At 56.1% G+C, this 115,343-nt stretch carries 104 protein-coding genes and 1 tRNA gene (2 of these 105 only partly in view); 65 read left to right on the top strand and 40 right to left on the bottom strand.

All coding sequences use genetic code 11. The annotated features are described in order from the left end of the window. The 9 genes from guaA to Q1B46_RS11080 all read left to right on the top strand — a co-directional run. A protein-coding gene (gene guaA / locus Q1B46_RS11120; RefSeq protein WP_299947938.1) for a glutamine-hydrolyzing GMP synthase crosses the window boundary here: on the top strand, positions 1–899 show its 3' portion. 661 nt of this gene lie to the left of the window's left edge; only the last 899 of its 1,560 coding nucleotides appear in the window; the start codon falls outside the window, past its left edge; the stop codon is at positions 897–899. 56 nt (positions 900–955) lie between these two features. Next, a complete protein-coding gene (locus Q1B46_RS11115; RefSeq protein WP_299947936.1) occupies positions 956–1,534 on the top strand; it encodes an N-acetyltransferase in 579 nt (192 codons plus the stop codon). Positions 1,535–1,779: 245 nt separating this feature from the next. Beyond that, positions 1,780–2,670, top strand: coding sequence for an EamA family transporter (locus Q1B46_RS11110; protein WP_299947935.1), 891 nt, complete (start codon positions 1,780–1,782; stop codon positions 2,668–2,670). Between the two features lie 117 nt (positions 2,671–2,787). Further along, positions 2,788–4,011, top strand: a complete 1,224-nt coding sequence (locus Q1B46_RS11105; RefSeq protein WP_299947934.1) for an outer membrane protein transport protein — start codon at positions 2,788–2,790, stop codon at positions 4,009–4,011. Between the two features lie 244 nt (positions 4,012–4,255). Then, the gene (locus tag Q1B46_RS11100) at positions 4,256–5,128 is read left to right on the top strand and encodes an ATPase (protein ID WP_299947933.1); all 873 of its coding nucleotides are present in this window, start codon (positions 4,256–4,258) and stop codon (positions 5,126–5,128) included. 38 nt (positions 5,129–5,166) lie between these two features. Beyond that, positions 5,167–6,084, top strand: coding sequence for a homoserine O-succinyltransferase (gene metA / locus Q1B46_RS11095; RefSeq protein WP_299947931.1), 918 nt, complete (start codon positions 5,167–5,169; stop codon positions 6,082–6,084). Then, complete coding sequence (locus Q1B46_RS11090) at positions 6,074–7,027, top strand: alpha/beta hydrolase (RefSeq protein ID WP_299947929.1); 954 nt, start codon at positions 6,074–6,076, stop codon at positions 7,025–7,027. Before metA ends, Q1B46_RS11090 begins: the two co-directional genes overlap by 11 nt. 49 nt (positions 7,028–7,076) lie before the next feature. Continuing rightward, on the top strand, positions 7,077–7,946 hold the full coding sequence (gene ppk2 / locus Q1B46_RS11085) for a polyphosphate kinase 2 (protein WP_299947927.1): 870 nt from the start codon (positions 7,077–7,079) through the stop codon (positions 7,944–7,946). An 83-nt stretch (positions 7,947–8,029) separates the two neighbouring features. Beyond that, positions 8,030–8,644, top strand: coding sequence for a TetR/AcrR family transcriptional regulator (locus Q1B46_RS11080; RefSeq protein WP_299663457.1), 615 nt, complete (start codon positions 8,030–8,032; stop codon positions 8,642–8,644). A 22-nt stretch (positions 8,645–8,666) separates the two neighbouring features. On the opposite strand, the gene Q1B46_RS11075 is transcribed toward Q1B46_RS11080, so the two are convergent. After that, the gene (locus Q1B46_RS11075) at positions 8,667–10,001 is read right to left on the bottom strand and encodes an adenylate cyclase (RefSeq protein WP_299947925.1); all 1,335 of its coding nucleotides are present in this window, start codon (positions 9,999–10,001) and stop codon (positions 8,667–8,669) included. Positions 10,002–10,124: 123 nt separating this feature from the next. On the opposite strand from Q1B46_RS11075, the gene Q1B46_RS11070 reads away from it, so the two are divergent. The 5 genes from Q1B46_RS11070 to Q1B46_RS11050 all read left to right on the top strand — a co-directional run bounded on the left by Q1B46_RS11070 (position 10,125) and on the right by Q1B46_RS11050 (position 15,929). Beyond that, on the top strand, positions 10,125–10,397 hold the full coding sequence (locus Q1B46_RS11070) for a hypothetical protein (RefSeq protein ID WP_299947923.1): 273 nt from the start codon (positions 10,125–10,127) through the stop codon (positions 10,395–10,397). A gap of 1 nt (position 10,398) precedes the next feature. Further along, positions 10,399–12,039 carry a sulfatase-like hydrolase/transferase gene (locus Q1B46_RS11065; RefSeq protein WP_299947921.1) on the top strand — a complete coding sequence of 547 codons (1,641 nt, stop codon included), beginning with the start codon at positions 10,399–10,401 and terminating at the stop codon, positions 12,037–12,039. A 99-nt stretch (positions 12,040–12,138) separates the two neighbouring features. Beyond that, entirely contained in the window at positions 12,139–13,806 is a 1,668-nt protein-coding gene (locus Q1B46_RS11060) for a sulfatase-like hydrolase/transferase (RefSeq protein ID WP_299947919.1), read from the top strand. Between the two features lie 43 nt (positions 13,807–13,849). After that, on the top strand, positions 13,850–15,094 hold the full coding sequence (locus Q1B46_RS11055; protein WP_299947917.1) for a DUF3179 domain-containing (seleno)protein: 1,245 nt from the start codon (positions 13,850–13,852) through the stop codon (positions 15,092–15,094). Between the two features lie 82 nt (positions 15,095–15,176). Further along, a complete protein-coding gene (locus tag Q1B46_RS11050) occupies positions 15,177–15,929 on the top strand; it encodes a porin family protein (protein ID WP_299947915.1) in 753 nt (250 codons plus the stop codon). 78 nt (positions 15,930–16,007) lie between these two features. Here Q1B46_RS11050 and Q1B46_RS11045 read toward each other — a convergent pair. The 9 genes from Q1B46_RS11045 to pyrH all read right to left on the bottom strand — a co-directional run bounded on the left by Q1B46_RS11045 (position 16,008) and on the right by pyrH (position 26,301). Beyond that, positions 16,008–16,097: transfer RNA gene (locus Q1B46_RS11045), tRNA-Ser, on the bottom strand. Between the two features lie 57 nt (positions 16,098–16,154). Then, positions 16,155–18,590, bottom strand: a complete 2,436-nt coding sequence (locus Q1B46_RS11040) for a DUF3772 domain-containing protein (protein ID WP_299947913.1) — start codon at positions 18,588–18,590, stop codon at positions 16,155–16,157. After that, on the bottom strand, positions 18,590–19,624 hold the full coding sequence (locus tag Q1B46_RS11035; RefSeq protein ID WP_299947911.1) for a cysteine synthase A: 1,035 nt from the start codon (positions 19,622–19,624) through the stop codon (positions 18,590–18,592). Before Q1B46_RS11035 ends, Q1B46_RS11040 begins: the two co-directional genes overlap by 1 nt. 69 nt (positions 19,625–19,693) lie before the next feature. Then, complete coding sequence (locus Q1B46_RS11030; RefSeq protein ID WP_299947910.1) at positions 19,694–20,809, bottom strand: NUDIX domain-containing protein; 1,116 nt, start codon at positions 20,807–20,809, stop codon at positions 19,694–19,696. 29 nt (positions 20,810–20,838) lie between these two features. Continuing rightward, entirely contained in the window at positions 20,839–21,279 is a 441-nt protein-coding gene (locus tag Q1B46_RS11025) for a TrgA family protein (RefSeq protein ID WP_299947909.1), read from the bottom strand. A gap of 16 nt (positions 21,280–21,295) precedes the next feature. Beyond that, on the bottom strand, positions 21,296–22,504 hold the full coding sequence (locus Q1B46_RS11020) for a cyclopropane-fatty-acyl-phospholipid synthase family protein (protein WP_299947908.1): 1,209 nt from the start codon (positions 22,502–22,504) through the stop codon (positions 21,296–21,298). Positions 22,505–22,565: 61 nt separating this feature from the next. Continuing rightward, positions 22,566–23,999, bottom strand: a complete 1,434-nt coding sequence (locus tag Q1B46_RS11015) for a deoxyribodipyrimidine photo-lyase (RefSeq protein WP_299947906.1) — start codon at positions 23,997–23,999, stop codon at positions 22,566–22,568. 45 nt (positions 24,000–24,044) lie between these two features. Beyond that, positions 24,045–25,271: an aminotransferase class V-fold PLP-dependent enzyme gene (locus tag Q1B46_RS11010; RefSeq protein ID WP_299947904.1), complete on the bottom strand. Its 1,227-nt coding sequence runs from the start codon at positions 25,269–25,271 to the stop codon at positions 24,045–24,047. A 277-nt stretch (positions 25,272–25,548) separates the two neighbouring features. After that, positions 25,549–26,301 (bottom strand): UMP kinase, encoded by a 753-nt coding sequence (gene pyrH, locus Q1B46_RS11005; protein WP_299947902.1) that lies wholly within the window; start codon positions 26,299–26,301, stop codon positions 25,549–25,551. Positions 26,302–26,398: 97 nt separating this feature from the next. On the opposite strand from pyrH, the gene miaA reads away from it, so the two are divergent. The 5 genes from miaA to Q1B46_RS10980 all read left to right on the top strand — a co-directional run bounded on the left by miaA (position 26,399) and on the right by Q1B46_RS10980 (position 34,143). After that, the gene (gene miaA / locus Q1B46_RS11000) at positions 26,399–27,298 is read left to right on the top strand and encodes a tRNA (adenosine(37)-N6)-dimethylallyltransferase MiaA (protein WP_299947900.1); all 900 of its coding nucleotides are present in this window, start codon (positions 26,399–26,401) and stop codon (positions 27,296–27,298) included. Positions 27,299–27,661: 363 nt separating this feature from the next. Further along, positions 27,662–29,332: an ABC transporter substrate-binding protein gene (locus Q1B46_RS10995; protein WP_299947898.1), complete on the top strand. Its 1,671-nt coding sequence runs from the start codon at positions 27,662–27,664 to the stop codon at positions 29,330–29,332. A 119-nt stretch (positions 29,333–29,451) separates the two neighbouring features. Continuing rightward, on the top strand, positions 29,452–30,498 hold the full coding sequence (locus Q1B46_RS10990; protein WP_299947896.1) for an ABC transporter permease: 1,047 nt from the start codon (positions 29,452–29,454) through the stop codon (positions 30,496–30,498). Between the two features lie 13 nt (positions 30,499–30,511). Further along, positions 30,512–31,966, top strand: coding sequence for an ABC transporter permease (locus tag Q1B46_RS10985; protein ID WP_299947894.1), 1,455 nt, complete (start codon positions 30,512–30,514; stop codon positions 31,964–31,966). A gap of 89 nt (positions 31,967–32,055) precedes the next feature. Beyond that, positions 32,056–34,143: an ABC transporter ATP-binding protein gene (locus Q1B46_RS10980; RefSeq protein WP_299947892.1), complete on the top strand. Its 2,088-nt coding sequence runs from the start codon at positions 32,056–32,058 to the stop codon at positions 34,141–34,143. A gap of 111 nt (positions 34,144–34,254) precedes the next feature. Here Q1B46_RS10980 and Q1B46_RS10975 read toward each other — a convergent pair whose 3' ends face one another. The 3 genes from Q1B46_RS10975 to Q1B46_RS10965 form a co-directional block, all read right to left on the bottom strand. Further along, on the bottom strand, positions 34,255–35,241 hold the full coding sequence (locus tag Q1B46_RS10975) for an MBL fold metallo-hydrolase (protein ID WP_299947890.1): 987 nt from the start codon (positions 35,239–35,241) through the stop codon (positions 34,255–34,257). A 128-nt stretch (positions 35,242–35,369) separates the two neighbouring features. After that, positions 35,370–36,332, bottom strand: coding sequence for a LuxR C-terminal-related transcriptional regulator (locus Q1B46_RS10970; protein ID WP_299947888.1), 963 nt, complete (start codon positions 36,330–36,332; stop codon positions 35,370–35,372). Positions 36,333–36,419: 87 nt separating this feature from the next. Continuing rightward, on the bottom strand, positions 36,420–36,998 hold the full coding sequence (locus tag Q1B46_RS10965; protein WP_299663418.1) for a lytic transglycosylase domain-containing protein: 579 nt from the start codon (positions 36,996–36,998) through the stop codon (positions 36,420–36,422). A 207-nt stretch (positions 36,999–37,205) separates the two neighbouring features. Here Q1B46_RS10965 and ssb point away from each other — a divergent pair, with 207 nt between their 5' ends. Both ssb and Q1B46_RS10955 read left to right on the top strand, forming a co-directional pair. Further along, the gene (ssb, locus tag Q1B46_RS10960; RefSeq protein WP_299947886.1) at positions 37,206–37,700 is read left to right on the top strand and encodes a single-stranded DNA-binding protein; all 495 of its coding nucleotides are present in this window, start codon (positions 37,206–37,208) and stop codon (positions 37,698–37,700) included. Positions 37,701–37,718: 18 nt separating this feature from the next. Further along, positions 37,719–38,789, top strand: a complete 1,071-nt coding sequence (locus Q1B46_RS10955) for a site-2 protease family protein (RefSeq protein WP_299947884.1) — start codon at positions 37,719–37,721, stop codon at positions 38,787–38,789. Positions 38,790–38,798: 9 nt separating this feature from the next. On the opposite strand, the gene aroB is transcribed toward Q1B46_RS10955, so the two are convergent. Further along, positions 38,799–39,911: a 3-dehydroquinate synthase gene (aroB, locus tag Q1B46_RS10950; RefSeq protein ID WP_299947882.1), complete on the bottom strand. Its 1,113-nt coding sequence runs from the start codon at positions 39,909–39,911 to the stop codon at positions 38,799–38,801. Next, on the bottom strand, positions 39,911–40,498 hold the full coding sequence (locus tag Q1B46_RS10945; RefSeq protein WP_299947880.1) for a shikimate kinase: 588 nt from the start codon (positions 40,496–40,498) through the stop codon (positions 39,911–39,913). Before Q1B46_RS10945 ends, aroB begins: the two co-directional genes overlap by 1 nt. Positions 40,499–40,577: 79 nt before the next feature. Here Q1B46_RS10945 and Q1B46_RS10940 point away from each other — a divergent pair, with 79 nt between their 5' ends. The 8 genes from Q1B46_RS10940 (at position 40,578) to Q1B46_RS10905 (ending at position 49,619) form a co-directional block, all read left to right on the top strand. Next, positions 40,578–40,727 carry a hypothetical protein gene (locus Q1B46_RS10940; protein ID WP_299663408.1) on the top strand — a complete coding sequence of 50 codons (150 nt, stop codon included), beginning with the start codon at positions 40,578–40,580 and terminating at the stop codon, positions 40,725–40,727. After that, positions 40,717–42,243, top strand: coding sequence for a hypothetical protein (locus tag Q1B46_RS10935; protein ID WP_299947878.1), 1,527 nt, complete (start codon positions 40,717–40,719; stop codon positions 42,241–42,243). The genes Q1B46_RS10940 and Q1B46_RS10935 overlap by 11 nt, the downstream gene beginning before the upstream one ends. 2 nt (positions 42,244–42,245) lie before the next feature. Continuing rightward, positions 42,246–43,202 (top strand): tyrosine recombinase, encoded by a 957-nt coding sequence (locus Q1B46_RS10930; RefSeq protein WP_299947876.1) that lies wholly within the window; start codon positions 42,246–42,248, stop codon positions 43,200–43,202. Between the two features lie 63 nt (positions 43,203–43,265). Beyond that, positions 43,266–44,573, top strand: a complete 1,308-nt coding sequence (locus tag Q1B46_RS10925; RefSeq protein ID WP_299663404.1) for an HlyC/CorC family transporter — start codon at positions 43,266–43,268, stop codon at positions 44,571–44,573. A gap of 52 nt (positions 44,574–44,625) precedes the next feature. After that, positions 44,626–45,228 (top strand): nucleotidyltransferase family protein, encoded by a 603-nt coding sequence (locus Q1B46_RS10920; protein WP_299947874.1) that lies wholly within the window; start codon positions 44,626–44,628, stop codon positions 45,226–45,228. 746 nt (positions 45,229–45,974) lie between these two features. Then, positions 45,975–47,411, top strand: coding sequence for a Do family serine endopeptidase (locus Q1B46_RS10915; protein WP_299947872.1), 1,437 nt, complete (start codon positions 45,975–45,977; stop codon positions 47,409–47,411). Between the two features lie 164 nt (positions 47,412–47,575). Next, positions 47,576–48,256, top strand: a complete 681-nt coding sequence (locus Q1B46_RS10910; protein ID WP_299663398.1) for a response regulator transcription factor — start codon at positions 47,576–47,578, stop codon at positions 48,254–48,256. Beyond that, positions 48,249–49,619, top strand: a complete 1,371-nt coding sequence (locus Q1B46_RS10905; protein WP_299947869.1) for an ATP-binding protein — start codon at positions 48,249–48,251, stop codon at positions 49,617–49,619. Before Q1B46_RS10910 ends, Q1B46_RS10905 begins: the two co-directional genes overlap by 8 nt. 37 nt (positions 49,620–49,656) lie before the next feature. Here the strand turns inward: Q1B46_RS10905 and Q1B46_RS10900 are convergent, their stop codons facing one another. Further along, positions 49,657–50,880, bottom strand: coding sequence for a cytochrome P450 (locus tag Q1B46_RS10900; protein WP_299947867.1), 1,224 nt, complete (start codon positions 50,878–50,880; stop codon positions 49,657–49,659). 92 nt (positions 50,881–50,972) lie between these two features. Here Q1B46_RS10900 and Q1B46_RS10895 point away from each other — a divergent pair, with 92 nt between their 5' ends. Next, positions 50,973–51,320: a TfoX/Sxy family protein gene (locus Q1B46_RS10895; protein ID WP_299947865.1), complete on the top strand. Its 348-nt coding sequence runs from the start codon at positions 50,973–50,975 to the stop codon at positions 51,318–51,320. Between the two features lie 59 nt (positions 51,321–51,379). Here the strand turns inward: Q1B46_RS10895 and ndk are convergent, their stop codons facing one another. Together ndk and Q1B46_RS10885 are read right to left on the bottom strand one after the other, a co-directional pair. Then, a complete protein-coding gene (gene ndk, locus Q1B46_RS10890; RefSeq protein WP_050603574.1) occupies positions 51,380–51,802 on the bottom strand; it encodes a nucleoside-diphosphate kinase in 423 nt (140 codons plus the stop codon). A gap of 104 nt (positions 51,803–51,906) precedes the next feature. Further along, positions 51,907–53,109: a multidrug effflux MFS transporter gene (locus Q1B46_RS10885; RefSeq protein WP_299947863.1), complete on the bottom strand. Its 1,203-nt coding sequence runs from the start codon at positions 53,107–53,109 to the stop codon at positions 51,907–51,909. A 105-nt stretch (positions 53,110–53,214) separates the two neighbouring features. On the opposite strand from Q1B46_RS10885, the gene Q1B46_RS10880 reads away from it, so the two are divergent. The 10 genes from Q1B46_RS10880 to Q1B46_RS10835 all read left to right on the top strand — a co-directional run bounded on the left by Q1B46_RS10880 (position 53,215) and on the right by Q1B46_RS10835 (position 66,401). Next, on the top strand, positions 53,215–55,065 hold the full coding sequence (locus Q1B46_RS10880) for an ABC-F family ATP-binding cassette domain-containing protein (RefSeq protein ID WP_299947861.1): 1,851 nt from the start codon (positions 53,215–53,217) through the stop codon (positions 55,063–55,065). Further along, positions 55,062–55,454: an ACT domain-containing protein gene (locus tag Q1B46_RS10875; RefSeq protein ID WP_299947859.1), complete on the top strand. Its 393-nt coding sequence runs from the start codon at positions 55,062–55,064 to the stop codon at positions 55,452–55,454. The genes Q1B46_RS10880 and Q1B46_RS10875 overlap by 4 nt, the downstream gene beginning before the upstream one ends. Further along, positions 55,451–56,071, top strand: a complete 621-nt coding sequence (locus tag Q1B46_RS10870; protein WP_299663386.1) for a MarC family protein — start codon at positions 55,451–55,453, stop codon at positions 56,069–56,071. Before Q1B46_RS10875 ends, Q1B46_RS10870 begins: the two co-directional genes overlap by 4 nt. 41 nt (positions 56,072–56,112) lie before the next feature. Beyond that, positions 56,113–56,694 carry a TIGR02281 family clan AA aspartic protease gene (locus Q1B46_RS10865; RefSeq protein ID WP_299947857.1) on the top strand — a complete coding sequence of 194 codons (582 nt, stop codon included), beginning with the start codon at positions 56,113–56,115 and terminating at the stop codon, positions 56,692–56,694. A 49-nt stretch (positions 56,695–56,743) separates the two neighbouring features. Beyond that, positions 56,744–57,370 (top strand): hypothetical protein, encoded by a 627-nt coding sequence (locus tag Q1B46_RS10860; protein WP_299947855.1) that lies wholly within the window; start codon positions 56,744–56,746, stop codon positions 57,368–57,370. A 43-nt stretch (positions 57,371–57,413) separates the two neighbouring features. Next, positions 57,414–58,628, top strand: coding sequence for an MFS transporter (locus Q1B46_RS10855; protein WP_299947853.1), 1,215 nt, complete (start codon positions 57,414–57,416; stop codon positions 58,626–58,628). 115 nt (positions 58,629–58,743) lie between these two features. Continuing rightward, on the top strand, positions 58,744–59,961 hold the full coding sequence (locus Q1B46_RS10850; protein WP_299947851.1) for an MFS transporter: 1,218 nt from the start codon (positions 58,744–58,746) through the stop codon (positions 59,959–59,961). A 109-nt stretch (positions 59,962–60,070) separates the two neighbouring features. Continuing rightward, positions 60,071–61,789 (top strand): methionine--tRNA ligase, encoded by a 1,719-nt coding sequence (gene metG / locus Q1B46_RS10845; protein WP_299947849.1) that lies wholly within the window; start codon positions 60,071–60,073, stop codon positions 61,787–61,789. A gap of 293 nt (positions 61,790–62,082) precedes the next feature. After that, complete coding sequence (locus Q1B46_RS10840; RefSeq protein WP_299947847.1) at positions 62,083–63,264, top strand: efflux RND transporter periplasmic adaptor subunit; 1,182 nt, start codon at positions 62,083–62,085, stop codon at positions 63,262–63,264. Then, complete coding sequence (locus Q1B46_RS10835) at positions 63,264–66,401, top strand: multidrug efflux RND transporter permease subunit (protein ID WP_299947845.1); 3,138 nt, start codon at positions 63,264–63,266, stop codon at positions 66,399–66,401. The genes Q1B46_RS10840 and Q1B46_RS10835 overlap by 1 nt, the downstream gene beginning before the upstream one ends. A 54-nt stretch (positions 66,402–66,455) precedes the next feature. Here Q1B46_RS10835 and glpD read toward each other — a convergent pair whose 3' ends face one another. After that, entirely contained in the window at positions 66,456–68,054 is a 1,599-nt protein-coding gene (gene glpD / locus Q1B46_RS10830; protein ID WP_299947843.1) for a glycerol-3-phosphate dehydrogenase, read from the bottom strand. Positions 68,055–68,245: 191 nt separating this feature from the next. Here glpD and Q1B46_RS10825 point away from each other — a divergent pair, with 191 nt between their 5' ends. From Q1B46_RS10825 to Q1B46_RS10800, 6 genes are all read left to right on the top strand, one after another. Further along, positions 68,246–69,007, top strand: coding sequence for a DeoR/GlpR family DNA-binding transcription regulator (locus Q1B46_RS10825; protein WP_299947841.1), 762 nt, complete (start codon positions 68,246–68,248; stop codon positions 69,005–69,007). Between the two features lie 108 nt (positions 69,008–69,115). Next, positions 69,116–69,271, top strand: coding sequence for a DUF5993 family protein (locus tag Q1B46_RS10820; protein ID WP_299947839.1), 156 nt, complete (start codon positions 69,116–69,118; stop codon positions 69,269–69,271). Positions 69,272–69,283: 12 nt separating this feature from the next. After that, positions 69,284–69,853, top strand: a complete 570-nt coding sequence (locus Q1B46_RS10815; RefSeq protein WP_299947837.1) for a disulfide bond formation protein B — start codon at positions 69,284–69,286, stop codon at positions 69,851–69,853. 34 nt (positions 69,854–69,887) lie between these two features. Next, positions 69,888–70,250, top strand: a complete 363-nt coding sequence (locus Q1B46_RS10810; RefSeq protein WP_299947835.1) for a DUF3302 domain-containing protein — start codon at positions 69,888–69,890, stop codon at positions 70,248–70,250. A gap of 21 nt (positions 70,251–70,271) precedes the next feature. Next, on the top strand, positions 70,272–71,417 hold the full coding sequence (locus Q1B46_RS10805) for an efflux RND transporter periplasmic adaptor subunit (RefSeq protein WP_299947833.1): 1,146 nt from the start codon (positions 70,272–70,274) through the stop codon (positions 71,415–71,417). Positions 71,418–71,428: 11 nt separating this feature from the next. Then, positions 71,429–72,979 (top strand): efflux transporter outer membrane subunit, encoded by a 1,551-nt coding sequence (locus tag Q1B46_RS10800; protein WP_299947831.1) that lies wholly within the window; start codon positions 71,429–71,431, stop codon positions 72,977–72,979. Between the two features lie 3 nt (positions 72,980–72,982). Here the strand turns inward: Q1B46_RS10800 and mprF are convergent, their stop codons facing one another. Beyond that, complete coding sequence (mprF, locus tag Q1B46_RS10795; RefSeq protein WP_299947830.1) at positions 72,983–75,589, bottom strand: bifunctional lysylphosphatidylglycerol flippase/synthetase MprF; 2,607 nt, start codon at positions 75,587–75,589, stop codon at positions 72,983–72,985. Positions 75,590–75,679: 90 nt separating this feature from the next. Further along, on the bottom strand, positions 75,680–76,108 hold the full coding sequence (locus Q1B46_RS10790; RefSeq protein ID WP_299663354.1) for an Lrp/AsnC family transcriptional regulator: 429 nt from the start codon (positions 76,106–76,108) through the stop codon (positions 75,680–75,682). A gap of 86 nt (positions 76,109–76,194) precedes the next feature. Between Q1B46_RS10790 and rocF the strand changes: the two genes are divergently transcribed. Both rocF and Q1B46_RS10780 read left to right on the top strand, forming a co-directional pair. Further along, positions 76,195–77,115, top strand: a complete 921-nt coding sequence (rocF, locus tag Q1B46_RS10785) for an arginase (RefSeq protein ID WP_299947827.1) — start codon at positions 76,195–76,197, stop codon at positions 77,113–77,115. Continuing rightward, positions 77,115–78,158 carry an ornithine cyclodeaminase gene (locus Q1B46_RS10780; RefSeq protein WP_299947825.1) on the top strand — a complete coding sequence of 348 codons (1,044 nt, stop codon included), beginning with the start codon at positions 77,115–77,117 and terminating at the stop codon, positions 78,156–78,158. Before rocF ends, Q1B46_RS10780 begins: the two co-directional genes overlap by 1 nt. A gap of 50 nt (positions 78,159–78,208) precedes the next feature. Here Q1B46_RS10780 and Q1B46_RS10775 read toward each other — a convergent pair whose 3' ends face one another. Genes Q1B46_RS10775 through Q1B46_RS10765 form a run of 3 tightly spaced genes read right to left on the bottom strand, consistent with a single transcriptional unit; the run spans position 78,209 to position 81,322 of the window. Further along, on the bottom strand, positions 78,209–79,612 hold the full coding sequence (locus Q1B46_RS10775) for a TRAP transporter large permease (RefSeq protein WP_299663348.1): 1,404 nt from the start codon (positions 79,610–79,612) through the stop codon (positions 78,209–78,211). 3 nt (positions 79,613–79,615) lie between these two features. Further along, positions 79,616–80,245: a TRAP transporter small permease gene (locus Q1B46_RS10770; protein WP_299947823.1), complete on the bottom strand. Its 630-nt coding sequence runs from the start codon at positions 80,243–80,245 to the stop codon at positions 79,616–79,618. Between the two features lie 60 nt (positions 80,246–80,305). Further along, positions 80,306–81,322: a C4-dicarboxylate TRAP transporter substrate-binding protein gene (locus Q1B46_RS10765; protein ID WP_299948018.1), complete on the bottom strand. Its 1,017-nt coding sequence runs from the start codon at positions 81,320–81,322 to the stop codon at positions 80,306–80,308. A gap of 408 nt (positions 81,323–81,730) precedes the next feature. Between Q1B46_RS10765 and acs the strand changes: the two genes are divergently transcribed. From acs to Q1B46_RS10725, 8 genes are all read left to right on the top strand, one after another. Then, entirely contained in the window at positions 81,731–83,695 is a 1,965-nt protein-coding gene (gene acs / locus Q1B46_RS10760; protein ID WP_299947821.1) for an acetate--CoA ligase, read from the top strand. A 7-nt stretch (positions 83,696–83,702) separates the two neighbouring features. Next, positions 83,703–84,386, top strand: coding sequence for an adenylate kinase (locus Q1B46_RS10755; protein ID WP_299947819.1), 684 nt, complete (start codon positions 83,703–83,705; stop codon positions 84,384–84,386). Between the two features lie 181 nt (positions 84,387–84,567). Beyond that, positions 84,568–84,852, top strand: coding sequence for a DUF4212 domain-containing protein (locus tag Q1B46_RS10750; RefSeq protein ID WP_170400221.1), 285 nt, complete (start codon positions 84,568–84,570; stop codon positions 84,850–84,852). Between the two features lie 5 nt (positions 84,853–84,857). Continuing rightward, positions 84,858–86,642, top strand: a complete 1,785-nt coding sequence (locus Q1B46_RS10745; protein ID WP_299663340.1) for a sodium:solute symporter family protein — start codon at positions 84,858–84,860, stop codon at positions 86,640–86,642. Positions 86,643–86,751: 109 nt separating this feature from the next. After that, positions 86,752–88,575 (top strand): DUF294 nucleotidyltransferase-like domain-containing protein, encoded by a 1,824-nt coding sequence (locus Q1B46_RS10740; protein ID WP_299947816.1) that lies wholly within the window; start codon positions 86,752–86,754, stop codon positions 88,573–88,575. 27 nt (positions 88,576–88,602) lie between these two features. After that, positions 88,603–89,121 carry a hypothetical protein gene (locus Q1B46_RS10735; protein WP_299947814.1) on the top strand — a complete coding sequence of 173 codons (519 nt, stop codon included), beginning with the start codon at positions 88,603–88,605 and terminating at the stop codon, positions 89,119–89,121. A 2-nt stretch (positions 89,122–89,123) separates the two neighbouring features. Next, on the top strand, positions 89,124–90,536 hold the full coding sequence (locus Q1B46_RS10730) for a 3'-5' exonuclease (protein WP_299947812.1): 1,413 nt from the start codon (positions 89,124–89,126) through the stop codon (positions 90,534–90,536). An 85-nt stretch (positions 90,537–90,621) separates the two neighbouring features. Next, complete coding sequence (locus Q1B46_RS10725) at positions 90,622–91,122, top strand: flavin reductase family protein (RefSeq protein WP_299947810.1); 501 nt, start codon at positions 90,622–90,624, stop codon at positions 91,120–91,122. A 275-nt stretch (positions 91,123–91,397) separates the two neighbouring features. On the opposite strand, the gene Q1B46_RS10720 is transcribed toward Q1B46_RS10725, so the two are convergent. Further along, the gene (locus tag Q1B46_RS10720) at positions 91,398–92,459 is read right to left on the bottom strand and encodes an Mrp/NBP35 family ATP-binding protein (RefSeq protein WP_299947808.1); all 1,062 of its coding nucleotides are present in this window, start codon (positions 92,457–92,459) and stop codon (positions 91,398–91,400) included. A 561-nt stretch (positions 92,460–93,020) separates the two neighbouring features. Here Q1B46_RS10720 and Q1B46_RS10715 point away from each other — a divergent pair. Further along, positions 93,021–93,146, top strand: a complete 126-nt coding sequence (locus Q1B46_RS10715; RefSeq protein ID WP_299947806.1) for a hypothetical protein — start codon at positions 93,021–93,023, stop codon at positions 93,144–93,146. Continuing rightward, positions 93,147–94,019 carry a helix-turn-helix transcriptional regulator gene (locus tag Q1B46_RS10710; RefSeq protein ID WP_299947804.1) on the top strand — a complete coding sequence of 291 codons (873 nt, stop codon included), beginning with the start codon at positions 93,147–93,149 and terminating at the stop codon, positions 94,017–94,019. It abuts the gene before it with no gap. Between the two features lie 42 nt (positions 94,020–94,061). Here the strand turns inward: Q1B46_RS10710 and Q1B46_RS10705 are convergent, their stop codons facing one another. From Q1B46_RS10705 to Q1B46_RS10660, 10 genes are all read right to left on the bottom strand, one after another. Then, a complete protein-coding gene (locus tag Q1B46_RS10705) occupies positions 94,062–94,877 on the bottom strand; it encodes a substrate-binding domain-containing protein (protein WP_299947802.1) in 816 nt (271 codons plus the stop codon). 22 nt (positions 94,878–94,899) lie between these two features. Continuing rightward, on the bottom strand, positions 94,900–95,634 hold the full coding sequence (locus tag Q1B46_RS10700; RefSeq protein WP_299947800.1) for an ATP-binding cassette domain-containing protein: 735 nt from the start codon (positions 95,632–95,634) through the stop codon (positions 94,900–94,902). Continuing rightward, on the bottom strand, positions 95,627–96,340 hold the full coding sequence (locus tag Q1B46_RS10695; RefSeq protein WP_299947798.1) for an ABC transporter permease: 714 nt from the start codon (positions 96,338–96,340) through the stop codon (positions 95,627–95,629). Before Q1B46_RS10695 ends, Q1B46_RS10700 begins: the two co-directional genes overlap by 8 nt. Before the next feature lie 157 nt (positions 96,341–96,497). Next, positions 96,498–97,487, bottom strand: coding sequence for an ABC transporter substrate-binding protein (locus tag Q1B46_RS10690; protein ID WP_299663319.1), 990 nt, complete (start codon positions 97,485–97,487; stop codon positions 96,498–96,500). Between the two features lie 54 nt (positions 97,488–97,541). Beyond that, a complete protein-coding gene (locus Q1B46_RS10685) occupies positions 97,542–98,387 on the bottom strand; it encodes an ABC transporter permease (RefSeq protein ID WP_299947796.1) in 846 nt (281 codons plus the stop codon). Continuing rightward, positions 98,384–99,301 carry an ABC transporter permease gene (locus Q1B46_RS10680; protein ID WP_299947794.1) on the bottom strand — a complete coding sequence of 306 codons (918 nt, stop codon included), beginning with the start codon at positions 99,299–99,301 and terminating at the stop codon, positions 98,384–98,386. Before Q1B46_RS10680 ends, Q1B46_RS10685 begins: the two co-directional genes overlap by 4 nt. Further along, positions 99,298–99,729, bottom strand: a complete 432-nt coding sequence (locus tag Q1B46_RS10675; RefSeq protein WP_299947792.1) for a GNAT family N-acetyltransferase — start codon at positions 99,727–99,729, stop codon at positions 99,298–99,300. The genes Q1B46_RS10680 and Q1B46_RS10675 overlap by 4 nt, the downstream gene beginning before the upstream one ends. Next, positions 99,729–100,526, bottom strand: a complete 798-nt coding sequence (locus Q1B46_RS10670) for an ABC transporter ATP-binding protein (protein ID WP_299947790.1) — start codon at positions 100,524–100,526, stop codon at positions 99,729–99,731. Before Q1B46_RS10670 ends, Q1B46_RS10675 begins: the two co-directional genes overlap by 1 nt. A gap of 54 nt (positions 100,527–100,580) precedes the next feature. Next, the gene (hydA, locus tag Q1B46_RS10665) at positions 100,581–102,035 is read right to left on the bottom strand and encodes a dihydropyrimidinase (RefSeq protein WP_299947788.1); all 1,455 of its coding nucleotides are present in this window, start codon (positions 102,033–102,035) and stop codon (positions 100,581–100,583) included. A 92-nt stretch (positions 102,036–102,127) separates the two neighbouring features. Then, positions 102,128–103,378: a Zn-dependent hydrolase gene (locus tag Q1B46_RS10660; protein WP_299947786.1), complete on the bottom strand. Its 1,251-nt coding sequence runs from the start codon at positions 103,376–103,378 to the stop codon at positions 102,128–102,130. A 169-nt stretch (positions 103,379–103,547) separates the two neighbouring features. Between Q1B46_RS10660 and Q1B46_RS10655 the strand changes: the two genes are divergently transcribed. Then, entirely contained in the window at positions 103,548–104,156 is a 609-nt protein-coding gene (locus tag Q1B46_RS10655) for a TetR family transcriptional regulator C-terminal domain-containing protein (protein ID WP_299947784.1), read from the top strand. Between the two features lie 34 nt (positions 104,157–104,190). Beyond that, positions 104,191–104,415: an N-(5'-phosphoribosyl)anthranilate isomerase gene (locus tag Q1B46_RS10650; protein ID WP_299947782.1), complete on the top strand. Its 225-nt coding sequence runs from the start codon at positions 104,191–104,193 to the stop codon at positions 104,413–104,415. 51 nt (positions 104,416–104,466) lie between these two features. Here Q1B46_RS10650 and preA read toward each other — a convergent pair whose 3' ends face one another. The 3 genes from preA to Q1B46_RS10635 form a co-directional block, all read right to left on the bottom strand. Beyond that, positions 104,467–105,771 carry an NAD-dependent dihydropyrimidine dehydrogenase subunit PreA gene (gene preA / locus Q1B46_RS10645; RefSeq protein ID WP_299947780.1) on the bottom strand — a complete coding sequence of 435 codons (1,305 nt, stop codon included), beginning with the start codon at positions 105,769–105,771 and terminating at the stop codon, positions 104,467–104,469. Between the two features lie 69 nt (positions 105,772–105,840). Next, positions 105,841–107,175 (bottom strand): NAD(P)-dependent oxidoreductase, encoded by a 1,335-nt coding sequence (locus Q1B46_RS10640; RefSeq protein WP_299947778.1) that lies wholly within the window; start codon positions 107,173–107,175, stop codon positions 105,841–105,843. Positions 107,176–107,336: 161 nt separating this feature from the next. Continuing rightward, on the bottom strand, positions 107,337–107,969 hold the full coding sequence (locus Q1B46_RS10635; protein WP_299947776.1) for a cupin domain-containing protein: 633 nt from the start codon (positions 107,967–107,969) through the stop codon (positions 107,337–107,339). A gap of 153 nt (positions 107,970–108,122) precedes the next feature. On the opposite strand from Q1B46_RS10635, the gene Q1B46_RS10630 reads away from it, so the two are divergent. The 3 genes from Q1B46_RS10630 to Q1B46_RS10620 all read left to right on the top strand — a co-directional run bounded on the left by Q1B46_RS10630 (position 108,123) and on the right by Q1B46_RS10620 (position 111,198). Beyond that, the gene (locus Q1B46_RS10630; RefSeq protein ID WP_299948015.1) at positions 108,123–109,118 is read left to right on the top strand and encodes a hypothetical protein; all 996 of its coding nucleotides are present in this window, start codon (positions 108,123–108,125) and stop codon (positions 109,116–109,118) included. Positions 109,119–109,190: 72 nt separating this feature from the next. Continuing rightward, a complete protein-coding gene (locus tag Q1B46_RS10625) occupies positions 109,191–110,483 on the top strand; it encodes an O-acetylhomoserine aminocarboxypropyltransferase/cysteine synthase family protein (protein WP_299947774.1) in 1,293 nt (430 codons plus the stop codon). Positions 110,484–110,487: 4 nt separating this feature from the next. Continuing rightward, entirely contained in the window at positions 110,488–111,198 is a 711-nt protein-coding gene (locus tag Q1B46_RS10620) for a GNAT family protein (RefSeq protein ID WP_299947772.1), read from the top strand. A 1-nt stretch (position 111,199) separates the two neighbouring features. Here Q1B46_RS10620 and Q1B46_RS10615 read toward each other — a convergent pair whose 3' ends face one another. Beyond that, complete coding sequence (locus Q1B46_RS10615; protein ID WP_299947770.1) at positions 111,200–111,895, bottom strand: SIMPL domain-containing protein; 696 nt, start codon at positions 111,893–111,895, stop codon at positions 111,200–111,202. Between the two features lie 164 nt (positions 111,896–112,059). Here Q1B46_RS10615 and Q1B46_RS10610 point away from each other — a divergent pair, with 164 nt between their 5' ends. Continuing rightward, on the top strand, positions 112,060–113,973 hold the full coding sequence (locus Q1B46_RS10610; protein ID WP_299947768.1) for a hypothetical protein: 1,914 nt from the start codon (positions 112,060–112,062) through the stop codon (positions 113,971–113,973). 66 nt (positions 113,974–114,039) lie between these two features. On the opposite strand, the gene hppD is transcribed toward Q1B46_RS10610, so the two are convergent. Continuing rightward, positions 114,040–115,137: a 4-hydroxyphenylpyruvate dioxygenase gene (gene hppD / locus Q1B46_RS10605; protein ID WP_299947765.1), complete on the bottom strand. Its 1,098-nt coding sequence runs from the start codon at positions 115,135–115,137 to the stop codon at positions 114,040–114,042. Between the two features lie 147 nt (positions 115,138–115,284). Between hppD and Q1B46_RS10600 the strand changes: the two genes are divergently transcribed. After that, positions 115,285–115,343, top strand: partial view of an Lrp/AsnC family transcriptional regulator gene (locus tag Q1B46_RS10600; protein WP_074735033.1) — the 5' end (the start) only. The gene runs 397 nt beyond the window's last position; the window shows 59 of its 456 coding nt (coding positions 1–59); the start codon lies at positions 115,285–115,287; its stop codon lies beyond the right edge, outside the window.

Genomic DNA, 115,343 nt, shown 5'->3' with positions numbered 1-115,343 from the left:
ATAAAAAGGTCATCTGCGGCCTGTCGGGCGGCGTCGACAGTTCGGTTGCGGCAATGCTGATCCACGAAGCTATTGGTGATCAACTGACCTGTGTATTCGTTGACCACGGCTTGCTGCGCAAAAACGAGGCGACGGAAGTCGTCGGGATGTTCCGCGACAACTACAATATCCAATTGATTCACGCAGACGAAAGCGACCTGTTTCTGGGCGAGTTGGACGGGCAAAGCGACCCCGAAACCAAACGCAAGATCATCGGAAAGCTGTTCATCGACGTATTTCAGAAACATGCCGACACAATCGAAGGCGCAGAGTTTCTTGCACAAGGTACCTTGTACCCCGATGTGATCGAATCCGTCTCGTTCTCAGGCGGTCCATCGGTCACCATCAAATCGCACCACAATGTGGGCGGATTGCCCGAGAAAATGGGCCTTAAGCTTGTCGAACCCCTTCGTGAACTGTTCAAGGATGAAGTTCGCGCCTTGGGCCACGAGCTTGGTTTGCCCGACAGTTTCATCGGTCGCCATCCTTTCCCCGGCCCCGGCCTTGCGATCCGCTGTCCCGGAGAAATCACGCGCGAAAAACTCGAGATCCTGCGTGAGGCTGATGCGATCTATATCGATCAGATCCGCAAACATGGCCTGTACGATGATATCTGGCAGGCCTTTGTCGCCATCCTTCCCGTTCGCACGGTCGGCGTTATGGGGGATGGCCGGACATATGATTACGCCTGTGCCCTGCGCGCGGTGACTTCGGTTGATGGAATGACGGCGGATTACTATCCGTTCAGTCACGAATTCCTGGGCGAAACTGCGACGCGTATTATTAATGAGGTCAAGGGCATCAACCGATGCACCTACGACATCACGTCGAAACCCCCCGGAACCATTGAGTGGGAATAACCAACCTCATTTAAAGCGCTGAAAAGATGCAATGTTTGCGGGCGAAGGACAAATCGATGAGCAACTACTCGGTACACGAAACAGCAATAATCGATGATGGCGCACAAATAGGAGGCGGCTGCAGAATCTGGCATTGGGTGCATATCTGCGGCGGTGCCAAGCTTGGTTCCAATATCTCACTTGGACAGAACGTGTTTGTTGGCAATAAAGTCGTCATCGGCGACAATTGCAAAGTGCAGAACAATGTCTCGATCTACGACAATATCATATTGGAAGAAGGTGTGTTTTGCGGTCCAAGCATGGTTTTCACCAACGTCTATAATCCGCGCTCATTGATCGAAAGAAAAGACGAATATCGCAACACTCTGGTCAAGAGAGGTGCCACTCTTGGCGCCAATTCAACCATTATTTGCGGCGTAACCATCGGAGAGTTCGCGTTTGTCGGCGCGGGTGCCGTGGTCAATGCGGACGTGAAGCCCTATGCGCTGATGGTTGGAGTTGCGGCAAAACAAATCGGCTGGATGAGCGAGTATGGTGAGCAGCTTGATCTGCCTCTGTCCGGCGATGGCGAAATTGTCTGCACCCATAGCGGGGATCGCTATGTTCTGAGTGGGGGTATCCTGAGCAAACATTAGTTCGGCACAGGTTTCATTCACAAGGCCGCTCGTCATCTACTTTCATGTCTTCGCCTTAGATATAAGTCGCAAGAAACTAATATATAACAATAATTCGATCTGCGAAAAACTGAGATAATAGTCAATTGAGCCAATTGTTCGAGAATCCCCGCGGGCTCGTTAGTGATTGCATCACCACGCAAAACACCATCTATTCTGCCCGTCAAACATCAGAACGTGAACAAGACATCATGGGCAGCAATTCAATGCAAATCGGCAAGGCCGCGCTTTGGATGACAGGGGCTATTGCCTCATTCTCATCCATGGCGATTGCCGGGCGTGAACTAAGCGTTACCCACGACACATTTGAAATCATGTTCTACCGCAGCCTCGTCGGGATCTGCATCGTCGCCTTTTTCCTTACTGTATCCCGCAAATGGCATCAGGTGACGACCAAGCGCCTTGATCTGCACGGGGTACGAAACGTGCTGCACTTTACCGGGCAGAACCTCTGGTTCTATGCGGTCACGGTCATTCCTCTTGCGCAGGTTTTCGCACTGGAGTTCACGCAGCCGATCTGGGTGATACTCCTCTCTCCGTTGTTGTTGAACGAACGGTTGACTGCCTTGCGGCTGACCTCGGCCTTGATCGGATTTGTCGGGATATTGATTGTGGCACAGCCGGGTGAGGCCTCACTTAGCCCCGGCGTAATAGCCGCCGCACTGTCGGCGATTCTCTTCGCATTGACGACAATTACAACGAAATCCCTCACGCGTATCGTCAGCATCGGCTGCATCATGTTCTGGTTAACCTTGATGCAAGCCGCGCTGGGTTTGGTCGCCTCAGCGATTGATGGGCAGGTGACATTGCCCAACGCGGATACCGTCCCATTCCTTTTGCTGGTGGGCGTGGCAGGTCTGTTTGCGCATTATTGCATCACCAATGCACTTGCGATCGCACCGGCGACAATCGTGGTACCCTTTGATTTCGCACGCCTTCCAACCATCGCGATATTGGGAATGATTCTCTATCATGAACCCCTGGATCAATGGACGTTATTGGGGGCGGCAGTCATTTTTGCTGGGATATTCCTAAACGTTTGGTCCGAAAATCGTAGTAAATCCGCAACACCCGCGCAGCGTGCTCATACAAAGTAACGCTCGGTCACCAGTTGACCAAATTTTAAAGTTTAAGACAGTAACTGACGGTAACAAGGCCGGATGCGCTTGATGGGATGAGCATTACCGGCCGTTGGACAGTGTAGGGAGGAATATATGAAACGATCGTTGTTTCACGCATGCGCGTTGTGCATCGGGGCAACCACCGCGCAGGCGGGCGGACTGGACCGTAGCGGTCAGGGCGTCAACATCCTGTTTGAAGAAGGCTCTGTCGTACAGTTTCGGTTGGGATACACCAAACCCGATGTCAGCGGATCGATGGAGGATCAGATCCCGGGCAGCCCAACATTTGGTGAAGAAGTCGACTCAGGCAATGTTACGAACAGCTTCTTCACGCCACATCTGGCCTACAAGACATCATTGACCGAAAAGCTCGATTTTGCACTGGTCTACGATCAGCCCTTTGGTGCGGATATCGACTATTCTTCGGATTACCCGCTATCACAGAATGTCTTAGGCTCCTCGCCTCCATTTCCGCCCGGCGCGAACCAGGATGTATTGAGGGCAAAGGCCGACACTGACGCTATTACAGCACTGCTTCGGTATAAATTGGATAGCGGATTCAGCGTAATTGGTGGTGTCCGGGCGCAACGGCTGAAAGCAAGCGTATCGGTACCAATCGCCGGAGCTAGCACAATGCCGTTTCCATCTGGCGGATACCGCGTTGAAACCGATGCCGAAATCGATTTCGGTTATGTGGTAGGTGTTGCTTGGGAGCGCCCCGATATCGCGGCCCGGGTCGCGCTAACGTACAACTCTAAGATCAAACATGATTTGTCACAGACCGAGTCTAATGACTCCTTGGCATTCAATCCATTCCCCGAAATTGCCCGGAACAGCGCAGATTCATCCACCGAGGTGGTAACACCTCAGTCCGTCAACCTCGACTTCCAGACGGGTGTTGCACCTAAAACTCTGCTGTTTGGTTCGGTGCGCTGGGTTGATTGGCCGCAAACTGTCTATGCGCCACCAGTGTATACTGGCCTAACCGGCATCAATCTTGTCGACTATGAAGAAGCGACATGGACTTATTCGCTTGGTCTCGGTTACCAATTCACTGATGAGTTCTCGGGCGCAGTAACGCTTGGCTACGAAACCTCTCAGGGGAACTCCGTATCGAACCTGGGACCGACAGATGGTTTCTGGAGCATCGGGCTGGGTGGTACATACTCACTTGAGAAAGCAAAAATCTCGGGCGGCGTGCGTTATACTGATATCGGTGACGCCACCGCAAACGGCACCGGGCCGGATAACCGCGCGACCTTTACCGGCAATAGCGCATGGAGCGTTGGCCTTCAGGTGACCTACGCATTGAATTGATCTCGGCACGATGATCAATCACCAAAGCCCTGCCTTTCAGGCGGGGCTTTTTTTGGCTAAGAACCACGCAGTCTGGATTAGTATCAGCGCCAATTCTCCAGGCGCATCAGAATTTCCAAGCTGCGTACCTTGCGATATTGAACACTTTCGCAATTGGCTATGTCAGCGCTCTGGCGATCCAACCGATGCGATTGACGCCGCCAGCGCCCCGTTTTAGCTAGGTCAAAACAAGGGACGGTGGACCATGATCTACAACTCGTCAAAGGACTGGCGCGAAGCTGCGCGTAAGAAAGTGTTGTTCTTCGGCATGTCCGGGTTGGGAAAATCCTATGTCTCGAACACCTTGCGAGATGCCGGGGATTGGTTCCACTACTCGATCGATTACCGGATCGGGACACGCTATATGGGCGAATACATCACAGACAACGCCAAGGCCGAAGCGATGAAGGTCCCCTTTCTGCGCGATCTGTTGTTGTCAGATTCGATCTATATAGGTTCGAACATTACGTTCGAGAACCTGACCCCGGTTTCAGCCTATTTGGGCAAACCTGGCAATCCTGAGTTGGGCGGCCTCGAAATCTCGGAATACCACACACGGCAGGAACAGTTCCGACTGGCCGAAATACACGCTCTGCTGGATACCAAGTATTTCATCGACCGTGCCCAGCGTCTTTACAGCTATCCGCACTTTATCTGCGATACGGGCGGGTCCATCTGCGAGTGGGCCGAACCCGATGATCCGAACGATCAGATACTGACTGAATTGTCAGGTCAGACGCTGATGATCTGGATCAAGGGCGACGAGGCGCATACGGAAGAGCTGATCAGGCGCTTTGATAAGGCGCCAAAACCGATGTCTTATCAGGCCGAGTTCTTAAAGCGTGTTTGGACTGAATACCTTGCCCTCAATGGCTGTTCGGGTGCCGAAGTTGATCCAGACGCTTTCATCCGCTGGACCTATGCGCAAGCGCTGGCGCATCGTCAGCCGCGATATGAGGCGATGGCGCGAAACTGGGGTGTCACGATCGCCGCCGACGATATTGCAAAGGTGCGTGACAGTGGTGATTTCGATGAGTTGATCGAGCGCACTCTTGAGACCCGAACCAACCCCGCCTAAGTTCCAAACTTCTTTCGCAGTTTCAACAGCGTGATAAAATGCCAATCAAAATCCCTTCCGACCTGCCTGCTTTTGATGTCCTGACAAATGAGGGCGTCATGGTCATGGCCGAAGATCAGGCCGCACGGCAGGATATTCGCCCTTTGCGGATCGGTCTGTTGAATCTGATGCCCAAGAAGATCCAAACCGAGAACCAGTTCGCGCGTCTGATCGGTGCTACGCCTTTGCAGATCGATCTGTCGCTGATCCGCATGACCGAACATCAGACCAAGAACACAGCAGCCGCGCATATGGCCGAGTTTTATCGGCCTTTTCAGGAGGTCAAGGACCAGAAGTTTGACGGCCTGATCATCACAGGTGCACCGATCGAGCATCTGGGCTTCACGGATGTCACATACTGGAATGAAATCCGTGAAGTGTTCGAGTGGACACAGACCAATGTGCATTCCACCTTCGGCGTTTGCTGGGGTGGCATGGCGATGATCAACCATTTCCATGACGTCGAGAAGCATATGTTGGATGCAAAGGCTTTCGGGTGTTTCCGGCACAGAAATCTTGCACCCGCATCGCCATTTTTGCGCGGGTTCTCTGATGATTGCGTAATTCCGGTCAGCCGCTGGACAGAGATGCGGCAATACGAGATCGACGCGGTGCCAGATTTGATCACGCTGCTTGGCAGCGATGATGTTGGCCCCTGCCTGATTGAAGACCCGGCGCATCGCGCGCTCTATATCTTCAACCACTTCGAGTATGACAGCGATACGCTCAAGCAGGAGTATGACCGCGACGTCGCAAATGGCACACCGATCAATGTCCCGATAAACTATTACCCGGAAGATGATCCAAGTCAGCAGCCGCAGAACCGGTGGCGCAGTCACGCGCATCTGCTTTATGGCAACTGGATCAACTCCATCTATCAGACAACCCCGTTTGATATGAATAAAATTGGCCAGTAAGTTCCTGATATCACTCGGCATCGCGCTTGTTGGCCTCGCTGTTGTCACCGCATGGCGCAGCGCACAACGTGAAAACAGCGCCGAGGCCTCGTTCCCGCCTGAAGGGCAGATCGTCGATGTTGATGGGGTTGCGGTGCATGCCGTAGTGATGGGTAAAGGCCCGGATGTCGTGTTGATTCACGGATCAAGCGGGAACACGCGCGATATGACCTTTGCGTTGGCACCCATCTTGGCTGAAAACTATCGCGTCATCGTATTTGACCGCCCGGGCCTAGGGTATTCAGAAAGCTTTAACCCGAACGGTGAAACCATTGTTGAGCAAGCAGAAATCCTGCAACAGGCTGCATCAAAACTTGGCGCCGAAAGACCAATTGTAGCCGGGCAAAGCTACGGTGGATCAGTCTCGCTGGCATGGGCAGTTACAAGGCCCGACAATATCTCAGCCCTCGTTCTAATCGCCCCTGCGGCAATCCCTTGGGAAACTCCGCTAGATGCGTTCAACACGGTCGGGGCGACAACAATAGGCGACGCTTTGGCTCTGCCCCTTGTCAGTGCGTTTGTTCCCGACTGGTATGTCACAAAGGCTTTGGACCAGGTGTTCGCCCCTCAAAAAGCACCTAAGGGGTATGCAGAGCATTTCGGGCCGGGTCTGACCATGCGCCGCGCTTCGATGCATGCAAATGCCAAACAACGCGCTAATCTTCTGGATGAAGTGACCGAACTTCAGCCCCGCTATGGCGAGATATCCGTACATACCGAAATCGTCCACGGGACAGCCGATACAACTGTGGGCCTGGGCTGGCATTCGGATAGGCTGGTCGAACAAATCCCCGGCGCTGAGCTGATCGAACTGGAAGGTATCGGACATATGCCGCAGGTCGTCGCAGCGCCGGAAGTAGCCGCCGCAATCGACCGCGCTGCCGAACGGGCAGGTTTGCGTTAAACCCATCCGTAATCCATAGTAAGTTATGGATTTTATGGTGAGGCCACACATGACCAAATCAGAACAGGGCGCTATCGAGAGCTTTTATCACAATGACGCGCCCAAGTCCGTTCGCACGGCCATTGAAGGCGCAAACAAAGGCGAAATTCTAAACCCTACCTACCCTTACCCAAAAAAGATGAAGAGCAAGGCCTACAATCAGCAGATGGAAGATCTGCAGATCGAGTTGGTCAAGATGCAAAGATGGGTAAAGGATACCAACCAACGTATCGCCATCCTGTTCGAGGGGCGCGACGCGGCCGGCAAGGGCGGAACAATCAAAAGATTTCGCGAAAACCTCAACCCTCGGGGAGCCCGCAACGTGGCGCTTAGCAAACCATCAGATGCAGAGCGCAGCCAGTGGTATTTTCAGCGCTATATCTCGCATTTGCCTTCTGCCAAAGAAATCGTGTTCTTTGATCGCAGCTGGTATAACCGAGGCGTTGTTGAGAACGTCTTTGGTTTTTGCACAAATCAAGAGCGTGAGCGGTTCTTCAGGCAGGTTCTTCCCTTGGAGAACGGGTTCAAGAACGACGGCATTCACATGTTCAAGTTCTGGCTGAACGTCGGGCGCGCCGAGCAGTTGAACCGCTTTCTGGCCCGTGAAACCGATCTGCTGAAACAATGGAAGCTCAGCCCGATTGACATAGCGGGTCTGCACAAGTGGGAGGAATACAGCCAATCCATTGCCGAAACATTGACACGCAGCCATTCTGAAGATTGCCCCTGGACCATCATCAGATCCGATGACAAGAAACGCGCCCGGCTGGCCGCCATTCGCACCGTGCTAAACGGATTGGACTATGATGGAAAAAATTTCGACGTGGTCGGCACTCCAGATGAAAAGATCTGTGGCGGGCCGGAAATTTGGGATGCCTGAGCGCGAGATGGGGCAAAACACGAACTGCGCTGGATTAGGTCTTGGCCTGTGCATATATACCCGTAAACGCACTTGAGGACGGGATGACAAAGCGCGGATATCACCACGGAAATCTGAAACAGGCCCTGATCGAGGCAGCCCTGTCTCTGATCGAACAAAAAGGCCCGACCGGGTTTACCTTGTCCGAGGCTGCCAAGACAGCCGGTGTGACCCCCGCTGCGGTCTACAGGCACTATCAGGGTCGCGAGGATCTGATCGCAGAAGCAGCACGCCAAGGGTTCGAGATGTTCGCTGACCTGATGCAATTTGCCTATGACAAAGGGCAACCTTCGGCACTTGCGGCGTTCGAGGCCACCGGACGCGCCTATCTTGCCTTCGCCCGCAAACACCCCGGACACTATATCGCGATGTTCGAAAGTGGGATTTCCGTTAACCGGACGCCTGAATTGGCGCTTGCGTCTAATCGCGCAAAGAACGTGCTGGAAAAAGCGGCAAGTGACCTGTCGCAGCATATTCCACCGGAAAAACGCCCACCCGCATCGATGTTCAGTGCCCATATCTGGGCCATGAGTCATGGGGTTGTTGAACTTTATGCACGCAATACTGGTGCAAGCTCTCCCTTCCCGCCGGAGGATCTGCTGGAGAGCGGTATTGGTATCTACCTGCGTGGTCTGGGATTGGTCGCCCAGGACGATTAACACCCGCCAGACTTTATGCTGGTCAGTCCTCTGGAAGATCTGCCTCGCCGCTATTCAGCGACACCCCGGCTGCCTTCATTGCGTTGACAAGCGCATCAACCGGTTGCGGTTCTTTGAATGCGCGTCTTTTCAAGGCTTCCAACGGAAAACCAGGCCAGGTCTTTTTGTACAGGTTGGCGAGGCGACGCGCCTCGATCTGTTCCCCGTTATTCCAGCGTGCTGCCATCAGATAGGCCGCAGAAATCGGCCCAAAGGGTCCACCGCGCGCGATGGTGTCTTCGTATGTCCGGATCGCGGCGGCAAAATCCCCAGTGTGAAACTGCGCCGCCCCAAGCACGTTGCCAAATACGAGCCCACCACTGCTCTGCGCCAGTTTTTCGTAGCGCTCAGATTCCGAAAGGATATGGGTGAATTTCAAGGTATAGAGTGAAATTAGCGCATCAAATTCAGCGATATGCGGATCGTTTGGTGCGATATTCACTGCCCTGCGAGACAAAGCAGTGGCTTTGTCATAATTTCCCAGCCCGAATTCCAGCCAAGCGCGCGATGACAACGCCCATGCCGCATCAGGTTCCAACTCCAATGCATAGGCGCTATTTTCATCTGCAGTGGCCAGCATTTCTTCAGCGGCGGGGTCTGTAAACTGAAGAATGGCCAGCATGGTTTCAACCTGAGCAGCCCCGGCGTACCCGCAATAATAGTGCGGATCACGTTCAATCGCTGTTTCAAAGATCAACAACGCGGGTTTCAGGCGCGGTAGATTGACGACCGGAAACATCACATCCCGTCCAGCGCTGCACAGGTTCATCGCTTCAACCCGCGCCGGAGAAACATCATAGATCGTCGTCTGCTCGGCGCCGATACCGCTTGATGAGGGTCTCTTCGCAAGGAACGTCGCCGCAAATCCCCCTACCCCGATGAGGATCGCGGAAACGATCAATGCCACCGGAATGCGCCACAGCTTTTTTGATTTCCGACGTTGGTCGGAACCCGCTTCGAATTCGGGTGCATAACCACCGAGGGGCAGTGATATTACAATCGGGTCGGACGCCCCGGCACTGCCATAGTACGCCTTCAGCTTTCGCCGGACCCGCCCCGCGTCCACACGCACGACGCCTTCGCGCTTTGTCAGCTCATCAGCGCTGTAGCCATAAACATCCATGGCGATTGTTTTGGCGCGAATTTCATCGGTCCGACCAGCAAGAGCCTCTTCGACAACGTAGGTCAGGAATGAACGCATCCGGGCGGACCCTTTGAACCCGGCCGAGCCCAACACGCGCACCAGTGCATCGCGCACCTCGTCAGGTGAAACGTTGCGTGTATCGCCAACCCGTTTTTCGCTCTCCTCGTCCGTCAAAAACTATCCTTTCGCGACAAGGGTTTGACCCTGCGATGCTACGGTAGCATGCGGCTTAATACGTTCAAGAAAATTTCGTTGGGGCGCATGCTGATTGGGCAACAGCTTTTGAAGGTGCTGCATATGAACGAGGATGAATTCTTTGACGCACAGTTCCCGGACAAGGCCCCCTTACTGCGAATTTTGCGCACCCAAGACACAGAATTCGACCGGATCTGCTTGGACTATCAAGAGATATTTGTCGCGCTCTCTCATTCGTCCCCACCAGGTGCTACCCGACAATTTCGATACCTCGCTGATCTGGCAGAGACCCTTTCAGATTTGCGCAGCAGTATCGAAACAAGAATTTCTGAACATCAGACAACACCAATAGACGTGCCGAATCCGGAGTATTGAAATGAAACTTAAATACATCCTGCCCTCGCTGATCCTGACAGCAGGTTCTGCCTTCGCCCAGCAAGATCCAATCAAACACGATGGCGAGTTCGAATTCTTACGCGCCCAATTCGGTGAGGTTTGGGATGCGCAGGATGTTGAAATCGAAGCGAGACTGGCTGCAATTCGTGACGCCAATGGGGGCAAGCCGCCCAATGTTCTGTACATTCTGATCGACGATGTAAGTTTTGGTCAGATGGGTGATCGCAAGATGAACTATGTCATGGGCATTGAGACACCGAGCATCAACCAATTGGCGACCGAAGGCCTGTCGTTGATGCGCATGTATACCGAACCGTCCTGCACACCGACACGCACTGCGATGCTTACCGGACGACACCCGGTTCGCGCTGGCGTAACAGAAGTGAAAGTGGCGCTGGTGGGCGAAGGCCTTCCGGCGACCGAAGTGACACTACCCGAAATACTGAAAGAAGTTGGCTACAATACCGTTCATATCGGCAAGTGGCATCAAGGTGACATCGAAGAATCCTACCCCCACAATCAGGGTTTCGACTGGGCTGCCTTTCCGTTGCATCAACAGGTTCAGCTGAGCCTCATGACCCCCGAGTCAATGCGCGCGAACACGATGCTCGGGTACATACCTGAGGGGCAAAACAACCAGTTTCTGCTGGATGAGCGTTTCAAACCCTATGGGCTGGTAACCGGAGTCGAGGCTGAGGCAGGCGGTACCGCCCACGAAGTGGACATGTCGCCGGGCGAAATCTGGAACCAGGCCAAGTACGTCGACATGAACGAGCGTTACCAGCGTCAGGCTTTGGACCAGCTTGAACGTGTCGCCGCCGCTGACGAACCGTTCTTTCTGCAATACTGGCCCCTCTACCCTTTGAATTTTGTCTATCCGGATCAGGCGATCTCTCGCAACGGCGGGTTTCATGCGGACAAACTGCAGCTGCTGGATGGTTGGATCGGAGATCTGCTGACCAAACTGGAGGAGACCGGCGAAGCCGATAACACGATCGTGGTCCTGATGGCTGACAACGGATTGATGTATCATTACGAGGGCACGTCAGGCCTCAACCAGCTCATATATCGTGGGGGCAAGACCCAGCATCTTGAAGGTGGCGTGCGTACCGATGCCTTCATCCGTTGGCCTGGGGTGATCGAGGCAGGCAGCGCCGCCGGTGATATCTTCCATGTCTCGGATATCTTCACCACCATGGCCCGGATTGCAGGCGCAACTGATCACATCCCCCGCGACCGCGTCATCGACGGAATTGACCAAACCTCACTTCTTCTGAATGGCGAAGGCAATGGTCGACGCGACTATGTATATGTTTATGAGGGGCCTGTTCTGCGTTCTGTGGTCAAGCAGGAATTCAAAATGCACCTGCCAGCCCCGGGCCAACCGGGTGCGGCGGCTCCGACCTACAATATTTATCGCGACCCGCGTGAACAGCACCCCTTGGTCGGTTACTCGTTATGGGCCGGGGCCTCGTTTCAGGACATGGTCAAACGTCATCAAAAGATGATTGCGAAGTACCCGCATGCTGAGATCGGACGAGGTATTCCCTATGAAGGCATCGACAACCTGCGCCCGGAAACCGAGCTGACCCGTGAAGTGTTCATGAGTTGGCAGCAATGAACGCCACGGAAAAACTTGTTTAAATATGATAATGTTTCAATATGAGAGTATCGATGGCTGTAATTCCCAGTCATCAAGCACATGACCGGGGGACATGGGATGAAGATTTCAGGGGTATTGGCTCTTTCTGTCAGCCTTGCTGCAAGCGCGGTGCTTGCGCAACAGGACCCAATCCAGCACGATGCCGAGTTTTATATTTTGCAAGCCCAGCGGGCCGAACAATGGGCCCAGGATGATGCGGCGGTCGATGAAGCCCTGACCGCATTTCGAGAGAACAACAACGGCAACCCGCCGAACATCATCAGCGTTCTGATCGACGATCTGGGATTTGGTGACATGGGAATACCCGAGTTGAATGCCGTCCGGGGTTATGAGACGCCCAATATCAATGATTTCTCTGATGAAGCGATGCGCATGGTTCGGATGTATACCGAACCATCCTGCACCCCGACCCGCGTCGCCCAGATGACCGGGCGGCTGCCTGTCCGTATGGGAATGGGCAACACGCAAGTTGATATCGCCGGGGAAGGTCTTCCAGGGGAAGAGGTTACGCTGGCGGAAGTTCTAAAGCAGGCTGGATATTCCACCAGCCACGTTGGCAAATGGCACATGGGGGATATTTCAGAAAGCTGGGCAATGAATCAGGGGTTCGATTATGCCCAACATGCAATCCATCAACAGGGGCAACTAACGATCTTCCATGATGACGCGATCAAGGAACAGGTTTCGGTGGCTATTCGGGACTACGACGATAAGTACACCATCGACCAGTGGTTCCGTCCTGATGCCTCAGCCATGATGACCGTCATCGAGGGCGAAGCTGGCGGCCCAATCCATGAAATCCGAATGGAACCTGGCGAACGCTGGAACGCGGCCAAGTATGACGAGATGAACCAAGCCTTCCAGGACAAGACCATGGAGGAATTGGAGCGTTTGGCTGGCGGGGAAGAACCGTTCTTCCTGCAATACTGGCCCATGATCCCTCTGGACAACACACGAACCGGCAGAACGGGTCCCAAAAGCGCTAACGGCGGACTTTATGTCGACAAGATGCAGTTGTTGGATCAATGGCTTGGTGATCTGTTCACCAGAATTGACGAGCTCGGCTTAGCTGAGAATACAATCGTTATCGTAATGGGCGACAACGGCCATTTCACCAAATACTCACCGCAATCAGGGTTCACTCCGATGATCTTTCGTGGCGGTAAAGCCGACACCACCGAAGGCGGTGTGCGGGTCGATGCCTTTATCCGGTGGCCCGGCATGATCACAGCAGATGGCCTTCTCAATAGCATCATCCACATCTCCGATCTCTATACAACATTGGCTCGCTTCGCCGATGCCGATCAGTTTGTCCCACGCGATCGCCTGATTGATGGCGTGGATCAATCTGCTGCATTGCTTTTCGACGACGAAGCAAAATCGCGCCGCGACCACGTGATCATCTATTCAGACAAAAAACCCGAAGCCGTCGTCAAAGATCAACTCAAACTCATCTTGCCGCCACCCGGCAAGAACCCCATCGCCGCCAAATTCTTTGACTTGTATCGTGACACTCGCGAAGAATTTTCAGTCTCAACCGAGGTTGGCGCCTGGGGCGGTCAGGAGTTTGTGCGAATTCTAGGCCGACACATGGCCCGGAAAGAGAAATATCCAGATAGCCCGCCGGCCTATGGCGTGCCCTATGAAGGGATCGAAAACACGCGCCCAGAATCGCAACAAGCGGTTGAGGCGTTCCTGATCAAACGCCAAGCCCCGCAGCAATAACACCGGTAACGGCAGTGACGCACCAAGCCATTAGGATCAACACATGATTGGAATACTCCTCTTTGCACTGGGTCTGATCGGATCACTTGGGATCGGCTTTGTCTATTTCCGAGACCTTGGCGACGTGTCGCAGATGCTGTTGAAAGTGAAGCGCGCGAATATGGTGCGTTTTATCCGCAATGAATACCGCCTGATCACCATCGGGTTGGGCGCGTTTGCCATCGCGACGCTTGCACATTTTGCGTTAGGGGCTGGGCCGTTCTGGCTGTGGCTGGTGGCAGCGGTACTCGTCCTTCTTCTTTATGGGTTCCCTTATGTCTGGGTCCATCTGGGCCTGAGAAACCAACTGAATACTGCGCAGTATTTTCCCATCAGCGAGGCCCGCAAATATGTCGGGCCGACAGCGCCCGTTATGGTGATCGACAATAACGGTCACGCCCGCGCGCATCCTGACGCACAGATCATGCGACCACATCTTGCAGGTGATAACGAAGGGCTCGGCGGTGAGGACGTCGTGATGACTTACTGCGCCATGGCCAATCTCGGTCAAGGGTACTCTCCTCGAATCGAGGGCAAAAGGCTGAACCTTGAGGTTCTCGCACAGCACGGCAACAACCTGATTTTGCGCGATAACGAGACCGGCGAGCCCATCCAGCACATATACGGCTTTCGCGAAGCGGATCGGGATCCAAGCGCAGATGGCCTCGCCTGCCCTCTTAGGCCCGAGGCGCAGATGAAACCGTGGCCCACCTATCGGATGACATTTCGCGGTTTCCAGAAGGCCTACCCGGAGGGTGAGGTGTTTTTGAACAAACCATCACCGAACCCACTGCTGCGACTGTTGGATATGATGACCGAGATCACCTTTGGCTGGGGTATCGGTCGTCAACATCAAGAAGACGCTCCGGTGATGGACAACATGGACCGCTCGGATGACCGATTGCCGAACAAGACATATGTCTGGGGTATCACGATCGGGCAGGATGCCGCCTGTTGGACGGATGATTTCGTTGTCGAAAACGACTGGATCATCAACGCCAATGTTGGTGGACGGGATGTCGTCGTCAGTCTTGATCCAAAATATGAAAGCTTGGGTGTCTGGTATAACGACAGCGGTCACCCTATTACGCAATGCGACTTTTGGGGAAAAACTGATCAGGGCCAACTGCACAGGGTCGAAACACTGCGCGCAGGTGTATTTTGGCATGTCTGGTCCGAGTTCTTTCCAAGCACGGATGTCAACCGGGTTGGCGATGGTTCGGGCACTGCCCAAAAAGTGGTGGCGTGAATTGCAAATACGAATGTGTTCAGCCGGGTTGGCAGAGCGCGACTACGAAATATCGAAACAGATTTTTGGCGGAGAGTTAAGTATGGGTGCGACAATGAGGTGGAAAGAACTGGCCCTCGGGCTCACATCGGCGGTTTCTATGGCACCAGTGGCCTTGGCCCAACAGTCGGATTGGTCGTATGAGGCCTCAATCTATCTGTTCATGCCGGAAACGGAAACGTCCCTGAGCACTCCAATGGGCACACTGGACGGCACGCTGAGCTTTTCCGACGCGTTGGATAATCTCGATTTTGCCTTCATGGGCGCATTTTCCGCCACCAATGGGCGATGGTCATTGGTGGCCGACTATAACTATACCGATCTGTCTTTCAGCAGCGATACGCCCGGGCCTGCGAGCTCGGGCTTGGACACCTCATTCACAACTCAATTCCTTAGCGGTTATGTGGGCTACCGGGTCTATGACGATCAGGCTGCGAATGTAGATATCGTTGGCGGGTTCAGGTGGTTCAGCACTGAAACCGAATTTGAACTTCAACCCGGCGCAGCCCCGGGCCGCCGAACAACCGTGGACTCAAGCTGGACTGACCCTGTGATTGGCGCGCGCGCACGTATCGCATTCTCGGACAAATGGTCAGGCACCGGGTTTGTCGACTATGGCGGCTTTCGCAGCGGCAGCGAAACATGGCAGGTGCTGTTGACAGCGGATTATGCAATCAACGAACGCTGGCTGATCCGCGGCGGATACCGCTATATTTCGTTTGATCACGACATCGACGGCAACGATTTCAAGTTTGATCAATCCGGCCCACTGTTGGGCGCAACTTACCGCTTCTGATCGACACATACGTTTTATGCCCACCGGCGATCCTTGATCGTCGCTGGGCCGCGGCGTCGATGGTATAGATTGATCATGTGGCGGAGAGACAGGGATTCGAACCCTGGAGACGGTTTCCCGCCTACACACTTTCCAGGCGTGCGCCTTCGACCACTCGGCCACCTCTCCGTGTCGGCGTTATTTGGACCATCGAAACCGGATTTGCAAGGCCCGATTATTGCTGAATCAAAGCTCGTCGCCGTCGCTGGAATCCAGATCGGTTTCGGTCAGGTCAACAGGTGTAGAACGCTTGGGTGACGCTGGATCGCGCGGCAGCGGATCGGGTTCTGGCTGTGGGTCGTCCTGCCCCTGCAGAACCTCGGCATTACGCAGCCAGATATCGCGCTGAGCGAATGGAATTTCTATTCCTTCTTCGACGAACCGGCGATTGATTTCGTGGTTCATGTCGGACTTGACCGACAAAACCCAGTTCACATCGCGCAGGATCGCTCGAATCTCGAAGTCCAGCGAATCTGCCCCGAAACCCTGAAACACCACGCTGGGTGCCGGGTTTGCCAATACCATCGGATGTCCGTTCGCGATCTCACTCAATATGGTTTCGACTTTGCGGGTGTCGGTGCCGTACGCGACGCCCACTGGAACGATCACCCGGCCAATTGTGTTGCCACGGGTGTAGTTCGTCACCACACCGCTGATTAGATCCGAGTTCGGAACAATTACGTCCGTCCTGTCAAAGGTTTCAATCCGCGTGGACCGGACCGAGATATCGCGCACATACCCCATCATGCCGTTCACATCGATCCAATCCCCTTTTGAGATCGGCCTTTCGACCAGCAGGATAATCCCTGAAACAAAGTTCGATACGATGGTCTGCAGCCCGAAACCAATACCAACCGACAAAGCACCTGCCACGATTGCCAATGACGATAGGTCAAACCCGGCAATCATGATGGCGACCAATGCTGCCAGGAAAATTCCGACATAGCCGGTTCCCGACACGATGGCATTCTGCCCGCCGGGATCAATAGTAGTCTTGGGCAGTAACGAATTGCGCAGTCCGCTTTGCAGAAGGCGGGTCAACGTATATCCGATGGCAAAAACAGCGACAAAGGTCAGGAAATTGCTGGGTGAAATCCTGACACCGCCGATATCAAACCCCTGCAGCAGCCGCGACCACGCCTCAAGCAAGTCAGTTTCGCGTGCCCCCCAATACAGTGCCAGTACCGGCAGAGACAGGATCGCCAGCGCGAATCCGACAAGAACCGAGAACAGTGAATCGCGCGCCGCCTCGCCCTGCCCTGATAGCCAGCCATAGACCGTGCTGATAAAACGCTGAACGATCACAAGTGCCGCGATCAGGACAAGTGTCTTTACGGCAGGAAATACAATCGCCTCGGCGGCGTTGATATATCCAAAGGCCGCCAGGATAGGTGTCGCAATCCCGAGCATGAAAAGTGCGCGTCTCAGGAACTCGATCAGTTGGCTAAATCCAGCCGCACGCCGGTTTGCCTCTTGATCCGCTGATGCTTGTTCAGGCTCGGTCTGCCTGACCTGACGTACCCGAAGCAGCAGCAGTGCAGTAACCACAATGACCGGAAATCCGACAACGGCGCGGGTCGCGTCCGAGATGTTCTCGATCTGCTCAAACAACAAAACCAGCTCATGCAGGATAAGCATGACCGCCAACAGATCGAGATAAACCCGCAATTCTCGGATTCTGCCGGCGGACAATCTCTTGAAGTTCTGAGAGGCGCCCATCAGATAGACCTGTCGGCCGATCCAATCAAAGTAGAATATAATCGCAGCCCAATAGGGAATGTTCTGAACCAACAGCGTGCCGCGCAGACCCAATACACCTGTCAGCACGACGGCCGAAACCAAGAGCACAACACCGAGCCACGGCAGCAGTATGCGCAGTAGCGAGACGACAAATGTCCAGACGCCGCTGCCGCGCCCGCCCAGTGACCGCAGATAAGCACCACCTTTTTCTGACCAGCTGCGCCCGAACAGCAGTAAAACCACAGACATGGCCAACAGAACGACTATGCCGAGACCGCGTTCGCGAATCCGTTCGTGAACCACATCGGTACGCATGTTCTCGACCGTTTCGTTGATCAGGCTTCGTGTCGCTTCTTTGACATCAACCCAAGCCGGACCCCAATAAACAGGGTTGAACGGTGACGGCCCACGTTTCAGCAACTCTCTCTTCTGGCGATCACGAATGATCCGATCAATTTCACTGATCAGCCCGTTGGCACGGCTGAACGCCTCTTCCGAGATGATACGCGGCACCCGCAGGCTGTTAAGCTGATCCTCAAGATGGGCGCGCAGTTTTGCGATGTCTTCGGGTTCGGTTTCCCCATCCGACGGTTTCGCCCCCAGCGCCTTCAGCTGGCTTTCCAGTGTCTGGATACGGTCCGTATTCGCGCTGCGCGCGTTATTAAAGTCTTCGCGGTACTCGTTTATTTCTGAACGCAAATTCTCCAACGCGGCATTCGATGCACGATTGGCCTGAATCACTGATTCCGCCCGATCCGCCGTGCTGATCCAATCCTGATAATATTCGCTTTGCCTGTCGGTAAGCTGGGCAGAGGCAACCCCACCCAACCCGAACAGGCAGATAATCGTCAGAACCAGAAACAGGCGGACCTGTCGCAACATCATACGTCCTCGAACACGCCGGGAATGCTGCGTGGCACGTCGGTCATCCAATCTGGAACTGGCAGTTCCTTTTCGCGCAGGAATTCGGGGTTGAACAGTTTGGACTGGTAGCGCGTGCCGTAGTCACACAAAACAGTTACGATGGTGTGCCCCGGCCCTAACTCTTTCGCCAGCCGTACCGCACCGGCCATGTTGATTGCGGTAGATCCCCCCATCACCAGACCTTCTTCGCGAAGCAGGTCAAAGATATAAGGCAACGCCTCATTATCGGTGATCTGCCAGGTATGATCAGGGGTGAACCCCTCTATGTTCTTCGTTATCCGAACCTGTCCGATGCCTTCGGCGATGGAGCCGCCCTCCATCGCGATCTCACCTGTAGTGTAATAAGAATAAAGGCCTGCCCCCATCGGATCAGCCAATCCGATTTTTACGCCTTTGGGCTGCAAAACCTCGGCGACACCCGCCAGGGTCCCGCCCGAACCGACCGCACTGACGAAGCCATCAACTTTGCCACCGGTTTGGTCCCAGATTTCTGGGCCGGTGGTTTCCACATGCGCCTGCCGGTTGGCGACATTGTCGAACTGGTTCGCCCAGATGGCACCATTGGGCTCGGTCTGGGCAAGTTCCTCAGCCAAGCGGCGGGAATAGTGCACAAAATTGTTGGGATTGCGGTAAGGCGCAGCAGGTACCTGCACAAGCTGAGCTCCGGCAAGTCGGAGCATGTCCTTCTTCTCTTCCGATTGAGTCTCAGGAATGACGATCACCGTCTTGAAACCCATTGAGGCCCCGACCAATGCCAAACCAATGCCAGTATTACCCGCCGTACCCTCGACAATTGTGCCACCGGGCTTGAGGTCTCCGCGCGCAATTGCATCGCGGATAATGAACAACGCCGCACGGTCTTTGACGGATTGACCCGGATTCATGAACTCGGCTTTGCCGAGGATTTCGCAGCCTGTCTCTTCGCTGACGCGACGCAACCGGATCAAGGGTGTTTTGCCGACCGCGTCGGCAAGGTCTTTCGCTATGCGCATGGCGTCCTCTTGTCATATGGTGTTGCAGCAGATTTACAGATGCCAAGACTTGATCACAAGCCGGGATAGTCAGGCGCGCAGGCGCTCACGGTTTCGCGCCAGCCAATGGGCCAGTGTCAGAAGCGGCAAATCCTTGAAAACATGGCCATCTACCATGTGCATGAAGTCATCAAACGGTAGAATTTTGCTCCGAATATCTTCTCCTTCCGAGGCGACGCCGCTACTTTCTACAGTCGCTGTCAGGTCACCCAGACCAATATAGAGGTGAACATATTCAGTCGACGATCCACTGGATGAATAGGCGCCGCCTGCATATTCCAGCAGTGTCAGAGAAATCTGTGTCTCTTCCATGGTTTCCCGATGAGCGGCTTGTTCAGGTGTTTCGCCGGGATCAATCATGCCAGCGACGGGTTCCCACATCCACGGTTCAGGGTCGTCGATCAAGAATACAGGCGCCCGGAACTGCTCTACCAGCAACACCGTATCGCGGACCGGATCGTAAGGCAGAACAACCACAGCAGCGCCTTGCATCATACCACTGCGATGCAACACCGGCCCCATTTCGCCATTATGCAATCGATGCTGCAGTTCTATCTCATCCATCGCGACATAGTTAATGTAGGCTTGCGTGCGATCATGGACCACAACATCATGTGCGATGTTCCGGGCATCCCCGGTTTCGCGTCGACGTGCTGCCAATCTGGCCCACGCGCGTGTACGAATGGCAGGAAAGCTGCGGGCAATTGCCGAGGCCTCAACACGCCCAAAATGGGCCATGACATCCGTTGCCGCCAGCATGGACATTGCGCCCCAATCGCTGGTCCAGGCCGAAAAGTCCCAATATGAATCCGTTTTCCATGAGACCGAAGCGGGAAAAAACACCAATGCCTGATGCTTTTCACCATCGCCGGTTACCACGGTCTGCAAGCGCAGGTCATATTCGAAGCCACCTTCATAAAAGGCCAATCTGGCGCGCTCGTCTTCGCCCAAGCCCTGCACCAGCACACCTTCTGCCGATGCGCCCTGTTCAGCGACAATCATTGGAAAAGGCTGATCCTGAACAGAATACACCGCGTGATCAGATAGAATTGCCGGCGTCGCCGACAAATCGTCCGCGCTGCGCCCCATGACAAGCTCAAGCAAGGGCACATGGCGCAAAGTGCCATAGAAAAACAGGTTAGACAAAGCAGGAGCCCCGGTTTGGAAATTCTGACTTAACGCCAGCGCCGAAAGGCGATTTCGGTAAGTAAGCCACTGATGACCGCACCAATACCCAGCGTAATCAGAATCTCAGTGGGTAACAGTTGTTCACCATAGGTTACCCCAAGCGTAAAGATTTCCAGCAATGCTTCAAACGGCCCGCCAAACCGATGACGCATCGCTTGGCTGAACATCTCGTAAGTACCTTGCACAAACAAGCCCCAGAACACCAATGCCGCAACACCGGTCAGGCCATTGTTGACAGCGGCAGTCCATCCGCGACCCGCGCGTTTACCCATGATGACCCAACCGCAGACCATCCCCAGCATCATATTCACATAGGTGAAGTAGCCGTAACTTTTACCCTCTTCCCCGTTGTCAATAATCATGCTTGAGACAAGGAACGCTATTACCAGCAGACACAACGCGGCGACGAGACGTGAGGCTGTAGGCATTCGTACTATCCGTTCTTCAACTTGGTTTGGCTATTGTGATCTGTGTCACATCACAATTACCGGTGTCAAAGGCCGCGCCACATGCGGTCAAATAATAATTCCACATGCGGCGAAAACGCTCATCAAAACCCAACTCTGAAATCTGATCCCATTTGGCGTTGAAGGTCTCGTACCAGCGGCGCAGGGTCAGATCATAGCTTTTGCCAAATTCCTTTGAGCGCACAACCGTGAGCCCGGCCTGACCGATCTGTTCTTTCAGGACTGTCGGTGCCGGTAGCATCCCGCCGGGGAAAATATATTTCTGAATGAAATCAACGCCGTTTTTGTAAATCTCCCAGCGATGATCCGCGACTGTAATGATTTGCAACGTCGCTTGCGCACCAGGCTTCAGGCGGTCACGTACCGTATCGAAATAAGCGGGCCAGTATTTCTGGCCGACCGCTTCAAACATCTCGATTGAAGCAATACCATCATACTGTCCTTGTTCGTCGCGATAGTCCTGAAGCTTGAAGTCAACAAGATCAGAAAGCCCTGCCTTTTCAATACGCTCTTTAGCGAACTTCAACTGTTCCTGACTAATGGTCAGCCCGGTTACACGCAACCCGCGCTCTTTTGCGGCATATTCAGCAAACCCGCCCCAGCCGCACCCGATTTCGAGTATGTGATCCCCCGGCTTAGCCCCCATTTCATCCACCAAACTGGCATATTTTGCGGTCTGCGCGTTTTCCAGGCTTTCCTGCCCTGTCTCAAATATGGCGCTGGAGTAAGTCATCGTATCATCCAGCCAAATACCGTAGAATTCGTTGCCGAGATCATAGTGATAGGAAATATTCTTCTTGGCCTGAGTCCGGTTATTGCGATGCAGCCAGAACCTTAATCTTTCATAGGCGCGAACCAGAAACTGCCCGGTAAAATCATCGTAGACCGTTTCTGTTCCCAGATGCACAAGATCCATGAAGCTGCGCAAGTCAGGTGTACTCCAGTCCCCCTCTAGATATCCGTCGGAAAACCCCAACTCTCCTTCACGCACCAGTCTGGCAAAGACGTCGGGATCGTGAATATCCACATGTGCGACCGGACCGGGCTTGGGCGCGTCTGCTCGGAATACGCGGCCATCAGGCAAGGCGATATCAAGCCTGCCGCTCTCCATTCGGTTCAGCATCTTGAAGACTTGTACAAAGTATCTTGGCAGGTCCTCCTGCCCTTCGGTGCTCGTCAGGAACATCCGCTCTCCCTTCTGCGGTTGCGGAACAAGGCTAGGACGGGATTCGGTTTCTGGCAAGTTTTCAGTTCCTTACTGGGTCTTTTCGGGTTTCATAGGCGCCCAATGCCCGGGCGCGACCTTCTTTCAGCCCCACCACTGGCGCCGGGTACGTGTCTTCGTGGGAAAGCCCCCATGATCGTGGCACAGTATCGAAATACGCGCGCGCAGTGGCCGAAGGATTTGACCGCCCCTCTGCGATCCAGCGGCGCAGATAGTCCGAGTTTGGGTCAAACCGCTCTTGCTGTGTCTGCGGGTTGAAAATACGGAAATACGGCGCAGCGTCGGGCCCAGATCCCGCCACCCATTGCCATCCCATCGCATTTGCCGCTGGATCCCAGTCAATCAGGCAATCCGCGAACCAATCCGCGCCGATTTTCCAGTGTGTCATCAGGTGTTTGGTGAGGTAACTTGCGACCACCATTCGTGCCCGGTTATGCATACGTCCGGTCACGTACATTTGCCTTAGTCCCGCATCGACCAGCGGTATTCCGGTTTTTGCCTGATGCCAGGCACGTATCTCGGGCCTCTTGGGATCGGTGTGCCAAGGGAACGCATCCCATTCGGGTTTCCAGTTATCGGTCAGAAGATGCGGCCAATGGTACATCAGATGATAGGCAAACTCTCGCCACACGAGCTGACGCAGAAAGGCCTCGCCCCCGCGCGAACCTGTAAGATCTGCGTTTCGTACCCGGTGCCAGACTGTTCGCGGCCCTATTTCGCCGAGTGAGAGGTATTCCGACAGATCCGAGGTTCCGGTCGCATCCAGCCGATCCCGCTGTACGGGATATTGATCGATACGGTCCAGAAACGCATCCAACTGATCCAAAGCTGCGGCTTCCCCGGGGCGGACATACGGGCGGATGATCGTTGCCCCACGCCGCATGTATCGATCCAGATGCCACTCAGACAAACGGTCAGACGCAGGCCATATTTCTGGTGTCGCAAGCTTCGCTGCGGTGAGTTCGGGCAACGAAACGTCACGCCCGTGCACCGACCTCCACATCGGCGTGAACACCCGAAAGGGTTGACCAGCTTTGGTCGCAATGGTCCAGGGTTCAAACAGAAGATGACCGGGAAAGGACCGGACCTCGACGCCCTTCGCGGTCAATGTGGACTTGATGTGCTTGTCTCTGGTGATCGCCTTCGGATCATAGGCCCGCGACCAGAAAACAGCGCCTGCGCCGGTTTCCTTTATCAAATCACCAATCACATCCAGCGCGTTCCCCTGGCGCAGGATCAATTTGCTACCAATCTGTTCAAGGCTTTGAGCAAACGCCACAAGGCCCAAGCCAAGGCGCCATTTTGATGCCGCGCCCAATGCGTGAACCTGATCATCCAGAATGAACACAGGCACTATGGGACGGCGCGACTGCACCGCCGCGCTAAGCGCGGGATGATCGCTTAGCCGCAGATCACGCCTGAACCACAAAATGATCGGAGAGTGCTCGGTTTCCATGTCCGCCCTTGTTTTCTTCGGTTACGAAGCAGCGCGGAAACTGGATCACAAAACGCGGTCAAGCGCCTCCAAAAGCTGATCAATTTCCTGTTGGCTTGAGTAATGCGTAAAGCTGAGGCGCAGCACGCCCTGATCGGGATCGACACCCATCGCCTGCAGTGGACGATGCGCATAAAAATCACCGCCGCCTGCCATGATGCCATACTTGGCGAGTTCAGCTGCAACAGGCTCTGCTTCCCTATTCAGGGCCAGCGCAACCGTGGGTGCGCGTCGGGCAGCATCGGATGGGCCGATCAGGCGCAACGTATTGCGGTCTTTAACCGCGTCCAGCAGGGGTTGTAGCAACGCAACCTCGTGTTCACGCATAATGTCATGGACAAAGCCACCACGCGCCGACGCACCGGCCTCGGGCCCGCCGTGATGATCGCACAGCAGTTCCACATAATCGGCCATGCCTGCGCTGGCTGCAATCTGTGCATGATCTGGCCCTGCCGGCGTGAATCGCTTGTAAAGCACTCCTGCGTTGAAGTGGTGCGCTTGGTTGGGAAGCATCTCACCCAGTGCGCACCGAATGATCATGCAGCCCTGATGCGGGCCATAGGTCTTGTAGGCTGAGAACAGATAGATATCCGGCCCCAGGTCACCTACATTGGGCAGCCCGTGCGGCGCATAAGATACGCCATCAACGCAAACAAACGCACCAGCGGAATGAGCAATCGCGGTAATCTCGGTAACAGGGTTAATTTCGCCAACAACATTTGAACAATGCGGAAAGCAAACAAGGCGTACTTTCTCATCAAGCAGATTCTCCAAATCCAGCAAGCTCAATGATCCGCTATCCGGGTCTATTTGCCATTCACGAATCTCAATCCCGTCATCGGCCAACCGCCGCCAAGGCCCGGAATTGGCCTCGTGGTCCTGATTGGTCACGATGATCGCATCACCCGGCTTCATCCACTGTCGGAAAGCTTGTGCAAGAACATAGGTATTCTGCGTCGTTGAGGGGCCAAAGCTCAGCTCGTCCGTATCCACCCCCATTATCGCAGCCAAGCGCGCGCGGGCTTCGTCCATTTCTTCGCCACCCAAACGGCTGGCGTCATAAGGCGCGTAGGGTTGAACTTTGCGTTGTGTGTAGAACCGGCTCAACCGGTCAAGCACAGGTCTGCAGGTATACGACCCCCCGGCGTTCTCAAAAAAGGCCTGCCCTTTGAGGCTGGGTTCTGCAAAGGCCGGGAACTGTGCCCGAACAAAGTCTATATCAAGGGTGCCCATTCCACGTCTCTCCCTTTCCATGCGCCAAATTTAAGGATTTTGCCCGCGCATGATCCGGACAACTCCGAAAACAAGGCAGGTCTTCCAGCCCAGCCGCTATCCTTCATCCTCTCAGGATCGGCGACAGCCCTTCCGATGATTTCGTGCACATTGAAGGACGCCGCCAGATAGCCAGACGTGATTGGCCGGGTCAAGCGACTGTCTTTGCGTTATCTTTGGACGGCAGGTAAAAAAAGCCGGGCAATGACGCCCGGCCGTATTCTCAGCGAAGTGGGACTTAGCCCTGAACCATTGTATAGGTCCCCTCGCCCGCCAGAATGCCCCGGAATCCGCCGGGCTCATCCAGGCCAAACACGATCAGCGGTAGATTGTTGTCGCGGGCCAACGCAATCGCCGAAGCATCCATAACCCGCAGCCGTTTGGCCAGCACGTCGTCATAAGAGACGTTGTCGTAGCGTACCGCATCAGAGTGGATTTTCGGATCCTTGTCATACACGCCATCAACACCGTTCTTACCCATAAAGATCGCCTGACACGCCATCTCATTGGCGCGCAATGTGGCGGCTGTGTCGGTGGTGAAATAGGGATTTCCGGTTCCGGCCGCAAAGATGCAGACCCGCTTTTTCTCTAGGTGACGCACGGCGCGACGGCGAATATACGGCTCGCAGACCTCATCCATCCGAATGGCAGAGATGACACGAGTGAAGACCCCAACCTCTTCGAGCGCCGACTGCATTCCCAGCGCGTTCATCACCGTGGCTAGCATGCCCATGTAATCTGCAGTCGTGCGCTCCATCCCCTGTGCCGAGCCGGACAGCCCTCGGAAAATATTGCCACCGCCGATGACCATACAGATCTCGACACCCAGATCGTGAACTGACTTAACCTCTTGTGCGATGCGCTGAACAGTTGGCGGATGCAGACCGAATCCCTGATCCCCCATCAGCGCCTCCCCCGAAATCTTCAACATGACGCGTTTATATGTTGTTTTTGGGGTTTCGGTGGTCTCGACAGTTGGGGAAAGGCTCATGTTGCGCTCCGGGCTGGCACGGGGTTATTTTCCGGCGCAAAATGAAGCAAAACCTCTGCAGGTTCAATGCGGATAGTCAGGAATAAGGCAACCAGTGATGGCCGATAACACCGCGAACCGGCTTTTGAGGCACTTGCCTCCGATTCCTGACGACAAACCAGTGTTGATTGCTGGGCCCACGGCATCCGGCAAATCGGCGTTGGCACTTTCGATCGCGGAACACTGTGGTGGAGTGATCGTCAATGCAGACGCCAGCCAGATTTACGATTGCTGGCGCATAATCTCGGCCCGCCCCTCGATCGAGGAGGAAGCCCGCGCACCGCACCTTCTTTATGGGCACGTCGCGTATGATCAGACATATTCCACCGGGCATTGGCTGCGTGAGGTCACACCTCTGCTTACACAGAAACAGCGGCCCATCATCGTGGGGGGAACCGGGCTTTACTTCACCGCGCTGACCGAAGGGATGGCCGAGATACCCGCAACACCATCCGAAATCAGGGCCAAAGCGGATATAATGCAATTGCAGGAACTGATCGACGGTCTTGACGCCCAGACCCTGCAGCGGATCGACGTTCAAAATCGCGCACGCGTTCAGCGCGCGTGGGAGGTTCGGAACGCCACCGGACGATCACTGGCAGATTGGCAGGCCGCGACACCTGCCCCGATTTTGGACATTAAGAATACAGTTCCAATCGTATTTGATGCAGAAAAAGACTGGCTGCTGGATCGTATCAATCGCCGTTTCGATCAGATGCTAAATCAAGGCGCGATGGACGAAGTAGCCGCCATGCAAAAGTGTTTTGATCCCTCTCTGCCCGCTTGCAAGGCCATTGGTGTACCAGAGCTGATGGCCTGTCTTGACGGTCGTATGACATTGGACGAAGCAAGAGAGCGCGCAACGATTGCAACACGTCAGTTTGCCAAGCGTCAACGAACGTGGTTCCGCGCACGCATGAAAGCCTGGCACCGTATTGACGCCGCTTCTTGCGTCTAGCACCTATAAATAATGGCAAATAACTTCAGGGTTCCTAGTTCCTATTCGAAACAATACCCGACGGGTTTTGCATCCTTTTCGCAACATATGTTGGCTAGCGCATCACGCTGCGGCACAGATTCAACCAAACATAGTTAACCAAGGACACGTTTCGGCCCAATGTCGCTTTTGCACCATACTTGCCAATTTGCGACATTGACGCCGCAGAAAAACTGGTGCCGAATGTAGCAATGGGGATGTTTACAATTCTAAGAATTTGGCCCGCGGCGCACCTGTCCGATCAACTTCGGCAGTCCTAGCGCCCGGTTCGATCTATCAGAAACACCAACACTAATAGATCATTAGTGTCACGGGGAGAAACCAATGAAATACAAGGCAATCAACGGCAAGCCGGTGCACTGGGCAGCAGAAATGCATGCGCAGGAATATCGGGACGGCTATCTGAGCCGTCGCGAATTTCTGGCCCGTGTGACTGCACTGGGCGTCGCTGTACCTGCCGCCTATGGCATGATCGGCCTGCACTCACCCGCGGCAGCACAAGTGCCGCAAAAAGGTGGCACCATTCGCTATCAGATGGAAGTGCGCGCCCTCAAAGATCCGCGCAGCTTTGACTGGACTCAGATTGCGACCTTCACCGCAGGCTGGCTGGAATATCTTGTTGAGTACAACAACGATGGTTCCTTCAAGCCAATGTTGCTGGAAAGCTGGGAGGCCAACGACGACGCGACCGAATACACGCTGAACGTCCGCCAGGGCGTGAAGTGGAACAATGGCGACGATTTCACCGCCGAGGATGTAGCCCGCAACATCGAAGGCTGGTGCGACGAAACGGTGGAAGGCAACTCGATGGCCTCACGCATGGCGTCCCTGGTTGACCAGAACACACAGAAAGCCGCAGAAGGGGCCATTACCATTGTCGACACACACACAATCAAACTGAAATGCAACGCTCCTGATATTACGATCATACCCGGAATGGCCGACTACCCGGCGCAGATCGTCCATAGCAGCTTTGATCCAAACGAAATTATAACCAACCCGATCGGGACCGGCTTCATGATCCCTGAAAGCCACGAGGTTGGTGTAAAGGGCGTTCTAGTACGCAATGAAGGGTTCGATTGGTGGGGGTACGAAGCTGGCAAAGGCGGTTATATTGATCGGATTGAATTCATCGATTACGGCACTGACCCGGCTAATTTCTTTTCAGCCTACGAGGCCGACGAGATCGACATGAACTGGGAGTCGGTTGGCGAATTTGTCGATGTGTTTGACAGTATTGACTTGGTGCGCTCGGAAATCCCGTCCGGCTTTACTATTGTCATTCGCCCGAACCAATTGGCGACGGACGCTGAAGGCAACAAAATCTACGCTGACAAACGTGTTCGGCAAGCTCTGGCCATGGCCGTCGACAACGAAATTTGCCTCGAACTTGGCATGTCAGGCTATGGGGTACCTGCCGAAAACTGCCATGTGGGGCCGATGCATCCCGAGTATGATTCAAGCGTTACACGCATCCCCAATGACCCCGCCGCAGCCAAGGCTTTGATGGACGAAGCGGGAATGGGTGATTTTGAACATGAAGTTATTTCGGTGGATGACGATTGGCGGCGCAATACCACGGCAGTGGTTGTCGCGCAGTTGAACGACGCGGGGATAAAGGCGAAACACACCGTCTTGCCCCTGTCGACCTTTGCCAATGACTGGAACAAATTCCCATTCTCATCGACGAACTGGAGCCACCGGCCTCTGGGTACGCAAATTTTGGCGTTGGCCTATACATCCGGCGCGCCCTGGAACGAGACCGGATTCGCCAACGACGCGTTTGACGCCCTGCTTGTCGAAGCAAACTCGCTTGTAGATGTAGATATGCGTCGTGAAGTGATGGCAAAACTTCAGGCGATCATGATTGAGGAAGGGGTGATTATTCAACCGTATTGGCGCACGGCAATCCGCCATCACCGTCACCACTTGGTGGGCGTCGAAAAACACATAGCAGACCTGCCGCAACTTTATAAATTCGGCATAGCTTCGTAGCCTGAATGAAAAAAGCCGCGCCACACTGGCGCGGTTTTTCGTCCTGAAGACGGTGACCATTAAGACGGAGACACGTGAGGCCACGGATATCACGCGCTGGCCGACCAACAGGGGCTCATATGGGATTTTTCATTTTAAGGCGCGTCGGCATCATGCTTTTGACAGCATTATGTCTGACCTTCCTGGTCTTCTTCCTGACCAACCTCTACCCGAACCTCGAAAAGCTTGCGAAGACACAGGGCAACTTCCGGATGTCGGATGAGCAGGTCGCGAGTTTTCTTGAAAAAGGCGGATATCTTCAATCGACCCCAATCAAGTATGGCGAGTGGTTGGGTGTTTTGCCCTCTTATCGGTACACGAATGAGGACGGCACAGTTCAGAGCCGTTGCATCCTGCCCGGAGATACCGCTGAAGCATCGCCCAATTTCTGCGGCATCCTGCAGGGGTATTGGGGCTATTCCACCTATTTCGAGAACGAAGTTTCTGCCGTGATCGGTAAACGGCTGTATCTGACTGGACGGTTGATGCTTTGGGTGATGGTGCTGATGGTGCCGACAGCCCTGATTGTCGGGGTCCTCGCGGGGATGAAAGAGGGTTCGACCACCGACCGCACGCTTTCGGCCTTTGCCATCACAACCACCGCTACACCGGAATATGTATCTGGCGTTATCTTCATTGCAATCTTCACCTCATCCGCCGTCGGATTGAAATGGTTCAAGGGCAGCGCAACGCAAGCGATGGAGAACCCGACGTTCGAGAACTTTTTCCTACCTGTCCTGACGATCGCGCTTTTCGGAATGGGCTACATCGCGCGTATGACCCGCGCCTCGATGGCCGAGGTCATGACAACGCAATATATCCGCACCGCGCGCCTGAAAGGTGTCTCGTTCCCGAATATCGTCATTAAGCACGCGCTGCGCAACGCCCTGATCGCGCCTTTTACCGTGATCATGCTGCAGTTCCCCTGGCTCCTGAACGGAGTGGTCATCGTCGAAATCCTGTTCAACTACAAGGGTTTCGGCTGGGCGCTGGTGCAGGCAGCGGGCAACAACGATATTCAGTTGCTTATGGCAATCTCGGTCGTGTCGGTCTTTGTGGTGCTGTTGACGCAGCTGATCTCAGATATCGGCTATGTCTACCTCAACCCGCGCATTCGAATTTCTTGAGCGAGGACAGGATATGGAACCTCTGACCTGGACCGGCTCTATCGCATTCCTCAATCCGCTGCTCGCTTTGGCATTGGGGCTGTTGGCACTGACCGTTGTGCTCTGGATGCTGGCCGGTATCGTCCTGCCGGAAGATCAGATGGCCGTGAACCCGGATGGCACGCTGAACTCAAACTCAGGCCCAAGAAACCTCATACAAACCGCGCTGCGCTTTAGCTTTCTGGCGAGCGTGAGTATTGCTGTTGCCTACATCGTTCTGGGCATCCTGATGGGGACAAACGCTGGGATCATTGGCGCCATTTCGCAGCGGTTCCTGCCTGTATGGCTGTCGCTGATCATTCTTTATGCGATGTCAAATGCCTTCAAACGCAAGCTGGGACTTTACGGAAAGCTGTTTGACAGCCCAATCGGTATGGTTGGGTTTGGACTGGTAATGTTCTGGGTGTTCACGGGTGTATTCAGCGCCCTGGGACTTATTACAACACTTGATCCTTTGGCCGTTGTTTCAGGAATGAAAAACAAGGTTCCCGGAACACCAATACCTAGCCTCGAAGACAGTCAGTATGCCTGGTATCTTCTGGGCGGAGATAATCTTGCACGCGATGTGTTCAGCCGGATGGTCGCAGGAACATGGGAGGTCATCAAGATCGCACCGTTTGCGACTCTCTTTGCCTTCATGGTCGGAATCACCCTTGGGTTACCGGCAGGATACTATGGTGGTCGGCTTGATACGGTTCTGTCATTTTTGTCGAATCTGGTACTGGCATTTCCTGTCATCCTCCTGTTCTACCTGTTGGTAACGCCAGAAATCGTGACCACCGGTTTACCCAGCTACATGGCCGCCGTTCTGTTTATTTTTCCGGTGATCTTTCTCGGGGTTCTTCTGAATTCGCGTTTCCACACCAGACCGAGAGTCCGCACGCCGTTGTTGATCGGTGTATTGGGCTTGGCGATCTGGATATACCTGTCGCTGATCTCGACCAACGGGTACATCGTCAACGCGCCAGCTTACAACATCCCCGGCCTTCCAAAGGAATTGGATCTGGTGGATTTTCCGCTCGTGGTTTTTGTGTCGGTGGTCTTTGTCAACTCACCCACTGTTTTCCGTATCGTGCGAAGCCTTACGTTGGACATCAAGACACGTGACTATGTCGCGGCTGCGCAAACTCGGGGCGAAGGTCCGTGGTACATCATGTTGTGGGAAATCCTGCCCAATGCACGCGGACCATTGATCGTCGATTTCTGCCTACGCATTGGCTACACCGTTATTCTGCTGGGAACCCTGGGTTTCTTTGGCCTTGGCTTTGAACCCGAAAACCCGAACTGGGGCTCGACGATCAATGACGGGCGGAAGCTTTTATCGATCTACCTGCACCCCGTACTGCCACCCGCTTTGGCGTTGTTGTCACTGGTTTTGGGGTTGAACCTGCTGGCAGACGGTCTGCGCGAAGAGAGTTTGAAGGACTGATGTGATCAATGCAGGGGCCAGCCCCCCGGAACCCGGGATACTTTTAGCCAGATGAAAGGGACCTTCGGACTTTCGCGAGGAGATACAAGATGAGCAAACTGGCAGAATTCGACGGACCTGTTTTGGAAATCGACAAGCTTTCGATTTCCTTCTTTACGCGGCTTCGTGAAATTCCTGCCGTAATGGATTTCTCGCTTACCGTACGACCTGGTGAAGCGGTTGGGTTGGTCGGTGAATCCGGTTGCGGCAAATCCACAGTGGCGCTTGGCATCATGCAGGACCTTGGCAGGAACGGACGTGTCGTCGGCGGTTCTATCCAGTTCAAGGGTCGCGATCTAAACCAGATGACCACCGAAGAACTGCGCGACATTCGCGGCAATGAGATTGCAATGATCTATCAGGAACCCATGGCCTCGTTGAACCCGGCCATGAAGATCAGCAAGCAATTGATGGAAGTGCCGATGATCCACGAAAGGGTCAGCGCCGAAGAGGCGCATTCGCGCGCGCTGGAGGTTGTCACCGACGTGCGCTTGCCAGATCCAGAACGGATACTGGATTCGTTCCCGCATCAGCTGTCCGGTGGCCAACAGCAGAGGATTGTAATCGCAATGGCGCTGATGTCGAAACCAGCGCTGTTGATTTTGGATGAGCCGACCACAGCATTAGACGTGACTGTCGAGGCTGCCATAATCGAGCTGATCAAGGATTTGGGCAAGAAATACGGCACCTCGATGCTGTTTATCTCGCACAACCTCGGGCTGGTGCTGGAAACCTGTGACCGGTTGTGCGTGATGTATTCTGGTGAAGCCGTTGAGCGTGGTTCGATCAACGATGTGTTCGACGAGATGCGGCACCCCTATACGCAAGCGCTGTTCCGTTCGATCCCGCTGCCGGGGACTGACAAGAACGAACGCCCGCTGGTGGCCATCCCGGGGAACTTTCCCCTGCCCCATGAGCGTCCCCCGGGATGCAACTTTGGCCCGCGCTGCGAATATTTCAAAGCGGGACGCTGTGACGCGCAAGATGTCCGTATGCAAGCCGTGCCCGGGAATGACAGGCACCAGACGCGCTGCGTAAAATTCCACGAGATCGAATGGAACGCGCCTGTCGCTGTGGGCAAGCTGACAAGCAAGACCGAGATCGGCCGAACCATCCTGAAAGTGAGTAACCTCCAGAAATACTATGAGGTGGCCGCGAATGCGCTGTTCAACAGTGGTGAGACGAATGTGGTTAAGGCCAACGAAACCCTGAGTTTTGAGGTGCGTGAGTCCGAGACCCTCGCCATCGTGGGTGAATCAGGTTGCGGCAAGTCCACCTTTGCGAAGGTTCTGATGGGCCTTGAAACGGCAACCGGCGGGCAAATCCTGCTGGATGATCGCGACATCGAACAAATGCCCATTGAAAAGCGGGATGCCAAAACCGTTGGCGAAGTTCAAATGGTGTTCCAAAACCCGTTCGATACGCTGAACCCATCGATGACGGTCGGACGTCAGATCATCCGGGCGCTGGAAGTCTTTGGCGTAGGGAATTCAGAGGCCGAGCGGAAGAAGCGGATGCTTGAGTTGCTGGATCTGGTGAAACTACCACGCGCTTTTGCCGACCGAATGCCGCGACAGCTGTCGGGTGGTCAGAAGCAACGTGTGGGTATTGCCCGAGCCTTTGCAGGTGACGCGCGGATCGTTGTCGCGGACGAGCCTGTTTCAGCGCTGGACGTATCCGTTCAGGCCGCCGTCACCGATCTTTTGATGGAAATTCAGCGTGAGCAGAAAACCACCCTTCTATTTATCAGTCACGACCTGTCGATCGTGCGGTATCTCAGTGACCGTGTAATGGTGATGTATCTGGGCCATGTGGTCGAGCTGGGCACGACCGATCAGGTCTTTAGCCCGCCCTATCATCCCTATACTGAGGCCCTTCTAAGCGCAGTTCCGATTGCGGACACCTCAATCGAAAAACAGCATATCGTGCTGGAAGGCGACATCCCTTCGGCTATGAACCCACCGCCGGGCTGCCCGTTCCAAACGCGCTGCCGCTGGAAACCCAAGGTGCCGGACGGACGATGTGAATCCCATATGCCTCCGGTACTGACGCTAGCGGATGGGCATCAGGTTAAATGCCATCTTGCAGAAGACATTCTGGCCAAAATGGAACCTGTTATCAAAATTGCGGCCGAATAAGGCGCGGTGAACGAACGAAAAGGGCCGGTCCATGACCGGCCCTTTCAGTTTGCGCCACAGTTTGCTGGGGAGACAGGCGACGCAAGCTGTAAGTGAGTGGCAGTCAATTTTTCAGCCCGTCATCACATTGTTGCCGAAATGCATGAACTCTTGGTTCATACCCGCAACATCTCCGGCTTCCAGCTTTAGGCTCGCACTATCGAGCATCTTGTAACTCTGCTGACCTTTGACCCAATCGTCTGCGGCCTGCAGGGTCGTCAGAGTGTATGACGTAACTTCATTGAGGTAGTGGGTCGGAATGATGATCTTTGGCTTGAGCTTAGCGACAATATCGTTGCCCTGATCAAAGCTAAGGATGTGTTCCGAACCGTCGACCGGAAGGGTCAGCACATCCACCTGCCCAATTGCATCCCAGAACTCCTGAGGTGGGTTGTGGCGGTTGTCACCCCATATCAAGGTGCGAATGCCGCCGGTTTCGACGAGGTATACGACCATATCCATATGCCCAACATTGTTGGGTGGGCAGGCTTCAACCCCGAATTCGGCCAACGCATTCGTCCAGTCGTACCATCCTGGCGCGACGCAGGCATGCTTGTCAGCAAACCCTGTGATTTTGAGATCAGCAAACTCAAAATTACCCGCCATCCTATCCAGAACCATCGTCGAGCTTGGCCGCTCGATTGCATCATGATCAAAATGTGCGTGAGTAGACATGGTGATATCGACCGGGATCTGTGGGAATTCGTTGCGGAACCACAAACCCCAAGCACCTGACGGGTCATCACGCCAGGGGTCGAATAATACAGTCGCACCGTTGGGAGAGGTGATCTTGATGGCGCAGTGACCATAATAATCAATCCCAACTGTTCCCGTGCTGGCCTGTCCAGTCGAGCCTTGCAGATCAACTACGTGACTATTGTTGCCCGGCTGCAGCCAAGCCTGCGATTGCGCTTCGGCTGGTTTGCTGCCCAGCAACGAGGCCCCCGCCCCTACCCCTGCAGCGCCGGCTGCCATAAAGAATGATCGGCGCGAAAGACCGCATGCAAGTGGGTCACGCTCTCCGTTCATTATTGTCGGCTTCAGATCTTTGCGATCCATTTTTATCCTCCCGATTGAACCGGCGCGGGTTAATCCGCACCTCTCTGATCAGCTTAGCAAGGCAAGCAACGTCGGCTCAGATCAGAAAAATCTGGGGGTAATATGGGGGCAATCCCCATATTCAATGTTCAAGAAATCGACAAAAGATGACTGCGCAAGTTTTGGTCACGGCCTTCAAGGCCAAGTTTCCGCCGGATATTGTTGCGATGAAAATCAATCGTCGACGTCTCGCGCGACATCGCCCGTGCGATATCCTTGGTAGTTTTGCCAGACATGACCAGCTGCGCAATTTCGATTTCCGTCGGCGTCATAATCGAAAACGCATCCGAGAGTTTATCGGAAATCATCGAGGTAATATCTTGCAGATTGCGCTCAGCCAGTTCCAGATAAACCTGCGAGGCGTCGCCTTCGGTCAGTTGGCCGCGCAGCTTATCCAGATATGGCAGAACCATCGTACGAACTTGTTCAACAATATCCTGATCACGATCCTTTCGGTCATCGTCCAGACTGGTTAGCAACACCCGCAACGCCGTATTGGTTTCTCGTAGCTCCCGCGTCCTAGCTTCCACACGCTGCTCCAATTGCGCAAGCGTTTCGTTCAGCTTCTCTTCCAGCGCGCGACGCAGATAAACCTCTTGGATCAAAGCCAAATCCGCCTCGACCATGCGCGCAAACTGCGCCAGCCCTTCGCGAAACAACAATGCGCGGCGATTGCGGTGGCGATCCAGAACACAGATTGTTCCGAATATTGAACCGTCCGGCCATTTCAATGGATACCCAATATAAAAGGACATGCCGTGTTCCATGTCTTCATTGTCATCCCAGGCTGGATCGCACGTCGCATCCTCGACCACGAATTCACCATCCCGTTCAAGAACACCCTGACAATAAAGCTTGGGATTCAGGCGAAAATTCATACCGACTGGGTATGGGTTTTCCGGATGATCCGAAGTGATCAGAACCGCGTGATCAGGCGCCTCGGTTTTCATGATCAATGTGGCAGGCACGTCGGCAAGTTGCGAAACAAGGTCAACCAGCCGCTGCCAGTTGGCCATTGTATCAGGTGGAATATCCGGTCGATCCTGGATCATCTCAAAACGTACCAAGTCTGGGAACTTCTGTCCCAGATTAAGTCGTTGCCAACCGCTTGATCAAGAATCAGGCACGCTGCAATGCAGCTAGCCGCCCCAGATCACTTTCACATAGTTCTGGGTTTCTTTGTAAGGCGGGATGCCGCCATATTTTTCAACCGCTTTCGGACCTGCATTATACGCCGCCAAAGCAAGGCGCCAGGATTTGAACTTACGATACTGCCAAGACAGATAACGCGCGCCCCCTTCCAGATTCTGCAGGGGATCATGTGGATTAACTCCCAACAAACTGGCCGTCTGAGGCATCAACTGCGCCAGTCCCAATGCGCCTTTGTGCGACTCGGCACGCGGGTTCCAGCCGCTTTCCTGCTGAACAAGCCGCAAAAACAGCTCTTCTGGTACATTGTGTTTGCGTGCAGCATTACGGGCGTGATTCAGATATTGCCCCCTGTAGCTGCCGGTATAGCGCTTGACGAATTTCCCGTCCTCGGTCTTGGGTCTAAGTCGATCTGAATCGCGATACTGACTCGCAGCGCGACCATCCAAGACTTTGGATTGCTTAAGAAATAACGCTTTGCGGTTTTTGCTGGAAAGCGTTTCTGCCTGCGTCGCAAAGGACACAAGGCAAAGACCCAATATCGAAATACCGCTAACCAGAAAACGCATTAAAGCCAATCCTGCACCCTCAACAACCAGACAGATTATAGTTGAAACCGCCATAAATGAAAGCTTGGTTAAAGCTATCCTAAATTTTCCCCGATCACAGTTGCACCATCAATGATGTTTTAACCAAGTCGCAGCCCGTATAGGGTCGGCAACAGAACACAGCGCCAGATTCGGGCGCCATCCAGTCAGAGTAGAACGAGGGAATATATGGCGGGTTCAGTCAACAAGGTCATTCTGATCGGCAATCTCGGTGCCGACCCAGAGGTGCGGTCGTTCCAGAACGGTGGAAAGGTATGTAACCTGCGCATCGCGACCTCCGAAACTTGGAAAGACCGTAACACCGGAGAACGTCGGGATCGAACCCAATGGCACACGGTCGCCATCTTTTCGGAACCACTGGTCCGGGTGGCTGAGCAATATCTGCGCAAGGGCAGCAAAGTCTATATCGAAGGCCAGCTTGAAACACGCAAATGGCAGGATCAGTCGGGACAGGACAGATATTCGACCGAGGTGGTCTTGCGGCCCTATCGCAGCGAACTGACGATGCTTGACGCCCGCGGCGAAGGCGGCGGCGGAGGTGGTGGTGGTTATGGCGGCGGTGGCGGTCAGGCCGGTGGCGGCTATGACGATCCATATGCAGGATCATCCAGCGCACCTGCACCGGCTTCGGGCGGAATCGACGACGACGAGATTCCGTTCTAAACCAAGCGGAGATTCAACATGGCATGGTCCTTCTCACTTGGCCGATTGCTCGGCTCGGAGCTGAGGGTCCATGTCACCTTTTTCCTGTTACTTGCCTGGGTTGGCTTTGCGGCCTATTCCAACGGCGGCTTGCCTGCTGCGATCGACAATATTCTGTTCGTACTGGCCCTGTTTGCTTGTGTTGTGGCACATGAATTCGGCCACGCGCTGATGGCGCGGCGATTTGGTATCCGTACCCCTGACATCACCCTGTTGCCGATTGGTGGGCTAGCACGCCTGGAACGGATGCCCGAAAAACCGATGCAAGAGGTGTGGGTTGCCCTGGCCGGTCCCGCCGTGAACATTGCGATCTGGGCTGCCCTTGTTGTCCTGGGGGCCGGGATACAGCTTGGATCTCTGGCCCAAATCGATTCTACCGGGACAGGTCTGCTTAACCGTCTGGCCTATGTGAACCTGCTGCTGGCGGCCTTCAATATGATCCCAGCTTTTCCGATGGACGGTGGTCGCGTATTCCGCGCCTTGCTGTGTATGAAAATGGAGCGCGCCAAGGCCACCCGAGTTGCAGCCACCGCTGGTCAGGTTGTTGCCGTCGGGCTGGGCTTTCTGGGGCTAACCTGGGGCAATCCGGTACTGGTACTGATCGCCGTCTTTGTCTTCATCGCCGCAAATGCGGAAAACCAGGACGTCGCCCTGCGATCAGTTACGCGTCGTGTCAAAGCGCGGGATGCGATGATCACCGAGTTCAGGGCCCTTTCACCGGACGATACGCTTGCAACGGCGGCTCTGGCCGTCATCCACACGACGCAGCATGAATTTCCGGTATTGGCACAAGATGGCGGACTGGTTGGTTTTGTCACCCGTGATCGCCTGTTTGCGGCCTTAGCCAGCGACCAACCCCGATCCGAATCTGCCGCTTCAGTCATGGACACAAACATACCAAAAGTCGGGCCAACCAGCGGATTGGATCAAGTCTTGAATGGGTTGCACAAAGGTGCCCCAGCGATTGCCGTGTGCACCAGGTCGGGGCACATGGTCGGCTATATTACGCGCGAAAACATCGGTGAACTGATGGTTATTCAGGGGCGTTGAGTCACGGTCTCAGCTCAAAGCAAGTGCGTCTTCAAGTACTGATACCACCGCGTCACGCGGCACATCCGATGTGACAAAAGCCTGCCCAATCCCGCGCGCCAGAATGAAACGCAGTTGGCCGTCTACAACCTTTTTATCCTGCGCCATCAGGCCAACCAACGTTTCCGCATCCGGCAATTGTCCGGGGATATCGGCAAGGTCGGTCTTCATTCCCATCGCGCGCAGATGTGCCCTGACACGGCTGGGGTCTTCTTGTGAACACAACCCAAGCCGAGAAGACATTTCAAACGCGAGCGCACAGCCTATGGCGACGCCTTCGCCGTGCAGCAATCGATCAGAATATCCTGTCGCAGCCTCAAGCGCGTGGCAGAAGGTATGGCCAAGATTTAGCAACGCACGGTCGCCCTGTTCGGTCTCGTCGCGTGCAACGATATCAGCCTTCATCTGAACCGATCGCGTAACGGCCTGCCCGCGCGCCGCCATATCACCCGACGCCAACGCGGGGCCGTTGACCTCAAGCCATTCAAAGAAGTTGGCATCACCCAACAGACCGTATTTGACCACTTCACCGTATCCGGCCAGGAAATCCCGCGCCTCCAGCGTGCCCAAGACTTCCGTATCAGCCAACACAAGCGACGGCTGGTGAAATGCGCCAATCAGGTTCTTGCCCTGCGGCGCATTAATCCCGGTTTTGCCACCAACCGAGCTGTCGACCTGTGCCAACAGCGAAGTCGGTATCTGCACAAAACGCACCCCGCGCCGCATCACAGCAGCAGCGAAGCCAGCCAAATCGCCGATTACGCCGCCACCCAGGGCGACTACGATGTCATTCCGTTCGACCTTTTTAGTCAGCAACCATTCCACGGCACGTTCAAAATGGGGCCAGCTCTTGGTTGCCTCACCTGCTGGCAACGCCAAGGCATTCATCTCGATGCCAGATGCGGCAAGACCGTCGCGTAGGCCATTCAGATGCAAGCCCGCAACCGTTTCATCGGTTAGAACGGCAACCCGGGGGCGCTTCAGAAACGGGGCGATCCGTGCGCCTGCTTCGGCCAAAAGACCGGGGCCGATTTCGACATCATAAGAACGATCAGCCAGGTCTACATGTACGGTTTGATGCATTACATTCGTTCCAAAATATCCGGGCGGGTCACCAGTGCGGCGATAACCCGATCGACCATGTCTTCGATTGCGGTTTCACCATCTGAGTCTGCAACCAGATCGGCCTGCCCATAGACCGGCATCCGTGCCTCGTACAAACCGCTGAGCGTCGCATAAGGATCCGCCGTGCGCAGCAGCGGGCGCGTGTCTTTATGTTTGACGCGGTTCCACAACACACTCAGATCAGCCCGCAACCAGACCGATGCGCCCCGATCCGAGATCATTCGACGATTGCCCTCCGACAGAAACGCGCCCCCTCCCGTTGACAGGATGCCTTTTTCTTCGTCCAAAAGCCGCCCGATGACCTGACTTTCCTTGCTGCGAAAGAACTTCTCTCCGTCACGGGCAAATATCTCTGGGATGGTCATATTGGCTGCCGATTCGATCTCGGCATCGCTGTCGAGAAACGGAACGCCAAGGCGCGCCGCAAGCGCGCGGCCCACCGCGGTCTTGCCAGCCCCCATCATTCCGACCAATACGACGGTTTTGTGCAGTTGAAACCGCTCTGACTGATCTGAATGCGCCGTGTTATGCTTAATTTCGCTCATTTCGTCGTGAATGACGTGATCTTAAGAAAAATGCTAGTTATAACTTGGCCAAAAGCAAAAATTGAGGCAGCGTTCACCCATGGGCCGTTTGATCAAGTTCCTGATATACCTCATCTGCCTGAGTTTCATCGGGCTGGTCGGGTATGCATATATCGGGCCGTATTTCGGCGCGGATTTCTCCGCCCCGCAAAATGAAGTCCGTGAACCGGTCATCCTGAATGCCGACTAGAAGCACTTTGCTGGCGCTTCTTCTGGCAGGAACCGCGCAGGCACAAACACAGGAACCTCTGTCAGTCATCGACTGGCTGACCGACCCGCCCGAGAATCTGCCGGGTACGGTGCTGATGGAACCGCCGGTGACCCAAACAGGATTACAGCCGGACGTCCAGGTCACCCCGTTAGAAGCACTGTCGCCTCCGCTGGGGTTGGTGGCGTCCTCGGTCACGGGTCTACCGGTGGACTTATGGCAAAGGAGTGATGCTGATCGGTTGGCGGATCTGATCATGCAGGTGCGGGTCAAATCCAATCCCGCGATGCAGCGGCTGTTGTTTACTCTGCTTCTGTCCGAAGCACGCCCCCCTGCCGGAGCGCGCGCCGAGGATACATTGCTGATGGCGCGTCTGGATCGTCTGATGCAGTTGGGCGCCTCTGATCCGGTTCAGTCATTGGTTCAACTGGCCGGTCCGACCGATACACAAGAGCGTTTCAAACGCTGGTTCGATGCCACATTGCTGACGGGTGACGAAGATCGAAGCTGCACCGCTTTGATCGCGCAACCGAATTTGTCGCGAAACTACGCGGCACAGATTTTCTGCAAGGCGCGCCGCGGGGATTGGGCTTCGGCAGCTCTGACACTTGAAGCGGTACACGCGCTGCAGATATTGCCCGAAGATCAGCTTGCTCTGCTTGATCGCTTTCTTAGCCCAGAGCTATTTGAAGGGGCAGAATATCTTCCCCAACCCGAAGATCCCGACCCTTTGACCTTTCGTCTGTTCGAGGCGATCGGAGAACGCTTTCCGACCTCATCCTTGCCGCGAGCCTTTGCAAACGCCGATCTGCGGGATGTGGCAGGGTGGAAAGCACAGGTCGAAGCCGCCGAACGATTGACGCGCATCGGCGCGCTGACGCCCAATCAACTACTGGGTCTGTATACCGAGCGCTCTCCCGCTGCATCTGGTGCAGTATGGGACCGCGTCGCGGCCATTCAAAAGTTCGAAACCGCGCTGGGATCCGGAGACCCAGAGGCGGTATCCAAGACTTTGACGGCTGCTTGGGCACAGATGAAGACGGTTGGTCTGGAAGTACCCTTTGCCGAATTGTTCGCCTCACATCTAGCCACAATGACATTGCCCAACCAGGCAGCCGAAAACCTACGTTGGCGCATTCTGCTATTGTCAGAGCTTTATGAAGACGCGGCGCGCACAACGCCCGACGGATCAGAAGCCAACATGTTTCTCGCGGCTCTGGCGCAAGGCGATCCACAGCGCGCGCCCTCACCTAACCCACTGGCCGATGCGATATCTCAGGGCTTTGCCTGGTCTGCCCCCATCCCTTCTGACATAGACACACTGCTGAACAACAACCAGTTGGGCGAAGCCATTCTGGAAACGATGCAATTGTTTGCCCACGGCGCGCGCGGCAACCTTGTGGACCTGACAGCGGCGATTGCCGCGTTCCGCCGTGTCGGGCTTGAAGACACCGCGCGCCGGGCTGCGTTGCAATTGATGATCCTGAACGGGACTTAAGCATGACCGCGCCCTCAACACAGGATCTGTGGATTTCCACCTTCCTTGAAGCGCAAGCCGCCGAACTTGGAGCGGCGACAAACACCCTGCTTGCCTATGGCCGAGACCTAAAGGATTTCTCGGATTGGTTAGTGCGCCGCAAGTTTGGTTTTTCCGAAGCGGACCGTGACCAGATCGAAGGTTACCTGATTGACTGCGACGCGCAGGGCCTGTCGCGTGCGACACGGGCGCGGAGGTTGTCGGCGATCAAACAGCTTTATCGCTTTGCGTTTGAGGAAGGCTGGCGTGACAGCAACCCCGCGATCCAAATCAAAGGACCGGGGCGTCCAAAACGGTTGCCGAAAACGCTGGACGTGCCCGAAGTTGATCGCTTGCTTGTCGCAGCGCGCCGAACGGGCCGTTCCAACGCAGACAAGATACGCAACACCTGCCTGATGGAGCTGCTCTATGCCACGGGGATGCGGGTGACCGAGTTGGTATCGCTGCCCGTTAGCTCGGCCAGAGGTGATCCGCGTATGCTGCTGGTCCTTGGCAAAGGCGGCAAAGAGCGGATGGTTCCATTGTCCCCACCTGCACGCGAGGCACTGACCGAATGGTTGAAAGCCCGAGATGCCGCTGAAGAACAAGCCGTTGCCAAAGGCGGTCAAGCGTCGCGATTTCTGTTCTCTTCTCGCGGGAAATCCGGGCACCTGACCCGACACAGGTTCTTTCTGCTGGTCAAGGAATTGGCCGTTGAGGGTGGCGTTTCACCGGAAAAGGTCACACCGCACACGCTGCGCCATGCGTTTGCGACCCACTTGCTTGCGAATGGCGCAGATCTGCGATCGATCCAGACATTGCTGGGTCATGCAGACGTGGCCACGACCGAAATCTATACGCATGTTTTGGATGAGCGCCTGACAGAACTGGTGCTGGAACACCACCCGTTGGCCAAAGACGACACCTCTGATCAAGGCTAACCCCTTGATTGGGCGAGGTCGCAGCCCCATAACGGATACAGCAACAAGAACAACTTAGGACCGATGGAACCCACCTCTTCTCTGCTTGATAGCGCATTCTGGATTACGTCTGGCTCTATCCTTCTCTTGCTCGTGCTATCGGGCTTTTTCTCAGGCTCGGAAACGGCGCTGACGGCATCGTCGCGCGGAAAGCTGAGGGCGCAGGCCGACAAGGGCTCGCGCGGGGCGCAAAAAGCGCTGGATATCACCGATGATAATGAGCGTTTGATCGGCTCGGTTTTGTTGGGCAACAACCTTGTCAACATTCTTGCCGCCTCGCTGGCAACCGCCCTGTTTACGCGCCTGTTTGGCGAAAGTGGCGTAGCGTTGGCCACGCTGGTGATGACCTTGCTTGTGCTGATCTTTGCCGAGGTGCTGCCCAAAACCTACGCTATCACCAACGCCGAAAAGGCCGCCGCGCTGGTTGCCCCGGTTATCGGTGTCGTCGTGACCGTATTCTCTCCGGTCGTAGCTGCCGTTCGGCTTCTGGTTCGCGGAGTGCTGCGCCTGTTCGGCGTTCAAATCGACCCTGACAGCAATATCCTCGCGGTACGTGAAGAAATTGCTGGCGCGCTGCAGCTTGGTCATTCCGAGGGCGTGGTCGAGAAGGAAGATCGCGACCGCATTCTGGGCGCACTGGATCTCGGCGACCGCGCGGTGGAAGAGATCATGCTCCACCGTTCGAATATCGAGATGATCGATGCCGATGACGAACCCGAGGCGATCCTGAAGCAATGTTTGGAAAGCCCGCACACCCGTCTGCCGGTTTTCCGCGAAGAACAGGAAAACATCGTGGGTGTTGTCCATGCCAAGGACCTGTTCCGAGCAATGTACGCGCAGGCCGGTGGTGCAGATGGCAATACAGAGCGCCTCAAGAATTTCGATATCGCGAAGGTGGCCAATGATCCCTATTTCGTGCCCGAAACCACCACTCTGGACGACCAGATGCGGGAGTTTCTTCGGATGCACAGCCATTTCGCGCTCGTCGTTGACGAGTATGGATCGCTGCGAGGGCTGATCACACTCGAAGATATTCTGGAAGAGATTGTGGGCGAGATCGCCGACGAGTTCGATATCGAAGAAGAGGTGCCCGTCACCCGCACCGAAGATGGCCAGTATCTTGTTGAAGGTGCGATGACCATTCGCGATGCCAACCGCGCGCTGGACTGGGCACTGCCGGATGACGAGGCCAACACACTGGCCGGCCTGGTAATCCACGAGGCCCAGATGATCCCGACCATGGGTCAGGTGTTTTCGTTCCACGGTTTCCGGTTCGAAGTCACATCACGCGAAGGCAACCGGATCACGGGGCTAAAGGTGCGTCCTCTTTAAGTTTGCAAGAATACGGGATGACTCAACTGGCCCTTGCCCGCATGCTGTCGAAATGACTGAGATTCCCATAATCCTGCTTGCCGCTGGTCAATCCAGCCGTATGGGCGGGGCTGACAAGCTGATGCAGCCGATTGATGGCGTGCCGCTGCTGCGCCGGGCAGCCCTGCGGGCGTTGGCTGTTGGCCCAGTGATCGCTGCGCTTCCTCCTGCCCCTCACCCACGGTATGAGGCGCTCGTAGGTTTGGATTTGGTATCTGTCCCGATTCCCGATGCCGATGAAGGCATGAATGCCAGTCTACGAGGCGCGATGTCAGCAATCGCCGCCGATGCGTCTGCAGTGATGGTTCTGTTATCTGATCTGCCAGAGCTTACATCTGAAGACTTGCGCGATGTTCTCCGGTCGATGACGGAACATTCTGACAATCTGGTTTGGCGTGGCGCAACCGAAGATGGAAAACCCGGCCATCCGGTTGTCTTTGATCAATCTCTCTTTGACGAGCTGTCACAACTAACCGGAGACAGTGGGGCGCAAAGCGTTGTGCAGAAATGTAAAGGCAGGGTTCATATACAACCCCTGCCCGCACAACATGCATTGCTTGATCTGGATACACCCGAGGATTGGGCCAAGTGGAACGCGACACAGCCCCCAAAATGAACACGGCCCGGTCGTTGACGACCGGGCCGGTTGCCCAAAAACAGGACTACCACTTTCACCAATCTCGCAAGCGCTACCAGATCGCCAATCAGGCTGTCTGACTACATGCTGCAGAACCTAAACAAGACCCCCTCGTTAACATGCCGCACAACGCTCCAGAGACTGAGATGTGCCTTTGACACCCCCTAGTGCCTCAGGCCCCCTCACTTGGGCAAGACCAATGTCGCCGATCAGATGCGTTCAAACAACGTAAAATTGGATGGAATGGTAAATTTCGGCGAATCCGGACTGGTTTTTGCGCAACAATGCAACACCACCGATTCCACCAGTGGTTGCATTCACTTGGCTACCATCTAACCAAACACCGCACCTACCGACCTTAGAGGCAACTAATACGCATAGTTCACAGGTATCTAGTGAAGCATTCAAAGTTTAAGATTTTTCGATGTTACAACTTTAGCGGGAATTTTTCTGAATCCCACGCTCGCGCCGTTTCTTTGTTAACAAAATTGAATCAATTCAACGCTTTTCCAAAATTATTGACTTTGTCGGCAACAATCCACCGATTCGGCCTTTAAAGCCCAAGCTGATTCTTGCCAGTCGCCCCTGCCGAACAGAGTCATTTGAACGGCAAAACATGGCGAAATTAAGGTTTCTTAATATTTCTCTCAGGATATCCCAAGGTTACAAGATCATCTCCTGTTTCAACGCGCGGGATCAACCGCCAAACACAGACAGGAGTCAAAATGAGCATCCGCAAATCCTCACTGCTTTTTCCACGTACGTCCAGTTGGATGGGAGCAAGCGCATTGGGCGCGGCCATGCTGGCCACCACAGCCCTGCCCGCAATGGCAGACGAGGCGCTGGCCGATCTGGTTGAAACGGTCTCACCTTCGGTGGTCACTATCATCGCCAAGCAGGACCCGGCGCCGACACCGGCGCAGGGGCAGGACTTCAATTTCGAAGGACATCCATTCGGGGAATTCTTCAAACGCTTCGGCGGCCCTGAAGGGTTCGAGATGCCGCAGCGTGGACCAAGCCAAGGGCTGGGTTCTGGATTCGTGCTGGACGAAGCGGGCTACATTGTCACCAATCACCACGTTGTCGATAACGCCAACGAAGTGACAGTGCGCCTGAGCGATGATCGCACGTTCGAAGCGGAAATCGTGGGCACCGACCCACTTACGGACATCGCAGTACTTAAGATTGATGCCGGAGAAGACCTGCAAGCTGTTCAAATGGGTGACAGCGATGTCATTCGTGTGGGCGAAGACGTTGTTGCCATCGGCAACCCATTCGGTCTGAACGCAACCGTCACAACTGGCATCGTATCTGCAAAGGGCCGCAATATCTCGGAAGGCCCCTATGCGGAATTCATCCAGACCGACGCTGCCATCAACAAGGGCAACTCGGGCGGACCGCTGTTCAATATGGAAGGCGAAGTGATTGGCGTGAACTCGGCGATCTATTCGCCCAGCGGTGGCTCTGTCGGTCTGGGATTTGCGGTTACATCGAACATAGTCGACCACATCACAACCGATCTGCTGGATGATGGCGAAGTCAGTCGTGGCTGGTTGGGCGTGTCGATCCAAAATATCAGCCCCGAGCTGGCGGCAGCCATGGGCATCAATACAGCAACAGGCGCACTGGTATCCGATATCGTACCTGACAGCCCGGCCGACGGCGCGCTTCAACAAGGCGATGTGATCCTGACCTTCAACGACGAACCTGTTGATTCCAGTAGTGAACTGCCGATCCTCGTCGGGACAACCAAGGTTGGCACTGACAGCACACTGACGGTTTTGCGCAACGGCAAGGAAGAACAGATTACGCTGACAATCGGTCAGCATCAGTCAGCCTCGGCGGCCACCGATAGCGTGGTGGAAGACAAGTTCGAAGGCACCTCTCTGGGCGTGACGGTAGCACCGCTAACCGAAACTGCCCGCGCCGAAATTGGCGTGGCCGAGAATGTTGATGGCGTTGTCGTCACTGATCTGAAGCCCGAAAGCCCTGCAGCCAAAGCTGGATTGCAGCGCGGTGATGTGATTGTGCGACTGGGTAATCTGGATACCGTTACGCCGGATGCTTTGAAAGAAGCGCTGGAAAGCGAAAAGACTGATCCAGCTCTGGTTCTGATCAATCGCGGCGGCAACCAGATCTTTGTCGCAGTCGAAATCGTCTGACCCCACACCTAAGCGCGCCACATGATGGGGAAATCTGGTGCGCTTATTTCTGGCTGGCACGGATTGTCCACGCGCCGCCGGAACTGCCGGGTGCGGCTTCGCACCCGGCATGTTTTTTTCAAAGAGTATGTGTGTTTAAATCCCGATGAGAAGGAGCCCTGATCATGAGCAGACGCCTGTTGATCGTTGAAGATGACCAAGACACGCGCGACTTCATCGCCAAAGGATTTGGTGAAGAAGGTTACGTGGTCGAAGCTGCATCAGACGGCCGCGAGGGGCTGTACCACGCTACCGATGGCGGATTCGACGCCGTCGTCCTCGACCGGATGCTGCCCGGCCTGGACGGGTTGTCTCTGATCAAATCCATGCGCGCGGCGGGACTGAAAACACCGGTTCTGATGTTGACCGCTATGAGTGCGGTAGACGAGCGGGTCAAAGGCCTGCGTGCAGGGGCAGATGACTATTTGGTCAAACCATTTTCATTTCAGGAACTTCACGCCCGGATCGAAGCACTGCTGCGCCGTCCACAAGAATCAGAAGAGACACCCTCCCTCGCCTGTCGCGATCTCGAGATGGACCTGTTGACCCGCAAGGTCACACGGAATGGCCGAGAGATCACCCTGACCCCGCGCGAATTTCAAATCCTGGAGTTCTTTCTGCGTCGAAAAAACCGCGTCGTCTCACGCACCATGTTGCTTGAGGGGGTCTGGGATTATCACTTTGACCCAAATACCAACGTTGTCGACGTTCACATCTCGAAGCTGCGCCGCCAATTAGACGAAGACGGGGCCGATCCGATTATTGAAACGGTGCGGGGCGCCGGTTACATGGTTTCGGATGGATAACCTGCGCCTGTCGCTGAAAAATTCGCGCACCCGGCTGGTTCTGGCCAGCATGGTGCTCAGCACGTTGTTGACGGCAGCAGTGCTGGCGATGGTTTACGTCACCGCCAATCGCACTATTACAGACGAGACCCGCTCGGTCGTATCAGCTGAGCTTACCGGACTGGCGGATGAGTATGAGCGGCGCGGCATGATCGGGCTGATCACCGCGATTGAACGACGTTTGCCAACAGCGGCCGAGCGTGATGCTTTATATCTGCTGACCGGTCGGCAAGGGACAAAGCTGGCGGGGAACTTGGTTCACTGGCCCGAAGGGATCACGCCGGGCAGCGGCTGGGTTGATCTGCAATTGCGCAAGGCTGATACCGATCAATACGTCCCGATATCCGCCGCCTCCGTCAGACTACCCGGCGGAGAAAGATTGCTGGTCGGACGAGATTCGCTTGCCAGACAACAATTTGACCGCGTCCTGCTCCGGTCGGTCGTTCTGGCACTGGCGACTGCACTGGCGCTCAGTTTGTTGACCGGTTGGCTGCTGACCCGGCTGGTGTTTTCACGCCTGAAAGATATCGCTGACACCGCCGACAATATCGTTTCTGGCGATCTGGCACTGCGCATGCCATTGCGCGGCACGGGTGACGAATTCGATCAGGTCTCCGGCACTTTGAATGACATGCTGGACCGCATTGAAGAGCTGATAAGCAACCTGCGTACAACCTCCAACTCGATTGCCCACGATTTGCGCTCTCCCTTGTCGCGACTACGTCAGCGGGTCGAGTCTCTGGCAGAAGCAGGGAAAAGCGATCAGGATCGCGAGATTGACATGGCCCGCGCAACCGGGGAAATCGACCATCTGTTGCGCGTTCTCAGCCAACTGACTGAAATATCGCGCGCCGAAGCCGGTTTGGGGCGTGAGCAGTTTGAGCCGGTGAATCTTCTGCAACTGGTCGCCAATGTTGTTGAACTATACGAACCGGTTGCCGCCGACCAGAATGTCAGGCTTGAGGTCACCGGCAACGCCCAGCCAATTCAGGGCCATCGCCCGCTTCTGTCTCAGGCGCTGTCAAACCTGCTTGAAAACGCCATGCGCTATGCCCCACCGGGTACAGCGATCACGATCGAAATTCGAGAAGAGGCCGACGTGACATTATTGAGCGTTCGCGACCGTGGTCCCGGCGTACCCGAAAGCGACTTGCCGCGCTTGCAGATGCCCTTCGTTACGCTCGACCCTGCGCGGACCGAACGCAATGCAGGACTTGGGCTCGCCCTTGTGGCGGCCATTTCGCACATGCATGGAGGCACGTTTCTGGCGCGAAATCGCAAACCAGGTCTGGAAACAACACTCAGGTTATCGCGCAAATCCTGATCAGATTAAGTAACGCGCATAACGCGTTGATCAACAATCAAAGAGTTGCGGGCAATGAGGCATAGCCGTGAAATCGGATTCGGCCACCTTGTACTCGCGTTCCTTGAATCTGGTATTGGGGAAAACGGTTCAGCAAACGCGCCAGCGCAACGCGACCTTCAAGACGTGCCAGTGTAAGCCCAACGCAGACATGCGGCCCACCTGCGAAGGCCAGATGTTTGTTCGGCTTGCGTGTAATGTCAAAACTGGCAGGATCGGCAAAGACCTCGGGATCACGGTTCGCCGCGCCGATACACAGGTGCAGGTTCGTGCCTTTTGCAATCTGATGCCCGCCGATTTCGACATTCGCAGTGGTTTCCCGATTGCCGAATTGGTTGGGTGAGCGATAGCGCAAGACTTCCTCAACGGCCGAAGCAATCAGTTCGGGATCGTCCAGCAGGCGGCTACGTTGTTCTGGGTGATCGTTCAGCAGCGCCAGCCCATTGCCGATCAGATTTGTCGTGGTCTCGTGACCCGCATTCAGGATGAAGATGCAGTTTTGCAAAAGCTCTGTTTCACTTAGCATCTCGTCTGCACCCTCACCCCGAATCAGCCGTGTCAGAACATCAGTCTCGGGGTCGCGCGGTTGGGTGCGACGGCGGGCAACAAGATCCTGAAGATAAGCTTTGAATTCACGAACCGCGTTGTGCCCCCTTTCCAGCTGAGCGTCGGTCAACGCAGGCTCCAAAGCGCCCAGGATGGCCAGCGACCAATCCCGCAACGGAGCGCGCTCTTCCATTGGGACATCCAGCAGATTGCCGATGATCTGGATCGGGATTGTCGAAGCAAAATCTTCGATCAAATCAACCTGCCCCCTTCCGGCCATACCATCCAGCAACACATCGACAGTTTCGATCAGACCGGGCTCCATCCGGGCGATTGCGCGTGGCGTCAGGGCCGAGGTCATGATCTTGCGCACCCGCGTGTGCAGCGGTGGATCGGAAAACACCAGCGATGTGGTGTGATGCTCGAACAAGGGAGAGCCGACGCCGAACTTAGGACCAAACGCCGCCTCTTTATCCGAGGAATAAAGCGTGGTGTTGCGATAGATGGCATCCAGATCAGCATGGCGTGATAACAGCACTGATCCATCTGGCTGTCGCAGAATGGGCGCGTGTTTCAACAACGCATCGTAGAAAGGGAACGGATCATCGACAAAACCCTTAGGCGGGTTCATCAGGTCCAGGTTTTGCGCGATATTCTCTGGGTTTATGTCGTTCATTCGTCGCTCCCCTGAAACTTGGGTAACGGAATAGACCGCAGCAAACAACCTTGCGCTGGTGACACGCCCCGGCAGTCGGGATAAGACGGGGCATGTCTGATCCGATCTCCTCCATACGCAATCTTGGCCCGGCATTCGAACAGGCCTGCGCGCGCGCAGGCATCATGACAGCGCAAGAGCTGCGTACCCTTGGCGCGGATGAGGCGTATGTTCGCTTGATACAAGCCGGGACGCGCCCGCATTTCATCGGCTACTATGTCCTGGTCATGGGCTTGCAGGGGCGCCCTTGGAATGACTGCAAGGGCGAGGAAAAGAAAGCGTTGCGTGAACGGTTCGACGCCATCAAGGCCAGCACCAGCCGGGCACCCGAAAGTCAATTGATCTCGGATCTTGATGCCGTCGGCGTACGCGTGACGGCAAAAGACCTCAAACCCGTCTAAGCACAAAAAAGGCCGCGCCCGAACGCGGGAACGGCCTAAAGCTTTGATCTGAAGACGGATTAACCGACCAGTTCGATACCCGAGAAGAAGTAAGCAATCTCGACCGCGGCGGTTTCCGGTGCGTCAGAACCGTGGACCGAGTTTTCGCCAACCGACTCAGCGAATTCGGCGCGGATGGTGCCGGGGGCCGCGTCTGCAGGGTTGGTTGCGCCCATGACTTCGCGGTTCTTTGCAATGGCGCCTTCGCCTTCCAGAACCTGAACAACGACAGGCTCCGACGACATGAATTCGCACAGTTCGTCATAAAACGGACGCTCGGCATGCACGTCATAGAACTTGCCAGCCTGAGCTTTGGTCATGTGGATGCGCTTTTGTGCAACGATGCGCAGGCCTGCTTCTTCGAACTTGGCATTGATCTTGCCAGTCAGGTTGCGGCGGGTTGCATCAGGTTTGATGATCGAAAATGTGCGTTCCAGTGCCATATTGGCCTCTCCTTGACTTAAGGGCGCAGGGCCTGCGCCGAAATCCATCGCGCGCCGCCTAACATGGTCCGGGGCGTATGAAAAGCGTTATGATCGTTTATGCTTCAGATCGCATCGGGCAACGGGGCGATACGGTCCAACCGGCGGACGTAGAGCACGGCCAACAACCCGGCAAAGCTGCTGCCGCACATCATGCTTAGCACCAGATAAGGCCCGTTTTCAGGGCTTACAAATGTCCCGGTCAACATGGTCAGAATCGCACCCAGTGCCACGATCATCGCCCCCGACAAGCCTGCCGCGCTGCCTGCAAGCTTTGGGCGTACCGACATCGCACCCGCGGTGGCATTTGCGTTGGTCAGGCCATTTCCGAAACCCACACAGATGGCTGATCCGAAAAACACCCAGACCGAGCCCATGTTTCCAACGAAAAGCAGCAATCCGCAGAACGGCCCGGCTGACGCGACGACCCGCCCGTACAGTATCAATGTGGTTAGCTGAGCGCGCTTGGCAAAACGCCCGGTCACAAAATTGCCGACCATAAATCCGCCGGTGATAATGCCGATCCCCAAACCCAACATCGCGGGGCTCAGATCGAACCAGGCAGAAGCGACAAGTGGCACCCCGGTTATGAAACTAAAGAAGCCGCCGGTTGAGAACGCAGCGCACAGCGCATACCCCCAGAACCTGCGCGCGCGAAGCAGATGTGGATACGCACGCAGTTGCGCGGCTAATGTCGAGGATCGATTGATATTGGTTTCCCCCATGTCGACCCACAACAACAGGAACAACCCTGCCCCCAATATCGAATACGACACGAACCCGGCCCGCCAACCAAAGAGCATGTCCAACGCTCCGCCCAACATTGGCCCAAGCATCGGTGCCAGTGCCATTGCCATCGCCACATAGCCCAGCTTGCTGGCGGCCTCATTTGGTGGGTATCGGTCGCGGATCGAGGCGCTGGCCAGAACCGGCCCAGCCACCACCGCTGTCTGAACCATCCGAAACGACAAGAAGGCCCAAATCGATTCGGCAAATATGCACCCAATCGATGCCGCAACAAATATTGCTATCGCAATCAGCAATACCGGCCTGCGCCCGTATCGATCCGACAAAGGCCCCACGATCAACTGTAATACAGCAGAGACTGCCAGATAACCGGCCACGGACACGTTCACCAAGCCGTAATCCACACCGAAATCTTCGCTCATATGTGCAAGCGATGGCAGAAACATGTTCAGCGTCAGAACAGACAGCGCTGTCGTGAAAATCAGCGTAATCAGGGACGGAGGTGTTTGAGCCGCGCGCATGGAAAAACCGATTGGAAGACGAACCGGGACAGCGCTAACACATTGTTTGTGGCTTGGACATAGCGGCCTCTGGCGGCGTCACTGATGCTCTGATAAGAGCGCCACATGCTACGGATTGAGAACATAAATTTTGCCGTCGAAGGCCGCCCCCTGTTCGATGGGGCCAGTGCGACTATTCCCGATGGCCACAAGGTGGGCCTTGTTGGGCGCAATGGCACCGGCAAGACGACGCTCTTCCGCTTGATCCGGGGTGAGCTGTCGTTGGAATCGGGCAACATCTCCTTGCCCAAACGCGCGCGGATCGGTGGCGTGGCACAAGAAGTGCCCTCATCCGACGTTTCGCTGATCAATACCGTTCTGGCAGCAGATACAGAACGCAGCGCACTGATGGCTGAGGCCGACACTGCTCAGGACCCCACACGCATTGCAGAGATTCAAACTCGGTTGGTTGATATAGACGCATGGTCGGCCGAGGCGCGCGCAGCATCGATCCTCAAAGGGTTGGGGTTTGATGATGAGGATCAGCTGAAACCCTGCTCGGATTTCTCGGGTGGCTGGCGGATGCGGGTGGCGCTGGCAGCTGTGCTGTTTTCTCAGCCTGATCTGCTGTTGCTAGACGAACCGACCAACTACCTGGATCTTGAGGGTGCATTGTGGCTAGAAAGCTATCTGGCCAAGTACCCTCATACAGTCATCATCATCAGCCACGACCGGGGGCTGCTGAACCGGGCCGTGGGATCGATTCTGCATCTGGAAGACCGCAAGTTGACCTACTATGCGGTGCCCTACGACAAGTTCGCCGAACGCCGCGCAGAACGCTTAGCCCAAGCCGAGTCCGAGAATACCAAGGCCAAGGCCCGCATCGCGCATCTGCAAAGCTTCGTGGACCGGTTCCGCTATAAGGCATCCAAGGCGGTTCAGGCCCAGTCCCGCCTGAAGATGATCGAACGTATTCAGCTGGTCTCAACCCCGCAAGAGGCCGCTTTGCGTGCCTTTTCGTTCCCTGAGCCCGAAGAACTGTCACCCCCAATCATCCAGCTTGAGGGTGGCGTAACCGGTTATGGTGAAACCGAGGTTCTGCGCCGTCTGAATCTGCGCATTGATCAGGATGATCGCATCGCTTTACTGGGCAAGAATGGTCAGGGCAAATCGACCCTTTCGAAGCTACTGTCCGACCGCCTGCCTCTGATGGCTGGTAAAATGACCCGCAGTACGAAGCTGCGCATCGGCTATTTCGCGCAGCATCAGGTGGATGAGTTGCATGTGGACGAAACGCCTTTGGATCACCTGCGCCGCCTACGCCCCGATGAAGCGCCCGGCAAGTGGCGATCACGATTGGCCGGGTTCGGTCTGAATGCAGATCAGGCGGTAACTCTGGTCGGGCGTCTGTCGGGCGGACAAAAAGCGCGTCTGTCTTTGTTGATCGCCACCATCGACGCGCCACATATGCTGATCCTCGATGAACCGACCAACCATCTGGATATCGAAAGCCGCGAGGCCTTGGTTGAGGCGCTGACCGCCTACTCTGGCGCTGTTGTTCTGGTCAGTCACGATATGCATCTGCTGTCGCTGGTTGCGGATCACCTGTGGCTGGTCTCAGACGGTACTGTCGCATCGTTTGAAGGCGATCTTGAATCCTATCGCGCCCTGCTTTTGGGCCGCGACAAACCGGTGAAAGAAAAGTCCCGGGCAAACAAATCCAAGCGCCCCTCTCGTGATACCGTTCTGACCTTGCGTATCGATTTGCGCAAATGCGAGGAGCGGATCGAAAAACTGACGGAAATGCACGAAAAACTCTCGACCAAGCTGGCCGACCCGGCCCTGTACGAAGATGACCGGGTCAATGATCTGGCAACTTGGAACCGCAAATTCACCGAGGTGGTCGAAGCCATGCAAAAGGCCGAGGCGCTGTGGGTCGCCGCCGCAGAACGGTTAGAACATGCTGAGGCCTCATGATGAAACCCGTCTCTGAAACTAATGCAATGATTGCAGGCATGTGCCCCGAGCTTCAGCCGGGTGTATTCGCTTTTGTTATCTGGCCAGAACAGAAAGAATGGCCCGACAACACACGGGCGAGCTATGTTGAGGCCGAAGGCTTGTCTCTGATCGTTCCCATCGAGGCCGCCCCGTCAGATGCTGTAGGAATGCGCTGTATCACCTTACAGGTTCATTCGTCGCTTGAAGGTGTCGGCCTTACTGCCGCTGTTTCTGCCGTACTCGCCCAAAACAATATTCCGGCGAACATGGTGGCCGGGTATCACCATGATCATGTGTATGTTCCAAGTGATGTGGCCGAAAAAGCTGTGGCTATTCTGATCAAGCTTCAGCAAGAGGTCAAAAAATGATCGATATGGCCTTTTTCATAACAGCGTTTACCACAATGTTCGTAGTGATCGACCCGTTCGGCACCACGCCAGTCTTTGTTGCGTTGACGCAAGATATGGACGCCGCCACACGCCGCAAGATTGCCATTCGCAGCTGCCTGACCGCAGTTTTCATCCTGATCGCCTTCGCCGCGTTTGGTGAGGCCGTTCTGGGCTTTGTCGGTATCTCGATGCCCGCATTCAAAGTGGCTGGCGGTGCTTTGTTGTTTCTGACCGCGCTCGACATGCTGTTCGAGCGGCGCAACAAACGGCGCGAAGACCGGGCAGAAGAGGAAGAGCGCCCGGACCCTTCAGTTTTCCCCTTGGCCATTCCGCTGATCGCAGGCCCCGGGTCGATCGCGACCATCATTCTGCTGGCTGGGCAGAACCCCGGCATTCCGGGAATCGCAGCGGCCTGCGCCGTCATGCTTGCCGTTATGGTGGTTGTCTTCGTGTTCTTTCTGGCCGGAGGTCTGATCGCCCGCATTCTGGGTAAAACCGGGCTGAACGTGCTGACCCGGCTGCTGGGTATGCTTCTGGCTGCGCTGTCGGTTCAGTTCATCCTTGATGGCCTCAAAGCCTTTGGTTTCGCCTCATGAGGCACCATATAAAGTGCCAGTAACTGATTTCAGGTGACGGAATGGATGGCGAAGATTTTGGGCGATTGACCTATCTGGTTCTGCTGGGTGCAGCCCTGTTGATGTGGTTCATCACTCAGAACCGTCAGTCCTTGGGTAAAACCATGCAGCAGGCTGCGGCCTGGGTTTTCATATTTATCGGTGTTATCGCCGTTGTCGGTTTGTGGGATGATATCCGCTCGACCGTCAGCCCTGCCCCCCAACTGACCGTGACCGATCAAAAGATCGAAGTGCCGCGCGCGTTCGACGGGCACTACTATTTGCCGATGCTGGTGAATGGCACGGCGGTCACCTTTCTGGTCGATACCGGGGCCAGCAATATCGTCATCAGCCCGAATGATGCCGAACGAATCGGGATTGATACGGATCAGTTGAGTTATCTTGGCCGCGCCTCGACCGCGAATGGCATCGTGCGCACGGCTCCGGTTCGGCTGGACAGCCTATCTCTGGGTCCGATTACCGATCGCAATATCCCGGCCTCGGTCAATGAAGGCGATCTGGATCAATCCCTGCTGGGGATGGAGTATCTGCATCGTTTCTCGAACATTCAGTTTTCCGACGGGCGCCTGATTCTGTCGCGCTGACCGCACTCCTCAATTGAGAACAAAATAAGAACATGCTAGTTTGACCAGCATGTCCACTTATCTTCTTGGCCGAAAGCCCGCGCGCACCATACCCGGCGTAGCTCTGCACCCTCAGATCACACTGCAACTGGCCCGTGTGCACGAGGCCTGCGGCCCTGCACGGCGCAGCTTTGCCCTGTGGGTGGCAGAGCAAACTCAGGGGCCGGTGATGTGGATCGCCCCGGCATGGGTGGTGGCGCAGCTGCATCCCGAAGGCATGCTGCCTTTCGCCGACCCGTCCCGGTTTCTACTGATCCACCCTGATAAACCCGAAGATCTGTTGTGGTGCATGGAAGAAGCCTTGCGCAGCGGTGCTGCCCCGCTTGTCATTGGCGATCTGCCCGGCCCGCCGGGGCTGACCCCGGTCCGGCGGATGCATCTGGCCGCCGAACAGGGCGGCACATCGGGGCAAGCCCCGCTGGGGTTGTTGCTGACGCCTGACGATGGCGGCGCGCAAGGGATCGAAACGCGCTGGCATCTGGCTCCGGCCTATCGGGACGAGGCCTGCAGTTGGCTGTTGACTCGCCGCCGCGCCCGCGCCCTGCCCCCGGCCAGTTGGCACGTAACACGGACCGGCCCCCATCCCGGCCTGCAATTGCAACAGATCAAAACCGAAAATGAACCCACAACCGCGTAACTTGTGACTGGTCAAAGCAGAACTTGCACCCTAGCGTGCCGGCATGACACACCCGGTCCATGACAGCCGATACTCCTGGCTTCGCCTGCTGATCACTCTGGCCATTGCAACTGTGATCAATGTAGGCATGTGGGCTGTGGTTGTCGTAATGCCCGCCATCGAGACCGAGTTCGGCGCAGGCAGGGCTGCAACATCGCTGCCCTATACGCTCACCATGATCGGTTTTGCCTTTGGCAACATGTGGCTTGGCAAGCTGGTAGATCGGCTGGGTGTGACAAAGGCGTTGATCGGAGCCGCCCTGCTAAGCGCCTTAAGCTATTTGCTGGCAACCCTTGCCCCAAGCATTGCCCTTCTTTCAATTGCACATCTGTTGTTGGGCTTGGGCACGTCGATCGGGTTTGGCCCGCTGATCGCCGATATCTCGCATTGGTTCATGCGCAGACGCGGGATCGCAGTGGCGCTGGTGGCCAGTGGCAATTACCTGTCGGGCGCGATCTGGCCCACGCTGTTGTCAGGCATTCTGCAGCGCGAAGGATGGCAACAGGTTTACCTGAGCCTCGCCGTCATCACCCTGATCGTGGTCATTCCCCTGTCCCTGCTATTGCGCCGCCAAGTCCCTGTCGAGGCGCACAGCACCGCCGCAGCCGCCGCCCGGATCAAGGCACAAAGCGTCGGCTTTTCACCCCGTGCCCTGCAATACATCCTTGGGCTGGCTGGCATCGGGTGCTGCGTGGCAATGGCGATGCCGCAGGTCCATATCGTATCCTACTGCGTCGGCCTCGGCTACGGCCCAGCCGTCGGGGCGGAAATGCTGTCACTGATGTTAATGGGTGGCGTGGCCAGTCGCATAATATCGGGACTGGTCGCGGACCAATTGGGCGGGCTTTCCACCCTGCTGATTGGCTCGGTCCTGCAATGTATCGCCTTGTTCCTGTTCCTGCCGTACGACGGAATGGTTTCCCTTTACGTTGTCAGCATGCTGTTTGGCCTTGCGCAGGGCGGTATCGTGCCAAGCTACGCCCTGATTGTGCGCGAATACATGCCCCCGCAAGAGGCCGGTGCGCGCGTAGGCTTTGTCATGATGATGACCATTCTGGGCATGGCATTGGGGGGCTGGATGTCGGGCTGGATCTACGATCTGACCGGAAATTACCAACTTGCCTTTATCAATGGCATCCTTTGGAACGGCATAAACATCGCAATCCTGCTGGTGCTTATGAAACGCTCAAGACCGCGCGGAAATGAAGTGCTGATATGACATATCCAACCGGGTCCGATCTGACGGCAGCGCCGATGGCTGAAAAGCAGAAAAACGACCTGCAGACGTCGAATAGGCGCGCGATAAATAAGACAACAAAGCCGATCTAAAAATCATGCGTACGATCATTTCATTTGCCGCCCTTTTTTTTGCCGTCATTCTGCTGCAGCTCTCAACAGGTGGCGTCGGCCCGCTGGACGCAATTTCCGGCCTGACGCTCGAGTTTTCAACCGAGCAAATCGGCCTGCTGGGATCGTCGCATTTCCTTGGGTTCTTCATTGGTTGCTGGTGGGCCCCACGCCTGATGGGCAGTGTCGGACATTCCCGCGCGTTTGCGGTTTGTACCGCGCTGGGCGCAATGGGTTTGCTTGGTCATACACTGACCGAGAACCCATATATCTGGGCCGCTCTGCGGATCGCCTCGGGCACTTGCGTTGCCGGATGTTACACCGTGGTCGAAGCATGGCTGAACGCCAAAGTCACCAATGAAACACGTGGGCGTGCGATGGGCACCTACCGTATCGCGGATTTAGGGGCATCGCTTTGTGCGCAGTTGATCATCGCCGTTCTGCCGCCTGCATCGTACGTTTCATACAACCTGCTTGCGATCCTGTGTTGTGCATCAATCTTGCCACTGGCGCTGACACGCGCCAGCCAGCCAGTGACACCGGACGCACCGCGCCTGCGCCCGAAACTGGCTTGGCGCAGCTCACCACTGGCGGTGGCGGGCGTAATCGTGGCCGCGCTCAGCTCGGCCTCGTTTCGGATGGTTGGCCCGGTTTATGGCCAAGAGGTCGGGCTGGGTGTAGATCAGATCGCGTTTTTTCTGGCCTCATTCGTTCTGGGCGGCGCGTTGGCGCAGTACCCTTTGGGCTGGCTGGCGGATAAATACGACCGGCGCTGGGTTCTGATCTGGTTGTCCGCAGCGGCGGTACTAAGCTGCGGTGTGACAATGCTGGCCAGCGGCGCCGGTACAATTGGCGTCATGCTGGCCGCCGGGTTCTTTGGCCTGACCACCTTTCCGATCTTCTCGCTTTCTTCGGCCCACGCTCATGACTTCGCCACGACCGAGCAGCGCGTAGAATTGTCGGCGGCGTTGATGTTCTGGTTTGCGCTGGGGGCGATTGCCTCACCCTACATTTCATCCACGTTGATCCAGGAATTCGGCCCCGGCGCCCTATTTGCCTTCGTCGCGCTGGGCCACGTCTTCCTGATCGGTTTTGGCCTTGTCCGTATGCGCTCGCGCCCAACGCCCGAAGAGCGCACGAATTATGTCTATGCGCCCCGCACGTCATTCACCATTGGCAGGCTGCTCAAAAGATCGCGCGAGTAGCCATAGCCGTGATACAGGCACGAAATACGATGCGTTGCGAAAACCCGGCCTTTTGCTGACCGCCGTCATACTGTAGACGGGCGCGCAGACAGTTATCTGGAAAAGCAAAATGGCTCGGTTTCTCATTACCTCGGCGATCCCTTACATCAATGGGATCAAACACCTCGGCAACCTGATCGGCTCGCAACTGCCCGCTGATCTTTATGCGCGTTATCTGCGTAGTCGGGGAAACGAGGTCATGTTCCTGTGCGCGACCGACGAACATGGCACCCCTGCGGAACTGGCTGCAGCCAAAGCCGATAAACCGGTGGCAGAGTACTGTGCGGATATGTACGCGGTTCAGGCTAACATCGCCAAACGCTTTGGCCTTAGCTTTGACCACTTTGGCCGCTCGTCCAGCGATCAGAACCGCAAGTTGACCCAGCATTTCGCAGGCAAATTGGATGAGGCCGGGCTGATCCGTGAGGTCAGCGAGAAACAGGTCTATTCAAACGCCGATGGCCGCTTTCTACCTGACCGCTATATCGAGGGCACCTGCCCCAATTGTGGCTACGACCGCGCGCGCGGCGACCAGTGCGAGAACTGCACCAAGCAGTTAGATCCGACCGACCTGATCGAGCCGCGCTCGGCGATTTCCGGTTCGACCGATCTGGAAGTGCGCGAGACCAAGCACCTGTATCTGCGCCAATCTGCGATGAAGGATCAACTGGACGCCTGGATCGACAGCAAGACCGACTGGCCAATCCTGACCACGTCCATCGCCAAGAAGTGGCTGCATGACGGTGACGGCTTGCAGGACCGTGGCATCACCCGTGATCTGGACTGGGGTGTGCCCGTCAAGAAAGGTGATCAGGACTGGCCCGGCATGGAAGGCAAGGTCTTCTATGTTTGGTTCGACGCACCGATCGAATATATCGCCTGCGCCAAAGAATGGGCGGATGCGAGTGGAAAACCTGACGCCGAGTGGGAGCGTTGGTGGCGCACGGATAAAGGCGCGGATGACGTGCGGTATGTCCAGTTCATGGGCAAAGACAACGTGCCCTTCCATACTTTGTCTTTCCCGGCCACCATTCTGGGTTCGGGCGAGCCATGGAAGATGGTCGACCACCTGAAATCGTTCAACTATTTGAACTATGACGGGGGCCAGTTCTCGACCTCACAGGGTCGTGGTGTGTTCATGGACCAAGCACTTGAACTGCTGCCCGCCGATTATTGGCGTTGGTGGTTGCTCAGCCATGCACCCGAAAGCAGCGACAGTGAATTCACGTGGGAGAACTTCCAGCAATCCGTCAACAAGGACCTCGCGGACGTTCTGGGCAACTTTGTCAGCCGGATCACCAAATTCTGCCGCTCCAAGTTCGGCGAAGCTGTGCCACAGGATGGCGTTTATGGCGAACGTGAACAGGCCCTGATTGACGAACTGACCAAACGCGTTCGTGCCTACGAAGGCCATATGGAAGCGATGGAAGTTCGCAAATCCGCGCAAGAATTGCGGGCCATCTGGGTGGCAGGCAACGAATATCTGCAGGCCGCTGCACCTTGGTCAACCTTCAAGGAAGACCCTGCTCAGGCGGCAGCGCAAGTGAGATTGGGGCTGAACCTGATCCGCCTGTATGCGGTTCTAAGTGCCCCGTTCATTCCCGATACTTCGGCCAGAATGCTCAGCGCCATGAACACTCTGGACACCAATTGGCCCGATGATGTCGATGCAGCCTTGCGGGCTTTGCCTGCAGGCCACGCGTTCACGGTTCCCGATGTGCTGTTCGCCAAAGTCACGGATGAACAGCGTGAGGACTGGCAGAATCGGTTTGCCGGGACGCGCAAATAACAACAAATTTCCATCTATGAATGCCACGCCGGGGACCAGAAGTGTCCCTGGCGTGTTTTCTTTTGGTTGATATCGCGCGCCCTGCTGGACGCCGGTTCGGCAGGCAAAAGACTACGCCTGCAGGCTAAGTCTGCTGATTGGAAAGAAATTCTTAAACCTCCGATCCATGCATGTTGCTTCAACAAGCTTGAGAATTAACATCAAACCCGCCATCCTGCCTGAAATATCAATCGACTCGTCCGGACGCTTCAGCCGCCTGGATGCGTAATCCCTAGATTAAACGAGGCGCCAACATGTCCCTTGCATTTAAGAAGCCAACGCACCGCCCAAGCGGCTATTTCAGGACTGTAGGCGCATACATCGCTCTGATTGCCTGTTCCACATTCCCGCAAACGGCGACAGCGCAAGATCAGGGAGACGCTCCCGCGCCCAAGGTATCCATCGCTGCCGCCTATACCGAAGAGATCACCGATCAGGCCACGTTCATCGGGCGGGCCGAAGCCATCGACAAGGTCGATATCGTCGCAAGGGTAAGCGGGTTTCTTGACAGTCAGAATGTCGAAGACGGCGCCCCTGTGAAAGAAGACGACCTGCTGTTCACTATTGAACCAGACCTTTATCAGGCCACGCTGGATGCCCGCAAAGCCGATCTGGATCGCGCTCATGCGAACCTCGAGCTCGCCAAGGTCGATCTGGCCCGGAAGGAAGAGCTGTATAAACGAGATGCAACGCCGGAATCCGAACGCGATATCGCCCGTGCGAACGAACTGGTTGCCGAGGCCGAAGTAAAAGCGGCCAACGCGGCGATTCAACAGGCGGAACTGGATCTCAGCTATACTGAGATTCATGCACCGTTTACTGGACGGATCGGTCGTATCGCCACCAGCGTTGGTGATGTTGTCGGTCCCACCAATCCGCCGCTTGTTACCCTGGTCAGCGAAGCACCCATCTACGTGAATTTTTCGTTGAATGAGAAGCAGTTCACGTCGGTTCTTGAACAATTTGGTGAGGACCCCGCCACTCTGGCTGAAAGCAACAAAAGCCCGAATGTCCACGTGACATTGCCGAACGGAACAGCGCTGGATGAAACCGGGGAAATCACCTTTGTCGACAACCGCATCGATCCGCTGACTGGTGCGATCGCGATCACGGCCCAATTCGAAAACAGCAAACGGCTGCTTGTCGATGGGGCCTTCGTTAACGTCCAGATCGAAGCGCTTGAACCGACCCTGCAGGTATTGATCCCACAAGCAGCGTTGCAGCGTGATCAGCGAGGTGAGTTCGTTCTGCTCGTCAATGACAAGCAAATGGTTGAACAGCGCTACATCACGACGGGCGACACTGTGAACTCGGCCATAATCGTGACAGATGGACTGCGCGAGGGCGAAAGCGTCATCGTCGAAGGCTTGCAACGTGTGCGCCCGGGCGTCGCCGTCGACGCCGTCGTCGCCTCCGAGCAGCCGGAGAATAACTGATGTTCTCAGCCCTGTTCATTAGCCGGCCCAAGCTGGCGCTTGTCATTTCACTGGTCCTGACCATTCTGGGCGGGATCGGGTATCTGGTTCTGCCGGTCGCGCAGTTCCCAGATATTACGCCTCCGGTCGTCAGCGTGACGGCCACCTACACGGGGGCGAATGCCGAAACCGTAGAGAACACTGTTGCCGCGCCAATCGAGGCACAGGTCAATGGTGTCGACGACATGATCTACATGACGTCGACCTCATCGGATAACGGTTCGTATTCCCTGAACGTCACGTTCGAAGTGGGCACCGACCCGGATATTGCGTCGGTGAACGTTCAGAACCGCGTGGCGCAGGCCATGGCCTCGCTGCCGTCCGAGGTGACCTCGTCCGGCGTTGTGACGCAGAAGGCGTCGACCAACATGCTGTTGCTGGTCACGCTGACCTCACCCAATGAAACCTATGACAGTGTGTTTCTTTCGAACTATGCCTCGATCAACCTGAAAGACGCGCTGGCGCGGGTTCAGGGGGTTGGTAAGGCCGACGTTCTGACCAATCTGGAATACGCCATGCGGATCTGGATGGACCCGGACAAGATGGCTGCTCTGTCGATCACTCCGGGTGATGTGATTAACGCCATCCGCGAGCAGAATATCGAAGTATCTGCCGGCTCGATCGGATCGCCTCCCGTTCCAGAAGGCCAGACCTTTCAGTACACGATCAAGACCAAAGGCCGCCTTACTTCTGCCGACGAGTTCGGGGATATCGTGATCCGAACCGGCGAAGCGGGCGCGATCGTGCGCGTCAAAGACATCGCGCGCATCGAGCTGGGGGCACAGTTCTATTCCGCATCGGGCTATTTTCAAAGTGTACCCGCCACCGTACTCGGCATTTATCAGGCACCCGGCGCGAACGCCCTTGCAGTGTCCGAGCGGGTTCAAGCCGAACTTGATCGATTGTCCCGGTCGTTTCCAACGGACGTAGAATATGCCGTTCCGTTCAACACAACAGACTTCGTGGAACAATCGCTCAGTGATGTGGTGTCGACACTTATCCTGACGTTCATTCTGGTGATCACGGTTGTCTTTATCTTCCTTGGCAGTTGGCGGGCGACAATTATTCCAGCGGTGGCAATCCCGGTCTCATTGATCGGTACATTTGCCGTCCTGCTGGCATTCGGCATGTCCCTGAACACCATCTCTCTGTTCGCGCTGGTGCTGGCCATCGGTATCGTTGTGGATGACGCCATCGTTGTGGTGGAAAACGTCGAGCGCATTATTGCGGATGAGGGCCTACCCCCCGCCGATGCAACCCGCAAGGCAATGGGGCAAATCACCGGCCCTGTTATCGCCACAACGCTGGTACTGCTAGCCGTGTTTGTGCCGGTCACCTTCATGCCCGGCATATCGGGGCGATTGTATTCGCAGTTCGCGGTCACAATCTCAGCCGCTGTTGTGATCTCATCCATCAACGCACTGACCCTGTCTCCGGCGTTGTGCGGACTAGTGCTGCGGGCGCGATCGGGGCCCCCAAAAGGGCTTCTGGCTGTGTTCGAGAAGTTTATCGGTGGTATGCGCAGTGGCTATGTCGCCATTGTGCGAAAACTGTTGATCCTGCCCGTCGTTTCGCTGGTGGTCATCGCAGCCTTCGCATCGGGTACCGGCACCATAATGGGCAACACCTCCAAAGGCTTTATCCCGCTTGAGGACAACGGATATCTGTTTGTTGATATGCAACTGCCCGACGCCGCCACGCTTGAACGCACCGAAACCGTCTCGGCACGGCTTGATGCGCAGATTCAGGAAATTCCTGGCGTCGCAAGCACAGTATTGGTGAACGGTTTCTCGATACTCAACGGGACGACCACCAATGGAGCGACGGTTTTTGTCAACCTCACCAACTGGGACGAGCGGCAGGAACCTGATCTGAGCGCGGAAGCGATTCTGAACAAGGTACTGATGATCGCCAATGGTGAATCAGCGGCGTCGATCGTTGCGTTCAATCCGCCGCCCATTCAGGGCCTCGGTATGTCGGCTGGCGTCGAGATGGAGGTTCAGCAAACCGGCGGCGGCTCGCCTCAGGATCTGGCCTCGGCCGTGGGCTCCTATGTCTATGCGGCCAATCAACGGCCCGAGATCGCGCAGGCCTATACCACCTTCCGCGCGAACGTACCGCAATTGTTTGTCGATCTGGATCGGGAAAAAGCCAAAACCCTGCAGGTCTCGGTGGCCGAGATTTTCCAGACCATGCAAGCGCAGCTTGGCTCGTATTACGTGAACGACTTTAACCTGTTTGGTCGTGTCTACCGCGTGATGATCCAGGCCGAGGGGTCGTACCGGAACAAGGTCGAGGATATCTCGGAGCTTTATGTGCGTTCCACCCAAGGCGAAATGGTGCCCTTGGGCACGCTAATCGACGTCGAGAACGTCTTGGGGCCGGTTCTGCTGAAGCGTCACAATCTGTTCCGTTCAGCCACCGTTACAGCGGTTCCCGCACCGGGGCTTTCTACCGGTGATGCCATTACCGCCATGACGGAAGAGTCGGCGACCGCCCTACCCCCCGGTTATGCATTTGAGTGGACCGGAACGGCGCAACAGCAGCTGGCCTCAGGCAACTTGGTGGTTGTGATCCTCGGATTGGCGATTCTATTCGGGTATTTGTTCCTTGTCGGCCAATACGAAAGTTGGACGATGCCTGTTTCGATCCTGATGTCGGTAACCGTGGCCCTGTTCGGCGCGGTCGCGGCAGTAGCCGTAGTGGGCAGTGATATCAATCTGTACACGCAGATCGGGATGATCATGCTTGTGGGACTTGCATCAAAGAACGGGATTCTGATCGTGGAATTCGCGATGGAACAGCGCGCAAAGGGGCTCACGATCAAAGAGGCCGCTGTGGAGGCCGCACATCAGCGTTTCCGTGCCGTGATGATGACCGCACTGTCCTTCCTGCTGGGTGTTGTTCCTTTGCTGGCAGCAAACGGTGCGGGGGCAGCCAGCCAAAAGGCAATTGGCGTGGCCGTGTTCGGCGGCATGCTTGCTGCGACCTTGTTCGGGGTCATTCTGGTTCCCGTTCTCTATGCAGTCATGCAAGGCCTGCGTGAGCGGATCAAGGGTAACAAAAGCGATCCGGGACCTTCAGAAGAGGTTGCATAGCAACAACCAAGAAATAGAAAACGCCCCGCAATACGTCGGGGCGTTTCAAATTTGTCAGACTGCCCGATGCGCTCTGATGTCGCTCATTCGTTGGGCCATCCAGTCGTCAATCCGGCCAATCTGCTCGGGGCTTAACCGAAGACCAAGCTTATTGCGCCGCCACACAACGTCATCTGCAGTGCACGCGTATTCCTTTTCCATCAGCCAAAGCAACTCAACCTCGGTCAACGTTGCTCCAAATTCCTCACCCAGATCGGTGTGGGTTTTTGCAGGCCCCAATAAGTCCCATACCTCGGTCCCAAAGGCCCGGATCAATCGACGTGCCCAAAACTCTGTCAGGAACGGGTAGTCTGCCAAAACCTGTCGGATCAAATTCGGCACACCATCCACCGGAAAGTCACCGCCAGGCAGGGGAACCCCCGCAGTCCACGGTCCGGCGAGGTCAGGAAAATGTTCACCAACTTTCTCCAACGCGCTTTCTGCAAGGCGTCGGTAAGTGGTGATTTTACCGCCAAAGACATTCAGCACAGGTGCCCCACCAGCCGCATCGACCTTGAGCGTATAATCTCGCGTGGCCGCCGTTGCACTGCTTGCGCCATCGTCATAAAGGGGGCGGACGCCGGAATAGGTCCAGACCACATCGGCGCGGGTGACGGGCTTCTTAAAGTATTTTGAGGCAAAAGCACACAAGTAATCTTGCTCGACCTCGGTGCAAACCGGTGGCTCAAAGGGATCCGAATGGTCCTGATCGGTGGTTCCGATCAAAGTGAAATCCTGCTCATACGGGATGGCGAAGATGATGCGCCCATCTTCGCCCTGAAAGAAATAGCATTTGTCGTGATCAAACAGCCTGGGCGTGACGATATGGCTACCGCGCACCAGCCGGACCCCTTCGCGTGAGTTTACGTGAATCTTGGTCTGAATGATGTCACCAACCCACGGCCCCCCCGCATTGATCAACATCTTTGCGAAGATCACTTCGGTCTTGCCACTCTCCCGGTCCCGGATCGTGACTTGCCACAGGTCATTGACCCGCTTCGCCGACAGAACTTCGGTGCGGGCCATGATCTTTGCGCCGCGTGCCTCGGCATCGCGGGCGTTCAGGACCACCAATCGTGAATCCTCGACCCAGCAATCAGAATATTCATAGGCCGTTTCAAACTTGTCCTGCAAAGCGGTGCCTTCCGGCGCGGAACGCAGGTTCAACGAACTTGTGCCGGGCAAGATTTTGCGACCGCCAAGATTGTCGTACAGGAACAGGCCCAGCCGGATCAGCCAGGCAGGACGGCGTCCGCGCATCCACGGCATCACCGTGCTCAGCAATCGCGAGGTCGGCGTTTCGGAATCGAAACGCATATCTGGATGGTAAGGCAGCACGAAACGCATCGGCCAGCTGATATGCGGCATTGCGCGCAGCAAGGTCTCGCGCTCGATCAATGCCTCGCGCACCAGACGAAATTCAAAAAATTCCAGATACCTGAGCCCGCCATGAAACAGCTTTGTTGAGGCCGAAGACGTGGCCGAAGCCAGATCGTTCATTTCGGCCAACGTAACCTTCAGGCCCCGCCCTGCCGCATCCCTTGCGATACCGCACCCATTGATGCCGCCACCAATCACAAACAGATCGGTTACCTGACTGCTGTCTAATGACATTTCCAAACGATTCCCCAAAGTAGCAGCTTCAATCGCATTTGCAGCATGTAGCTTCGTATCGTCAATATTATTTTTCGATAATGTTCGCTTTTAGTCATTATACACAAATTTATTGAACAGGTTGCATGATTTCTCTTGCTGATGACCAAAAATAGAACAAAAACGAATAAACCAAAACTCAGAGCCCGCCCATGTCTTTATCATTCCGCCAATCTGACATTCTTGAGATCGCCAGCGAAGAAGGCCGCGTTACTGTCGAAGGGTTGGCCGAACGGTTCCAGGTGACCGTTCAGACCATTCGCCGCGACCTGACTGAACTGTCCGAAGCGGGCAAGCTGGATCGGGTCCACGGGGGTGCCGTGTTGCGTTCAGGCGTGTCAAATATCGGATACGAAGACCGGCGCGCCCTAAACCACGAGGCCAAGACCCGCATCGCCGAGCGCTGTGCGGCGGACATATCCGAAGGCAGCTCGGTCTTTATGAATATCGGCACCTCGACCGAGGCTGTTGCCCGCCAATTGCTGGGTCACAAGAACCTCATGATCGTGACCAACAACATGAACGTGGCCAACATTCTTGTCGAAAATCCGGATTGCCAAATCGTCTTGGCAGGTGGTGTTCTGCGCCGATCAGATAGCGGGTTGGTCGGAAATTTGGCGGTCTCGACCATCCGCCAATTTAAGTTCGATCATGCGGTCATTGGCTGTTCAGCACTGGATGCGGACGGAGATCTGATGGATTTTGATCTGCAAGAAGTGCTGGTCAGCCAAACGATCATTGAACAGGCGCGGCAGATCAGCCTTGTCGCGGACATATCCAAATTTCAACGAACCGCGCCCGCACGCATTGCGTCGCTGGCAGACATCGACACAGTCTATGTCGATGCCTCGCTTCCAGAAGAGCTGGCGCAGAAATGCCGCGATTGGCAGACGCGCATCGTAGATTGCCGATGATTCCGCACCCGCCAATTGCGCATTAAAGTTGTCTTCGCTTGCCAGATAGCGATCCAGATGACAAAACTGTGATCAATTGCATTTGAAGCATGGGGGGCGGCAGCGAACATGATCGCGCTTTTATTTTCGTTACTTACCGTCACCATGGGATTGAATTATTTTGGCCGTACGAGTGTCGGAACCACCTTATTCCTGATCACTCTTGCGTTGAGCGTCTACTGGCTGAAATTTCATGCCACCAGCACGCTAACTATTCAGCTATAGGGGCGCATTTCCATGACACCTGAATTGTCACGCACCCTGAACGCCATGGGCGCGTTTGCCATCAGCCTCGTACTTGTGCTGGCCTATGCCTATCAGTTTTCGCTGAATGAACTGCCCTGCCCGCTGTGTCTGTTGCAAAGGGTCGGCTTTGTCGCAGTCGGCGTTGGGCTTGGCCTGAACCTGCTTTACGGAGCGCGCGCGCGGCACTACGCCCTAATGCTGCTTGCCGCACTTTATGGTGGCAGCGTTTCGATCCGGCAAATCCTGCTGCATATCGTACCGGGCACAGGGCATTATGGCTCTCCTGTGTTGGGATTGCATTATTACACTTGGGCCGCGATCTGCTTCTTTCTGATCCTGCTGGGCACCGCGATCATGCTGATGTTCGACAAGCAATATGCCCGTGATGGCCAACAAGGGCCGCGTTTTGGGGCGAGCGGGTTGGCCAAAGCGGCTTTCTTTACCCTTCTCGTCCTGGCGGGGCTGAACGCGATTTCGACGCTGATCGAATGTGGCCCGACCATCTGCGCAGACCCTCCGACCAGCTACAAATTGATTGACGAACTGGACAATAGCAACTGAGGATGGAACAACCTTCCCATCAGGAGGCGCGAGCATGGGACTATTGGGGCAGCCGCTGGGCTACTATGACTATCTGACATTCGTGGCGCTCATTCTGCTGCTGGCTGCGGTGATGGCGTTGTTTCTATTCATTATGGGTTTGCCAGGTCGCATCGCGATCAAGCGCAATCATCCTCATGCAGAAGCTGTTAAGATCATGGGGTGGATGGGGTTTCTGGCCATTGTTCCATGGGTGCATGCCTTCATTTGGGCGTTCCACGATGGCGTGACCGTAGATATGCGCCGCGGACCCGACGATGAACGCAAGGCCATACGGGATGAGATCAAGCGCCTGGGTGGCACCGTCAAACCGGAATACCAGGACCCGCTGGATACCGACGAAACTAAACAAGGCTAAGGCCGAAGGAATTCAGCACACATGTTCGTCGCGCTTGGCATCACGCTATTCTACATCATTTTTGTCTGGTTCATCTTCTTCAAGGTGCAATGGCTGAAATTCAACATCATGTGGGGCATCGTATCCTTCTGGGTGGGTGCACATCTGCTGCTGATCTTTCTGGTCGCGCTGCGGTTTTTTCAGCCCTTTTCGGCCGACAGTCATGTGGTGCGGTCCACCATTCAGATCGTCCCACGCCTGACACAGCCCACGATCCTGACCGAAGTTCTGGTCGAACCCAACACCTGGGTCACCAAGGGCGATCCGCTGTATAAGTTCGATGATACGGTGTTTTCGCTCGCGGTGGACAAGGCAAATGCCCAGTTGGTCGGGGCGCAGCAGAACGCAAAGATTCTCGAACAGGACGTAATCGCTGCGGGCGAAGCGGTTGAGCGCGCGAACGCGCAACTGGCGTATGCCCTGACAGAACAGGCGCGGTACGAGAACCTGGTTCCTGCAGGTGGCGCGCGCCAGGACGAGCTTGACCGATGGAACGAACAGGTCGCGGAAGATCAGGCCAAGATAAAGGAAGCTCAGGCAAATCTTGAAAAGGCCAATCTGGCGCTCGATTCTCAGATCGATGGAGTCAATACCGGAATTTTGGAGGCAGAAGCTCAATTGGCCGAAGCCGAGTACTTCCTTGATAACACTACAATCTACGCCCCAGAAAATGGCATGATCGTCTCACAACAGGCCCGTCCAGGTATGGTCGTGGGGGAAATCCGACTGGGTGCTATTGCCAGTTTCGTGACCGAAGACAGCCCCTATATTCTGGCCACCTTCCGCCAACAGAACCTGAAGTTCGTGGAAGTCGGGCAACCGGTTGAAGTTGCTCTGGATCTTTACCCCGGTGAAATTCTGACCGGTAAGGTCGAAGCCGTCTGGTGGGCTACAAGACAGGGCCAGTACCTGCCCTCGGGCCGCCTGCCCGGTTTTGAGTTACCAAAACTGCCAGGTCGGATCGCGGTTCAAATCTCGGTCGATGTACCCGAGGGGCACACCTTCCCTGCGGGTGGCCATGCGGCCGTGGCCATCTACACAGGCATGGGCAAAAGCTTTGAGTTCCTGAGGCGTATCAATATCCGCCTTTATTCCTTCGCCAACTTCATCCGGCCACTGGATATATAGGGATGCGCAAGATGACACTCCGCCAGTTGCTGGGCACTGCCCTTTGCGCCGCTACCCTCGCGGCCTGCACGCCGGTGGGGCCGGACTTCGTGCGCCCGAACTCTCCGGTCGTCAAACAATGGATCGAAGTTAATAACCCAAGCACGGGCCAAAGCGGCCTGACCTCGCGCAGCGCTCCTGTCGTGCGCTGGTGGGAAACATTCAACGATCCGACGCTGAACAAGCTGATTGCCGAAGCCTATGCCCAGAACCTTACCTTACAGGTTGCAGGTGCCCGCGTATTGCAGGCCCGCGCGCAACTTGGCATCGCCTTTGGTGAGCTTTACCCGCAGTCGCAGGCAATTGGAGGTTCGCTGCAGCGCCGCCAGATCAGTGACAACCTTGGACCCATTTCGGATATCCGGCGGATCATTCCTTTGGATACTGAATTCTCAACCTCTCAGGTGGGTTTTGACGCACAGTGGGAACTGGATGTTTGGGGCCAGCAAAGACGCGGTGTACAGGCCGCGCGGTCGAACCTCGCGCTGCAGGTTGCCAATTATGACGACGCTCTGGTCACGCTGACCGGCGACGTCGCAGCGCTGTATATCAACATCCGCTCCTTGCAGGAGGCGCTACGCATTGCGCGGGAAAATATAACGATCCAGCAGGAGTCGGCAGACCTGACCCAGCTGCGTTTCAACAATGGCGTCACGACCGAGTTGGATGTGCAGGAATCCACCGCCCTGCTCAACAACACCAAAGCGCTGGTGCCCGAGCTTGAAAGTGACATTCAGCAAGCCAAGAACGCGCTGGCTGTTCTGTTGGGTAAAACGCCGTCTCAGATGGCGGGTTTGCTCGGCAATTCCGGGCGCATACCTTCAGCACGCGCCAATGTGGCCGTTGGTGTGCCAGCTGAATTGCTGCGGCGACGCCCGGACGTGCGGGCCGCAGAATTGGCGGCTGCCACGCAATCAGCGCAGGTGGGGATAGCTCTGGCTGATCTCTATCCGCAGTTTATCCTATCGGGCGCGATCGGGCTGCAGGCCTCGGGCGGGCGTGATCTGTTCAGCACCAGCAGCGCAACTGGGTTAGCCAATGCCGGCGTCGTCTGGAACGTCCTGAACTATGGCCGCATCAAGAATAACGTCCGCGCCCAAGACGCCGCTTATCAGGCGCTGATCGCCAACTATCAGAACACCGTGCTGACCGCTTATTCCGAGGTCGAAAGCGCGATGGTCGCCTATGCACAGGCGCGCAAGCAGGTCACCTTCTATCAGCGCAGCGTCGAGGCGTCGCGCAAGGCCGCCGATATCGCGGTTGATCAATACCGTGACGGCATCGCCAGCTATTCCCGGATCCTCAACACACAGACCGCGCTGCTGAGATCGCAGGCCAATCTGATCGAGGCGCGGCAGGAGGTCTCGTCCAATCTGGTTGCGATTTACAAAGGGTTGGGTGGCGGCTGGCAGATCAGGCAGAATCAGGAATTCCTGCCCCAGTCGGTTCTGGCCGAGATGGCCTATCGCACCGATTGGGGTGATCTTCTGGAGAAAACACCAACGGGTGCTAGCTTGAATTGATCGCTATTTCGTCAACCCACGCAGGCCACCCGAAATCAGGATATTGACTTCGTACAGGATACGCGGTGCGGCCAAGCCGCCAGGGCTGGCCAGATAGTTCGGGCTCCATTCTGGATCGAATTTCTGTTTGAAGGCGCGCAGACCTTCGAAATGGTAAAACTGCTCGCCATGTTCATAAACAAACCCACCAATTCGGTTCCAAAGCGAGGCCAGCTGCCGGTTCTCGATCCCCGAAAACGGCGCGGCTCCCAACGAGAACCAGTGGAACCCCTGTTCAGAGCCCCAGACCATCATTTCAGCAAACAGCGCATCCATGACAAAACTTGGGCTGTCGGGTTCATAACGCATCAGGTCCAGCGACAGTTCAGACTTGTTGCCCCCCTGAAACAGATTGGCAAATGCCATGATCTTGCCGGTCTCATCCCGCAGAACCGCGTGGTCAAAATAGGACAGGTAATCATCGTCGAAACCGCCCAGGGCAAATCCCTTTTCTTCACCCGCCTTTTGCGCCAGCCAGTCGTCTGATATTTTCCGAAGTTCCGGCAATACCGGCGCAAGCTGTTCCTTGGGGATGATTTCAAACGTATACCCCTCACGCTCTGCTCTGTTTTTGGCCTGTCGGAACCTTTTCCGCGATTTTCCATCCAGTGAGAAATCCTGCAGCGGAACCCGCGCCACTTCTCCGATTTTCAGGATCGACAGACCGAGATCCAGAAAGGTCGGCAGGTATTTGGTTGATACACTGTAAAAAGCACAAAGCTTGCCTTCACGGTCAGCCATTTCGCGCAGTTGCCAGATCAATTGCTGACCCGCCTTTTCATCGCCCACCGGCTCTCCCTTTGTGATCAATGCATTGCCAGTATCGGCGTAGGCGAGGAATGCGGTTTCATCCGGCGAAATCAGGAAATGCTTATCACCCGTCAGCGATATCTGGGACTCGGTGTCTTCACTGTCCATGACAAGTCGTTCGACAGCCTCGGGAATCTCGGTTCGTATGGGTGCCGGGATTTCTCGACCGAAGAGCGAGTTCACCGCGACTATGCCCAAGATCACAGCGACTACGAGGCTGGAGCGCAGAAACCGCGATGCGTCACCGTTCCAGGCAAAGTCCCACCACAACGCGTTTTCGTATTCGACATGGGAATAGGCGAACAATCCGATCCAGAAGATCACAGCCAACAATGCGACGACGCTGACCAGCCATGGGATATTCAGCCGAAAGATCGACGCCCCACTGACCCGGTAGAACGCGCCCTTGAACATCGCCAGAAGACCAATCGTAAACAGCAAGGACAGAGCTTCATGGGTATCCAGTCCTTTGGCGAGCGAGGCAAAGAACCCCGCCACCATCAACAGCATGGCGACCACCCAGGCGCGATATAACTTGCGGAACAGGCCGCGCGACACCAACAGCAGCAAAAGCCCCACCGCGCTGCCCGCAAGATGAGAGGCCTCGACAAACGACAGGGGCAGCACCTCGCGCAGTACGCCAAGCTTCTGAGAGCTGGAGGGCAACGCGCCCGAGACCAGCAATATCACCCCGGCGACGGCGGCAACACCAGCCGCAACCATCGGAACAATGGGGCGGATAGCGCGATAGACCCAACTGGCCGCACCTCCGATGCGCTGGCGCTGGGTCAGCGCTGACGCGCCCGCGATCGACAGGCTGGCGATGGCAAACGGCAGGAAAGTGTAAACCAGCCGGTATAGAAGCAGCGACGCGATGACATCTGAGCGACCCGATGCCCCAAGACCGGCTATCAAGGTGGCTTCGAACACACCAATACCACCCGGTGCATGGCTTAGAATACCTACCGCAATTGCACCGATATAGACCGCAAAGAAATACGGGTAACCGACCCCCAGATCGTCCGGCATCAACACATAGAGCGCCATCGAGGCACCGAACAAATCACCAATCGCAGCAACGGTCAGCAAACCGGCAAGCTTGCCACCCGGAAGATTGAACCCGAACCCGCCATAAGCCAATCGCCGCCCGCCGCTTGAAAGCCAGACGAACAATGCGACAAGACCTGCCAGCAAGCACAGGCCAATCACAGTTTCCGTCGTTTCACTGATCGGCAGAACCTTGGAGATTCCGTCCGGGTGTATGGTCAGCAACAGACCCAGAAGAAGGATCAGCCCCATCCAGAACGCCACCCAAGAGGTCGCGATCACTCCGGCCACGCGTCCCAAATCCAACCCGAGAGATGCGTAAATACGATATCGGATCGCGGTGCCCGTGATGTACGAGAAGCCAAGACAGTTCGATACCGCGTACCCGCTTGCCCCGGCCATCCCGGCAACGGGCAGAGGCACCTTGCCGTCGGCCACGCTCTGCACGGCTAGGACATCATAGAAAGACAGCGACAGAAAACTGACCGCGGTCCAGCACAGCGCAAAGAACATGTACTTCCACGGCGTCGCCGCGATATCACTTTGAATATCCGACCATTTCACGTGCGCAGACAGGTCATGCAAAACAGCAAGTGCAATTCCGGTTATCAGCAGCGGAATCGCAATCTTGACCAGAGGCTTTTCCAACAACCCTGTTACACGCTCGGCCAGACGCTCCGCACGCGTCTCTTGTGTGGTCGGCTGTGTTGTCATTCTGTTCGTCCCTGCCCGCGATCCTCAGATCAGTGTCAATTCAAAGCTTTGCATGAATTTTCGATCCGTCATAGTGCCTTGGGTTACCTGTTACGAACGGCCTTTACGCGTTGAAAGCAACAAGTTGGTCTCGGACCGCGTAATACCTTCAACCCGTCTGATCTGGAATAACACTTCGTCAAGCTCATCCAGAGTATCAGTGCCGATCTCGGCGATCAGATCCCAGCTGCCATTGGTCGAATGTACGGCGCGAACCTGACGCATTGCAGCGATCCGCGATCTGATCCGCTCAGTCCCGCGGCCTTCGATTTCAAGCATCATTAGCCCACGAACAGGGCTTTCCGACACGCCCTGTCGGGTTACCACCGTGAAGCCCACGATTTCACCGGATTGCTTGAGCCGTTGCAGTCGGCTGCGCACCGTCGTTCGGGTTACCCCAAGCAGTTCAGCCAGTTCTGACAGTGAAGCGCGTGCATCCCTGTGCAAAGCGTTCACCAGTCGATTGTCCAGTTCGTCCATACTCAATTACCAGATCGGAATTTGCTGATCCACTTTGATCAATTTGCTCTCTTTCCTCAACCCATATCGTATCGATAAATAGACGTATGAGCAAACAGAACATTATTCTCGCCGGAGCCCCAATGGACGCCGGCAAACACCGCCAAGGGTGCCGTATGGGTCCCGACGCCTACCGTGTCGCGGGACTTGAGCAGGCCCTTTCTGACCTGGGTCATACTGTGACTGACATCGGGGACACGCTCCCGGATCAGGTCGACGTGCCTGATGACCCCCATCTGTTCTCCCTCCCGGATTGTGTAGGCTGGACACAGGCGCTGAGCCGCACCGCGCAAGAATCCGCTCGACAAGGTCTGCCCATCTTCATGGGCGGGGACCACGCATTATCGATGGGAACCGTGACTGGAATGGCAGCTCATGCACGCCACATCGATCGCCCCCTCTTCGTTCTCTGGCTCGATGCCCACAGCGACTTTCACACGCCAGGCAGCACAGCCAGCGGGAACCTGCATGGAACGCCCGTGGCCTATTTCACCGGGCAGCCCGGATTCGAAGCATTTCCACCGCTGACATCACCTATTCCAACGGATCGCGTCGGAATGATCGGCCTGCGCTCGGTTGATCCCGCCGAACGCGCGGCGCTGGAAGATGATCATGCGATGCTGGCCGATATGCGCAGTATCGACGAAAACGGCATCAAGGCCCCGCTTATGGCGTTTCTTGACAAAGTGCGCGCCGCGAATGGCATCCTGCATGTCTCGCTGGATGTGGATTTCCTTGACCCATCGATTGCCCCCGCCGTGGGCACAACCGTCCCCGGTGGCGCGACCGAGCGTGAGGCACATCTGGTCATGGAACTGCTGCATGAAAGTAGCCTCGTTTGTTCACTCGATCTAGTCGAACTGAACCCGTTCCTTGATGAACGTGGCCGAACCGCAAAACTGATGGTCGATCTCGCAGCCTCTTTGATGGGCCGCCGTATCTTTGACCGCCCGACACGGAGCTTCTGATGACACAACCCTCTGACAAGGCGCTGGTGCCTTTTGTTTCCGTCGATAACATGATGCGTCTGGTCCACCATATCGGGCTCGAACAGATGATCACGCAGATCGCCGCGCAGATCGAAGCTGATTTCAAACGCTGGGAAAGCTTTGACAAAACGCCCCGCATCCCGGCCCATTCGCCGCATGGGGTCATCGAGCTGATGCCAACCTCGGATGGTGAGGCTTATGGTTTCAAATACGTCAACGGGCACCCCAAGAACACATCCGAGGGCCTGCAAACCGTGACAGCGTTCGGCCTGTTGGCGGATGTCTACACCGGTTATCCCACTTTGCTGACTGAGATGACGATGCTTACGGCCCTGCGCACCGCGGCAACATCAGCACTGGTGGGCAAGTATCTCGCGCCCAAGTCTGCGACGACAATGGCGATGATCGGGAACGGTGCTCAGTCCGAGTTCCAGTGCCTCGCTTTCAAGGCCATGTGCGGAATTGATACTGTCCGTCTGTATGACACCGATGCCAACGCAACGTCAAAATGTGCGGCCAATCTTCAGGGCAAAGGGCTTACAATCGTCGCATGCAAGACGCCAGAAGAGGCGATTGAAGGCGCGCAGATCATCACCACATGCACCGCCGATAAGAAATACGCGACAATTCTGACCGACAACATGGTCGGCCCCGGTGTGCACATCAACGCCATTGGGGGGGATTGCCCAGGCAAGACAGAATTGCACCGCGACATTCTTTTGCGGTCGGAAATCTTTGTCGAATACCCAGAACAAACGCGGATTGAGGGTGAAATTCAGGCTCTGGAAGCAGATCACCCCGTCACTGAAATGTGGGAGGTCATGACCGGTCAGGCCAAAGGGCGCACCGATGATCGGCAAATAACCCTGTTCGATAGCGTTGGTTTCGCTATCGAAGATTTTTCGGCGCTGCGATACATCAAAAACGCAATCGAAGACACTGATTTCTTTGAGGCATTGGACATGCTCGCAGACCCTGATGACCCAAGGGACCTGTTTGGGATGCTGATGCGGGCAAAATAAAGAACCCGCACATCAAAAACTGTACCCCGGCCTTTGGCCGGGGTTTTTTCTTATCCTGCAAGCGATGGCAGGTAGAGAACGATCCCCGGAAATGCCACCAGAAGCGCGATTGTCAGGGCATCGGCGATAAAAAACGGCGTTACGCCTTTGAACACATCCTGAACGCTGAGGTCGGGCCGCACCCCGGCAACGACAAAGCAATTCAGGCCGATCGGTGGGGTGATCAGGCAGAACTCGGCCATTTTCACCACCAGAATTCCGAACCAAATCGCACACATCGGCCCGGACATCCCAAAGGCACTGTCCGCTGCGCTGACGGCCTCGCCACCATTCAGGGCCATCACAGCGGGATAGACAACCGGCAGCGTCAAAAGCAACATCCCGATGGCGTCCATAAACATGCCCAACACCGCATAAGCCAGCAAGATGCAGATGAGAATCAGCATCGGCGACATCTCAAGTGAGGTGATCCAGTCGGAGAACGCACCTGGCAGATCCGCGAACCCCAGAAAACGCACATAGATCAGGACGCCCCAGATGATCGCAAAGATCATCGCGGTCAGTTTGGCGGTTTCAAGCAGGGCTGATTTGAACTCGGGCCAGCGCATACCGTGGATCAGCGCAAAACAGAACACGATGAAGGCGCCGATCGCCCCGCCTTCGGTCGGGGTGCCCCACGCCTTGTCGCCAAACGGATTATACACAAAACAGATGATGATGAGGATTACAGCCACGATGGGCAATGCGCCCGGCAGCGCCGCAAATCGTTCTTTCCAAGTAAACCCCGTCACAGGCGGACCGACGGACTTGAAAATCACAGCAATGCCTACAATCAACAAGCCGTATATCACCGCTGAGAATGCGCCGGGTATGAAGCCCGCAAGTAGCAGTTTGCCCACATCCTGCTCGACAATAATCGCATAGATCACAAGAATCGCAGATGGCGGGATAAGTGAGGCCAAGGTCCCGCCAGCGGCAACCACTCCGGCCGCGAAGCGCTTGTTGTATCCGACTGCCAACATCTCGGGGATTGCGATACGTGCAAAGACGGCAGATGTGGCGACAGATGCGCCTGAAACTGCCGCGAAACCTGCCGTCGCAAAGATCGTTGAGACGGCCAATCCTCCGGGCATCCACGCGATCCAACGCTTTGCGGCTTCGAACAATGCACGCGTTAGTCCTGCATAATAAGCTAGATATCCGATCAGTATAAATGTAGGGATCAGACTGAGTGTATGTGACGCAACCTTGGAGTGCGGTACTTGCCCAGCTGTTTTAACGGCCACAGTTAGCGCTTTGCCAAATCGCTCAGGATCATATCCAAACTTGGCCCAGAAGATCCAGATCAGGCCTACCAACCCAGCCAGACCCGCAGCAAAGGCCACACGCATCCCGGTGACCACAAGGACCAGCAGCCCGGCGGTGACCCAAAGGCCGATTTCAATCGAATCCATCGGTCAGGTACGCCTTTCGAATTGCTCGGCTTCGGCTGCCGCTTGCGCAGCAGCATCCTGTATCAACGGTACTGCCACAGGTGTCGCAAGTCCCAGCACAAACGCCCGTCCATAGCCCCACGCCTGTAGAATCAGCCGGGCGCACAAAACCGAGAACGCAACCGGCGCCAGCAGTTTTGAGGGCCAGATGGGAATTCCGATATCAATCGAACTGTCGCGGCTCCAGAGCGGAGCGCCGAAGTCGAAAGAGCGGTCAAAGTGAGACCAGCTGCCCCAGACCAGCGCCAGCATCAGCAGCAAGATCAAAAGGACCGAGATCAACTCGAAGAACCATAACGCCCGCCCTTTCAATCGAGAGATGGCAATATCCATTCGGATATGCCCGCCATCGCGCTGAACATAGGATATTCCCAGAAACGCAATCAGGGGCATCGCCTGCTCGATCCAGTCAACGTAGCCCGGCAAAGGCGCGTTTAGTGCGTTGCGACCGCTGACTGATACAACAGCCAACACCATCAGCCCGAACACCGCAAAGCCGCTGATCAGCGCCATCAGACGCTCTAACCGCAACAAATGATGATCCAACCGGCTTAAAAGGCTGCCATCCTCAAGAACCGTGGCATGTCCTGCCATCTCAGTTTTCCTTTGATTGAAGGAAACACCGGGCGCCTTGCGACGCCCGGCTGGTGGCGATCAGTTGCCGCCGCGCTGCTGTTGCAGCGTCGCTTGCACCAGATCATAGAGATCCTGTGCAGGCAGGCCTTGCGCGGTCATGTCTTCGATCCACTTGGCGCGGATCGGATCGGCAGCTTTGGCGCGGAATTCTTCAAGAACGGCGTCGTCGATCTCGACCTTTTCAACGCCTTTCTCTTGCAGCACGCCGTCCCACTTCTCAAGCAACCCGCCATAATTGGCGAGATAATGCGCAATGGCTTCGTCGATCGAGCTATCCAGCGCCTCGCGATGATCCGCAGGCAGCGCCTCGTAGGCGTCGATATTCACGACAACCGGGCAGTTCACTGTGCCGGGGTTCAGGTTGGCAGTCCACCAATCAGCTTCGTTGATTGTACCAAACGACAGATGCGCGTGCTGTGCGAAGGCCACGGTATCAACCACACCAGATTCCATTGCATTGTATGCTTCGGTTGCGGGTACCGATGTCGGCACACCACCGACCGCCTCGAAGGCCTGCCCCAGACCACCAGTGGCGCGAACGCGCATACCGTCAAACTCGGCAAGCTCATCACGAGGATCACCCGTGCCAACAATATTGTACTGCGGCATCGGAGACGTCATGATGATCCGCGCGTTCCACTGCGCCATCTCATCCTTGACCGCCGGATGATCATAGACCGCGTGGCTGACGGCCACTTCTTCATCCAATGTGTTTACGCCAAGGAAGGGCAGTTCCAGCACCGTGATCGCGCGGTTCTTGTCACGATGGTAACCCGCGCAGAACTGCGCCATCTCAAACGCGCCAATCTCGATCCCGTCCAAATTTTCCTTGGGCTTCGACAATCCGCCATAGCTGACATTGATGGTGAAATCGCCACCAGTTTTCTCGCTGACCAGTTCGGCCAGCTTCTCGACATGTTCGGTAAAGGCGCGGCGCTTGCCCCAGACCGAGGCGTTCCATTCAGTCGCGGCCGCCTCGGTGACAAAAGCCACGCTCAGGGCGGCGAAAGCCGCTCCGCTCAACATCTTGTTCATTGCAATCTCTCCCATTGGTGCACCTCCTCCCGAGGCGCTTGAATGAGAAGCTAGCGCTAAGTCTGGAAACTGCCAACCCCTCCGAGTAGAGGTGGAATTGCCAAGGACAAGCACTGCGAATGAAACATGTCATGCGTCTAAGGCGTGATATCCGAAACGAAGCGCATCAAATTAGTTACACGTAACCAATTGTTTTTGATATTTATTCAACCTCAAAGATACTAATATTTACAAAATCAGCAGTCGCGGAGAAATTTATTTACAAATAAATTCAAGGATTATCGCAATTTATTTATTTCTTTTCTGATCCCCGTATTATTCAACCCGGGGAGGAAACGGATCGACATTGCCTGATCGGCTGGCATTATCGATCCTATGTAATCCAGTCCAGAGGGAGGAGCCTCAAAAATGACTACCGCTGCCCAGGCAGATGCCAAGACATATCCGCCATCCGCAGAAACCGTCGCTCAGGCGCATGTTGACGCCGACAAGTACACAGATATGTACGCGGCTTCGGTCAACAACCCCGAAGCGTTCTGGAATGAACAGGGCAAGCGGGTTGACTGGATCAAACCCTATACTCAGGTCAAGGACGTCGATTACAGCTTCGGTTCGGTCAGTATTAACTGGTATGCCGATGGCACATTAAATGTGTCGGCCAACTGCCTTGACCGGCATCTAAACACCCGCGGCGATCAAACCGCGATCATCTGGGAACCGGATGATCCAAACGACGCCGCGCAGCACATCAGCTATGCCGAACTGCATCGCCGCACCTGCCGGATGGCCAATATTCTGGAATCCTTAGGTGTGCGCAAAGGCGACCGTGTGGTGATCTATCTGCCAATGATCCCCGAGGCGGCCTATGCCATGCTGGCCTGCGCACGTATTGGCGCGATCCATTCGATTGTTTTTGCAGGCTTTTCCCCAGACGCACTGGCGGCCCGGGTCAATGGCTGCGACGCCAAGGTCGTTATTACCGCGGATGAGGCCCCGCGCGGCGGTCGCAAGACGCCACTGAAATCCAACACTGATGCTGCGCTGTTGCATTGCAAGGACACGGTGAAGTGCCTGGTGGTCAAGCGCACCGGTGGTCAGACCACGTGGATTGACGGTCGCGACTATGACTACAATGAAATGGCGCTTGAGGCGGATGACTATTGCGCGCCTGCCGAGATGAGCGCCGAAGATCCGTTGTTCATCCTCTACACTTCCGGCTCGACCGGTCAGCCAAAGGGTGTCGTGCACACGACCGGCGGCTATCTGGTCTATGCCGCGATGACCCATGAAATTACCTTCGACTATCACGAGGGCGATATTTATTGGTGTACCGCTGACGTGGGCTGGGTCACTGGCCACAGCTATATCGTCTATGGCCCGCTGGCCAATGGCGCGACCACGCTGATGTTCGAGGGGGTGCCGACCTATCCTGATGCCAGCCGGTTCTGGCAAGTCTGCGAAAAGCATAAGGTAAACCAATTCTATACCGCGCCCACCGCGTTGCGCGCCCTGATGGGGCAAGGCAACGAGTGGGTCGAGAAGTGCGACCTGAGCGATCTGCGCACTTTGGGCACGGTCGGGGAACCGATCAACCCAGAAGCCTGGAACTGGTACAACGAAGTTATCGGCGGCGGACGTTGCCCCATCGTGGACACATGGTGGCAAACTGAAACCGGTGGTCATCTGATGACCCCCCTGCCCGGTGCCCATGCGATGAAGCCCGGTTCGGCCATGAAGCCGTTCTTTGGTATCGAACCGGTGGTTCTGGACCCTCAATCCGGCGTCGAGATCGAAGGCAATGGCGTCGAGGGTGTTCTGTGCATCAAAGACAGCTGGCCCGGTCAGATGCGCACCGTTTGGGGCGATCACGAGCGGTTCGAAAAGACCTATTTCTCGGATTACAAAGGTTACTATTTCACCGGTGACGGCTGTCGCCGTGATGAGGATGGCGACTACTGGATCACCGGCCGCGTCGATGACGTGATCAACGTCTCGGGCCACCGCATGGGAACGGCCGAGGTGGAAAGTGCTTTGGTCGCACATGTCGCGGTGGCCGAGGCTGCGGTCGTTGGCTACCCCCATGAAATCAAAGGGCAAGGCATCTATTGCTATGTCACTCTGATGAATGATCGTGAGCCTTCGGATGAGCTGTTGAAAGAGCTGCGCACCTGGGTCCGGACTGAGATTGGCCCGATTGCCAGCCCGGATGTGATCCAATGGGCCCCAGGCCTGCCCAAGACGCGTTCGGGCAAGATCATGCGCCGCATCCTGCGCAAGATCGCCGAGAACGACTTTGGCTCGCTGGGTGACACGTCGACCCTTGCCGATCCGTCGGTGGTTGAAGACCTGATCGAAAACAGAGCGAGCAAATGAGGGTGTGATGGACGCTGCCACAACCATATCTCCCGCTGTTCTTATCCTTCTCGGGCCTCCGGGCGCCGGGAAGGGCACACAAGCACGTATGCTGGAAGAAAAGTTCGGTCTGGTCCAGCTCAGCACCGGGGATCTGCTGCGTGATGCCGTGGCTGCGGGTACCGAAGCTGGCCAAGCAGCGAAGGCTGTGATGGAGGCTGGCGATCTGGTCAGCGACGGGATCGTCATTGCCATCTTACGCGACCGAATGGCCCAATCTGATTGCGCCAAGGGTGTCATTCTGGACGGCTTTCCGCGCACAACAGTTCAGGCAGAGGCACTGGATGGCTTGCTGGCGGCCAGCGATCAAAAGATCGATGCCGCTATCAGTCTACAGGTTGAAGACGCAGAAATGGTGATCCGCATCTCGGGCCGCTACACCTGCGCGGGCTGCGGCGAAGGGTTTCACGACACGTTCAAACAGCCGGTCGAAGACGGCAAATGCGACAACTGCGGACATACCGAGTTCAAGCGCCGGGCCGATGACAATGCCGAAACGGTTGCCTCGCGTTTGGCCGCGTATCATGCACAAACCGCGCCATTGATAGACTATTATCAGGCCCAAGGGGTACTGAAGGGCATCAATGCCATGGGACAGATCGACGACATCGCACAAGACCTGCAAAGGCTGGTCGACGACGTAATGACTTAAGGGGAGGAGAGAGGCCCCCGGGCCTCCCCCTACAACCGAATACTTCAATGGACCCGCCTTGGCGGACCAGAGGAGTCTTGCCTGATGTCACGCGGCAGCAGGCAACATCGAGAAGCGGTCCGACGCACTGGAGGAGTTGGGCAATGGGCCGCCCTAGAGGGAAGCGAAGGAGGAACCCGCAATGGCGGATCATTCAACAAACTCCGCGCAGACTGCCGAAGCCGACAAGGGCTATTGGCAGGCCAATCTGCGCCTCATCTACATCAGCCTCGTGATTTGGGCGCTGGTGTCGTTTGGATTCGGCATTCTGCTGCGTCCGCTGCTATCGGGTATCGCCGTTGGTGGAACAGATCTGGGCTTTTGGTTTGCACAGCAGGGATCGATCCTGGTCTTTCTGGTGCTGATCTTTAACTACGCCTGGCGCATGAACAAGCTCGACGCTGAATACGGCGTGGACGAGGAGTAAGCAGCATGGATCAGTTTACCATCAACCTGCTGTTTGTGGGCGCGTCCTTTGCGCTTTACATCGGCATCGCGATCTGGGCCCGCGCGGGTTCCACATCCGAATTCTACGCCGCCGGTCGCGGCATTCACCCGGTCACCAACGGTATGGCGACAGCGGCAGACTGGATGTCTGCGGCCTCGTTCATCTCAATGGCGGGCCTGATTGCCTTTACCGGCTATGACAACTCAACCTTCCTGATGGGTTGGACCGGTGGCTATGTGCTGCTGGCCCTGCTGCTTGCGCCTTATCTGCGTAAGTTCGGCAAATACACCGTGTCGGAATTCATCGGCGATCGCTTCTACAGCCAAACCGCACGTATCGTTGCCGTGATCTGCCTGATCGTTGCGTCGGTGACTTACGTTATTGGTCAGATGACCGGCGTCGGCGTGGCCTTTGGCCGCTTCCTCGAAGTGTCAAATACCTCGGGCCTGCTAATTGGTGCCGCCGTTGTGTTTGCCTACGCGGTGTTTGGCGGGATGAAGGGCGTGACCTACACTCAGGTCGCTCAGTACTGCGTACTGATTACCGCCTACACCATCCCGGCGATCTTCATCTCGTTGCAACTGACCGGCACGCCGGTTCCTGCACTGGGTCTGTTCGGTGACACCGCAAGCGGTGAACCCCTGCTGACCAAGCTGGATGCAATCGTGACCGAGCTGGGCTTCAATGAATATACGGCACACCACTCGAACACGCTGAACATGGTGCTGTTCACTCTGTCGCTGATGATCGGTACTGCGGGTCTGCCGCACGTCATCATGCGCTTCTTCACCGTTCCCAAAGTATCTGACGCACGTTGGTCGGCTGGCTGGGCACTGGTCTTCATCGCTCTGCTGTACCTGACCGCCCCAGCGGTTGGTGCCATGGCGCGTCTGAACATCAGTGACATGATGTGGCCCAATGGCGGCATCGAAGGTGGTGCTGTATCGGTCGAGGATATCGACAATGATCCACGCTATGACTGGATGGCCACATGGCAGAAAACCGGACTGTTGGATTGGGAGGACAAGAACGGCGACGGCAAAATCCAGTACTACAACGACAAGTCCGAAGCCATGACTGCCATCGCAGAAGAAAAGGGCTGGGTTGGAAACGAGTTGACCAAGTTCAACCGTGATATCCTGGTTCTGGCCAACCCCGAGATTGCCAACCTGCCAGGTTGGGTGATCGGTCTGGTCGCTGCCGGTGGTCTTGCGGCCGCTCTGTCGACCGCTGCGGGTCTGCTGTTGGCGATCTCGTCAGCCGTGTCCCACGACCTTGTCAAAGGTGCAATCAACCCGTCGATCTCTGAAAAGGGTGAACTTCTGGCGGCGCGGATTGCCATGGCTGTAGCTATCGTTGTCGCTACCTATCTGGGCCTCAACCCTCCGGGCTTTGCGGCGCAGACGGTTGCCCTGGCCTTCGGTCTGGCGGCTGCCTCGATCTTCCCGGCGCTGATGATGGGGATCTTCTCGACCCGCATCAACAACACCGGTGCGGTCGCAGGTATGCTGGCTGGTCTGACCGTAACCTTGGTCTACATCTTCCTGCATAAGGGCTGGCTGTTCATTCCGGGCACCAACTCGTTCACCGATGCTGACCCGCTTCTGGGTCCGATCAAGTCGACCTCGTTCGGCGCCATCGGTGCGATGATCAACTTCGGCGTTGCCTATGTTGTAGCTGGAATGACCAAAGAGACTCCGCCGGAGATCGTTGAATTGGTCGAAAGCGTTCGCATTCCCCGTGGCGCGGGCGCAGCTCAGAATAAATGAGCATGATGCGGCATATGGTTAGTTTCCATGTGCCGCATTTTTCGATCTACTGTTCCCGCCCGGCATACCACCGGGCGGGATTTTTCAACCAGAAGCTCAGGAGTCTTTGATGCCCCTGTCCCATGATCAGATCACCCGGTTTCTGAAATCCGTACACCCGTATGATGCCTTGCCAACAGACGTATTGGACGAGCTGTCGAAATCGATTGAGGTATGGGAGGTTGAGGCGGATCACCCGGTTTACGAACTTGGCAACGCCATGCCCGGTGTATTTGTGATCTATGAAGGACAGATAGAAATCACCGATGAGAACGGCGTTGTCGTCTCTCATCTGGGTTTGCGCAACTCGTTTGGCGAGCGGGGCTTGCTCAAAGATGGCAAAGCCGCAACCAAAGCGCATGCGCACACCCCGTCCGTTCTGATCGTGTTGCCGCCCGATCTGGTGCGAGAATTGATCGATGCGCATGATGTCGTGTCAAAGTTCTTCAACCGGGCCCGCGCCCCGCGCGCCACGCAGCAGTCGCTTGCGACAAGCCGCATCGATACGCTGATGGCAAGGGACCCGGCCACTTGCGCGCCAGACACGACGGTACAGCAGGCGGCACAATTGATGCGTGACCGTGGAATATCTTCGATTTGTATCACTGAAGGGGACAGCCTTTTCGGTATCGCCACAGTGCGTGACCTTTCAGGCAAGATCGTTGCAGACGCCCTGCCCCCATCGACCCCGATCAATCAGATCATGACCCGCGAACCGGTTACACTGTCGCCTGCCGATATCGGTTCGGACGTGCTGCACGCGATGATGGAACGGAATATCGGCCATATCCCGATCACCGAAGGTGGGCGATTGGTCGGGATGGTCACCCAGACCGACCTGACACACTATCAGGCCGTTAACTCGGCTGAATTGGTGCGCCGGATCGCGCGCGCTGAGAACGCCGAGGAAATGGCGCTTGTAACTGCAGAAATCCCGCAATTGCTGGTCCAACTTGTTGCGGGTGGAAACCGGCACGAGGTTGTGACCCGCCTGATCACCGACATTGCAGATACGGCCACACGCCGTCTTTTGGCGCAGGCCGAAGCCAAACTCGGCCCGCCTCCGGTACCCTATCTTTGGCTGGCTTGCGGATCACAGGGGCGCCAGGAACAGACCGGCGTATCCGATCAGGACAACTGCCTGATGTTGGATGACAATGTGACCGATCAGGATATGGCTTATTTCGTCGAGTTGGCGAAATTCGTATCTGACGGGCTGGATGCCTGCGGGTATTTCTATTGCCCCGGCGACATGATGGCCACAAACCCGCGCTGGTGTCAGCCGGTCCGGGTTTGGCGTGACTATTTCAAAGGTTGGATCGCCAAGCCAAATCCCGAGGCACAGATGTTGGCCTCGGTCATGTTCGATCTGCGCCCCATCGGGGGCAGTTATGATCTGTTCACAGAATTGCTGGTCGAAACCTTGGCAAATGCCAGCGCAAACTCGATCTTTGTGGCCCATATGATTTCGAACTCGCTAAAGCACACGCCGCCACTGGGCCTGTTACGTGGTTTCGCTACGATTCGCTCGGGCGAGCATCGCAACACGCTGGATCTCAAACACAATGGTGTCGTCCCAGTGGTTGATCTGGCGCGTATCTACAGCCTTCAGGGCCAGTTGCCCGAGGCCAACACTCGCGCCCGCCTGAGCGCCGCCGAGGCTGCAGGAGTTCTAAGCGCATCTGGCGCGCGCGATCTGTTAGACGCCTATGATCTGATTGCTGAAACGCGTCTGGAACATCAGGTTAAGCTGGTGAAATCGGGCAACCCGCCGGACAATTACATGCCCCCGACTTCCCTTTCGGATTTTGAGCGAAGTCATCTCCGCGATGCCTTTGTCGTGGTAAAAACGATGCAATCAGCGGTTGGTCATGGCAAAGGTATGCTGGGCTGATGCGAGCGTGAACAACGGAGAGGCAATATGTTTCTGGAACTAATCGGCACTGTTTTTGCAGGTTTTGCCTTTGCTGGGATCGTAATGGTTCTGAACAAGCTGACCGGAGGTCGGTTGCCGAAATGGGCCGCCCCGGTTGCGGCGGGCGTTGGAATGATCGCGATGACGATCTCAAGCGAATACTCCTGGTATGATCGTACCCGGGACCAGTTGCCGGACAGTTTGGCCATTGTTCAGAAAGTTGAAAGCCGGGCGTTCTACCGACCCTGGACATATGCCGTGCCCTTCGTAGACCGGTTTGCCGCGATTGATACAATTTCCGTACGCACCAATGAAAACCTGCCAGATCAACGCCTTGTTGACCTTTATTTCTTTGGTCGCTGGGCGCCACAGTCGATGGTTCCTGTCGCCGTAAACTGTGCCGAAAACACCCGCGCCAATCTGGCCGACGGCGCAGAATTTTCAGATGACGGGCGGTTGCAGAACGCCGATTGGATCAAAGCCCCAGCTGACGACCCAGTGATCCGAGCCACTTGCGAGGCCTGATCATGTTGCACAAGCTGAGCCTACGCCTGCGCATTTTCCTGTTCTTTTGCCTGCTGGCAATGGGCGGGATCTTTGTCAGCACGGCGGCCTTATGGTTCAGTTACAAACGCGTCGCCGATCCGTCGCTGATCAACGCGTTCATTTTCGCGGATGCCCTGATCGCCTTTGGTTTACTCGGGTTGGTTGCAGGGATCTGGCTGTTGTTCGATGACAACGTAGCCAAACCGATCGAGCGGCTTTCGTCGCAGCTCCGCGCCCGCGCCCACGCTGGGGTCAGCACTGATCTCGATCTGCAGGCGGCGCGCTATTTGGGTGATCTGGCCCCTGCCGCTGCGGGGTTGGCAGAGCAACTGGCAGAAAACGCCATGACCACCGCCGAAGCCGTCGCTGCAGAAACCGCTCATCTGGCCACGGAAAAAAAACGGCTCACCGCTCTGCTTACCGAAATACCCGTTGCGATGCTTCTGGCTGGTCCAAAGCACCAGATCGTTCTGTATGACGCTCAGGCCGCCGGAGTTCTCGCGCAGATCGCGCATCCCCGACTGAATGCCTCATTGTTTGATTACCTCGAAAGCACTGGTTTGACCGATGCTTACAAAGAGATGACCACAACCGGGATGGATGTCTATTGTACCTTGTCCAGCATCGATGGGCGGCAAACCTATTCCGCGCGGATGAAACCGCTGGGTGATGCGCCGGGATACATGCTGGTCTTCGAAGGCAGTGTCGCACGTATCCCGCCCGAGGACGCCCGTCCCCTTGTCTATGATTTCGATCTGCTCGAGGCTCCGGGTGATGACGTATTCGAGGATCGCACCCTGTCGGATCTTTGTTTCGTGGTTTTTGACACCGAAACAACCGGCCTGCTGCCTCACAAGGATGAGATCGTACAGATCGGCGCTGTTCGGGTTGTCAAAGGCAAGATCGTCGAGGGTGAGCAGCTCGACATGCTGGTCAATCCGGGCATTCCTATCCCACCTGCCTCAACCAAGGTACACAAGGTCAGCGACCGCATGGTCCAGGGTGCACCCGACATCGCCGACGCCGGGCGCAGCTTTCATCAATTCGCCCGTGACGCGGTGATTGTTGCCCATAACGCACCATTCGACATGGCCTTTTTACGGCGTCATGCTGCACGGATGGAGGTGGATTGGACTCACCCGATACTGGACACGGTTCTTCTGTCGGCCCTGCTGTTCGGCGCAAGTGAAACCCACACGCTGGATGCGGTCTGCGATCGGCTGGGCATCACCATCCCGGAAACCCTGCGCCATACAGCAATGGGCGATGCCGTCGCCACAGCAGAAGCATTGGTTCGAATGCTGCCCATGCTATCGGCCCGCGGTTTGGTGACCTTTGGCGATGTCATCGCGGAGACCCGCAAACACGGGCGACTTCTGGAAGATTTAAACTGACGGCAAACCCAATTTCACCGCAGCTTTTCGTGGACAATCCCCGCGCTACATGGCACCTGAGACAGGCCCATCGAACGAGCGCCTGATGACCGAAAAAACATTCATTCCCGGCCCAGAGAAGAGCCTTGCCTTTCGCGAGGCCCTGGGTTGTTTCGGAACTGGCGTCACTGTCGTGACCACCAATACCGAGAATGGCCCGGCTGCGATCACGGTGAACTCGTTTGCGTCCGTCTCGCTGGACCCGCCGCTGGTTTTGTGGTGCCTGGATCGAAACTCGAATCGGTATGACGCCTTTAGCACCTGCGCACATTATGCGATCCACGTGATGGCACAGGATCAGCATGATCGGGCCTTGAAGTTCGCGCATAACGGGTTTGATTTCTCTCATGCAGATTGGCAGGAAGATGAGGCCGGGCGGCCCCGACTTGCAGAATGCCTTGCCCGTTTCGACTGTCGCTTGTCAGCACGCCACGAGGCCGGGGATCACCTGATCCTTGTCGGCCATGTCGAACAGGTCATGCATCGCCCCGGTCAGGGGCTGATCTTCAAACGCGGGCAATTTGGCGGATTCGCAGACCTAATTTGATCGTCCGCTGATCCGTAAACGGCGAACTTCTCAAGCTGCGTGTCTTACGGGTGATCAGACGAAACGCTTCGACGGTCAGTTAGGTACTCGGTGTGTGATCCTCGCCCACTTCAGCGGACGAAGCCGAAACTTTCATCGCCTGACTTGGGGCAACGCTCACGCAGATCACACCAACCCAGATGCACCGCAACCTCTGGCGGGGCCAGAACGCCCTGACAGGCCTTCCCCATCTTGAGCCGGATAACCTGCGTGCAGACCGGGAAAGACCGGATGGGTTACGCGTTGCCCTTGGCGATGAGCTCACGAGCTATCTTTTGAAATGCCCCGGCCTGCGGGCTGTCGGGTTTGCTGACCACGATAGGTGTGCCTCCGTCTGCCGCCACGCGGATATCCAGATGCAGCGGAATTTCACCCAGCAGCGGTACACCCAGTGCCTCGGCCTCGGATGCGACGCCGCCATGACCGAATACATGTTCCTCATGCCCGCAATTCGAACAGATATGGGTCGACATATTCTCGATCATCCCAACGATGGGCGTCTTGAGCTGGTTGAACATATCGATCCCCTTACGGGCATCGATCAGGGCCACGTCCTGCGGGGTCGAGACAACAATGGCCCCATCCACCTGAAACTTCTGGCTGAGCGTCAGTTGAACGTCGCCAGTGCCGGGCGGCAGATCAACAATCAGCACATCCAGCGTGCCCCATTGAACCTGGCTCATCATCTGCTGGAGTGCACCCATCAGCATCGGGCCACGCCAAACCACGGCCTGCCCTTCATTGGTCATTAGACCCATCGACATCATGGTAACACCGTGGTTGCGTAGCGGCAGAATCGTCTTGCCATCCGGGCTGGCTGGACGGCCCGAGACACCCAGCATCCGGGGCTGGGATGGACCATATACATCAGCATCCAACAGGCCCACGCGGCGGCCTTCGGCGGCCAGCGCACAGGCGAGATTGGCCGATACGGTGGATTTGCCAACGCCACCCTTGCCTGACGCCACAGCGATAATCCGGTCCACGCCTGGCACAGCCTGAGGGCCGGTTTGCGAGGGCTTGGGCTTGGGCTTCAAATCAGGCGGAGCTTTTTCCGAATGCGCGGTCAGCATGGCTGAGACCTTGGACACGCCCTCTACCATCTGCGCCGCCTGCTCGGCCGTGGCGCGCACGGGTTCCATCTTCTCGGCCAGCTTGGGGTCAATTTCCAATACGAACCGCACCGTGTCGCCTTCGACATTCAATGCGCGCACGATGCCCGCGCTCACGATATCCTGACCCGAAACCGGATCTGCAATCTTTTTCAGGCTCGCCAGAACCGCGTCACGGATGCTCATACCATCTTTTCCTTGAATCGCCCTGCACATATGGTCTTGCGTATCGACAGATTATGGTCGCCGCTCATTGCATGTGCCTCCGTCTCTTCCTGTTCATTTAACGCACCGGTTCTGTCACCGCCACCCCCTCTTGGTCGCAACAGGCAATTGGCCTTGCTTTAACCAATGAGATGTCAGTCTCGGGTCTTTTGCAGTAGCGGAAACTCGGTGACCTATATGCATTGATCGGATGTGCAGGGCGGTGTGCCCGCTCGACCACCTAATGAGCCATGACACATAAAAACATTCTGCCGCGCTAGCGTCGCGCAGGTGCAAAATTGCGCGGAATCTTCGGGCGGACAGCAAGCGTATTACTCGACCATATCTATTCTGACACACTGCAAGACTCTGATATCATTTGGAATGAAATGACGTTAATTACTCTTTTCGACAAGGAACCGGTCCATTACATTCCGAGGTTAATGATACCGATGCGGCGGATCATCGGGTCGTAGTACCGAAATGATCTGATCGCGTTCCTGCGGCGCGCGATGGCACCCCGAAATCAAATTGGAGGAGACCATGAGAGCATTCCCTTCCGTCTTCGTTGTGATGGTCCCCGTCACCGACACCCCGCCGACCATGCTAAATCAGATCGGCTTCGGCGCCGCAGATGCAAGCGTCGGTTCTACGATGCGTTTCAGCTGAATGTCACAGTACCTGACCACACGCGAACTGGCGGACCTGCTGCGCATTGGGGAGCGGAAAGCCTATGATCTGGCCTCATCCGGCGAGATACCCTGCGTGCGGGCCATGGGTAAGCTGCTGTTTCCCAAGACTGAAGTCGTTGCGTGGCTCAACGCCTCGCGATCTGGTCCACAAGTGGCCGAGCCGCCCCTGCCCCCCATCGTTGCCGGTAGCCATGATCCGCTGTTGGATTGGGCCCTGCGGGAAAGCGGATCGGGGCTGGCCACATACTATGATGGATCGTTTGATGGGTTGAAGCGACTGTCCGACCGCACTGCGCAGGCCGCTGCGCTGCATATCCATGAACCCGACGGTTTTAACACTCAGTCCATGCGGGACGGAATGGGGAACGCCCCGGTTATCCTCTACCAGATTGCCCATCGCCGACGCGGGCTGCTGCTGGCGCCCAGGGTGTCCGATATATCCGGGTTTCCGGATTTAAAGGCCCGCCGCGTTATCTTGCGTCAGGACAGCGCCGCGAGCCAACGCTTGTTCGACACGGAACTCGCCCGACACGGGCTTGGCCGTGAGGATCTGAATCCCCTGCCCGTCTGCGCCCGCACCGAGGAAGAATTGGCCAATGCCCTGCGCGATGGGAAGGCCGAGATCGGCTTTGGCCTCGGAGCGCTTGCGCGTTCTTACGGCTTGACCTTCGTCCAAACACATTCTGAACGTCTGGACCTGGCCATCTGGCGTCGCGCATTCTTCGATCCGCCCATGCAGACCCTGACCCAGTTCCTGCAATCCGAGCGTTTCAGCGAACGGGCTGCAGAACTGGGTGGGTATGATCTTACCAATCTGGGTCAAATCCATCACAACGGTGCCAGTGGCTGAAGCACATTACCTTTTTCCATGGCCCTAAACCGAAGGCTAAATCTAGTTCGCGTTTGGGAAAAACAGCTGTTGGCCATCCAACATATATGATTCAATCGCAGCCTGCCCATCTGGACCGATCAGCCAGTCTATGAACCTCTGCCCGGCGGCGGCGCGTACGCCCGAGTGCTTCTCGGGGTTAACGAGGGTCACACCGTATTGGTTAAACAAACGCGGGTCACCTTCGACCAGAATCTCCTGATCACCCCGGTTCCCGAACGAGAGCCATGTGGCACGATCCGTCAAAACATAGGCTCCCATGCCACTGGCCACATTCAGCGCCGCCCCCATGCCTGCGCCTGCTTCGCGATACCAGGTGCCCGATGCTGCGGTCGGGTCGATACCTGCGGCACCCCAATGGCGCATCTCTGCCTTGTGCGTGCCACTGTCATCCCCGCGCGAAACAAAAGGCAACTTAGCCTCGGCCACAGCCGCCAGCGCGGCTATGATGTCGTCACTTCCAGCGATCCCTGCCGGATCGGACTTCGGCCCCACGAGCACAAAGTCATTGTACATGACATCAAACCTCTGGACGCCCCAGCCATCAGCCACGAACTGCTCTTCGGCGGGTTTGGAGTGGACAAGCAGCACGTCGCCATCGCCGTTGACCGCATTCCGGATTGCTTGCCCCGTACCAACTGCCACAACACGCACGTCGATGCCGGTCTCGGCCTCAAACCCCGGCAGGATGTAATCCAGTAAGCCCGAATTTTGGGTCGAGGTCGTGGATTGCACAATGATGAACGGCTCTTCCGCCCAACCGGCGCTTGCGGTCAACCCAAGCGCAACTAGTGATGCCCGAAGGAAATCAGGGATCATTCGATATCTCCATCTCAGATAATCAAGTGACCAGACCGCCATCCAGATACCGGCGTGACTCGTCGCTTTTTGGGGATTCCAGAACCTGCCTTGCCAACCCCTGTTCCACCACATGCCCCGCCTGCATCATCACGATTTCCGTCGCCAAGCGTCGCGCCTGTCCGATGTCATGGGTCACCATCACGATACGTACACCTTGTGCCGAAGCGCGTAGAACCATCCGTTCTATCATCTGCGTCGCACTGGGGTCCAATGCGCTGGTGGGCTCATCCAGAAACAAAGTCTCTGGATCCAGGGCCAAAGCGCGTAAGATTGCCAATCGTTGCGCCTCACCGCCCGAAAGCGATCGCGCGGGCTGACGTGCCTTGCCATCCAGCCCGCCCTCGGCCAGCAGATCGTCTATACGCGGCTTACGTTGCACGCGGGGCATGGATTTCCGCTTTAACACAAAGTCCAGATTGGCCGCGACCGAGCGGCGCAGCAATACGGGGCGTTGAAACACCATCGCCTGCCGCGCCTTGTGGCAGCCATTCAGAAGGACCCCATTTTGGCAAACGCGCCCCCGGTCCGGCTGAATCAGGCCATGAAGGCAGCGCAGCAGCAGGCTTTTGCCTGCCCCGTTTGGTCCAAGGATCAATGTTGGGCCGGGGCCATCCAAACAAAGATGCGGAACGTCAAGCAGCACCTTGCCTTCGTGTGCGATACTCAGGCCGCGGACTTCCAGTGTGGCCGGCGCTTCGGTCACGACATCACGCATGACGCACCCCCTCCCGCTCGGCCCTTAGGGTCAAAACACTGACCATCGCGTTCACAGCCACCGCCAAACCAACCAGGATCACCCCCAAGGCCAGCGCCAGCGCCAGATTGCCTTTTGACGTCTCAAGCGCGATCGTGGTCGTCATCACCCGCGTCACGTGATTAATATTGCCGCCGACAATGATCACCGCCCCCACCTCGGCGATTGCCCGGCCAAATCCGGCCAGCAATGCAGTGACCAGCGCCAAGCGCGCATCCCACAATAACACCGGAACCGAGGCCAGCCGGGACACCCCAAGCGAGCGGAGCTGCTCGGAATACTCCTCGGCCAGCATCTCAACCACCTGCCGGGTAAGCGCAGCCATGATCGGCGTCACCAACACCACCTGCGCAATGATCATGGCAGTCGGGGTATAAAGTAGTTCCAGTATGCCCAAAGGTCCGGATCGCGACAACATCAGGTAAACCAGCAAACCGGCCACAACAGGCGGAAACCCCATCAGAGCATTCACCAGGATAATCAACGCGCGCCGCCCCGGAAACCGCGCCACGGCCAAAGCGGCCCCGAGTGGCATCCCGATCAAGGCCGAAATCAGAACAGCAAAGACTGAAACTCGCATCGACAACAGCACAATCGCCCACAGCTCCGAATCCCCTTCGAGGATCAGAGAGAGGGCTTGGGTGAATTCTGATGCAAATTCTTGCATTCTCTACCGTTTCAGCACCATTTCCTGACGAAGTGCCATAAATTACAGGGAAATACTAATCTTTCTGGTCAGCAATTACAGGCACAAACTCGTCACGCGCAATAAGAAACGCGGCCCCCAAAGGGGCCGCGTCTGATTGATCCTCATTTTGCTATGCTTAGTTTAACGCAGCGTCTGTGATCTGGTGTGTCCATGCACCGTCCGGCTTTTTGGTGATAACCGGATCAGACCCACCTGCCAGCAAGGTTCCAACCGTACGGTCGAAATCGGCCGGATCCAGCGCTCCGTTCGAACCCGCGGTCAGCTTGGCAATCTCGCCCATCATACGCTTTTGGTGCTCTTCGGTCTGGGCACCGGTCGCATCGTTCTCTAACACGATCTCAGCGGCTTCATCCGGATTCTCCTCGGCGTATTTCCAGCCTTTCATCGACGCGCGTACGAACCGTTCCATCTTGTCGGTGAATGCGGCATCGCTCAGGTTTTCCTCAAGCACATACAGGCCGTCTTCAAGCGTGGCGACGCCCTGATCTTCGTATTTGAAGGTCACCAGTTCTTCGGGTGCAACACCTGCATCAATGACCTGCCAGTATTCATTGTAGGTCATGGTGCTGATACAATCCGCCTGACGTTGCAGCAGCGGATCGACGTTAAAGCCCTGTTTTAGAACCTCGACACCACTTTCGCTTTTGCCATCGGTGTTGATCCCCAGTTGGCTCATCCAGCTCATGAATGGAAACTCGTTGCCAAAAAACCAGACACCCAGCGTACGGTTCTTCAGGTCCTCGGGTGCGGCAATTCCGGCATCCTTCCAGCAGGTCAGCATCATGCCCGAGCTTTTGAAAGGCTGCGCGATGTTTACCAGAGGCAGCCCCTTTTCGCGCGCGGCGAGTGCGGCCGGCATCCATTCCACCGTCACATCGGCACCACCACCTGCGATCACCTGTGTCGGAGCGATATCGGGACCACCGGGAAGGATGGTAACGTCCAGCCCCTCTTCATCGTAGAACCCTTTGTCTTTGGCCACATAATAGCCCGCGAACTGCGCCTGCGTGACCCACTTCAGTTGCAGCGTCACCTCATCCGCAGCAAGTGCTGCGCTGGCTGCCATGCTGAAGGCGGCAACCGCCCCGCTGAGTAGCTTATTCATCGTCATATCTCCTAGTTGCTTATGTTTGCCCCGTTTATGGGGTCTGTTGAATTCTTATCCTCTCTGCGACGGATGCCAGAAAGTCACCGCCTTTTCTATCATCGCCACAAGACCATAGAAGGCAGTCCCTGCCAGCGCGGCCACCACGATCTCGGCCCACACCATATCAAGTGACAATTGACCGACGCTGGTTGATATCCGAAAGCCCATGCCCAAGGTGGGTGAGCCGAAGAACTCGGCCACGATAGCGCCGATCAGCGCCAGAGTGGTAGATATCTTTAAGCCATTGAAAATGAAAGGCATAGCCGCAGGCAGACGCAGCTTCAGGAAGCTTTGCCAATAAGTGGCGGCATAGGTCTCCATTAGATCGCGCTGCATGGCGGTTGCTTCGCGCAGCCCCGCCACCGTGTTCACCAGCATCGGAAAGAACACCATCACCACGACCACGGCGGCCTTAGAGTGCCAGTCAAAGCCGAACCACATCACCAGAATGGGGGCCGTGCCCACGATGGGAAGCGCCGCGACAAAATTCCCAACGGGCAAAAGCCCCAGACGCAGGAAATCCCATCGATCCACCGCTATCGCCATCAAAAGGGCTGAACCACAACCAATGATATAGCCGCTCAAAGCGCCTTTGATGATCGTTTGCACAAAGTCCGCCCAGAGCGTTGGCAAACTGTCCCAGAAACGATCCCAAATGACAGAGGGTGCGGGCAGGATGACCAGTGGTACCTCGAGGCCGCGCACCACCAGTTCCCAGATGCCTATGATCGTTAGTCCAAAGACTACGGGTGCCAGAAACCGGACCATGCGTGTGTCGGCATACGGTCCGCTTGCCAGACGGCTGTTCAACCACCAGCCCAACAGCCAGACACCGAGTGCACCAAGAACAGGTATCATTGCGCCATTCCCATCCGTTTCAGGACCGACCGTTCGATCAAACCAAGCAATCCGACCAAGCACGCCGCGAGAATGGCCGCTGCAAACAGCGCCGACCAAATCTGTACGGTCTGCCCATAGTAGCTGCCCGCAAGCAAGCGCGCACCCAGTCCGGCAACGGCACCAGTTGGCAACTCCCCGACGATGGCCCCCACCAGCGATGCGGCCACCCCAATTTTTAGCGATGTGAACAGATACGGCATTGAGGCCGGAAGACGCAGTTTCCAGAACCCCTGCGACCGGTTCGCATTGTAGGTCCGCAGCAAATCCAACTGCATGGCATCCGGACTGCGCAGTCCCTTCACCATGCCAACGACCACAGGGAAAAAGCTGAGGTAGGCCGAAATGATCGCCTTCGGCAAAATCCCCTGAACACCGACCGAATAGAGCACGACAATGATCATCGGGGCCAGCGCGATAATGGGAATGGTCTGACTGACAATCGCCCAAGGCATCACTGAAAGATCCATCACCCGGCTATGCACGATCCCAACCGCCAGCAGGATGCCCAAGCCAGTCCCGATGACAAAACCCAACATCGTTGCACTTAACGTCACCCAACCATGGTAGATCAAAGAGCGTTTTGAGGTGATTTTCTTCTGTACCGTGGTCTGCCACATTTCAATTGCGACCTGATGCGGTGCAGGCAAACGCGGGCGATCCTGTTCCCATGTGGCGGGTATGGCGAAACTGTTGTTCAAAGCCAGGCCAATCTCGCTCAAGTCCCGGCGATCCTTGGCCGAAGGTGGCTGAACCTCGGCCCCGGCACGCTCCTGCTCGGTCAGAACACCCTTGATATTCATGGGGATACAGGCCGCATACCAGACAATCACAATCGCAGCGATGACGGTTAGGACGGCAACGATCTGCTTCATGCGTGCCACTCCATCCGAATGACCGGAACCGTTTCGGGCGGTACGGGCGGTTCCGTTCCCGCCTCTACAAACCCCTCGCGCTTATAAAACTGCTGCGCGCGTACGTTCGGAACATGTGTCGTCAACCAAAGATGATCGCGCCCTTCCTTCGCCTTATCCAACAGTTTCTTGCCGACGCCCTGACCGGTGCGGAGACAATAAAGCGCACCGATTTTATGCTCGACCGGGTCAACCGACATATAGCAATCCACCGGATTTCCAGCGACCCAGATGTCGCGATTCGGGAACGCCTCGCGGATCAAATCAGCCAGCGTTTCCTCGGGCAGTTCCTCGGGCATCCAATCCGTTTGCGCAGCCCAGGTCGCAATTATACGCGCGCAGTCCCCTACATCGTCGGGCGATGCTGGTCTGATGTCACCAGCCCCCATCACACATCATCCCCATGACCGGCCCGCAACCCCTCACGCACGCGGTGCGCGACTTCGATAAACTCGGGGCTATCTCGGATATCCAAAGGCCGTTCTTTCGGCAAAGGGCTGTCGATCACATCCGTAATCCGGCCGGGTCGAGGGCTCATCACAACGATCTTGGTACTGAGATAAACCGCCTCGGGGATTGAGTGTGTCACAAAGCCGATGGTCTTCTCTGTCCGTGCCCACAACGCCAACAGCTGTTCGTTCAAATGGTCGCGCACAATCTCATCAAGCGCCCCGAACGGTTCATCCATCAGCAAAATATCAGCATCAAACGCCAAGGCCCGCGCGATGCTGGCCCGTTGCTGCATACCACCGGAGAGCTGCCAAGGAAATTTCCCACCAAATCCAGCAAGGTCAACAAGTTCCAAGACTTTATTGACACGTTCAGCTTGCTCAGCAGCAGAGAACCCCATGATCTCAAGCGGCAGCTTGATATTCTTGGCAATCGTCCGCCATGGATAAAGACCTGCGGCCTGAAAGACATACCCATAGGCCCGCTTTCGCCGTGCCTCGTCCGGGGTCATTCCGTTCACGGTTAACGATCCGCCGGTCGGTTTTTCCAGCGCCGCGATGCAGCGCAAGAACGTGGTCTTGCCGCAGCCGGATGGCCCGATGAAGCTGACAAACTCGCCCTTATCTATGGTCAAGTTTACATCCTTGAGCGCATGAACCGGACCGTCATTCGTTTGAAAGGTAAGATCCAGCTGCCTTGCCTCGATAACGGGCTGAGTCGTATTTTCTATTTTCATTCCATCGCCTTGAAGTAACTCAAACCCTGATCACCATGACGGTGACACATGACCTTAAACACCCGTTGCCGGTATACCCGTCCGCTCAACCGGTCGAGGCGCTGTTAGCTCTTTCCATGTACTCAAGGCCTTGTTCACATGGGTATTAGCCTCACGCGCCACGAACTTCCCGTGCCCTTCCTGTGTCTGGATCTCGCCATCATACACAGCCACGTTGCCACGGGTCAGCGTGAAACGTGGCAGCCCGCGCACCTCTTTGCCCTCGAAAACATTGTAGTCGATCGACGACTGTTGCGTCTCCGCCGAGATCACCTTGGCCTTGTCTGGATCCCAAACCACCAGATCCGCATCCGCGCCCACCAAAATTGCACCTTTTTTCGGATAACAATTCAATATCTTGGCGATATTTGTTGAAGTAACCGCCACGAACTCGTTCGGTGTCAATCGCCCAGTGTTTACCCCATGGGTCCAAAGCATCGGCATCCGATCCTCCAACCCTCCTGTCCCGTTCGGGATCTTGGTAAAGTCGCCTACGCCATAGCGTTTCTGCTCGGTCGTGAACGCACAATGATCCGTGGCCACGACGCTCAGCGATCCCGATTGCAGACCATTCCACAAGCTGTCTTGATGCTGCTTGTTCCGGAACGGGGGGCTCATAACCCGTCGCGCTGCGTGCTCCCAATCGTGATGAAAGTATTCGCTCTCATCCAGAGTCAGGTGCTGGATCAGGGGTTCCCCCCAAACACGCTTGCCCTGCATCTTGGCGCGCCGAATGGCTTCATGCGCCTCTTCGCAGGACGTATGCACAACATACAGTGGCACACCCGCCATGTCGGCAATCATAATCGCCCGATTGGTCGCCTCACCCTCGACCTGCGGCGGACGGGAATAGGCATGCGCTTCGGGCCCGGTATTCCCCTCAGCAAGCAGCTTGGCACTCAGCTCCGCCACCACATCGCCGTTCTCGGCATGCACCATCGCGGTGCCGCCCAGTTCGGCCAAACGTTTGAACGAGGAAAACAATTCATCATCATTCACCATCAGCGCGCCTTTATAGGCCATGAAATGCTTGAACGTGTTGATACCGCGCGACTCAATGACAGTTTTGATGTCATCAAATACCTGTTCTCCCCACCACGTCACCGCCATGTGGAACGAATAATCACAATTCGCCCGCGTCGATTTGTTGTCCCAGCGCTTCAGCGCATCCAACAAGCTCTCTCCCGGATTGGGCAGCGCGAAATCCACAACCATCGTGGTTCCACCCGCCAACGCAGCCCGCGTACCGCTTTCGAAATCGTCGCTGGAGTACGTTCCCATGAACGGCATTTCTAAGTGCGTATGTGGATCAATCCCACCCGGCATGACATAACAACCGGTCGCATCCAATTCCTTGTCGCCGCGCAGGTCAGGCCCGATCTCAGCGATCACCCCATTCTCAACCTTCACATCTGCCTTATAGGTCAGATCAGCGGTAACAACGGTTCCGTTCTTGATCACAGTGCTCATTTTAAACTCCCTGATGCGGTCTGCGCCGCTCGCTTCATCTGGCTAAAAATACCTCGGGGGAGTCGCCCATCGGGCGACGGGGGCAGAGCCCCCTATTCCACGATCTCAGCCGTCTCAACGACCGCATGAAACAGAACGTCCGTCCCGGCTGCAGCCCAATCCTTGCTGATCTCTTCGGCCTCGTTATGGCTCAACCCATCAACACAGGGGCACATCACCATCGCGGTTGGTGCCACCCTGTTGATCCAGCAGGCATCATGCCCGGCACCCGAAATGATGTCCGTATGAGAATAGCCCAGACGCTCAGCCGCGTCGCGCACAGCCGCCACACACCCTTCGTCGAATGTCACCGGATCAAAACCGCCAACTTTTTCAAACTCGATCTCCAGCCCCATCTCATCGGCGACGTCCTTTGCCGCAACACGAAGGCGGTTCTCCATATCCGTGATCACGCCCAAATCAGGCGAGCGGAAATCGACCGTAAACACGGCCTTTCCCGGGATCACATTGCGCGAATTCGGAAAAACGTCGATATGCCCGGCGGCGCCAACAGCATGCGGCGCATGCGACCACGCGATCTCATCCACTTTCTCAAGAATACGTGCCATCGCCAAACCAGCGTTCTTGCGCATCGGCATCGGAGTCGACCCCGTATGCGCATCCTTGCCGGTCACAGTGATCTGTGTCCAGCTCAGCCCCTGGCCATGCGTAACAACACCGATATCTTTCCCTTCGGCCTCTAAGATCGGCCCTTGTTCAATATGAAGTTCAAAGAAGGCGTGCATCTTGCGCGCGCCCACTTCCTCATCGCCCTGCCAGCCGATACGCTTCAGTTCATCGCCGAATGTCTTCCCTTCTGCGTCCTCGCGATCATAGGCCCAATCCTGCGTATGCATCCCTGCAAACACACCCGAAGACAACATCGCAGGAGCGTATCGCGTACCCTCTTCATTGGTCCAGTTGGTCGCCACAACAGGGTGCTTGGTCTTGATTCCCAAATCGTTGAGGGTTCGGATGATCTCCAGCCCGCCTAGAACACCCAACACGCCGTCATATTTGCCGCCGGTGGGCTGCGTATCCAGATGCGATCCTACATAAACCGGCAAAGCCTGCGGGTCCGTGCCTTCACGATGGGCGAACATATTCCCCATCTGATCGACCCCCATCGAGCAGCCCGCATCTTCGCACCATTTCTGAAACAATGCGCGCCCTTCAGCATCTTCATCAGTCAGGGTTTGGCGGTTGTTCCCGCCTGCCACCCCAGGCCCGATCTTGGCCATCTCCATCAGGCTCTCCCATAGCCTGTCGCCATTGATCCTGAGATTCTGAGCCGGAGCTGCCATCTTGTTCTTCCCTGTTGCTTGCGATTTAGCTCGCTTTTGGTGTCTTGATTTGACCAACTGGTCAAACTCACGCTATCACGGGTTCAACATCAGTCAAGAAAATGCATGGCTTTGCTGAAAATTTCGACGTAACTGCCGTGTAGCAAACCAAAAACAGGCATAGGAAAACATGCCCAAAGACCGCGCGCCAACACGGATTCAGCGAAAAAACCGGGCAGCGATTCTCGAAGCTGCCCTGAATGTGTTCTCTGCCCACGGGTATCGTGGGGCAACCGTCGATCAGATCGCGGCCGAGGCCGGGTTGAGCAAGCCGAACCTGCTCTACTACTTCCCATCCAAAGAGGCGATTCACACGGCCCTTCTGACCGGCTTGCTTGAGGTCTGGCTGGCCCCTTTGCACGAGCTGAACGAAAACGGCGAACCGTTGGAAGAGATATTGTCTTACATCCGCCGCAAACTTGAGATGAGCCGCGATCTCCCTCGCGAAAGTCGCCTGTTCGCGAATGAACTTGTCCAGGGCGCGCCCCGTATTCACGATGCGCTGTCCAGCGACCTCAAGGCACTGGTCGATGAGAAGACCGTCATTCTCACCAGATGGATGGACCAAGGCAAGATTTCACGTGTTCATCCTTATCACTTGATTTTTTCTATCTGGGCCCTGACCCAGCACTATGCGGATTTCGACGTTCAGGTTCGTGCAATCTTGGGCGATGAGGACCCCTTTGAAGGGGCCGAACCGTTTGTCGAAACACTCTATCGGAAACTTCTGACCCTTTAAGCAAAGCTTAACCTTGTTGGGAAAGCTTTGCGTCATGATCATCAGCAGTCCCAACCCCGAGCGCTGGATTGCGCAACTCTTTTCTTCTCGAGCTGCACAAAAAGGTGCTGTCGTCCGCCGTTCGGTTGCATGGGTCGAACGCGAGGTCGGTCATGCCGCCTTCCAGATCGAAATCAAACGGCGCGGATATCATTTGATCCGCACCGCAAACCAATACATCGTCATTTGCCACAACGGTCCGATCGACATCCTGTTCTAAGAAAATTCGTCGAATTTTCTCATCCAAGATTTTTCGACGAAAAATCTCCGCCTATTCCGCCGCTTTCGCCATCGGGTTGTTGGGATGTGTTGTCCAATTGGCATATTGCGGCTCAACGGTTTTGCCGGTGCGCGGATCAATCTCTCCAACATCCATCTGCACCATCGAGATACAGCCATCGACCGGACAAACGTCCACGCAGAGATTACAGGCAACGCATTCTTCATCTATGACCTCGAACACCCGATCATCCGATATGGAAATAGCCTGATGACTGGTATCCTCGCACGCGGCAAAACACCGACCACATTTGATGCATTGATCCTGGTCGATCTTGGCCTTGGCGATATAGTTGAGGTTCAGATACTGCCAGTCGGTCACATTGGGAACTGCGCGGCCAATCACTTCGTCGATGCTGGTATAACCCTTCTCGTCCATCCATTCTGACAAGCCAGCGGTCAGTTCATCGATGATTTTGAAGCCGTAAGTCATCGCAGCAGTGCAAACCTGTACATTCCCACATCCCAACGAGATAAACTCGGCAGCATCGCGCCATGTGGTCACACCTCCGATGCCAGAAATTGACATGCCATGCGTGGCTTCCGCCCGCGCAATCTCGGAGACCATCGACAAGGCAATCGGCTTTACCGCCGGGCCGCAATAGCCGCCGTGGCTGCCTTTGCCATCAATCGACGGCTCGGGGCTGAACGTGTCCAGATTGACGCTGGTGATCGAATTGATCGTGTTGATCAGCGACACCGCATCTGCACCGCCGTTCCTTGCAGCCGCCGCCGGTTTTCTTACATCTGTGATATTCGGCGTCAGCTTCACGATAACCGGGCGGTCATAATACTGTTTGCACCACCGGGTCACCATCTCGATGTATTCAGGCACCTGCCCCACAGCTGAACCCATGCCGCGTTCGCTCATCCCGTGCGGGCAACCAAAATTCAATTCGATCCCATCCGCGCCGGTTTCAGCTACGCGCGGCAGGATGGCTTTCCACGCAGCCTCTTCACAAGGCACCATGATTGAAGCGATCAGAGCGCGATCCGGATAGTCGGCCTTCACGCGGGCCATTTCCTCAAGATTCACTTCAAGCGGTCGGTCGGTTATCAGTTCAATGTTGTTAAGGCCCAACAACCGCCGATCCGCACCGTAAATGGCACCATAGCGAGGTCCGTTCACATTCACGACCGGCGGTCCTTCGGCCCCTAGTGTTTTCCACACAACGCCGCCCCATCCGGCCTCGAACGCCCGACGGACATTGTATTCCTTATCAGTCGGCGGTGCCGAGGCCAGCCAGTATGGGTTCGGACTTGATATTCCCAGAAAGTTTGATTTTAAATCAGCCATTTATCCGGCCTCCCTGATGCAGTTCAGCATCTTCATCTTTTCACATATACGCATGGCACGACCTGCGGTTCACGTGGTCAGGTTGGCATGAATGTCCATCGCGGCATCCCGGCCCTCGGCCACGGCAGTTACGGTCAGGTCCTCGCCACCCGCTGCGCAATCGCCACCCGCCCAGACACCGGTGACAGATGTCCGCCCTGCGCCGGTAACTGCGATCTTATTGCCGTCCAACTCCAACCCTTCTGGCGCGCCTTCCAACGTTTGCCCAATCGCCTTGAGTATCTGATCAGCCGGAACGCGGACGGTTTCGCCGGTTCCGGTCAGGCTGCCCCCGGCGCTGGTGGTGTATTCCAGCTCGATCTCGGCCGCCGATCCATTGCCATGCACAGCAACGGGTTGAACATTGGTCAGAATGCGCACCCCCTGCGAGGATGCCAGATCCTGTTCATACCGGCTTGCGCCCATTGCATCGCGCCCCCGGCGGTAGGCGATTGTCACGTGCTCCGCACCTAGCAGCTTGGACTTCACCGCCGCATCGACGGCAGTCATTCCGCCACCAATCACCACGACATTACGCCCAACCGGCAACTTTGCCAGTTCATCCGCCTGCCGCACGTCCGAGATAAAGTCGACCGCGTGGCGCACCCCGTCTTTATCAGCGCCCTGCGCCCGCAGTGCATTCACACCGGCCAAACCGATCGACAGGAAGACAGCGTCATAGTTTTGGACCAAACCGTCCAGCGAGATGCCGTCCCCCAGAGCCGAACCTGTTTCGATGGCAATGCCACCGATTTTCAGCAACCAGTCGATTTCAGCCTGCGCAAAATCGTTGGTCGATTTGTAGGCGGCAATACCGTACTCGTTCAGGCCACCCGCCTTTGGCTTGCTTTCGTGAATCACCACGTCATGGCCCAGCATGGCCAGGCGGTGCGCGCAGGCCAGTCCGGCCGGCCCGGCCCCGATCACTGCAACGGATTTACTTGTCGGTGCTGCGCGATCAAATGGATGCTCGCCAGCCGCCATCAATGTGTCGGTCGCATAACGCTGCAAACGTCCAATCTCAACCGGTTTACCTTCTGCAGTTTCCCGCACGCATGCTTCTTCGCACAAGGTCTCGGTCGGGCATACCCGCGCGCACATGCCGCCAAGTATGTTCTGATCAAAGATCGTACGCGCCGCTGCCTGAGGTTGCGCCGCCTGTATCTGACGAATGAACAACGGAATATCGATATCCGTCGGACAGGCCGTCACGCATGGCGCGTCATAGCAGAAATAGCAGCGATCTGCGGCCACGGCAGCCTCATGCGGGGCCAGTGGTGGATGCAGATCCGTAAAATTCGAGGTCAGCTCATCGCTGGAAAGCCGCCCAGAGACGATCCCGGGTGCCATCTGGCCCTGTGCCATCACTCTACTCCCTGTAGATATGTTTGTTATGAGCCCTAGCTTGCCACATTCTGATTTTTTATCAATTGGTAAAATTTGCCAAATGGTCAAAAAAAAGAAAAATCCGGGCGAAAGGGCCCGAATTACGATTCAATCTGCTTGTTTTTACAGTAAATTCCGTTTCAAATCATACCGCTCAGATGCCCGATTTTGATCCAAACGCGTGCCCCGGCCTCGCCCGCAACCGCGGTTGAGCGTGCCCCAGGGGGCAATCGCAGCCAGTCCCAGGTGCCAAATTCTTCATCCGACTCGGCGAAACTACCCTCGATCACAAAAGCCTCAAGCCCCTTGCTGGCGTCCAGTTCAACACGCTCACCCGCCGCCCAGCTTTGCACCTGAACATCTTCGTTAGAATCACTGAACAACTCGATATTCCCGCCTCCGTCGATCGAGCGGCGCACCTCGGTGCGGTCATCGGGATCGAACTGGTGCAGCTTGACCAGAATGGTCGCTCCTTCGCTTGCCGAAGGTGTGTGCGATGATGTCGGAGGATTGCGGACATAGCTGCCTACCGGGAAATCGCCGGTTTCATCCTGGAATACGCCATCCAGAACCAGATACTCTTCGCCCCCATCATGTGTGTGAGCCGAAAACGCACTTCCGGGTGCGAACCGCACGATCGTGGTGGCCCGCGCCACCTCTTCGCCGATGCGGTCCAGCATCTTGCGCTCGACCCCGGCAGCGGGGGACGCAACCCATTCGGTCTGATCAAAATGAACTGCGACCCGCCGGGTGAAATCCGCGTTGACCCGCATCTGCAATCCTCCTGCGTCGTTGTCACATTACATGGGATCTGCGAACTGATTTTCAAACCGGCGACGTATTGGGGTTTTGACGCCTTTAACAGCTTGATGTACTCCGGGTTGAGGCAGATGCCGAATTCCGGCCCGATCAGAAAGCGCGACGAGATGCAGGCAAGCCCGGCAACATTCAATATCCTCATCATTGGGCAAAACAACCGCTTGCAATACGAGGCGCTTTTGTTTGCGGCCTCGCTGCGTCACAGCGCGCCCGGCTTTAACGGGCGGCTATTTGTGGGAGTGCCGCAGCCCGGACCGCTCTGGCCGCAGAACCCGGGCATTCAGGATCCCGAGGTGCTGGAAGCGCTGCAGCATCTGGGCGCTGAGATCCTGCCCTTTGAGACACGCACTTTTGGCGCGCGCTATCCCTACGGCAACAAGATCGAGGCATTGTTGGCAATGCCCGAGAATGAGCCCTTTGTCTTTTTTGACAGCGATACGCTGATCACCGGCGAGCTTGCAGAAGTGCCGTTTGATTTCGACCGCCCCGGTGCGTCGCTTCGGGTTGATGGCACTTGGCCAAAACCAACACTGTACGGGCCCGGATATGACGGCATCTGGCGCGCATTGTATGACCGGTTCGGGCTCGATTTCGAAAGCTCGCTCGATCCCAACCAGCCAGCGGGGTATTGGCGGCATTATCTGTATTTCAACGCCGGATATTTTTTCTACAAATGCCCCCGCCAGTTTGGCGAGCGGTTTCTGGACTACGCCCGCACAATCCGGGACGAGGACATTCCTGAACTGGCCGGGCAGGTTTTGGACCCGTGGCTGGATCAGGTCGCATTGCCGCTGGTTATTCACTCGTTTGGTGGTGGCCGGGATGCGCTGCCCGAAGGATTTCTGGATGGCCAGATAAGCTGTCACTATCGCCTGTTTCCGATGCTCTATGCCCGTGAGAGCGATCATGTGGTTGAAGTGTTGGAAACCGTTGTAGCCCCGAACAAGATCAAAAAGGTCCTCAAAAGGTATGACCCGCTGAAGAAGCTGGTGATCCAGCGTAAGGGCGCGAAGATCAGGGCACTTTTTGACCAAGACAACCTGCCTGCACGCGAACAGGTTATTCGCAAGACCATCAAGTCCAATGGGCTTTGGATGCGGTGACGTGGCCGTTGTGTGGTGCGTGGCAATGCCCTAGAGAATCATTAACAAACAACCCAACAGGAGATTTCAAAGATGTCTGATGGCCCCACTTACGGTTTCGACACTCTGCAAATTCACGCCGGTGCCCGCCCTGATCCCGCAACAGGCGCGCGCCAGACACCGATTTACCAGACTACCGCGTATGTGTTCCGTGATGCCGATCACGCCGCAGCTTTATTCAATCTGCAGGAAGTGGGGTTCATTTATTCCCGCCTGACCAACCCGACTGTAGCAGTTCTGCAAGAACGTGTGGCGACCCTTGAAGGTGGCGTTGGCGCGGTTTGCTGTTCATCCGGTCACGCGGCACAGATCATGGCCCTGTTCCCACTGATGGGACCGGGCTGCAACGTTGTCGCCTCAACCCGTCTTTACGGCGGCACCGTCACGCAGTTCAGCCAAACCATCAAACGCTTTGGCTGGTCGGCCAAGTTCGTCGACACCGATGATCTCGACGCTGTGAAGGACGCGATCGACGAGAACACCCGCGCCGTATTCTGCGAATCCATCGCCAACCCCGGCGGCTATGTCACCGATATCCGCGCTTTGGCCGACGTGTCAGATGCGGCTGGCATTCCGCTCATCGTCGACAACACCTCGGCCACGCCTTACCTGTGCCGCCCGATCGAGCACGGCGCGACCCTGGTGGTGCATTCGACGACAAAATACCTGACCGGCAACGGCACCGTCACCGGTGGCTGCATTGTAGATTCGGGCAAGTTCGACTGGTCGGCGAATGACAAGTTCCCGTCGCTCAGCGAACCCGAACCTGCCTATCACGGCCTGAAGTTTCACGAGACCTTCGGCCCGCTGGCTTTCACCTTCCACGGCATCGCAATCGGCCTGCGCGATCTGGGCATGACGATGAACCCGCAGGCAGCGCATTACACACTGATGGGGATCGAAACCTTGTCCTTGCGGATGGAACGTCACGTTGAGAATGCGCAAAAGATCGCGGCCTGGCTCGAAGCGGATGATCGCGTGGAATACGTGACCTATGCGGGCCTGCCTTCGTCGCCCTATTCAGATCGGGTCAAGGCGCATTACCCGCGCGGGGCCGGTGCCTTGTTCACTTTTGCAGTGAAGGGCGGCTATGACGCCTGCATCAAGCTGGTCAACGCGCTTGAGATTTTCAGCCATGTGGCCAATCTCGGCGATGCACGGTCGCTGATCATTCACTCGGCCTCGACTACACATCGTCAATTGACACCCGAGCAGCAAGAGGCCGCCGGGGCCGGACCAGGCGTTGTGCGCGTGTCCATCGGCATCGAGGATGCAGACGACCTGATCGCCGATCTGGATCAGGCCCTGTCCAAAGCGAGTGCATAATTTGATGCCGACGCACAACACAAACGAATTGGGTCAACCCATCGGATTACCGGTCACGGGTGAGTTCCCTCGCCCAACGCCGCATTACACGCCGATGCAGGGTCGTTTCTGTTCCGTTGTGCCCTTGGATGTAAACAGGCATGCGCCCGGCTTGTACCGGGCGTTTGCCAATGACACGGACGGCCGCAACTGGACCTATCTGCCCTATGGCCCGTTCAAGTCCGAGGCTGAGTTCATCGAATGGACTCAGACCAACTGCATGGACGCCGACCCGATGTTCCACACCGTACTGGATGCCGATGAAACCCCGGTCGGGATGGCATCATACCTACGCGTAGAACCTGCGGCAGGTGCCATAGAAGTGGGCCATATCCATTTTTCACCCCTGCTGCAGCGCAAGCCGCAATCGACCGAAGTTATGTATCTGATGATGCGTCGCGTGTTCGATGAACTGGGCTATCGCCGCTATGAATGGAAATGTGATGCGCTGAACGCGCCTTCACGGCGGGCGGCTGAGCGTTTGGGCTTTACGTTCGAAGGCATATTCCGACAAGCGACGCATTACAAAGGACGCAACCGGGATACTGCGTGGTTCTCAATCATCGACAACGAGTGGCCGCGCATTCGTGCCGCGTTCGAGAACTGGCTCGCGCCGGGAAATTTCGATGCAGCGGGCCAGCAGCGCCAAGCCCTGCAAGCCCGCGCGGACACATAAGTTAATCCGCGATCTCGAATTCCATCGCGATGTTGACCGAAACGGAAATCTCTCCACCCGCGACCGGAACGCCTCCGGCGTCCGACATGGCCATTTCGCGCATCTGCGCCATCGGGCGGACACCGCCGCCGTGATCGTTGATCGATATCACTTGGCCTAATGCGACCCCGGACGCCTCAGCCAATTGTTGTGCTTTGTCCGTCGCGTCTGCCACGGCTTTGGCACGTGCTTCGGCTTCAAGCGGTTTGGGTTCCTGCACACCAAAGCTGAGGCCACCGAAATCATTGGCGCCGTCCTTGATGACTGCATCCATGATCTGGCCCAGCTTATCCAGATCCCGAACCCGAACCGAAACTCGATTGGATGCAGTGAAACCGGTGATCTTTGGTGCTTCGCTGCTTGAGCTACTGCGCCCCGACCAGACCGGAGAAAGCGAAAGATCGCGCGTCTGTACATCACGGGATTCCAAACCCATCTCATCCAGTCGTCTAAGTATCTGGGTCACGGCATCAGACGTCGCCTGCATCGCCACCGATGCCTGCGCGTCCTGATTGGTTACGCCTAGGGTTATCGTCGCCATATCGGGTACTGCCAGGGCGGTTCCGGTTCCACTGACGGTGATGCGACGTTCTTCCGCATAGGCGGGCAGCGCCGCGACGGCTGCAGTCATTGCAGCCAAAAAAGCAAGTGTCTTCAAGGTGATCCCTCCTCAGTGCTTGCCTTTAAGATGGGTTGTGACGTCGGTACACGGCAAGGGGGAAACGCGCCTTTTTCTTTCCCTCGGCGGGTTCCTGCTCTAATCTCGTTGGGCAGACATCCAAGCGTTTGCATATAAGTCGACAATTATGGTTCATCCCGAACATGAAACCCGCCTTTGCGCTGTCATTTTCTGAAAACGGAATTTCCTTGCATCACCAGTCGGATGGAGACTGGTACTGCATTGGCACTGTTCCGTTGGATGCGCCGGATTTCACAGACCAGATGCAAGCCCTGCGGGATCAGGGATTCGCGCTAGAAAATGATCTGAGTTGCAAGCTTGTGGTTCCATCGGAACAGGTGCGTCTTTTGACGATCGATACCGATGGCTTGGATGATGATGCAGCGTCGCAGAAGGTTGAGGATACGCTGGCCTCGGCCACTCCATACAAATTGTCCGAACTGACATTTGTCGCGACGCCGGATGGTACAAACATTCATGTCGCCGCCGTCGCGCAACAGACGTTGGCCGAGGCAAGCGCGTTCGCCGTCGAACATGGCTTCATCCCCGCGGGGTTCTGGCTCAGCGCAACAGATGAAGACGCACTAACAGGCCCCGTCCACGAATTGCCTGTGTCCGAGGTGGAAACCCAGCCGGTTGCGATCAGCCCTGCGCCGACAACCGAAGCACCGCCCCCCCCGCCCGATGAAACACCAAACGTTCCCGTTCATCCGATCGCGGATGCAGCCGATCCTGCCGCTTTCCGCCCTGCCCTGAGCGCAATACCGTCACCTGCGTTACCGACCTTTGATTTTAAACGGTTTGTTTTTCCAGCGGTTGCCGCGTCTGTTCTTTTAGGCATGGTACTTGGGATCTGGTCCCTGAACCGAAACGAACACACAATCGAGACGTCAGAGCCAGCAACGGCCCAAGCGCCTGAGCCTGAGCTGGATATCGGCGAGACGAGAGAGCCCAGCCCGCCAGATGTCGCAGAATTCGCGACCGAACCCGAGCCTGTCGAACCGGTCCCTGACGATGAAACCGAGCTGTCGGCAACGGATGAAGCCATTCTTGAGGCGCTGAAGGTCGAACCCGAGCCAGTTGAAGAAATTGCTGGCCTTCCGGATGCCGAGGCAGAATTTCAGGAATTCACCGGGGCCATTCCCGTTGAACCTGTTGCACTAGTCGAGCCAGAGCAGGAACAGATTGCCGACAGTTATCTCACCTCGGTTGATCGTGCTGATCTTTCGACCGACACTGTGGCGCTGCCCCCTATAGGCAGTCTCGACACCGACGAACCCTTTGAACTGACGGCGTTACCAGGGGTTGCAGGTCAGAGATTCGAGTTGGATGAGCGTGGATTGGTCACCCCCAGCACCGAAGGCACACTCAACCCTGCGGGTGTGATGGTTTATCTGGGGCGCCCATCGTCTGTCCCGCCCGAACCACCAACCCGGTTCGAGACCGAGCCCGTTGTTGTCGAAGAAGTGGACGAGAGGCTCGCCGCAATCCGCCCCCGTCCACGGCCTGAAAATCTTGTCGAACAGTTCGAGCGGCAGCAACTGGGTGGCCGGTCGCGCCAGGAACTGGCATCGGTGCGGCCCAAATTGCGGCCCGAAAGCCTGCAATCCAAACCAGAGATTGACGAAACACCCACGGCTCTAGCCGTTGTTCGTGTTCCCAGGCCCAAAACGCGCCCTGCGAATATCGCAGCGTTGGTTGTAAAAAAACCAAGCGAAGGAAGCGCGCCGCTTGGGTCAACTGCAAATGTGGCAGCCAATAATGACGAGGCGGGTTCGTTCCAACCAAGGGCGGTTCAGCCCAAGATTCCAACAACCGCGTCGGTTGCGCGTCAGGCGACCATCGACAATGCGATCAATCTGCGCAAACTCAACCTGATTGGAGTGTATGGCACCCCGGCCAATCGCCGTGCATTGGTGCGCTTGCCTAGCGGACGCTATAAAAAGCTTAAAGTGGGTGATCGCATCGACGGCGGCAATGTAGTCGCGATCGGCGACAGCGAACTGCGTTATCAGAAACGTGGAAAGAACATCACGCTTAAGATGCCGCGCGGATAACCGCCCAAAAAAACAGAGCGCCATGTCGGGCAGACACAGCGCTCTGGTGCAGTTGTTGATCTGTAATCAGGCAGCCGAAATTTCACCCGATTCAATTTGCTCGCGCTCGATGGATTCGAACAGGGCTTTGAAATTGCCTTCGCCAAACCCGTCATCGCCTTTGCGCTGAATGAACTCGAAAAAGATCGGGCCAATCACGGTTTTTGAGAAGATCTGCAACAGGATCTTGGTCTCACCGCCATCGACGACACCCTCGCCGTCGATCAATATGCCGTGCTTCATCATCAGATCTTTGGGCTCATCATGGCCAGACACGCGGTCGAAGGACATATCATAATAGGCCTCATTCGGACCGGGCATAAATTTGAGCCCCTTCTCGGCAATCGCATCCGTTGAGCTGTAGATGTCGTCACTACCCACCGCAATGTGCTGAATACCCTCACCTTTATACTTCTTCAGGTAGGACACGATCTGCCCGGTCTCACCCCGGTCTTCGTTGATCGGTATGCGGATACGCCCGCAAGGTGAGGTCAGCGCACGGCTTAGAAGGCCAGTGTGCTTACCCTGAATATCAAAGAACCGGATTTCGCGGAAGTTGAATAAGTCGCCGTAGAATTTGAACCACTTGTCCATGTTGCCCTTGAAGACGTTATGGGTCAGGTGATCGAGATAATAGAAGCCATCCCCACGCGGCTTGGACTGTTCCAGCCACTCGAACTCTTCATTATAGGGCGAGGTGTCGTAATACTGATCGATGAAATATAGCAACGAACCGCCGATGCCTTTGATTGCCGGAACATTCATTGTCTTGTCGGCACCATCATAGGGTTCGGCCCCTTTGCTGATCGCGTGCTCATACGCCTTTTGCGCATCTACGACGCGCCAGCCCATCGACGGGGCGCAAGGGCCATGCTCGGCCACGAACTTGGCCGCAAAACTGTCGGGGTCCGCGTTCAGAATATAGGTGACGTCGCCTTGCTGCCACAGCTCAACCTTGGGCGTGTTGCGATGGTAGCCGACGTATTCAAACCCCATTCGCGCGAACAGATCGCGCAGTTCCTGCGGCTCTGGATGGGCGAATTCGACAAATTCGAACCCATCGGTTCCGGCGGGATTTTCATCGCTGATTACAGATTTCGGGGCGTTGTGTGGGAAAGGACCCATGGCGCGTCTCCTCAGAAAACAGGAATTTCTTTGCTGATTCAAAAATACGCCTTAATCAGCGCTGTTTCTGCGCGTTGTTTTCCTGTAAACTCATCTTAAGTGCGGAGACACCGCATATTCTGAACAAAAGTTGGAGAATCTCCGCACATGCTGGATGCAACAGACACACGGCTGTTGTCAGCTTTGCAGAAAGACGCTCACCTGAC

Source organism: uncultured Ruegeria sp., from assembly GCF_947500045.1.
Taxonomy (GTDB): domain Bacteria; phylum Pseudomonadota; class Alphaproteobacteria; order Rhodobacterales; family Rhodobacteraceae; genus Ruegeria.
Note: the sequence above shows the minus strand (reverse complement) of the source record. Positions and strands in the feature narration are given on the sequence as shown.

Bases quoted from the DNA above. Each gene is read 5' to 3' on its own strand.
- Q1B46_RS10945 (WP_299947880.1), bottom strand. From the start codon at position 40,498: ATGAGCGAAATTAAGCATAACACGGCGCATTCAGATCAGTCAGAGCGG.
- Q1B46_RS10820 (WP_299947839.1), top strand. From the start codon at position 69,116: ATGATCGCGCTTTTATTTTCGTTACTTACCGTCACCATGGGATTGAAT.
- Q1B46_RS10755 (WP_299947819.1), top strand. From the start codon at position 83,703: ATGGACGCTGCCACAACCATATCTCCCGCTGTTCTTATCCTTCTCGGG.
- Q1B46_RS10735 (WP_299947814.1), top strand. From the start codon at position 88,603: ATGTTTCTGGAACTAATCGGCACTGTTTTTGCAGGTTTTGCCTTTGCT.
- Q1B46_RS11020 (WP_299947908.1), bottom strand. From the start codon at position 22,504: ATGTTCCTGACGAGCACCGAAGGGCAGGAGGACCTGCCAAGATACTTT.
- rocF (WP_299947827.1), top strand. From the start codon at position 76,195: ATGAGCAAACAGAACATTATTCTCGCCGGAGCCCCAATGGACGCCGGC.
- Q1B46_RS10965 (WP_299663418.1), bottom strand. From the start codon at position 36,998: ATGCGTTTTCTGGTTAGCGGTATTTCGATATTGGGTCTTTGCCTTGTG.
- Q1B46_RS11110 (WP_299947935.1), top strand. From the start codon at position 1,780: ATGCAAATCGGCAAGGCCGCGCTTTGGATGACAGGGGCTATTGCCTCA.
- Q1B46_RS10970 (WP_299947888.1), bottom strand. From the start codon at position 36,332: ATGATCCAGGATCGACCGGATATTCCACCTGATACAATGGCCAACTGG.
- Q1B46_RS11025 (WP_299947909.1), bottom strand. From the start codon at position 21,279: ATGCCTACAGCCTCACGTCTCGTCGCCGCGTTGTGTCTGCTGGTAATA.
- Q1B46_RS10925 (WP_299663404.1), top strand. From the start codon at position 43,266: ATGGAACCCACCTCTTCTCTGCTTGATAGCGCATTCTGGATTACGTCT.
- Q1B46_RS10730 (WP_299947812.1), top strand. From the start codon at position 89,124: ATGTTGCACAAGCTGAGCCTACGCCTGCGCATTTTCCTGTTCTTTTGC.
- ndk (WP_050603574.1), bottom strand. From the start codon at position 51,802: ATGGCACTGGAACGCACATTTTCGATCATCAAACCTGATGCAACCCGC.
- Q1B46_RS10775 (WP_299663348.1), bottom strand. From the start codon at position 79,612: ATGGATTCGATTGAAATCGGCCTTTGGGTCACCGCCGGGCTGCTGGTC.
- mprF (WP_299947830.1), bottom strand. From the start codon at position 75,589: ATGACAACACAGCCGACCACACAAGAGACGCGTGCGGAGCGTCTGGCC.
- Q1B46_RS10670 (WP_299947790.1), bottom strand. From the start codon at position 100,526: ATGAAAATAGAAAATACGACTCAGCCCGTTATCGAGGCAAGGCAGCTG.
- Q1B46_RS10840 (WP_299947847.1), top strand. From the start codon at position 62,083: ATGTCCCTTGCATTTAAGAAGCCAACGCACCGCCCAAGCGGCTATTTC.
- Q1B46_RS10655 (WP_299947784.1), top strand. From the start codon at position 103,548: ATGCCCAAAGACCGCGCGCCAACACGGATTCAGCGAAAAAACCGGGCA.
- Q1B46_RS11070 (WP_299947923.1), top strand. From the start codon at position 10,125: ATGAACGAGGATGAATTCTTTGACGCACAGTTCCCGGACAAGGCCCCC.
- Q1B46_RS11010 (WP_299947904.1), bottom strand. From the start codon at position 25,271: ATGGGCACCCTTGATATAGACTTTGTTCGGGCACAGTTCCCGGCCTTT.
- Q1B46_RS10935 (WP_299947878.1), top strand. From the start codon at position 40,717: ATGCCGACTAGAAGCACTTTGCTGGCGCTTCTTCTGGCAGGAACCGCG.
- Q1B46_RS11050 (WP_299947915.1), top strand. From the start codon at position 15,177: ATGGGTGCGACAATGAGGTGGAAAGAACTGGCCCTCGGGCTCACATCG.
- Q1B46_RS10700 (WP_299947800.1), bottom strand. From the start codon at position 95,634: ATGCGTGATGTCGTGACCGAAGCGCCGGCCACACTGGAAGTCCGCGGC.
- Q1B46_RS10930 (WP_299947876.1), top strand. From the start codon at position 42,246: ATGACCGCGCCCTCAACACAGGATCTGTGGATTTCCACCTTCCTTGAA.
- Q1B46_RS10680 (WP_299947794.1), bottom strand. From the start codon at position 99,301: ATGAAGCAGATCGTTGCCGTCCTAACCGTCATCGCTGCGATTGTGATT.
- Q1B46_RS10915 (WP_299947872.1), top strand. From the start codon at position 45,975: ATGAGCATCCGCAAATCCTCACTGCTTTTTCCACGTACGTCCAGTTGG.
- Q1B46_RS10875 (WP_299947859.1), top strand. From the start codon at position 55,062: ATGATGAAACCCGTCTCTGAAACTAATGCAATGATTGCAGGCATGTGC.
- Q1B46_RS10750 (WP_170400221.1), top strand. From the start codon at position 84,568: ATGGCGGATCATTCAACAAACTCCGCGCAGACTGCCGAAGCCGACAAG.
- Q1B46_RS10810 (WP_299947835.1), top strand. From the start codon at position 69,888: ATGGGACTATTGGGGCAGCCGCTGGGCTACTATGACTATCTGACATTC.
- Q1B46_RS10800 (WP_299947831.1), top strand. From the start codon at position 71,429: ATGACACTCCGCCAGTTGCTGGGCACTGCCCTTTGCGCCGCTACCCTC.
- Q1B46_RS10940 (WP_299663408.1), top strand. From the start codon at position 40,578: ATGGGCCGTTTGATCAAGTTCCTGATATACCTCATCTGCCTGAGTTTC.
- Q1B46_RS10650 (WP_299947782.1), top strand. From the start codon at position 104,191: ATGATCATCAGCAGTCCCAACCCCGAGCGCTGGATTGCGCAACTCTTT.
- Q1B46_RS11115 (WP_299947936.1), top strand. From the start codon at position 956: ATGAGCAACTACTCGGTACACGAAACAGCAATAATCGATGATGGCGCA.
- Q1B46_RS11105 (WP_299947934.1), top strand. From the start codon at position 2,788: ATGAAACGATCGTTGTTTCACGCATGCGCGTTGTGCATCGGGGCAACC.
- Q1B46_RS10720 (WP_299947808.1), bottom strand. From the start codon at position 92,459: ATGAGCATCCGTGACGCGGTTCTGGCGAGCCTGAAAAAGATTGCAGAT.
- Q1B46_RS10910 (WP_299663398.1), top strand. From the start codon at position 47,576: ATGAGCAGACGCCTGTTGATCGTTGAAGATGACCAAGACACGCGCGAC.
- Q1B46_RS11100 (WP_299947933.1), top strand. From the start codon at position 4,256: ATGATCTACAACTCGTCAAAGGACTGGCGCGAAGCTGCGCGTAAGAAA.
- pyrH (WP_299947902.1), bottom strand. From the start codon at position 26,301: ATGAGCCTTTCCCCAACTGTCGAGACCACCGAAACCCCAAAAACAACA.
- Q1B46_RS10900 (WP_299947867.1), bottom strand. From the start codon at position 50,880: ATGAACGACATAAACCCAGAGAATATCGCGCAAAACCTGGACCTGATG.
- ppk2 (WP_299947927.1), top strand. From the start codon at position 7,077: ATGACCAAATCAGAACAGGGCGCTATCGAGAGCTTTTATCACAATGAC.
- Q1B46_RS10955 (WP_299947884.1), top strand. From the start codon at position 37,719: ATGGCATGGTCCTTCTCACTTGGCCGATTGCTCGGCTCGGAGCTGAGG.
- Q1B46_RS10990 (WP_299947896.1), top strand. From the start codon at position 29,452: ATGGGATTTTTCATTTTAAGGCGCGTCGGCATCATGCTTTTGACAGCA.
- preA (WP_299947780.1), bottom strand. From the start codon at position 105,771: ATGGCTGATTTAAAATCAAACTTTCTGGGAATATCAAGTCCGAACCCA.
- Q1B46_RS10620 (WP_299947772.1), top strand. From the start codon at position 110,488: ATGCCGACGCACAACACAAACGAATTGGGTCAACCCATCGGATTACCG.
- hydA (WP_299947788.1), bottom strand. From the start codon at position 102,035: ATGAGCACTGTGATCAAGAACGGAACCGTTGTTACCGCTGATCTGACC.
- Q1B46_RS10635 (WP_299947776.1), bottom strand. From the start codon at position 107,969: ATGCGGGTCAACGCGGATTTCACCCGGCGGGTCGCAGTTCATTTTGAT.
- Q1B46_RS11065 (WP_299947921.1), top strand. From the start codon at position 10,399: ATGAAACTTAAATACATCCTGCCCTCGCTGATCCTGACAGCAGGTTCT.
- Q1B46_RS10995 (WP_299947898.1), top strand. From the start codon at position 27,662: ATGAAATACAAGGCAATCAACGGCAAGCCGGTGCACTGGGCAGCAGAA.
- Q1B46_RS10860 (WP_299947855.1), top strand. From the start codon at position 56,744: ATGTCCACTTATCTTCTTGGCCGAAAGCCCGCGCGCACCATACCCGGC.
- glpD (WP_299947843.1), bottom strand. From the start codon at position 68,054: ATGTCATTAGACAGCAGTCAGGTAACCGATCTGTTTGTGATTGGTGGC.
- Q1B46_RS10895 (WP_299947865.1), top strand. From the start codon at position 50,973: ATGTCTGATCCGATCTCCTCCATACGCAATCTTGGCCCGGCATTCGAA.
- Q1B46_RS10695 (WP_299947798.1), bottom strand. From the start codon at position 96,340: ATGCAAGAATTTGCATCAGAATTCACCCAAGCCCTCTCTCTGATCCTC.
- Q1B46_RS10835 (WP_299947845.1), top strand. From the start codon at position 63,264: ATGTTCTCAGCCCTGTTCATTAGCCGGCCCAAGCTGGCGCTTGTCATT.
- Q1B46_RS10770 (WP_299947823.1), bottom strand. From the start codon at position 80,245: ATGGCAGGACATGCCACGGTTCTTGAGGATGGCAGCCTTTTAAGCCGG.
- miaA (WP_299947900.1), top strand. From the start codon at position 26,399: ATGGCCGATAACACCGCGAACCGGCTTTTGAGGCACTTGCCTCCGATT.
- Q1B46_RS10790 (WP_299663354.1), bottom strand. From the start codon at position 76,108: ATGGACGAACTGGACAATCGACTGGTGAACGCTTTGCACAGGGATGCA.
- Q1B46_RS10715 (WP_299947806.1), top strand. From the start codon at position 93,021: ATGAGAGCATTCCCTTCCGTCTTCGTTGTGATGGTCCCCGTCACCGAC.
- Q1B46_RS10640 (WP_299947778.1), bottom strand. From the start codon at position 107,175: ATGGCACAGGGCCAGATGGCACCCGGGATCGTCTCTGGGCGGCTTTCC.
- Q1B46_RS10920 (WP_299947874.1), top strand. From the start codon at position 44,626: ATGACTGAGATTCCCATAATCCTGCTTGCCGCTGGTCAATCCAGCCGT.
- Q1B46_RS10855 (WP_299947853.1), top strand. From the start codon at position 57,414: ATGACACACCCGGTCCATGACAGCCGATACTCCTGGCTTCGCCTGCTG.
- Q1B46_RS10980 (WP_299947892.1), top strand. From the start codon at position 32,056: ATGAGCAAACTGGCAGAATTCGACGGACCTGTTTTGGAAATCGACAAG.
- Q1B46_RS10630 (WP_299948015.1), top strand. From the start codon at position 108,123: ATGCAGGCAAGCCCGGCAACATTCAATATCCTCATCATTGGGCAAAAC.
- Q1B46_RS11060 (WP_299947919.1), top strand. From the start codon at position 12,139: ATGAAGATTTCAGGGGTATTGGCTCTTTCTGTCAGCCTTGCTGCAAGC.
- Q1B46_RS10870 (WP_299663386.1), top strand. From the start codon at position 55,451: ATGATCGATATGGCCTTTTTCATAACAGCGTTTACCACAATGTTCGTA.
- Q1B46_RS10850 (WP_299947851.1), top strand. From the start codon at position 58,744: ATGCGTACGATCATTTCATTTGCCGCCCTTTTTTTTGCCGTCATTCTG.
- Q1B46_RS10865 (WP_299947857.1), top strand. From the start codon at position 56,113: ATGGATGGCGAAGATTTTGGGCGATTGACCTATCTGGTTCTGCTGGGT.
- Q1B46_RS10625 (WP_299947774.1), top strand. From the start codon at position 109,191: ATGTCTGATGGCCCCACTTACGGTTTCGACACTCTGCAAATTCACGCC.
- Q1B46_RS10780 (WP_299947825.1), top strand. From the start codon at position 77,115: ATGACACAACCCTCTGACAAGGCGCTGGTGCCTTTTGTTTCCGTCGAT.
- hppD (WP_299947765.1), bottom strand. From the start codon at position 115,137: ATGGGTCCTTTCCCACACAACGCCCCGAAATCTGTAATCAGCGATGAA.
- Q1B46_RS10885 (WP_299947863.1), bottom strand. From the start codon at position 53,109: ATGCGCGCGGCTCAAACACCTCCGTCCCTGATTACGCTGATTTTCACG.
- metA (WP_299947931.1), top strand. From the start codon at position 5,167: ATGCCAATCAAAATCCCTTCCGACCTGCCTGCTTTTGATGTCCTGACA.
- aroB (WP_299947882.1), bottom strand. From the start codon at position 39,911: ATGCATCAAACCGTACATGTAGACCTGGCTGATCGTTCTTATGATGTC.
- Q1B46_RS10975 (WP_299947890.1), bottom strand. From the start codon at position 35,241: ATGGATCGCAAAGATCTGAAGCCGACAATAATGAACGGAGAGCGTGAC.
- Q1B46_RS10740 (WP_299947816.1), top strand. From the start codon at position 86,752: ATGCCCCTGTCCCATGATCAGATCACCCGGTTTCTGAAATCCGTACAC.
- Q1B46_RS11055 (WP_299947917.1), top strand. From the start codon at position 13,850: ATGATTGGAATACTCCTCTTTGCACTGGGTCTGATCGGATCACTTGGG.
- Q1B46_RS10745 (WP_299663340.1), top strand. From the start codon at position 84,858: ATGGATCAGTTTACCATCAACCTGCTGTTTGTGGGCGCGTCCTTTGCG.
- Q1B46_RS10685 (WP_299947796.1), bottom strand. From the start codon at position 98,387: ATGATACCTGTTCTTGGTGCACTCGGTGTCTGGCTGTTGGGCTGGTGG.
- Q1B46_RS11080 (WP_299663457.1), top strand. From the start codon at position 8,030: ATGACAAAGCGCGGATATCACCACGGAAATCTGAAACAGGCCCTGATC.
- Q1B46_RS10610 (WP_299947768.1), top strand. From the start codon at position 112,060: ATGAAACCCGCCTTTGCGCTGTCATTTTCTGAAAACGGAATTTCCTTG.
- ssb (WP_299947886.1), top strand. From the start codon at position 37,206: ATGGCGGGTTCAGTCAACAAGGTCATTCTGATCGGCAATCTCGGTGCC.
- Q1B46_RS10675 (WP_299947792.1), bottom strand. From the start codon at position 99,729: ATGGGGGCTGGTGACATCAGACCAGCATCGCCCGACGATGTAGGGGAC.
- Q1B46_RS10765 (WP_299948018.1), bottom strand. From the start codon at position 81,322: ATGAACAAGATGTTGAGCGGAGCGGCTTTCGCCGCCCTGAGCGTGGCT.
- Q1B46_RS10905 (WP_299947869.1), top strand. From the start codon at position 48,249: ATGGATAACCTGCGCCTGTCGCTGAAAAATTCGCGCACCCGGCTGGTT.
- Q1B46_RS11015 (WP_299947906.1), bottom strand. From the start codon at position 23,999: ATGGAAACCGAGCACTCTCCGATCATTTTGTGGTTCAGGCGTGATCTG.
- Q1B46_RS10880 (WP_299947861.1), top strand. From the start codon at position 53,215: ATGCTACGGATTGAGAACATAAATTTTGCCGTCGAAGGCCGCCCCCTG.
- Q1B46_RS10725 (WP_299947810.1), top strand. From the start codon at position 90,622: ATGACCGAAAAAACATTCATTCCCGGCCCAGAGAAGAGCCTTGCCTTT.
- Q1B46_RS10825 (WP_299947841.1), top strand. From the start codon at position 68,246: ATGTCTTTATCATTCCGCCAATCTGACATTCTTGAGATCGCCAGCGAA.
- Q1B46_RS10690 (WP_299663319.1), bottom strand. From the start codon at position 97,487: ATGAATAAGCTACTCAGCGGGGCGGTTGCCGCCTTCAGCATGGCAGCC.
- metG (WP_299947849.1), top strand. From the start codon at position 60,071: ATGGCTCGGTTTCTCATTACCTCGGCGATCCCTTACATCAATGGGATC.
- Q1B46_RS10705 (WP_299947802.1), bottom strand. From the start codon at position 94,877: ATGATCCCTGATTTCCTTCGGGCATCACTAGTTGCGCTTGGGTTGACC.
- Q1B46_RS11040 (WP_299947913.1), bottom strand. From the start codon at position 18,590: ATGTTGCGACAGGTCCGCCTGTTTCTGGTTCTGACGATTATCTGCCTG.
- Q1B46_RS10805 (WP_299947833.1), top strand. From the start codon at position 70,272: ATGTTCGTCGCGCTTGGCATCACGCTATTCTACATCATTTTTGTCTGG.
- acs (WP_299947821.1), top strand. From the start codon at position 81,731: ATGACTACCGCTGCCCAGGCAGATGCCAAGACATATCCGCCATCCGCA.
- Q1B46_RS10660 (WP_299947786.1), bottom strand. From the start codon at position 103,378: ATGGCAGCTCCGGCTCAGAATCTCAGGATCAATGGCGACAGGCTATGG.
- Q1B46_RS11035 (WP_299947911.1), bottom strand. From the start codon at position 19,624: ATGCGCATAGCGAAAGACCTTGCCGACGCGGTCGGCAAAACACCCTTG.
- Q1B46_RS10710 (WP_299947804.1), top strand. From the start codon at position 93,147: ATGTCACAGTACCTGACCACACGCGAACTGGCGGACCTGCTGCGCATT.
- Q1B46_RS10985 (WP_299947894.1), top strand. From the start codon at position 30,512: ATGGAACCTCTGACCTGGACCGGCTCTATCGCATTCCTCAATCCGCTG.
- Q1B46_RS10815 (WP_299947837.1), top strand. From the start codon at position 69,284: ATGACACCTGAATTGTCACGCACCCTGAACGCCATGGGCGCGTTTGCC.